109 protein-coding genes and 1 pseudogene (1 of these 110 cut by a window edge) are annotated in these 112,931 nt (G+C 63.7%); 55 read left to right on the top strand and 55 right to left on the bottom strand.

The genetic code is table 11. The annotated features are described in order from the left end of the window. A protein-coding gene (locus tag ACIQTZ_RS13195) for a hypothetical protein (RefSeq protein WP_402981371.1) crosses the window boundary here: on the bottom strand, positions 1-141 show its start. The gene continues 438 nt to the left of window position 1, outside the view; 141 of the gene's 579 nt are visible here — the first part of the coding sequence; the start codon lies at positions 139-141; its stop codon lies beyond the left edge, outside the window. A gap of 87 nt (positions 142-228) precedes the next feature. Here ACIQTZ_RS13195 and ACIQTZ_RS13190 point away from each other — a divergent pair, with 87 nt between their 5' ends. From ACIQTZ_RS13190 to ACIQTZ_RS13135, 12 genes are all read left to right on the top strand, one after another. Further along, on the top strand, positions 229-738 hold the full coding sequence (locus ACIQTZ_RS13190) for a hypothetical protein (RefSeq protein ID WP_402981368.1): 510 nt from the start codon (positions 229-231) through the stop codon (positions 736-738). Between the two features lie 181 nt (positions 739-919). Next, the gene (locus tag ACIQTZ_RS13185) at positions 920-1,114 is read left to right on the top strand and encodes a hypothetical protein (RefSeq protein ID WP_402981365.1); all 195 of its coding nucleotides are present in this window, start codon (positions 920-922) and stop codon (positions 1,112-1,114) included. Between the two features lie 325 nt (positions 1,115-1,439). Next, positions 1,440-2,465 carry a daptide biosynthesis RiPP recognition protein gene (mpaB, locus tag ACIQTZ_RS13180; RefSeq protein WP_402981363.1) on the top strand — a complete coding sequence of 342 codons (1,026 nt, stop codon included), beginning with the start codon at positions 1,440-1,442 and terminating at the stop codon, positions 2,463-2,465. Continuing rightward, complete coding sequence (mpaD, locus tag ACIQTZ_RS13175) at positions 2,462-3,715, top strand: daptide-type RiPP biosynthesis aminotransferase (protein WP_402981360.1); 1,254 nt, start codon at positions 2,462-2,464, stop codon at positions 3,713-3,715. The genes mpaB and mpaD overlap by 4 nt, the downstream gene beginning before the upstream one ends. Next, the gene (gene mpaC / locus ACIQTZ_RS13170) at positions 3,712-4,923 is read left to right on the top strand and encodes a daptide-type RiPP biosynthesis dehydogenase (RefSeq protein WP_402981358.1); all 1,212 of its coding nucleotides are present in this window, start codon (positions 3,712-3,714) and stop codon (positions 4,921-4,923) included. The genes mpaD and mpaC overlap by 4 nt, the downstream gene beginning before the upstream one ends. Further along, on the top strand, positions 4,920-5,057 hold the full coding sequence (locus ACIQTZ_RS13165; protein ID WP_400336464.1) for a hypothetical protein: 138 nt from the start codon (positions 4,920-4,922) through the stop codon (positions 5,055-5,057). The genes mpaC and ACIQTZ_RS13165 overlap by 4 nt, the downstream gene beginning before the upstream one ends. Before the next feature lie 56 nt (positions 5,058-5,113). Beyond that, positions 5,114-5,239 (top strand): daptide-type RiPP, encoded by a 126-nt coding sequence (locus tag ACIQTZ_RS13160; protein ID WP_397323449.1) that lies wholly within the window; start codon positions 5,114-5,116, stop codon positions 5,237-5,239. A 43-nt stretch (positions 5,240-5,282) separates the two neighbouring features. Continuing rightward, complete coding sequence (locus ACIQTZ_RS13155) at positions 5,283-5,408, top strand: daptide-type RiPP (RefSeq protein WP_400336463.1); 126 nt, start codon at positions 5,283-5,285, stop codon at positions 5,406-5,408. A gap of 89 nt (positions 5,409-5,497) precedes the next feature. Next, a complete protein-coding gene (gene mpaM, locus ACIQTZ_RS13150) occupies positions 5,498-6,316 on the top strand; it encodes a daptide-type RiPP biosynthesis methyltransferase (RefSeq protein ID WP_402981355.1) in 819 nt (272 codons plus the stop codon). Further along, positions 6,313-7,530: a YcaO-like family protein gene (locus tag ACIQTZ_RS13145; RefSeq protein ID WP_402981352.1), complete on the top strand. Its 1,218-nt coding sequence runs from the start codon at positions 6,313-6,315 to the stop codon at positions 7,528-7,530. The genes mpaM and ACIQTZ_RS13145 overlap by 4 nt, the downstream gene beginning before the upstream one ends. Next, complete coding sequence (gene mpaP, locus ACIQTZ_RS13140) at positions 7,527-9,164, top strand: daptide biosynthesis intramembrane metalloprotease (RefSeq protein WP_402981349.1); 1,638 nt, start codon at positions 7,527-7,529, stop codon at positions 9,162-9,164. Before ACIQTZ_RS13145 ends, mpaP begins: the two co-directional genes overlap by 4 nt. Positions 9,165-9,212: 48 nt before the next feature. Beyond that, positions 9,213-9,404, top strand: a complete 192-nt coding sequence (locus tag ACIQTZ_RS13135; protein WP_397323444.1) for a hypothetical protein — start codon at positions 9,213-9,215, stop codon at positions 9,402-9,404. A gap of 22 nt (positions 9,405-9,426) precedes the next feature. Here the strand turns inward: ACIQTZ_RS13135 and ggt are convergent, their stop codons facing one another. Together ggt and ACIQTZ_RS13125 are read right to left on the bottom strand one after the other, a co-directional pair. Beyond that, complete coding sequence (gene ggt, locus ACIQTZ_RS13130) at positions 9,427-11,283, bottom strand: gamma-glutamyltransferase (protein WP_402981346.1); 1,857 nt, start codon at positions 11,281-11,283, stop codon at positions 9,427-9,429. A gap of 125 nt (positions 11,284-11,408) precedes the next feature. Beyond that, a complete protein-coding gene (locus ACIQTZ_RS13125; protein WP_402981343.1) occupies positions 11,409-12,308 on the bottom strand; it encodes a patatin-like phospholipase family protein in 900 nt (299 codons plus the stop codon). Here ACIQTZ_RS13125 and ACIQTZ_RS13120 point away from each other — a divergent pair. The 5 genes from ACIQTZ_RS13120 to ACIQTZ_RS13100 all read left to right on the top strand — a co-directional run bounded on the left by ACIQTZ_RS13120 (position 12,301) and on the right by ACIQTZ_RS13100 (position 15,491). After that, positions 12,301-12,429 carry a hypothetical protein gene (locus ACIQTZ_RS13120; RefSeq protein ID WP_400336452.1) on the top strand — a complete coding sequence of 43 codons (129 nt, stop codon included), beginning with the start codon at positions 12,301-12,303 and terminating at the stop codon, positions 12,427-12,429. The two genes, ACIQTZ_RS13125 and ACIQTZ_RS13120, sit on opposite strands and share 8 nt — an antisense overlap. A gap of 190 nt (positions 12,430-12,619) precedes the next feature. Beyond that, entirely contained in the window at positions 12,620-13,003 is a 384-nt protein-coding gene (locus ACIQTZ_RS13115; protein ID WP_402945643.1) for a DUF6153 family protein, read from the top strand. A gap of 182 nt (positions 13,004-13,185) precedes the next feature. Beyond that, positions 13,186-13,788 (top strand): DUF305 domain-containing protein, encoded by a 603-nt coding sequence (locus ACIQTZ_RS13110; protein ID WP_402945425.1) that lies wholly within the window; start codon positions 13,186-13,188, stop codon positions 13,786-13,788. Between the two features lie 247 nt (positions 13,789-14,035). Beyond that, positions 14,036-14,710 carry an Abi family protein gene (locus ACIQTZ_RS13105; RefSeq protein ID WP_402981340.1) on the top strand — a complete coding sequence of 225 codons (675 nt, stop codon included), beginning with the start codon at positions 14,036-14,038 and terminating at the stop codon, positions 14,708-14,710. A 121-nt stretch (positions 14,711-14,831) separates the two neighbouring features. Further along, positions 14,832-15,491, top strand: a complete 660-nt coding sequence (locus ACIQTZ_RS13100) for a hypothetical protein (RefSeq protein ID WP_402981337.1) — start codon at positions 14,832-14,834, stop codon at positions 15,489-15,491. Here ACIQTZ_RS13100 and ACIQTZ_RS13095 read toward each other — a convergent pair. Beyond that, on the bottom strand, positions 15,383-15,970 hold the full coding sequence (locus ACIQTZ_RS13095) for a thymidylate kinase (protein WP_402981334.1): 588 nt from the start codon (positions 15,968-15,970) through the stop codon (positions 15,383-15,385). The genes ACIQTZ_RS13100 and ACIQTZ_RS13095 overlap by 109 nt on opposite strands. 482 nt (positions 15,971-16,452) lie before the next feature. Between ACIQTZ_RS13095 and ACIQTZ_RS13090 the strand changes: the two genes are divergently transcribed. The 8 genes from ACIQTZ_RS13090 (at position 16,453) to ACIQTZ_RS13055 (ending at position 22,128) form a co-directional block, all read left to right on the top strand. After that, a complete protein-coding gene (locus ACIQTZ_RS13090; protein WP_402945433.1) occupies positions 16,453-16,716 on the top strand; it encodes a hypothetical protein in 264 nt (87 codons plus the stop codon). A 319-nt stretch (positions 16,717-17,035) separates the two neighbouring features. Beyond that, positions 17,036-17,494, top strand: coding sequence for a hypothetical protein (locus tag ACIQTZ_RS13085; protein ID WP_402981331.1), 459 nt, complete (start codon positions 17,036-17,038; stop codon positions 17,492-17,494). 24 nt (positions 17,495-17,518) lie between these two features. Beyond that, positions 17,519-18,718, top strand: coding sequence for an Nramp family divalent metal transporter (locus tag ACIQTZ_RS13080; RefSeq protein ID WP_402981519.1), 1,200 nt, complete (start codon positions 17,519-17,521; stop codon positions 18,716-18,718). Continuing rightward, positions 18,718-19,140 carry a hypothetical protein gene (locus ACIQTZ_RS13075; RefSeq protein ID WP_402981328.1) on the top strand — a complete coding sequence of 141 codons (423 nt, stop codon included), beginning with the start codon at positions 18,718-18,720 and terminating at the stop codon, positions 19,138-19,140. Before ACIQTZ_RS13080 ends, ACIQTZ_RS13075 begins: the two co-directional genes overlap by 1 nt. Next, entirely contained in the window at positions 19,127-19,462 is a 336-nt protein-coding gene (locus tag ACIQTZ_RS13070) for a PRC-barrel domain-containing protein (protein ID WP_402981325.1), read from the top strand. Before ACIQTZ_RS13075 ends, ACIQTZ_RS13070 begins: the two co-directional genes overlap by 14 nt. A 125-nt stretch (positions 19,463-19,587) precedes the next feature. After that, on the top strand, positions 19,588-19,956 hold the full coding sequence (locus ACIQTZ_RS13065) for a hypothetical protein (RefSeq protein WP_402981322.1): 369 nt from the start codon (positions 19,588-19,590) through the stop codon (positions 19,954-19,956). A 66-nt stretch (positions 19,957-20,022) separates the two neighbouring features. Further along, entirely contained in the window at positions 20,023-20,508 is a 486-nt protein-coding gene (locus ACIQTZ_RS13060) for an SRPBCC family protein (RefSeq protein ID WP_400336442.1), read from the top strand. Positions 20,509-20,598: 90 nt separating this feature from the next. Beyond that, the gene (locus ACIQTZ_RS13055; RefSeq protein WP_402981319.1) at positions 20,599-22,128 is read left to right on the top strand and encodes a CHAD domain-containing protein; all 1,530 of its coding nucleotides are present in this window, start codon (positions 20,599-20,601) and stop codon (positions 22,126-22,128) included. Positions 22,129-22,179: 51 nt separating this feature from the next. Here ACIQTZ_RS13055 and ACIQTZ_RS13050 read toward each other — a convergent pair whose 3' ends face one another. Then, a complete protein-coding gene (locus ACIQTZ_RS13050) occupies positions 22,180-23,016 on the bottom strand; it encodes an alpha/beta fold hydrolase (protein WP_402981316.1) in 837 nt (278 codons plus the stop codon). A 143-nt stretch (positions 23,017-23,159) separates the two neighbouring features. Here ACIQTZ_RS13050 and ACIQTZ_RS13045 point away from each other — a divergent pair, with 143 nt between their 5' ends. The 5 genes from ACIQTZ_RS13045 (at position 23,160) to ACIQTZ_RS13025 (ending at position 29,589) form a co-directional block, all read left to right on the top strand. Then, positions 23,160-24,896 carry an ABC transporter ATP-binding protein gene (locus ACIQTZ_RS13045; RefSeq protein WP_402945456.1) on the top strand — a complete coding sequence of 579 codons (1,737 nt, stop codon included), beginning with the start codon at positions 23,160-23,162 and terminating at the stop codon, positions 24,894-24,896. Then, positions 24,893-26,872 carry an ABC transporter ATP-binding protein gene (locus ACIQTZ_RS13040; RefSeq protein WP_402981313.1) on the top strand — a complete coding sequence of 660 codons (1,980 nt, stop codon included), beginning with the start codon at positions 24,893-24,895 and terminating at the stop codon, positions 26,870-26,872. Before ACIQTZ_RS13045 ends, ACIQTZ_RS13040 begins: the two co-directional genes overlap by 4 nt. A 357-nt stretch (positions 26,873-27,229) precedes the next feature. Then, positions 27,230-28,681, top strand: coding sequence for a CCA tRNA nucleotidyltransferase (locus tag ACIQTZ_RS13035; protein WP_402981310.1), 1,452 nt, complete (start codon positions 27,230-27,232; stop codon positions 28,679-28,681). Positions 28,682-28,763: 82 nt separating this feature from the next. Beyond that, the gene (locus tag ACIQTZ_RS13030; RefSeq protein ID WP_402981307.1) at positions 28,764-29,204 is read left to right on the top strand and encodes a type II toxin-antitoxin system Phd/YefM family antitoxin; all 441 of its coding nucleotides are present in this window, start codon (positions 28,764-28,766) and stop codon (positions 29,202-29,204) included. Between the two features lies 1 nt (position 29,205). Next, positions 29,206-29,589: a hypothetical protein gene (locus ACIQTZ_RS13025; protein WP_402981304.1), complete on the top strand. Its 384-nt coding sequence runs from the start codon at positions 29,206-29,208 to the stop codon at positions 29,587-29,589. Positions 29,590-29,940: 351 nt separating this feature from the next. Here the strand turns inward: ACIQTZ_RS13025 and ACIQTZ_RS13020 are convergent, their stop codons facing one another. From ACIQTZ_RS13020 to ACIQTZ_RS13010, 3 genes are all read right to left on the bottom strand, one after another. Next, positions 29,941-30,513 (bottom strand): MOSC domain-containing protein, encoded by a 573-nt coding sequence (locus ACIQTZ_RS13020; RefSeq protein ID WP_402981301.1) that lies wholly within the window; start codon positions 30,511-30,513, stop codon positions 29,941-29,943. After that, complete coding sequence (locus ACIQTZ_RS13015) at positions 30,510-31,055, bottom strand: gluconokinase (RefSeq protein WP_402981298.1); 546 nt, start codon at positions 31,053-31,055, stop codon at positions 30,510-30,512. The genes ACIQTZ_RS13020 and ACIQTZ_RS13015 overlap by 4 nt, the downstream gene beginning before the upstream one ends. A gap of 312 nt (positions 31,056-31,367) precedes the next feature. Beyond that, entirely contained in the window at positions 31,368-31,547 is a 180-nt protein-coding gene (locus tag ACIQTZ_RS13010; RefSeq protein ID WP_402981295.1) for a hypothetical protein, read from the bottom strand. A 1-nt stretch (position 31,548) separates the two neighbouring features. On the opposite strand from ACIQTZ_RS13010, the gene ACIQTZ_RS13005 reads away from it, so the two are divergent. Continuing rightward, on the top strand, positions 31,549-32,028 hold the full coding sequence (locus tag ACIQTZ_RS13005) for a hypothetical protein (protein ID WP_402981292.1): 480 nt from the start codon (positions 31,549-31,551) through the stop codon (positions 32,026-32,028). Between the two features lie 51 nt (positions 32,029-32,079). On the opposite strand, the gene ACIQTZ_RS13000 is transcribed toward ACIQTZ_RS13005, so the two are convergent. The 9 genes from ACIQTZ_RS13000 to ACIQTZ_RS12960 form a co-directional block, all read right to left on the bottom strand. Next, positions 32,080-32,667, bottom strand: a complete 588-nt coding sequence (locus ACIQTZ_RS13000) for a TetR/AcrR family transcriptional regulator (RefSeq protein ID WP_400272572.1) — start codon at positions 32,665-32,667, stop codon at positions 32,080-32,082. A gap of 28 nt (positions 32,668-32,695) precedes the next feature. Further along, entirely contained in the window at positions 32,696-33,298 is a 603-nt protein-coding gene (locus ACIQTZ_RS12995) for a TetR/AcrR family transcriptional regulator (protein WP_402981289.1), read from the bottom strand. Continuing rightward, entirely contained in the window at positions 33,295-34,473 is a 1,179-nt protein-coding gene (locus tag ACIQTZ_RS12990; RefSeq protein WP_402981286.1) for a pyridoxal phosphate-dependent aminotransferase, read from the bottom strand. Before ACIQTZ_RS12990 ends, ACIQTZ_RS12995 begins: the two co-directional genes overlap by 4 nt. A gap of 46 nt (positions 34,474-34,519) precedes the next feature. Beyond that, a complete protein-coding gene (locus tag ACIQTZ_RS12985; protein WP_402981283.1) occupies positions 34,520-35,317 on the bottom strand; it encodes an SDR family oxidoreductase in 798 nt (265 codons plus the stop codon). A 104-nt stretch (positions 35,318-35,421) separates the two neighbouring features. After that, positions 35,422-36,444: a biotin-dependent carboxyltransferase family protein gene (locus ACIQTZ_RS12980; RefSeq protein WP_402981280.1), complete on the bottom strand. Its 1,023-nt coding sequence runs from the start codon at positions 36,442-36,444 to the stop codon at positions 35,422-35,424. Beyond that, positions 36,444-37,196: a carboxyltransferase domain-containing protein gene (locus tag ACIQTZ_RS12975; RefSeq protein ID WP_402981277.1), complete on the bottom strand. Its 753-nt coding sequence runs from the start codon at positions 37,194-37,196 to the stop codon at positions 36,444-36,446. Before ACIQTZ_RS12975 ends, ACIQTZ_RS12980 begins: the two co-directional genes overlap by 1 nt. A gap of 27 nt (positions 37,197-37,223) precedes the next feature. Next, positions 37,224-38,027, bottom strand: coding sequence for a LamB/YcsF family protein (locus ACIQTZ_RS12970; RefSeq protein ID WP_402981274.1), 804 nt, complete (start codon positions 38,025-38,027; stop codon positions 37,224-37,226). A gap of 92 nt (positions 38,028-38,119) precedes the next feature. Continuing rightward, positions 38,120-39,469 (bottom strand): MFS transporter, encoded by a 1,350-nt coding sequence (locus ACIQTZ_RS12965; RefSeq protein ID WP_402981271.1) that lies wholly within the window; start codon positions 39,467-39,469, stop codon positions 38,120-38,122. Positions 39,470-39,517: 48 nt separating this feature from the next. Beyond that, positions 39,518-40,150, bottom strand: a complete 633-nt coding sequence (locus ACIQTZ_RS12960) for an RraA family protein (protein ID WP_400272580.1) — start codon at positions 40,148-40,150, stop codon at positions 39,518-39,520. Between the two features lie 335 nt (positions 40,151-40,485). Here ACIQTZ_RS12960 and ACIQTZ_RS12955 point away from each other — a divergent pair, with 335 nt between their 5' ends. The 5 genes from ACIQTZ_RS12955 to ACIQTZ_RS12935 are packed head-to-tail and all read left to right on the top strand — an operon-like array spanning position 40,486 to position 46,497. Then, positions 40,486-42,048 (top strand): ABC transporter substrate-binding protein, encoded by a 1,563-nt coding sequence (locus ACIQTZ_RS12955; RefSeq protein WP_402981268.1) that lies wholly within the window; start codon positions 40,486-40,488, stop codon positions 42,046-42,048. Positions 42,049-42,062: 14 nt separating this feature from the next. Next, positions 42,063-43,109 (top strand): ABC transporter permease, encoded by a 1,047-nt coding sequence (locus ACIQTZ_RS12950; protein WP_400336406.1) that lies wholly within the window; start codon positions 42,063-42,065, stop codon positions 43,107-43,109. Then, positions 43,102-44,859: a dipeptide/oligopeptide/nickel ABC transporter permease/ATP-binding protein gene (locus ACIQTZ_RS12945; protein ID WP_402981265.1), complete on the top strand. Its 1,758-nt coding sequence runs from the start codon at positions 43,102-43,104 to the stop codon at positions 44,857-44,859. Before ACIQTZ_RS12950 ends, ACIQTZ_RS12945 begins: the two co-directional genes overlap by 8 nt. Beyond that, positions 44,856-45,665: an ATP-binding cassette domain-containing protein gene (locus tag ACIQTZ_RS12940; protein WP_402945500.1), complete on the top strand. Its 810-nt coding sequence runs from the start codon at positions 44,856-44,858 to the stop codon at positions 45,663-45,665. Before ACIQTZ_RS12945 ends, ACIQTZ_RS12940 begins: the two co-directional genes overlap by 4 nt. Positions 45,666-45,717: 52 nt before the next feature. Next, positions 45,718-46,497: an alpha/beta fold hydrolase gene (locus ACIQTZ_RS12935; protein ID WP_402945502.1), complete on the top strand. Its 780-nt coding sequence runs from the start codon at positions 45,718-45,720 to the stop codon at positions 46,495-46,497. A gap of 20 nt (positions 46,498-46,517) precedes the next feature. Here ACIQTZ_RS12935 and ACIQTZ_RS12930 read toward each other — a convergent pair whose 3' ends face one another. The 3 genes from ACIQTZ_RS12930 to ACIQTZ_RS12920 all read right to left on the bottom strand — a co-directional run bounded on the left by ACIQTZ_RS12930 (position 46,518) and on the right by ACIQTZ_RS12920 (position 50,338). Beyond that, positions 46,518-47,108 carry a hypothetical protein gene (locus ACIQTZ_RS12930; RefSeq protein WP_402945504.1) on the bottom strand — a complete coding sequence of 197 codons (591 nt, stop codon included), beginning with the start codon at positions 47,106-47,108 and terminating at the stop codon, positions 46,518-46,520. A gap of 234 nt (positions 47,109-47,342) precedes the next feature. After that, positions 47,343-47,990 (bottom strand): hypothetical protein, encoded by a 648-nt coding sequence (locus ACIQTZ_RS12925; protein WP_402981262.1) that lies wholly within the window; start codon positions 47,988-47,990, stop codon positions 47,343-47,345. 14 nt (positions 47,991-48,004) lie between these two features. Next, a complete protein-coding gene (locus tag ACIQTZ_RS12920; protein ID WP_402945509.1) occupies positions 48,005-50,338 on the bottom strand; it encodes a DNA/RNA non-specific endonuclease in 2,334 nt (777 codons plus the stop codon). Between the two features lie 268 nt (positions 50,339-50,606). Here ACIQTZ_RS12920 and ACIQTZ_RS12915 point away from each other — a divergent pair, with 268 nt between their 5' ends. After that, positions 50,607-50,831, top strand: coding sequence for a hypothetical protein (locus ACIQTZ_RS12915; protein ID WP_402945511.1), 225 nt, complete (start codon positions 50,607-50,609; stop codon positions 50,829-50,831). A 52-nt stretch (positions 50,832-50,883) separates the two neighbouring features. On the opposite strand, the gene ACIQTZ_RS12910 is transcribed toward ACIQTZ_RS12915, so the two are convergent. Beyond that, positions 50,884-51,357: an NUDIX domain-containing protein gene (locus ACIQTZ_RS12910; RefSeq protein ID WP_402945648.1), complete on the bottom strand. Its 474-nt coding sequence runs from the start codon at positions 51,355-51,357 to the stop codon at positions 50,884-50,886. A gap of 276 nt (positions 51,358-51,633) precedes the next feature. Here ACIQTZ_RS12910 and ACIQTZ_RS12905 point away from each other — a divergent pair, with 276 nt between their 5' ends. Continuing rightward, a complete protein-coding gene (locus tag ACIQTZ_RS12905) occupies positions 51,634-52,695 on the top strand; it encodes a glycoside hydrolase family 16 protein (protein WP_402981259.1) in 1,062 nt (353 codons plus the stop codon). An 89-nt stretch (positions 52,696-52,784) separates the two neighbouring features. Here the strand turns inward: ACIQTZ_RS12905 and ACIQTZ_RS12900 are convergent, their stop codons facing one another. From ACIQTZ_RS12900 to ACIQTZ_RS12865, 8 genes are all read right to left on the bottom strand, one after another. Beyond that, positions 52,785-52,964, bottom strand: a complete 180-nt coding sequence (locus ACIQTZ_RS12900) for a hypothetical protein (protein WP_211713326.1) — start codon at positions 52,962-52,964, stop codon at positions 52,785-52,787. Positions 52,965-52,970: 6 nt separating this feature from the next. Then, positions 52,971-54,101, bottom strand: coding sequence for a glycosyltransferase (locus ACIQTZ_RS12895; RefSeq protein WP_402981256.1), 1,131 nt, complete (start codon positions 54,099-54,101; stop codon positions 52,971-52,973). A 490-nt stretch (positions 54,102-54,591) separates the two neighbouring features. Next, positions 54,592-54,762, bottom strand: coding sequence for a hypothetical protein (locus ACIQTZ_RS12890; protein WP_397323390.1), 171 nt, complete (start codon positions 54,760-54,762; stop codon positions 54,592-54,594). Positions 54,763-54,942: 180 nt separating this feature from the next. Then, on the bottom strand, positions 54,943-55,773 hold the full coding sequence (locus ACIQTZ_RS12885) for an oxidoreductase (RefSeq protein WP_402981253.1): 831 nt from the start codon (positions 55,771-55,773) through the stop codon (positions 54,943-54,945). 91 nt (positions 55,774-55,864) lie between these two features. After that, on the bottom strand, positions 55,865-57,841 hold the full coding sequence (locus ACIQTZ_RS12880; protein WP_402981250.1) for an amino acid transporter: 1,977 nt from the start codon (positions 57,839-57,841) through the stop codon (positions 55,865-55,867). 147 nt (positions 57,842-57,988) lie between these two features. Then, positions 57,989-58,531 (bottom strand): GNAT family N-acetyltransferase, encoded by a 543-nt coding sequence (locus tag ACIQTZ_RS12875; protein WP_402981248.1) that lies wholly within the window; start codon positions 58,529-58,531, stop codon positions 57,989-57,991. 23 nt (positions 58,532-58,554) lie between these two features. Continuing rightward, positions 58,555-59,910, bottom strand: coding sequence for an LLM class flavin-dependent oxidoreductase (locus tag ACIQTZ_RS12870; RefSeq protein WP_402981241.1), 1,356 nt, complete (start codon positions 59,908-59,910; stop codon positions 58,555-58,557). A gap of 67 nt (positions 59,911-59,977) precedes the next feature. Beyond that, the gene (locus ACIQTZ_RS12865; protein ID WP_400336387.1) at positions 59,978-60,862 is read right to left on the bottom strand and encodes a MetQ/NlpA family ABC transporter substrate-binding protein; all 885 of its coding nucleotides are present in this window, start codon (positions 60,860-60,862) and stop codon (positions 59,978-59,980) included. A 264-nt stretch (positions 60,863-61,126) separates the two neighbouring features. Between ACIQTZ_RS12865 and ACIQTZ_RS12860 the strand changes: the two genes are divergently transcribed. From ACIQTZ_RS12860 to ACIQTZ_RS12845, 4 genes are all read left to right on the top strand, one after another. Beyond that, the gene (locus tag ACIQTZ_RS12860; RefSeq protein WP_402981237.1) at positions 61,127-62,227 is read left to right on the top strand and encodes a methionine ABC transporter ATP-binding protein; all 1,101 of its coding nucleotides are present in this window, start codon (positions 61,127-61,129) and stop codon (positions 62,225-62,227) included. After that, on the top strand, positions 62,224-62,886 hold the full coding sequence (locus ACIQTZ_RS12855) for a methionine ABC transporter permease (protein ID WP_400336382.1): 663 nt from the start codon (positions 62,224-62,226) through the stop codon (positions 62,884-62,886). Before ACIQTZ_RS12860 ends, ACIQTZ_RS12855 begins: the two co-directional genes overlap by 4 nt. Before the next feature lie 21 nt (positions 62,887-62,907). Beyond that, positions 62,908-64,062: an LLM class flavin-dependent oxidoreductase gene (locus ACIQTZ_RS12850; RefSeq protein WP_402981234.1), complete on the top strand. Its 1,155-nt coding sequence runs from the start codon at positions 62,908-62,910 to the stop codon at positions 64,060-64,062. A gap of 317 nt (positions 64,063-64,379) precedes the next feature. Next, a complete protein-coding gene (locus ACIQTZ_RS12845) occupies positions 64,380-65,921 on the top strand; it encodes an MFS transporter (RefSeq protein WP_402981231.1) in 1,542 nt (513 codons plus the stop codon). Between the two features lie 22 nt (positions 65,922-65,943). Here ACIQTZ_RS12845 and ACIQTZ_RS12840 read toward each other — a convergent pair whose 3' ends face one another. Both ACIQTZ_RS12840 and ACIQTZ_RS12835 read right to left on the bottom strand, forming a co-directional pair. Then, a complete protein-coding gene (locus tag ACIQTZ_RS12840; RefSeq protein WP_402981229.1) occupies positions 65,944-66,345 on the bottom strand; it encodes a rhodanese-like domain-containing protein in 402 nt (133 codons plus the stop codon). Positions 66,346-66,375: 30 nt separating this feature from the next. Next, on the bottom strand, positions 66,376-67,515 hold the full coding sequence (locus ACIQTZ_RS12835) for an LLM class flavin-dependent oxidoreductase (protein ID WP_402981226.1): 1,140 nt from the start codon (positions 67,513-67,515) through the stop codon (positions 66,376-66,378). Between the two features lie 610 nt (positions 67,516-68,125). Between ACIQTZ_RS12835 and ACIQTZ_RS12830 the strand changes: the two genes are divergently transcribed. Further along, on the top strand, positions 68,126-70,126 hold the full coding sequence (locus tag ACIQTZ_RS12830; protein WP_402981224.1) for a rhamnogalacturonan lyase: 2,001 nt from the start codon (positions 68,126-68,128) through the stop codon (positions 70,124-70,126). A gap of 420 nt (positions 70,127-70,546) precedes the next feature. Here the strand turns inward: ACIQTZ_RS12830 and ACIQTZ_RS12825 are convergent, their stop codons facing one another. Further along, positions 70,547-73,219: a Tat pathway signal sequence domain protein gene (locus ACIQTZ_RS12825; protein ID WP_402981221.1), complete on the bottom strand. Its 2,673-nt coding sequence runs from the start codon at positions 73,217-73,219 to the stop codon at positions 70,547-70,549. 146 nt (positions 73,220-73,365) lie between these two features. Here ACIQTZ_RS12825 and ACIQTZ_RS12820 point away from each other — a divergent pair, with 146 nt between their 5' ends. The 4 genes from ACIQTZ_RS12820 (at position 73,366) to ACIQTZ_RS12805 (ending at position 77,458) form a co-directional block, all read left to right on the top strand. Next, a complete protein-coding gene (locus ACIQTZ_RS12820) occupies positions 73,366-73,713 on the top strand; it encodes an ArsR/SmtB family transcription factor (RefSeq protein WP_402981218.1) in 348 nt (115 codons plus the stop codon). A gap of 12 nt (positions 73,714-73,725) precedes the next feature. Continuing rightward, positions 73,726-74,223, top strand: a complete 498-nt coding sequence (locus ACIQTZ_RS12815; protein WP_402981215.1) for an SRPBCC domain-containing protein — start codon at positions 73,726-73,728, stop codon at positions 74,221-74,223. Positions 74,224-74,326: 103 nt separating this feature from the next. Continuing rightward, on the top strand, positions 74,327-74,908 hold the full coding sequence (locus ACIQTZ_RS12810) for an adenylate kinase (RefSeq protein ID WP_402945556.1): 582 nt from the start codon (positions 74,327-74,329) through the stop codon (positions 74,906-74,908). A gap of 249 nt (positions 74,909-75,157) precedes the next feature. Beyond that, positions 75,158-77,458: a SulP family inorganic anion transporter gene (locus ACIQTZ_RS12805; protein WP_402981212.1), complete on the top strand. Its 2,301-nt coding sequence runs from the start codon at positions 75,158-75,160 to the stop codon at positions 77,456-77,458. A gap of 225 nt (positions 77,459-77,683) precedes the next feature. On the opposite strand, the gene ACIQTZ_RS12800 is transcribed toward ACIQTZ_RS12805, so the two are convergent. From ACIQTZ_RS12800 to ACIQTZ_RS12785, 4 genes are all read right to left on the bottom strand, one after another. Further along, the gene (locus ACIQTZ_RS12800; RefSeq protein ID WP_402981209.1) at positions 77,684-78,481 is read right to left on the bottom strand and encodes a glycosyltransferase; all 798 of its coding nucleotides are present in this window, start codon (positions 78,479-78,481) and stop codon (positions 77,684-77,686) included. A 77-nt stretch (positions 78,482-78,558) separates the two neighbouring features. Beyond that, complete coding sequence (locus ACIQTZ_RS12795) at positions 78,559-79,923, bottom strand: PIG-L family deacetylase (RefSeq protein ID WP_402981206.1); 1,365 nt, start codon at positions 79,921-79,923, stop codon at positions 78,559-78,561. Continuing rightward, on the bottom strand, positions 79,917-80,984 hold the full coding sequence (locus ACIQTZ_RS12790) for an acyl-CoA dehydrogenase family protein (protein ID WP_402981203.1): 1,068 nt from the start codon (positions 80,982-80,984) through the stop codon (positions 79,917-79,919). Before ACIQTZ_RS12790 ends, ACIQTZ_RS12795 begins: the two co-directional genes overlap by 7 nt. Positions 80,985-81,131: 147 nt before the next feature. Next, entirely contained in the window at positions 81,132-83,219 is a 2,088-nt protein-coding gene (locus ACIQTZ_RS12785; protein ID WP_402981200.1) for an FG-GAP-like repeat-containing protein, read from the bottom strand. A gap of 330 nt (positions 83,220-83,549) precedes the next feature. On the opposite strand from ACIQTZ_RS12785, the gene ACIQTZ_RS12780 reads away from it, so the two are divergent. Then, complete coding sequence (locus ACIQTZ_RS12780; RefSeq protein ID WP_402981197.1) at positions 83,550-85,829, top strand: SulP family inorganic anion transporter; 2,280 nt, start codon at positions 83,550-83,552, stop codon at positions 85,827-85,829. A gap of 183 nt (positions 85,830-86,012) precedes the next feature. Continuing rightward, positions 86,013-86,618 carry a DUF1992 domain-containing protein gene (locus ACIQTZ_RS12775; RefSeq protein ID WP_400336353.1) on the top strand — a complete coding sequence of 202 codons (606 nt, stop codon included), beginning with the start codon at positions 86,013-86,015 and terminating at the stop codon, positions 86,616-86,618. A 127-nt stretch (positions 86,619-86,745) separates the two neighbouring features. On the opposite strand, the gene ACIQTZ_RS12770 is transcribed toward ACIQTZ_RS12775, so the two are convergent. Further along, entirely contained in the window at positions 86,746-88,092 is a 1,347-nt protein-coding gene (locus ACIQTZ_RS12770) for an ammonium transporter (RefSeq protein ID WP_402981193.1), read from the bottom strand. A 175-nt stretch (positions 88,093-88,267) separates the two neighbouring features. After that, positions 88,268-89,476 (bottom strand): MFS transporter, encoded by a 1,209-nt coding sequence (locus ACIQTZ_RS12765; protein WP_402981516.1) that lies wholly within the window; start codon positions 89,474-89,476, stop codon positions 88,268-88,270. Positions 89,477-89,674: 198 nt separating this feature from the next. Between ACIQTZ_RS12765 and ACIQTZ_RS12760 the strand changes: the two genes are divergently transcribed. Next, the gene (locus ACIQTZ_RS12760) at positions 89,675-90,406 is read left to right on the top strand and encodes a glutamine amidotransferase (RefSeq protein WP_402981190.1); all 732 of its coding nucleotides are present in this window, start codon (positions 89,675-89,677) and stop codon (positions 90,404-90,406) included. A gap of 81 nt (positions 90,407-90,487) precedes the next feature. Here ACIQTZ_RS12760 and ACIQTZ_RS12755 read toward each other — a convergent pair whose 3' ends face one another. From ACIQTZ_RS12755 to ACIQTZ_RS12715, 9 genes and pseudogenes are all read right to left on the bottom strand, one after another. Next, on the bottom strand, positions 90,488-92,683 hold the full coding sequence (locus ACIQTZ_RS12755) for a transglycosylase domain-containing protein (RefSeq protein ID WP_402981187.1): 2,196 nt from the start codon (positions 92,681-92,683) through the stop codon (positions 90,488-90,490). A gap of 107 nt (positions 92,684-92,790) precedes the next feature. After that, positions 92,791-93,264, bottom strand: coding sequence for a sensor histidine kinase (locus ACIQTZ_RS12750; protein WP_402945581.1), 474 nt, complete (start codon positions 93,262-93,264; stop codon positions 92,791-92,793). Between the two features lie 212 nt (positions 93,265-93,476). After that, positions 93,477-95,039 (bottom strand): carbohydrate-binding domain-containing protein, encoded by a 1,563-nt coding sequence (locus tag ACIQTZ_RS12745; protein WP_402981184.1) that lies wholly within the window; start codon positions 95,037-95,039, stop codon positions 93,477-93,479. Positions 95,040-95,070: 31 nt separating this feature from the next. Next, a complete protein-coding gene (locus ACIQTZ_RS12740) occupies positions 95,071-95,859 on the bottom strand; it encodes a polyphosphate polymerase domain-containing protein (protein ID WP_402981181.1) in 789 nt (262 codons plus the stop codon). Between the two features lie 173 nt (positions 95,860-96,032). Beyond that, positions 96,033-96,671, bottom strand: a pseudogene (locus ACIQTZ_RS12735) (DUF4956 domain-containing protein); the annotation flags it as partial. Continuing rightward, complete coding sequence (locus ACIQTZ_RS12730; protein ID WP_402945654.1) at positions 96,668-97,891, bottom strand: GtrA family protein; 1,224 nt, start codon at positions 97,889-97,891, stop codon at positions 96,668-96,670. The pseudogene ACIQTZ_RS12735 and the gene ACIQTZ_RS12730, both read right to left, overlap by 4 nt. Before the next feature lie 2 nt (positions 97,892-97,893). Beyond that, positions 97,894-98,859, bottom strand: coding sequence for a phosphodiester glycosidase family protein (locus tag ACIQTZ_RS12725; protein WP_402945586.1), 966 nt, complete (start codon positions 98,857-98,859; stop codon positions 97,894-97,896). A 124-nt stretch (positions 98,860-98,983) separates the two neighbouring features. Then, positions 98,984-99,568: a DinB family protein gene (locus ACIQTZ_RS12720; RefSeq protein WP_402945589.1), complete on the bottom strand. Its 585-nt coding sequence runs from the start codon at positions 99,566-99,568 to the stop codon at positions 98,984-98,986. A 128-nt stretch (positions 99,569-99,696) separates the two neighbouring features. Then, positions 99,697-100,056, bottom strand: coding sequence for a VOC family protein (locus ACIQTZ_RS12715; protein ID WP_397323355.1), 360 nt, complete (start codon positions 100,054-100,056; stop codon positions 99,697-99,699). Between the two features lie 51 nt (positions 100,057-100,107). Here ACIQTZ_RS12715 and ACIQTZ_RS12710 point away from each other — a divergent pair, with 51 nt between their 5' ends. Further along, positions 100,108-100,413: an MmcQ/YjbR family DNA-binding protein gene (locus ACIQTZ_RS12710; protein ID WP_402981178.1), complete on the top strand. Its 306-nt coding sequence runs from the start codon at positions 100,108-100,110 to the stop codon at positions 100,411-100,413. 151 nt (positions 100,414-100,564) lie between these two features. Next, on the top strand, positions 100,565-100,864 hold the full coding sequence (locus ACIQTZ_RS12705; protein ID WP_402981176.1) for a hypothetical protein: 300 nt from the start codon (positions 100,565-100,567) through the stop codon (positions 100,862-100,864). 88 nt (positions 100,865-100,952) lie between these two features. Here the strand turns inward: ACIQTZ_RS12705 and ACIQTZ_RS12700 are convergent, their stop codons facing one another. From ACIQTZ_RS12700 to ACIQTZ_RS12685, 4 genes are read right to left on the bottom strand one after another with little or no spacing between them, the layout of a single operon-like run. Beyond that, positions 100,953-101,765: a bifunctional allantoicase/(S)-ureidoglycine aminohydrolase gene (locus ACIQTZ_RS12700; protein WP_397323350.1), complete on the bottom strand. Its 813-nt coding sequence runs from the start codon at positions 101,763-101,765 to the stop codon at positions 100,953-100,955. Between the two features lie 13 nt (positions 101,766-101,778). Then, positions 101,779-103,041, bottom strand: a complete 1,263-nt coding sequence (locus ACIQTZ_RS12695; RefSeq protein WP_397323349.1) for a DUF6986 family protein — start codon at positions 103,039-103,041, stop codon at positions 101,779-101,781. A gap of 1 nt (position 103,042) precedes the next feature. Continuing rightward, positions 103,043-104,641 (bottom strand): malate synthase A, encoded by a 1,599-nt coding sequence (gene aceB, locus ACIQTZ_RS12690; RefSeq protein WP_402945598.1) that lies wholly within the window; start codon positions 104,639-104,641, stop codon positions 103,043-103,045. 34 nt (positions 104,642-104,675) lie between these two features. Beyond that, positions 104,676-106,070, bottom strand: a complete 1,395-nt coding sequence (locus tag ACIQTZ_RS12685) for an NAD-dependent malic enzyme (RefSeq protein ID WP_397323347.1) — start codon at positions 106,068-106,070, stop codon at positions 104,676-104,678. 221 nt (positions 106,071-106,291) lie between these two features. Here ACIQTZ_RS12685 and ACIQTZ_RS12680 point away from each other — a divergent pair, with 221 nt between their 5' ends. After that, a complete protein-coding gene (locus ACIQTZ_RS12680; protein ID WP_400336322.1) occupies positions 106,292-107,047 on the top strand; it encodes an IclR family transcriptional regulator in 756 nt (251 codons plus the stop codon). A 56-nt stretch (positions 107,048-107,103) separates the two neighbouring features. Here ACIQTZ_RS12680 and ACIQTZ_RS12675 read toward each other — a convergent pair whose 3' ends face one another. From ACIQTZ_RS12675 to pucL, 3 genes are all read right to left on the bottom strand, one after another. After that, on the bottom strand, positions 107,104-107,568 hold the full coding sequence (locus ACIQTZ_RS12675) for a DUF2867 domain-containing protein (RefSeq protein WP_402945602.1): 465 nt from the start codon (positions 107,566-107,568) through the stop codon (positions 107,104-107,106). A gap of 137 nt (positions 107,569-107,705) precedes the next feature. Beyond that, a complete protein-coding gene (locus ACIQTZ_RS12670; RefSeq protein WP_400336318.1) occupies positions 107,706-109,196 on the bottom strand; it encodes a nucleobase:cation symporter-2 family protein in 1,491 nt (496 codons plus the stop codon). A gap of 193 nt (positions 109,197-109,389) precedes the next feature. Then, positions 109,390-110,304: a factor-independent urate hydroxylase gene (pucL, locus tag ACIQTZ_RS12665; protein WP_397323343.1), complete on the bottom strand. Its 915-nt coding sequence runs from the start codon at positions 110,302-110,304 to the stop codon at positions 109,390-109,392. Positions 110,305-110,683: 379 nt separating this feature from the next. On the opposite strand from pucL, the gene ACIQTZ_RS12660 reads away from it, so the two are divergent. Beyond that, a complete protein-coding gene (locus tag ACIQTZ_RS12660) occupies positions 110,684-110,860 on the top strand; it encodes a hypothetical protein (protein ID WP_014922716.1) in 177 nt (58 codons plus the stop codon). A gap of 320 nt (positions 110,861-111,180) precedes the next feature. Here ACIQTZ_RS12660 and ACIQTZ_RS12655 read toward each other — a convergent pair whose 3' ends face one another. Continuing rightward, the gene (locus ACIQTZ_RS12655; RefSeq protein WP_402981173.1) at positions 111,181-112,107 is read right to left on the bottom strand and encodes a hypothetical protein; all 927 of its coding nucleotides are present in this window, start codon (positions 112,105-112,107) and stop codon (positions 111,181-111,183) included. A gap of 507 nt (positions 112,108-112,614) precedes the next feature. Between ACIQTZ_RS12655 and ACIQTZ_RS12650 the strand changes: the two genes are divergently transcribed. Beyond that, a partial coding sequence (locus tag ACIQTZ_RS12650; protein WP_402981170.1) for a hypothetical protein occupies positions 112,615-112,931 on the top strand: 317 nt, incomplete at its 3' end.

Here is a 112,931-nt window from a genome sequence, read left to right as displayed (position 1 = left end):
GTGCCAACCAAGCGAAGCGAGCATCTCACCAACCCAGAACAGGACCGGGCCCTCGACGGGATACCCGGAGCCGGGAAGCAAAACGGCGACCTTGGTTTCGGCTTTGTCGGTGCGCGCATCTGCCCATGTGAAAGTCTGCATGGCCACATGCTAGTGGCATATCGGAGCCTTCACGTCATTTAGCCTAATCGATGGATAAATCAGGATCCTTACCGTATCGTCCCCTTGATGGGGAATACACAACCTTCGATACCAGCCCTCGCAACTGCCGCCGTCGTACTTCTCTCGCTGGTGAGCTGCGGCGTTCCACCAACCACGGCACCCCCGCAGCAAAGCCCCACCCCAACCGCAGCTTGTCCGAGTGCCGGGACGGAACCGCAGCCAAACAACTGCGTCGCTTACGACGGCAACGCCGCCATGGCCCAGAACGAGATGTACAGGCAGCGTCGGAAGCTCAGCCCGGAGATACAGGCGCAGCTAAACACACACCTGGACCCAGCCAAAGAAGCCTTGAACGCACTAGACAGGCCGGCCACCCCGGCCGATGTCGAAGGGGCTTTCGCGTCGCTCAACCTCAAGGAAGTTCAAACCGACGACGGCGGCAGCGGTGTCCGTTTCGGGGTTTCGGTGCCCAGCGGAGGCTGCCTGTACGGCTTCGTCCCGGGAGAAGGTGAAGTCACCATCCAGACCGGTGGCAGCATCATGGACGGTGGCTGCCTGGAGATGTTCGGCCACTAAAACCCACCACCTAGACGACCCTGTCAAAACCCCTGGTTTCCCGTTTTCACCACCTAATTTCGCCAAAATCACCACCTAATTTCAGAAATCCCATTCGTGAGAGCACCTTCGTCCCTTTAGATGCACGGTGGGTGCGGCAACCGCCGTCACCCCACCTGGATGAGGAGGAGCCCGGCTGACCGTGACATGGTACAGATACGTACACCAAGTGGTTTTCGTGGCATCGTTCATGCCTCTGATGCTGAATCTGGTGCCTACGTGGCAAGGCGTTGTGATTCCGTTCCTGGCGATCATTCCTTATGCCGCCAACGAGATCTGGATGACGCGTAAGAAGGCGCAGACCAAGACGATCGATTCCTCTGACACACCGCGCTGAAGAAAGGTAGACCTCTCAACTTCTAAGGCTACTCTTCGGATTCTGCAATCACGGCCCCGCTCACCAGCCTTGTGTCTGGGTGGGCGGGGTCCTTCGCGTTGGGAGGGCGCACACCAACGGCGGAACATCCAAAACCCACCACCTAGACGACCCTGTCAAAACCCCTAGTTCCCCGTTTTCACCACCTAATTTCGCCAAAATCACCACCTAATTTCGATTTTCCCAATCGTGGAGGCCCTTCGCGCCCATAGTGTCCTTCCCATGAACGAGCCCGTCCGAAGGGCCCGCTCAGGGGACAACAGCACAACTATTGGGGGTTGGCACTTTGACGCTGAGTCAGCAGCAAACCATCGCGGCGGCGGTGGATCAGTGGGTGACGGGAATTCCGGGCCGCATACCGGGTCACGTGGTCTTCGCGGAGAACCCCGCGCATGCCGGTTACGCCAAGGACCTGGCCGTGGAGGGCTCGGTGGTCTTGGTGGTCGACGGTGACGCTGACGATCCAGACATCGTCTTGGTCAAGGGCAGTTTTGATGAACCGGGTGGCGAACTGCTGGTGGGCGGCACGCTGAACCTTGAAATCCAGGATTACGTTGCCCTGCCCTTCGTCAACCTGGTGGGTGCGACGGTAGTCCGGATCACGGGGCTGGAAGATCAGCAGGCGTTCTTCGACGATGCAGACGAGGCGCGGAGTTCCGGGCACTTCATCGTCCAGCTCACGGAGGTCAACGCCGTGCTGAGCGAACGCGGGTTGCTGGGCGGGCACGGCAGCCTCAACCGCAGCCTGTCGCGAATCCACATCACAGCGGACGGCACCATTCTCAACGGACCGTATGGAACAGTGATCGGCTGGGCCGGCGATCCCTTGCATGACCTCCGCATCAAAGCAGTCCCGCTGAAACCCGAATCGGCGGTGGCCTCCATCAGCGACGCTGCGGAGATGAGGGCGCAGCTCAGCGATCGTCCGTGGATTCCGCGCTACCTCGCCGCATTGGACGCATGGAAGTTCATCCTGCGGGACCACCACGCGGATACCCGGCTGGTCGGCTTCGGACTGAGCCTGTACGGGGCCACGGAAAGCCACAACCATCCACTGCCCGGAGCACCGTTCATCCTCGAACGGCACGGTGAGTACAGGCTCCTGGACACCAAGACCGGCCGGCTCTTCAAAATCGGCGCAGACGCGGCCACCCTGATCGAGGCGATCTCCAACCTCAGGGACGTCGAGGCAGCCGCCACGGTCACCGCCACCACGCTGGGCGTTTCGCCGGCCGCAGCCGAGGGTTCGGCACGGTCCGTCGTGGCCCAGTTCGACCAGCTCGGCATCGACCTGCTCGGAGAACTGCGGTGAGTCTTCCGCTCTGGGTCCCGCTGGTCACCCAGCACGACTTTGACCAGGACAGCTTCACGGCAACAGCGGCCGACGGCGTTCATGTCACCTTCGCCGACAAGCAGCGGAGACTGTGCGCGAAGAGTGGTCTGTGGAACGCCAACCTCGGCTTTGGCAACTCCTTCATCGCCGCGGCCGTGGCCGAGGAACTCAAGAGGGCCTCCTATCTGTCGCTTTTCCGGACAGCACACGAACGCGCCATCGAGGCGGCAGGCGCCCTGCTGGGTCTGTCCGGGAACACGTTCAGCAAGGTTCTCTTCTCCACGTCCGGAAGTGCGGCCAACGACGCCGTCATGAAGCTCGCCCGCCAGTTCTGCGTCCTGAATGGCCAGCCGGAAAGGAAACTCATTGTCGGGCTCAAGGGCAGCTATCACGGCCTGACGTACGGCAGCCAGGCCCTCAGCGGTGACGAGCTTGGCCAAGCGGTGTACGGCGTGGATGCCCGGAACGTCCGGCACATCGGCTTCGACACCACCCAGGAGCTGGACAACCTCATGCGCCGCGAGGGTCATCGGATCGCGGCAATTGTGGTGGAGCCTGTGCTTGGCTCCGGCGCGGAGGTGGTCCCGGAAGACTTCCTCCAAGCACTCCGGCGCCACCGGCAGGAACACGGGTTCCTCCTGGTGGCGGATGAAGTAGCAACAGGATTCGGCCGGGTCAGTTCCTGGTTCGTGTCCGACGAATGGGTGGAATCACCGGACATCATCGTCACTTCCAAGGGCCTGACCAATGGCACGGCGGCCTGTGCCGCGCTCCTCATCGCTCATCGCATCACGGACGTCTTCGACGCCACCGAATCCGTCTTCGTCCATGGTGAAACGCAAGCCGGCACCCCGTCCACCTGTGCTGCTGTCCTGGCCACTATCAGTGAGATGGAGCGCCTGGATTTTCAGAGGCTGAACAAGGAAGTTGCCGACGGGCTGGACCGGCTCCTCGCCGACCTCAAGGACGTCCGAGGTATCGGCGGAACGACAGGACGCGGCTGCATGCGGGGCGTGAAGCTCCACACGGACAACGGTTCGCCCCTTTCGGCGAACGGCACCCTCGCCGTGGTGAGGCGCATCCACCAGGCCGGTGCAATCGTCCAACCCGGCCCGGGAAGGATCCAGCTCCTGCCCTCGCTCACGTATACGGAGGACAACTTCCGGGAACTGCATGTGGCCATCGTTCACGGCTTAACCGAAGCCCGCGCCGACGGAGTTTTCGCATGATCGCCGACCGTACATGGAAGACCCGGTGCGTCATCCTGGGTGCCGGAATGACGCCCAAGTACGTGGGCTCACTGACCCGCGGACGCGTAGGGATCGTTGCCGATGCTTCCCTCACCGAACATCGGAACCGGCTCAGGGAGGGCGATCTCCGCGGCGCTCCAGCCCTCGACCTGAAGGCAACGCCCGTGAGCATCCAAACCCTGAGGGATGTCATCGAATTCATCCAGGTCCACCGGCTGGACACGATTGTCGGGCTGGGTGGCGGTTCGATTCTCGACGCCGTCAAGCTCGCTGCGATGTTCTCCGCGGACCCCAGCCTGGCGATCTTCGTGGAGCGCCACGCCAAGCGTTCGGGTTTGCTCGTGCTGCCTCCCATCCCGTTCTCCAACAAGCGCCTAAAGACGATCCTCCTCCCGTCCACCGTGGGGACCGGAGCGGAAGTCAGCGCTGTAGCGTGCCTGGATACCGCCGTCGGGCGCCGCCTGCTGGCCTCGCCGCACCTTGCGGGCGACGCCGCAGTGCTCGACGCCGGGCACCTCACCACCCTGCCGCGGACGCTGGTTCTGGAGGGGCTTCTCGAAGCGTTCCTGCGCGTGGCCGGGACGATGATCGGCAGCAGCGCGAGCATGTTCGACGACGACGGTCACCACTTGCTGCGGCGGATCCTGCACGTGGGGGAGCAACTGACATCACGGGATACCCCTGATCTGCGGCTGGCGGCGGCGAGGCTCAGCATGGAAACCCACACGGGTTGGTCGCTGATGGGCCGTAATCCGTATGGCGCCAGGCATTGGTACGTCGCCAACGAACTGGCATACCTGACGGGTACGCGAAAGATGACCGCAACCGCCGCGCTGATCCCGCCTGTGTGGGCCGAGATCGGAAAGGGCAACGCGGCTTGGGGCAGCGAACAGCGGTTGAACCGGCTCTGGGCCGAGGTCACCCAGGGCGCAACGCGTCTGAACCCCAACCCGGCAAGGGGCATGGCGGACCTCATCCAGCAATGGGACGTTCCGCGGGTGGTGCCCGCGAGCAAGGAAACCATCAGGGATACCGCTGCCGCCGCCATCCGCAATTGGGGCGGCGTCCTCCCTATGTTGCGTGGACTCGACGTCTTCCAGGTCCAGCATGTCCTCCGCGCAGCGACCATCCAAGACTTGCCCGACGGATCACCCGCGATCAGCAAGAGGGAGGAGGTGAGCACATGATCAGCACTCCCAAGGCCCTGGACCTCAACGTCCAGGAACTGGAAAGCATCGACCTGCCGGACGACTGGACCGAACGGATCCACGGAATCACCGTAGGCCTGGCGCTGGTGGGCATCGTCGTCACCATCACGTGACCGTGACCGTGATCGTGACCGCGACCGCACAATCGCAGGAGAGGAGGTGAAAGCACATGCAGAAACAGCTCAATCTGGCCATTCAGGAAGTCGAGTCCTTGGACACTCCGGATTTCAACAACTGGTTTGTCGGCGTCACACAGGGAGTGGCCATCGGCCTCATCGCCGTGAGCATCACCTAGACCCGGTAACACCAGCAAACACAACACGCGAAAGGAGGCAGCAATGACGCTCCAACTCAGCATCGAAGAACTTGAAAATCTGGACACCCCGGATGACACCCCTTGGTACATCCGCGTCGGTGACGTGATCATCATTGCCGGCATCGTCGTCGGCATCGCGGCCACCTAGCCGCTACCCAAGCCAGCACACGCGGGTGGTTTCCTTCCTCAACTGCCCGCGTGTGCTCCTCCCGAAGCAACTCCCAAGGACACATGCCGATGAACCCAGCACCTGACCAGACTGCCGATGCCATCCTTCGCGTCCTCGGACACCTGGACCCGCCCGAAGACCTCTACAGCGTGTCGGGGTCCCGCCTCTATGACCAGATCACCGCCAAAGACCTCACCGAACTACCCGAAATCCAGGCAGCAGCCCGCAAGACGACGGGCCCCATCCTTGAACTGGCAGCCGGGTCCGGGCGGATAACGCGTGCGCTGCTGGCGCTGGGGCGTCCGGTAACCGCCGTCGATTCTTCCGTAGAGATGCTGGAGCTGCTCGCCGCAAAGGTTGGTACGGTTCCGTTCAACCCGAGGGGCGCGGAAGTGGAACTCCTGCAAGCGGACATGTCCCGGGTGGAGGTCGACGGCGGTTTCGGTTGCGTCGTTCTCGGAGCCAGTTCCGTGACGCTCCTGGACCGTGACGATCGCCGCCGGCTCTTCCGCCGGGTCCGGGAGGCCTTGGCCCCGGACGGCCGGTTCCTGCTCACCGTCCTGAACGCTGACAGCCACCAGGGCGGAACAACGTACGACGGCGGCACAACGGTTTCGGCGTTGGGGGAAGACTCCTTCCTCATTACGGCGGAAAGCCGGGATCCCGTCAACGGTGCGCGGCACGTGACCATGATCCACGTCAGCTTCAACGAGGGCGGGACCTACCGCTCGTCGGCGTACGCCAGCGAGATTGCGTTCGTCAGCAATGACCTCATACAGGAGGAACTCACCGGAGAGGGACTGACCGTCCTGGAACGACGGCCCGTCCGGATTGCCACTCCGAGTCCTGGCTTGAAGGACATCGAACTCTGGGTGTGTGGGAAGTGAGTACCGCAACGGAATTGACCCTCGATCCTGTCCTGACCCTGGATCCCACCTACGGCCTGGTCTCAGAGGCTACCGTCTACCCACCGAACGAGTCCGGGCTCTGGCGGACTGTCGCACTACTCGCCAATGGTGGGTCTGCCACGTCAGGGTTCGCCTCCGCCGTCGGCGCTTTTGACGTGCGGCGGCGCGGATCGTTGATCCGGGGCGCCGGCGAAGCCGTGGAACGGTTTGCACTGGCCCCGGTTCTGGCGGACGCCGACTACCTGGTGGCGAGTCCGGGTGCTGAGCCAATCGACTTCGTCACCACTGGCCTGGGCAGGGCGTCCGCGCTGGCCTGCGATTTCCCCTGGTACCGTGCCACCGAACTGCTGACCGGAGCGGAGTCGCAGGTGCCTGCGCCCGTGGTGGACTACAGGCCAGGCTGTCCCTCCCCATCCCGGTGGGAGCGCTATTTCGACCCCTCCCCGAACGGTGCGGCCTCGGGACCGTCGGAAGCTTTGGCCCAGGCGTCGGCCCTCGTGGAGGTGCTGGAACGCGACGCCTTCCTGTCGGCCTGGCGCTCGCAGGCACCCCTGCGCAAGGTGGACCTCGCGGAACTGCCGCAGTCGGCCCGTGATCGGAGCCTGGCTGTCCTTCTTGAGGCGGCCAGAACGGCAGGCGTCCACCTCACGCTGGCCTTCGTTGGGAACGACAGCCCGGTCCACACCGCGGTCTGCGTCATTATCGGCGCCACGTCCTCGGCTTCGTTCGGCGCGGTGGGACTCAAAGCGTCCGCCGATCCACTGTCCGCAATGCTCGGTGCGCTGCAGGAAGGGCTGCAAATCCGGGAGCTGTTCCTGTCCCGGAAGCCAGCGCCCTTTGGGGCGGGTGATTCGGTGACCGGCGACTCTTCCCGTGCCGACTTCTGGAGCACGCCACAAGCCGTATCCACCCTGCAGGCGTGGCTCCAGTCCTTCCCCACGGAACCGGTCCCAGCCGTGAAACCTGTGCCGGGTGTCGATGTCCTGGTGAGGCATCTGGCCAGTCGAGGTATCGACTCGCACTGGGTCGACCTCACCCACAGGCTTCCCACCCCAATCGCGGAACTCGGCTGGGTCACTGGGAAAGTGGTCTGTCCGGGTGCCGTGCAATTGACCATGGACGAGACGAAGAACCTGTCCCTGTTCGGCCCCGTTGCCGAGCGACTGACGCTGACCCCGCATCCGCTGATATGAGATCGGCCAAGAAGCTCTCCACCCATGCGCCGGTGTGGCCCGTCCAGCTGGCGCCGGCGGCATCGCTCGACCCTCCGGTGCAGGACGGCGCTCCGTGGATCGTAGCGTTGAACGGCGTGCCCAGAGCCAGGGTCTCGGGTGATGTGGCTGCTGTCCTGCGGACCGTGGACGGTGTGAAGGGACCCGAACACATAGCGGCACAGCTGGGGGAGCCATGGACTGCCCGGGAGGTCACGGGCGTGGTGGAGCAGCTTGCGAACACACGAATTTTCGACGGCGGCACTCACCGAGCGAAGGTCCGCTGGCTCCAGTTCCGGGCTCCACTGACGGTCCAGTTGACGCTATTTAACCCAACCGTGTTCCTGTACTCCCTTCGTCCCGTGGTAGCGGCCTTGGCCCGACGCGAAGTGCTGGTCCTGGCCGCGTTGCTGGTGCTCGGCGGAATGGTTGGCCTGAGCACTGCGGGGCATGAGATCCTGCGGGTCCTGTCGACGCCACTTCCCGTGGAGGCCTACCTGGGGGTGGCCGCAGCGATGTTCGCTTCGACGCTGCTGCACGAACTGGGCCACGGTATGGCCCTGGCGTACTTTGGCGGTCAGCCGAGGCGCATCGGCATCATGTTGTTTTATCTCTCGCCCGCGTTCTTCTGCGACGTGACCGATGGGTGGCGCCTTCCTTCGCGTAGGCAAAGGGTGCTCGTGGCGCTGGCTGGTCCCATGGTCCACCTCGGGCTGGGCAGCGCTGCCCTGTCGGTGCAGGGATTCATGACCGGCTCCACTGCCAAAGACGGTGTCCTTCTCTATGGGGTGCTCTGTTACTGCGTGGCTGTCCTGAACCTGTTTCCGTTCATCAAGCTGGACGGCTACGTGGCACTGATGTCTGCCCTGGATGTTCCCTATCTTCGGAGAAAGTCGATGGACGCGATGGGGGAACTGGTCAGGGTCCACGTGTTTGGGACACGACACTCCCTGCCCAAGCGGGGTTTGCTTCCGTGGTTTGGCTTGGCGAGCTTCGTGGCCGGCCTGGCATTCATGGCCATCGGTTTCCAGCGACTGGTTCCGGTGTTCCTGCAGTTTGGCTTCGCTGGACATCTGGTGGTGGCGGCAGTTCTGCTCCTGCTCCTGGCCGTGGTATCCGCGAGCATCGTGCGCTTCTTCCTTGCTGCAGCTCGCAACGGGAGTCCATTCTGGCGGCGGGTACTCGTGGGCGCAGCAGGAACGGGGGTGCTTGCCGTGATCCTGGCCGCGGTCCCGGTGACATCCAGCCAGGTTGCGGGCTACACCTTGGTGGACGGGCGCCTGAACATCGTCACCCCTGTTGGTTCAACCCTGGCCACGTTCGCGGAAGGCGACCGCGTCTCCCTGCAGTCGCAGGGCTTGGTGATCCACCGCGATCTGGGCGTGGCCACCATCGGTTCGCTGCCGCCGTCGTTATCCAAAGCGCCGCTTGAGGCCCTGGTGCCGGTGACCTTTGGTGGCCTGGCCGTCCCCGCTCAGTCCTACGACGCTGACATCCGGGAAACCGGATACCTGCCGTCTGCCGGACGTGCAGAGATTACCAGCCGCGTTCAGCTGAGCCTGGGGGAGTGGTTGTGGAGCGCGGTTGCTTCCTCGCCACTCTGGCCGGGGGATTAGGCGGTCCCGGCACATGACCAGAAACGGATCAACGCAAAGGAATTCATCGTGAACCAAAAATCGCTCGTATGGCTGTTGCTGGCCCTGATTCTGGCCTTCTACTCGCTTTACGTCTTTCTCTCGAACGGAAGCGAGACCGCATGGCCGATCGTTACCGGCACCATCTGCGCAGTTGGCGCGGGAGTGTCGTTCTGGCGCTCCATGGTGGAGGTCAGGGCGGACCGCGAAGAAGAAGACTGAACGCGGTCCGCACGTGCATGACCTACTTGGGTTTGGGTCCCTTGCCGTGATCGCGCTGCTCCGTGGACACCACCATGGCGGAGCCACCGCCGCGGCGAACAGGTTCGGCGGCCGCCGTCAGCTTCCCGTCTTGGCCGAACTCGATCGCGGTAGCTGCACCTATCTCGGCAGCCGACGTGAACGCATCGCCGGCCGGAACCAGCTTGTGTCCCAGCGCTGTGAGCGGTGGGCCGTAAGCAGTGATGAAGTCCGGCTCCGCGGTAACGTTCGCCGTGTTCCGCTGTGCCGCGCGCGGTGCCGCAAGCGCCTCCGAGATGTTCATGCCCAGGTCCACGCGGTTCAGGATGGTCTGCAGAACCGTGGTGATGATGGTGGAGCCACCGGGTGAACCGAGTGCCAGGAAGGGCTTGCCGTCGTCGAGGATGATGGTGGGGGACATCGACGAGCGCGGACGCTTGCCCGGTTCAAGCCTGTTCGGATCCGTGGCGCTGTACACCGTGCTGAAGTCGGTGAGTTCGTTGTTCAGCAGGAATCCACGGCCGGGAACAACAATTCCCGATCCGCCGGTCTGCTCGATCGTCAACGTGTACTCAACAACGTTGCCCCACTTGTCCGCGACCGTCATGTTGGTGGTTGAGATGTTTTCGGTGTCCTTCTCGTCGGCGAGGGGTGCAGCGGAAGTCGGGCACGCGCCGTCGTACGTTGTGACGTCGCCAGGGGCGACTGGCTTGGCGGCCGCCGCCATCGGGTTGATGCTGCACGCGCGTTCCTTGCCGAACACGGGATCGAGGAGCGCCTTGGTGGGGACGTTGACGAAGGCCGGGTCGCCGACATACGCGCCGCGGTCGGCGAAAGCCAGGGCGCTCGCCTCGAAGTAGCGATGCAGCGCGTCCGTTGTTCCCATGCCCGCGAGGTCGGACGGCTCCAGGATGTTGAGCGCCTCGCCCACCGTGGTTCCGCCGCTGCTCGAGGGAGCCATGCCGTAGACGTCATAGCCGCGGTAGTTCATGTGCGTCGGGTCCTGGTCGATGGCTTTATAGTTCGCCAGGTCCTGGGTGGTCATGGAACCCACCGGGACCGGAAGGTCGGTGGCTCCAGATTTCGGCGGCGCCTGCACCGTGGCTGCGATCTCCTTCGCGAGCTGGCCGCCGTAGAACGCGGAGGTCCCTTCCTTGGCGAGCAGCCTGTAAGTGGCCGCGAGTTCGGGGTTCTTGAAGACACTTCCGACGGCGGGAGCGTCGCCACCGGGAAGGAACAGCTTCTGGGTTGAAGTGAACGTGTTGAAGCGCAGCTGGTTGTCGAGCGTTTGCTGGCGGAACGTCTTATCCACCACGAAGCCACGGTTGGCTACCTGGATGGCAGGCTTCAGGGCATCGCCCAGATCCATGGTTCCCCACCGTTTCAGCGCCCGTTCCCATGTAGCGGGCGTGCCGGGGACACCCACGGAGACGCCGCTGGTCACGAGTTCCGGAGTGAAGTTGTACGGCTCCTTCGTCGCAGGGTCGATGAAGGCATCCTTGGTGATGCCTGCCGGAGCGGTCTCGCGACCGTCGATGGTCCCCACCTTGCCCGTCTTGGCGTCGTAGTAAACGAAGTACCCGCCACCACCGATGCCAGCACTGTAGGGCTCGGTGACACCGAGGGTGGCGGCAGCCGCGACCGCTGCATCGGCCGCGTTGCCGCCCTTCCTCAGTACTTCGATAGCCGCCGCAGAAGCCTCCGGGTCAACCGTGGAAACAGCGCCTCCGTAGCCTGTTGCCGTGGCATTCTTCTCCGTTTGGCGCGGATCAGCGAACGCCGGACTGGCTACTGCTCCGCCCGTGACGCTCAGGGCCAAGGCTGCAGTGACCGCAGCAATTCGACGTCTCACCTGTGTCATGGTGTCTCCCAGATCTTTCCCAGACGGGGTTGAGGGTTGGCGGTCCGGCCACCCTACTCCGGGGTCAGGAGGGGAACAACGGTTGAGTTTTGGCGGGCTTCGGCGTATTTAGGCTGCTTCCCGGATCAGTCCCAGAAGTCCCCGAGCCGTGGTGCGAGCTGCCGCCCTTGCTCGTAACCTGCCCGTGCCGCGGCCGGGCGGAGGGATAGATCCATGGCGTTAACACCGAACATGTGCTCCGCGTCAGGGGCCGGGAAGATGGTCTCCACCTTGCTTCCCGAGGCCCGCAAACCGTCCACCTGCGTGGCGAGATCCATTCCCCATTCGGCCGGTGTCCGCGTCCTTCCACCGAATGGTGACAGCACCAGGACCGCGCTGTACCCGGACGCGAGGTCCGCGTTCTCGGCGTTGGCGCGGTAGCCGCCGTCGATATAGTCGCCCGAGCCGATGCTGTACGCGAAGCCGCTGGCACAACTCGCGGCTACGGCGTCCACCAACTCCACCCCGCTGTCCCGGTGGAACGCCACCGGTTCGCCCGTCCGGGCGTCGACGGCAGTGATGAGGATCGGCGTATCCGGCCACTCGGGATCGGGCAGCCGGCTGGCCACGGTAGAGCGCCATCTGTCCTGCGTGGAGGCGTCCAGTGCTGCCTGCAGTTCAAGGGCCGAAGCTCCCAGCCGACGGCGCATGTCCGCCATGTCTTCGGATTCGGCCATGATGCGGGCCGTGCGTTCCATGTGGTCGGACGCGCTGCGAACCCGCCCCTCGTTGGGGTCAGCGTGGTTGGTGCGGGGACGGTAGTCGGCATTGACGACGGCGGCAAAGAGTTCGGCGGGATTCCCACCGGTGATCTGGGCTGCGGCCGTGGAACCCGCCGACGTGCCGATGATCAGGTCTGCCTTGGTGACGTCGAGGCCGGCTTCGACCAGTCCTGCAACGACGCCGATCAGCCATGCGTTACCTGTTGAACCGCCGCCACCGAGGACCAGGGCGCGGGTGTTTCCTTGAGGATGTGTTGTGTTCATTGGAGTCGCCTTTCGCGATGTGCGTGGTTGGCGCTCCGATGGCGGCTACTTCAGCCGCGAAACCGTGGACTCCTGGGGAGCGCCCATTGCTGATACTGCGTACATGGGTCTCACCTCCTGAGGATTTGTCACGATCTCCGGGAATGCTAGCACGGTTCGCGTGGACAGGCAGAGGATGTCAGCGGACATAGGCAGAATACTTCCCCCGGCGGAAGTGTTGTGCCTGCACGGTTGCCCCCCGGGGCAGGAACTTGGCGCAACCCGGGCCGGTAGGGTGGAACCACCGGGATGGAAGGAGGTCGGCCGTGGAAATGCTTGGTGCCAAGACTCGCTCTTTTCTGCGGACGGCGGGCCTGCTCTCCGCCGTGTTCGCGTTGATTGCCGGGATTCTTGGCATGCACGTGATGACGGGAACGCACTCACTGCACGCCACGGCGGCTGCAACACATGCAAAGCACGCCGTAGAGGCTCCCTCCGCTGAGCACTGTTCCTGCGCCACCGACTGCACGGATCAGCACGTCAAGACCGTGTCCTGTACCCCGACAGTTGCCACCGGTGCCCTCGCAGCTCCGGCGCCGGACAGCAGCGCGGCCCTACCGGTTACGCTACAGCCCGTAGCCTTCGCCTCGGGCAAAGTCTGGCAGTACCGCCCCGACGGACCCTCTCCCGGGGACTTGTCCATCAGTAGAACGTAGGCCAATCCACGGCGTCCGTCCCGAGCGGACCGCCCGGCCTCATGTAGTCCGCGTACGGACCGCATGAGGACCGTACCTTCACAGCGCCATTGGGCCGCGGTTGCCCGCCGAATCGCGCATCGCTGATGTTGACCACCCCAGCAGGAAATGTCCCTGCACCCACCACGAAGGACCCTATTGTCATGCACACCAAGAAGCTCTTGCCCGTAGCAGCCACCGCCATCGCAGCCGCCATTGCCCTGGCCGGCTGTTCGGGAACCCCTGGCTCTACGGCATCGTCAATGCCCGGCATGGACCACGGAAACATGGGCAGCAGCCAATCTGCGGCATCGGACCACAACGCCGCGGACGTGATGTTCGCCCAGATGATGGTCCCGCACCACATCCAGGCGATCGAGATGAGCGACGTGATCCTCAAGAAGCAGGACATCCCCGTCAGCGTCACTGGCCTGGCCACCAGGATCAAGGCCGCCCAAGCCCCTGAAATCGACACAATGAACGGCTGGCTCAAGGACTGGAACCAGTCAATGCAGATGCCGTCCGGCCACAGTATGGACGGCATGATGAGTGCCGACGACATGACCAAGCTCGAGGCAGCCCAGGGGACGGAAGCGGCAAAACTGTTCCTGACCCAGATGATCACCCACCACGAGGGCGCCATCACCATGGCCAAGACCGAAATATCCAATGGCAAGAACGCCGCTGCGATCCAGCTCAGCAAGGACATCGTCAGCGCCCAAGAGGCCGAGATCAAGGAAATGCAGCAACTTCTGGCCGTGCTTTAGAGGCGGAACTGGATGGAAGTAGCGGAGTTGCCGGAGGTACCCGCTACTTCCACTCTCCGATCTGCCGATGCGACGTGAATATGCGTGGCCAGATGAGGTCCACGTGCTTATGCGCGTCGACAAAATTGTCTGTGCGACGTGGAATGCTGCGTTAAAGCAAAATCCCGGCCGTGTGATCGGTCCTTCGAAGAGGACTACAGGGACGGTTCCGGGATGTTCACTACGAGACTACGCGGGGTAGCGACGTATGGTCAACTCGTCCGACATGCGGTTCTTCCAAGCCAACTTCGGCCGTGCCCGGTTGCAGCATTACCTTGATGAGTGCCAGGGAGACATTGGGAGGGTTATGCATCTCTACCAATGGAACACCGAACTCTCCGCAGCGTTCCGGGAGTCTTTGGGTCATCTGGAAGTAGCCCTTCGAAATGCCATTGATCAACAGATGTCGGCTCGGCATTTGGGGAAAGGTCGCCCAGGTCACTGGATCTACGACGACGCCAGGGAGCTAGGGCGGGGCCGTGGCAAGGGGACTGCCAAACACGCCTATCCTTACGCCGACATCGACACCGCCATCAAACGCGTGCGCAAGAACAAGATGCCTACAGACCCAGGTCAAATCATCTCCGAGATTTCCTTCGGGTTCTGGCACCAGATGGTATCGAAGGGGCAGATGGCCCTATGGCCGGATTTGGCGGGAGCTTTCCCGTACATGAACGGTCGAAGCCAAAGGACTGTCGCGGACAAAGTGGAGTCGCTGCGGGCACTGCGAAACAGGATCGGCCACCATCACAGGATCTGGTCGATTGACGTCGCCACAAAGTACGCGCAGTTGGTTGCACTGGCTGGCTATATCAGCCCCCAGCTTGCGTCGTGGATCGACGATCGAAGCAGGGTGCGGGCCTTGTTGGCCCGGCGACCGTAAGAACGCCATTGATTTGCCTTGAAGCGCGGGTCTATCGGCCGAATTCGCTCTGGACAGCTGGCGGCTTCGGCTGCAATCTGGTGTATGGGCTTCAGCAGTGGGGCCTTCCCAGGAGGCCGCCATGGGCAGGTTCGGAGACTTCTTCGACGCCAGGATTCACAGAAACCCGTTGCCTTCCAGCGCGCCGCCGCCCCGGCCCGCCGCCGATTCGATCGTGGTACCCAAGCTTGCCGAGGTAGTGGGTGGCGTGGTGGCGATGCTGCGGCAGTCCGGCCGTGCGCCGGTTCCCGTGGTGGATACCGGGCAGTCGGCGGGTTGGCCGCGCGTCTTCGTTCTGGGGCAGCTGAGTCCCAAAGAGCACGACGCCGGAACCGCCTTTGCGGAGGTAGCCCTGGATGGTTCGGGTCGGCTTGCGTTGTTCCACGAAGTGCGGGTGGCCGCCCACGGATCGTGGGTGGTTCCCATTGGGTCGTCGGCCTTGGAGCACCGCTACCGGCGGCAAGTGGGCGCGATCGGGACGTCACGTGAGGCGCAGACGTTCCCCATCATCCTTGACCGCGGCGGGGAACTGATGATCTTGCCAGTGTGGCGTCCGGAATACCCGGATGAGGTGCCGCTGAGCCGCTACCTTTACGCGTTGGCTGAGGAAAGCGGCGGTCTGCCGGCACCCTCTTATGCACCAGCCGGGCCGATCACTCGTTCGAGTTCCGCCAAGACTTCGCCTGGCGTGCCGTTGGCGTCCACAACCACGAATTCCGCAAAACCCGGGATCGAGCTGTAGGCAGTCCGAAGAGCCGTGAGATGGTCCAGGGTTTCCTGGTCGGTGCCACGGATGGTCACCCGGTGATGGGCCAGTTCGGGCGCGGCATCGATGAACACCACGGCATCAGGTGCCGGAAGCCGGCCCAGCAGCCAGGGAACTACGCGGCCCGCCCGCAGGCCGTGTGCTCGGCGTAGGGCTAGTTGACAGTGGAGATGCCTGTCCATCACCACCAGCCCACGGGGGTGGCGGCAGGCGAATAACCAGGCCCGCGCGTGCGACACAAGAACGTTGGACACCCGGATGGAAGTCTCCACGGCGTCTGCGAGGCGCGGCGGAAGGCCCCAGCCGATGCGTCGGCTGATGTTCGAGAGGCGACGTCGCGCAGCGTGGTTGCTGAGCAGCAGTGCCGCGCGACCTGAATCCCGGGTTGCGGCTACCAGGGCGTGTGCGGCCGTCGTTTTCCCTGAACCGTCTATACCGGTGAGAACGATGAGCATGGGCCTCCCTTCGTCTTATGTCCAACGGGGGAGCGGCCCGACCCGTGCCGGATTGAGGTGCAGATCACTATGGCGCCACGGCGTGAAGTGATCCTTAAATATCCCTGCGAGCCCCTTCGCCAATACACAAAGCATGCTTATCATGTAGCTGTGCACGTGCTTCCCATAAATAGTGCTTCGTTTGAAGCGCAGCCGATATGGGTAAGCACGGAACAAGGAGACGAGAATCTCCGTACGGTGCCCGTTGCCATGGGGTGGAGCTTCGAAAGGAGTTCCAGCGGACGCCTTCCTCACTGGACATATTTGTTTGAAGGGATGCGTAGCTTTATGAACACACTATTGGTTATTGCAGGCGTGATTGCGATCGTCCTGCTGCTGGTTGGTGGATTCAACCAAGCCCTTAGTTTCTTGCTGTGGGTAGGAATTATCCTGCTTGTCCTGGCTTTGCTGGGATGGGTTCTCGGACGGGGGCGGTCGCGCGTATGACTTCGGATCCCGTGGAATCTGGGGGCTTTAGCCAGGTCCACGACGGCGTCACGACGCCCGGCCAGCCGATCCCCAGGGATCTTGGCTCACCTGACTCACCAGCTCAGGTGCCGGTGGGCGTCGCATCCGGCGGAGAACCGGATGACGCCGCCGATGTTGGAGAGAACAAGTCGGCGGACCCGCCCGGGCCGGCTGAAGAAAAGGATGACCAAACTGCGGATGACCGTGGTTTGACGACTGAAACCAATCCGACGGACTGATCGGAACTGGCGGCCGCGGGCAAGGACATATTGCCCGCGGCCGTTTCCGATTCCGCCTTATGCGGAAAGTCCCTGAATCGATTGAGGACAAAATGCGCATCGGTTCATTTATCGGGCTGATCGTTGTTGTGTGGCTCGTTATAGGCGCGGTAGCCGCGGGCCAACGTGGCTACTACAACGCACCTCCAGCCCAGTGCTCACAATTTGCCACCATCGCCCTGAATATTGTTGCCGGGCCCCTGAATTACACAGGTTTGAATCCGCAGGGTGGATGCGAGGTTCCGCGACCATCGTGAACCGCTTTCGGTGGTATTTCGCCATGGTTCTCCTCGCCCTGGCAACGTTGGCCGGAGCGCTTTCGTCCTGCGCGCAGTCTCCCACCAGCCAGGCGTTGGAGGGGCCCCTGAAAGAGGCGGTGTCAGCCGTGCGGACCACCGCTTTGGCCGTGGACTTGCGGATTAAAGAACATACGACGGCGGCAGCCGGCTCCACCGCTGCTGACGACATGGTGAAGCAGCTTGAATCTGCCACGGATGAAGTAGGAGCCCTGTCAGGCGCTACATCCGACGAGCGTAAGCTGCGTGAGGATGTCCTGGCCACGTTCTCCATGGCTTCCCGGGCCATGCTCCATGCCCGTGATGCGTTGACCGCGCCGCAGGGCGGGCCCGAGGATGGCCAATCCGGTTCGGGAGAGTCCAAGCTGGCTCCCGTCCTGGACGAACTGCACAGCGCCTCCCGCCAACTCGACGCACTCATGGCCAAGGCCGGCATCCAGTGAAACGGCCCCGGTGTTGCGCTCGGCATCCTGACGGCTATCGGGGGCTTCGTTGACATCGGGGATCTGGTGACCAACGCGGTGGTGGGTTCCCGCTTTGGCATGTCCCTGGCCTGGGTAGTCCTGGTGGGTGTAGTGGGCATCTGCCTTTTCGCGAACATGTCCGGCAGGGTGGCTGCGGTCTCGGGCCGGGCTACGTTCGAGGTGATCCGTGAGCGCATGGGCGCCCGCGCCGGGTTGGCCAACCTGGGCGCATCCTTCCTGATCAATCTGATGACGGTGACTACCGAAATCGGCGGCGTTGCCCTAGCCCTCCAGCTGGCCAGCGGAGTGGCGTACCTGCTGTGGGTTCCTGTTGCCTTGCTTGCCGTGTGGTTGGTGATCTGGCGGGTGAAGTTCAAGATCATGGAGAACGTCACCGGGCTCATGGGCCTCACCCTGGTGGTCTTCGCGGTGGCGTTGTTCCTCCTCAAACCGGACTGGGGCCAACTGGCCACCCAGGCATTCGCTCCGTCGATTTCGCATGAGGAGAGCGGCGGGACGTATTGGTATTACGCAATCGCACTCTTCGGTGCCGCGATGACGCCTTATGAGGTGTTCTTCTTCTCCTCGGGCGCAGTGGAGGAACGGTGGAAGGTGAAGGACCTGGCACAGGCCCGGCTCAACGTACTCCTTGGCTTCCCGCTTGGCGGATTCCTCTCGCTCGCCATTGCCGCGTGCGCCGCCGTCGTTCTCTTGCCCGCCAGCATCAGCGTTACCACCTTGTCCCAGGTGGTGATGCCCGTGGCACAGGCCGGCGGCCAGTTGGCCTTGGCCGTGCTGATCCTTGGCGTGGTTGCTGCCACGTTCGGGGCGGCCCTGGAGACCACGTTGTCCAGCGGTTATACGCTGGCGCAGTACTTCGGATGGTCCTGGGGGAAGTTCCGCAGGCCGGCGCAGGCAGCCCGCTTCCACGTGTCGATGATCGTGGTACTGCTGGTGGGTGTGGCGGTGCTGGCAACAGGCGTGGACCCGATCCTGGTGACCGAGTACTCCGTGGTCTTTTCCGCAATCGCCTTGCCCTTGACCTACCTGCCCATCCTCATTGTGGCCAACGATCCGCAATACATGGGCAAGTACGTCAACAAACGCGCGGTCAATGTGGCAGGGATGGTTTACCTGGTCATCATCCTTGCCGCCTCGATCGCGGCCATCCCCTTGATGATCGCGACGGGAGCAGGTGCCTGATGGCCAAGCCCAGGGGGATAGACGCCAGCGAACTCAGGCCGGCACCGCGGACTGCCGGCTTGGTGCTCGATGCGCAGCTGCATCTGCTGGACCGGCAGGTTTCGGACGTCGACGGCGTCCCGGTCACCACGGTTGACGACATCGAACTCAGTGGCCCGGTTCCGGATGAGCCTATTCCGGAAGGCTCCGATCCTCCGCACATCACCGCTTTGTTGACCGGCCCTGTCCTGGGGACGCGCATCTTTGGCGGCAGGCCGCCGTCGAGCAGGTTGATCAGGATCCCATGGGAAGTTGTCTCCGGCGTGGACACGGTGCTGACCGTCGGCGTCCGGTCTGACTCCCTGGATGCCTCGTGGGTGGAACGATGGCTGCGGAACCACGTGATCGGGCGGATTCCGGGAGGTCGCCATGATCCTGACTGACGTGCTTGGCACGGATGTGGTGGACAGTGCCGGGAAGAGGCTGGGTGAGGTTTCGGATCTCCGGTTCGCCTTGGATTCCGCCCCGTCGCGGCTCTTGAGCAAGGCGCGGTTGGTAGGGATCATCGTCAGTCCCCGGACGGCGTCGTCATTCCTGGGGTTTGAGCGGCAGAACCTGTCCCAACCGTGGCCCCTGGCGCAGTTGCTGCGGTGGCGCCACAGGGGCTCGTTCATGGTGCTTTGGGAAGACATCGCCAAGGTGGGAGAGGACGCTGTCACGTTGAGGCCGGACTTCACACCCTACGAATCCGAGCTCACACCATAGTTCCTCAAAGGCCAAAATGATAAGTTTGCTGAGTATTTTCTGTAAGCGGTGGACATAACGCCAAGTGCCCTTATAAATTCGAAATGTTCCATCAAGTGTTCAACCACATGGAAAGGACAGGTCTCATGGACACGCAGAATCCGACACCCGAAGAGGAAGTTGGAGGCTACGGCACGCCGACAGCAGAGCAGGAAGCCGGAGGCAGCCAGGCGCAGCCCCGCGTGGAAGAAGACCTCAGCGAGGCCGGCCTGGGCCAGGACAGCCCCGACGGCGAAACGTATGCCACGGGAGCTCCCAACCTGAGCCACCTCGACCCGGAAGACGCGGACAGCGCGGGCGAGCCGGGAGCAGGCCGCTTCGGCGGGGTGGACGAGCAGGCCCGTGAAGAGCAGAACCTGGAGCCGGACGGCGACCTGCCCGACGGCAGCGGGAACAACCTGCCGCAGGACCAATCCCCGAACGATGACGATGAAGAGGACTTCAACGCAGGCTAGCCGTCCGACCCCAGGCAACAAGCGTGCCCGCGGACAAGCACCACAGCACTGAAGGAGAAGCATTTCATGGCTACGGTCAACAAATCAGTAGAAGTAGACGTCCCCGTTTCTGTTGCCTACAACCAGTGGACCCAGTTCGAGAGCTTTCCGGAGTTCATGAACGGGGTGGAAGCCGTCCAGCAGATCGATGAGACGGCGCTCCATTTCTCCACCAACATCGGCGGCGTCAAGCGTGACTACAACGCGCAGATCATTGAGCAAGTCCCGGATTCCGTGGTGAGCTGGGCCAGCGTCGATGGCCCCCGCAACGCCGGGTCTGTGACGTTCGAGCCACTGGACGCCGCGCGGACCCGGGTCAATGTGGCTATCGACTGGGAGCCTGAAGGCTTGGCCGAGAAGGCCGGATCCGCGCTGGGGGCGGACAGCCTTCGGGTTGGCGCGGACCTGGACAAGTTCAAAAAATTCATCGAAGCCCAAGGACACGAAACCGGAGCATGGCGGGGCACTGTTACCGGTGGCGATGTGGACGAAGGCGGAGGAGCATTGCTATAACGCAAGTCCTCGTGAAGGCCGGCCAAGCGAACGGGCCGGCCTTCACGGGCGCCTTCCATCGCCTACTCCAAACGAGGGGGATCCGCAGTCATGGCCCAGTCCACCAGTGTGGAAGCAGAGCAAAAGTTCGATGCCGACGCTTCCACGCCGCTCCCGGAACTCCACCGGATCGAGGGCGTCGGCAAGGTAGGTGAACCCGCCACCCATCAGCTGGAAGCCGTTTACTTCGATACGCAGGACCTGGCCTTGGCCGGGCGCAGGATCACCCTGCGGCGACGAACCGGCGGACCCGACGCCGGCTGGCACCTGAAGCTCCCGCACGGCCCTGGCAAGCGAACCGAAATCCACGCTCCGCTGGGCCAGCCCGAAACGGTTCCCCCGGACCTTATGGCCCGCATCCTTGCGTACACCCGGGGCCATGCCGTGTCCGCCGTGGCAACACTCACCACTGAACGCACCAGCTACCAGCTGTACCAATCCGACGGCGGACGCCTCGCCGAGTTCGTTGATGACCACGTGCACGCGCTGGTCTCCCTCGGTGACGGACACGCCCACGGCTGGCGGGAATGGGAAGTGGAGCTCGCACCCGGCCATGACGATGCAGCTGGGGACAAGTTCCTTGATGCCGCCGCAGCGCTCCTGGCCAAGACCGGGGCGAACCCCAGTGAGCGCACGTCCAAGCTGGCCACGGCCTTCGGTGACCTGTGGCCGGCAGCCAAGGGTACCGGCCGCGAAATGCCCCAGCGCAAGGGTCCGGCCGTGGTTCCCGTGCTGAACTACCTGGACATGCAGGTGGCCAGGCTACTCCTGCAGGACTCACACGTTCGCTTGGAACGCGAGGACTCCGTCCATCAGATGCGGTCGGCCACCCGGCGGATCCGTTCCGTGCTGCACAGCTACCGCAAACTGTTCAAGCCCTATCCCGTGGCTGAGCTCGAACTCGGGCTGAAATCGCTGGCCAAGACCCTGGGACGTTACAGGGATGCCGAAGTGCTCCATGAGCGGCTTACGAAGTCCCTCGACGAGTTGCCCGGAAAACTGGTGCTCGGTCCGCTGAAGAACCAACTGGACGAGCGCATGAAGGTCCGGAAGGACACCTCCCTCTCCGCCATCCATGCACGGCTCAACAGCCCGCGCTACTTCCGGCTGCTCGATGAGCTCGAAGCCTTCCTCGAGGCCCCTCCTGTTGCCCCGTCGGTAACCCCCGGGGCGAGGAAGGCCAGCCGGAAATTCGTCAACAAGGCGGCCAAGCGCCTGGCCAAGCGTCACGACGCGGCCGTGGGTACCGCCGTCGGGCCTGCACGTGACAAAGCGTTCCACGATGTCCGGAAGGCGGCCAAGAAGCTGCGGTTTGCGGCGGCCGCCGTCGAGAGCATCCATGGCAAGCGTGCCGCCAAGTTGTCCGATGCCGCGCATGACGTCCAGCGGATCCTCGGCGAGCACCAGGACAGTGCCGTGGCCCGGGCCGAACTCCTCAAACTGGGATCGGCGGCGGACGCGGGCACTGCGGCCTTCACGTACGGGCTGCTCCACGAAGCCGAACGGGCAGTGGCGGAGGCTTTCGAAAAGGAGTATCTGCGCAGCGGAAAGAAGGCGCGCAGACTCCGGCTCAGGAAGTAGTAAAGATGCCCCCGAAGCAGCAGCTTCGGGGGCATCTTCCGTTCGGAGGGTCTACTTCTGCAGGAAGCCCAGCAGGGCCTCGTTGATCTCCGCTCCGTGCGTCCAGAGGAGGCCGTGTGGTGCCCCTTCGATTTCCACGTACTCGGCGCTGGGCAGGGCATCCTTGAACCTGCGGCCCGTGGCGTCGATGGGCAGGATGTTGTCCGCCGTGCCATGGACGATCAGCGCGGGAACATCGATCTTGGGGATGTCCGCCCGGAAGTCAGTCACCCAGGTGGGCTGGGCGGCTACGGACGCAAAGGCGCCGGACTGCGAGGCCAGGTTCCAGCTTGCGTCTACGGATTCCTGGCTCAGGCGATCGGTGCCCAGGAAAGTATCGCTGTTGTAGAAGTTCTTGAAGAACTCGGTGAAGAACGCGTAGCGGTCGGCTTTCACTGCCTGGGCCAGGCCGTCGAAGACATCCTGCGGAACGCCGTCCGGGTTGTCGTCCGTCTTCAGCAGGAAAGGTTCCAGCGAGCCGAGGAACACGGCCTTGGCAACGCGGGCGGAACCATACGTGGCGATGTACCGGGCAACTTCGCCGGTGCCCATGGAGAAGCCCACCAGCACGGCGTCGTTCAGGTCCAGGGTTTCCAGGACGGTCTTGAGGTCCGCGGCGAACGTGTCGTAGTCGTAGCCAACGGTGGGCTTGCTGGACTTGCCGAAGCCGCGCCGGTCGTAGGTGATGACCCGGTAACCGGCTTCCAGAAGTGCTGCGGTTTGCTTCTCCCAGGACGAACCATCCAGCGGGTAGCCGTGGATCAGAACCACTGCCTGTCCCGACCCGTGATCCTCGTAATAGAGCTCAATCTCAGTGCTGTTTTCGTTTCCGACGGTGATGTAAGCCAAGACTTCGGTCCCTTCGTAGCGGTTCTGGGGTGGAACGTTTCCAGCCTACTGAATTCCCTCTAGTTGCCCACAGCAACCAGACGTAAACTGGCCTTCGGTCCACCACGTTCTGGCGGACCCTTGCCACGGGCTTGGGAGACCGCATGCTTTGGAAAGTCCTTGTTCGTTTCCTGCGGCCGCATCAGCGGCTGCTGATCGCCGTCGTCGTATTCCAGCTCGCGCAGTCCATCGCCTCGCTGTACCTTCCGACGCTTAACGCCGACATCATCGACAACGGCGTGGCCGTGGGGGATACCGACTACATCCTGCGCATGGGCGGCCTGATGCTGCTGATCACGCTGCTGCAAATCGCCTGCGCCGTTGTGGCGGTGTACTTCGGAGCCAAGGCGGCCATGAGCATGGGACGCGATGTCCGGGATGCGATCTTCAGCCGTGTGGGTGACTTCTCGGAGCAGGAGGTCACGCGGTTCGGTGCCGCGTCGCTGATCACCCGGTCCACCAACGACGTTCAACAGGTCCAACAACTCGTGTTGATGTCCTGCACGCTCATGGTGGCGGCGCCCATGTTGAGTATCGGCGGCGTCATCATGGCCGTTCGCCAGGATGCGCAGTTGTCGTGGCTGATCGCCGTGTGCGTGCCGGTGCTGCTTGTTTGCGTCGGCCTGATCGTGACGCGCATGGTGCCGCTGTTCCGCAAGATGCAGATCCGGATCGACGCAGTGAACCGGGTCCTCCGCGAACAGCTCACCGGCATCCGTGTGGTGCGCGCGTTCGTGCGGGAAGACATGGAGTCGGCCCGCTTCGGCAAAGCGAACGACGACGTCACGGACGTTGCGCTGCGGGCCGGCCGTTTGATGAGCCTCATGTTTCCTGTGGTCATGTTGGTGATGAACGTTTCCAGTGTGGCGGTGATCTGGTTCGGGTCCTTCAGGATCGAGGACGGTTCCATGCAGGTGGGCACGTTGATCGCGTTCCTGAGCTACCTCATGCAGATCCTCATGTCCGTCATGATGGCAACGTTCATGGCCGTCATGATCCCGCGCGCCTCCGTCTCAGCCGACCGCATCGGCGAGGTGCTGGACACCGACTCAAGCGTCCTGCCGCCGTCGAACCCTGTTTCCCCCACCGGCCGTCGCAGCGGCCAACTGGAAATGCACGACGTCGGATTCGCCTACCCGGGTGCCGAGCAGCCCGTGCTCAGCGGAGTGTCCTTCACAGCGTTGGCTGGCCGGACCACCGCGATCATCGGCAGCACCGGAGCCGGAAAGACCACGCTGGTGAACCTGATGCCGCGGCTCTTCGACGCAACCTCCGGTTCAGTGCGCATGGACGGCGTGGACATCCGTGAGCTGCACCCCGACCTGTTGTGGGGACACATTGGCCTGGTGCCGCAAAAGCCCTACCTGTTCTCGGGGACGGTCCGCAGCAACCTGCTGTACGGCAAGCCGGATGCCAGCGAGGAAGAACTCTGGCAAGCGCTCACGGTGGCGCAAGCCCGCGATTTCGTGGAGCAGATGGAGGGCGGGCTGGATGCTCCCATTTCCCAAGGCGGAACCAACGTCTCCGGTGGGCAGCGCCAGCGGCTCGCGATCGCGCGGGCCCTGGTGAAACGCCCCGAGCTGTACATTTTCGATGACTCGTTCTCTTCCCTGGACACCGCCACGGATGCCCGGCTCCGCCAGGCCCTCAAGAACCACACCAGCGGTGCCACGCTGGTGATCATCGCCCAGCGGGTCTCCAGCATCGCGGACGCGGACCAGATCCTGGTGCTCGACGGCGGCAGGATCGTTGGGCAGGGAACGCACGATGAGTTGTTGGAGACTTCCGAAACCTACCGGGAGATCGTGTCCTCCCAGCTCGCAGCGGAGGAGGCAGCATGAGCACTGCTACTGCTACTGGACCTTCCGGCGCCCGTGGTCCGCAGCGGCCGGCGATGGGTCCCGGAAGGGGCGGCCCGTTCGCCGGAATGAACGTCCCCGCCGAGAAAGCGTCCAACTTCGGTGCATCGGCCCGCCGGTTGCTGGGTACGTTGCAGCCCGAACGCATGTGGCTGACCATCGTGGTGGTTTTTGCCGTAGCCAGCGTGGCGTTGAACGTCATTGGCCCACGGTTGTTGGGCGAGGGCACCAACCTGATCTTTGCCGGCGTCGTCTCCAAGCAGTTGCCCGCGGGCGTTTCGAAAGCCGACGTGATCGCAGGACTCCGGGCCTCCGGCGACGACGCCAAAGCCGACATGCTCAACGCGATGACCCTGACACCCGGCGTCGGAATCGACTTCGGGGCGTTGTCCTCGGTTCTGCTTTGGGCACTCGCGCTATACGTCCTGGCTGCAGCGTTCGGCTGGATGCAGGCGTACGTGCTGAACGGCGTCGTTCAGCGGACCGTCTACAGGCTGCGCGAGCGGATCGAAGCCAAAATCCACCGGCTGCCCTTGCGCTATTTCGACTCCATCCAGCGTGGCGAACTCCTCAGCCGGGTCACCAACGACGTCGACAACATCTCGCAAAGCCTCCAGCAATCCATCAGCCAGGTGGTCTCCTCCCTTTTGACGGTGCTGGGCGTGCTGGTGATGATGTTCATCCTCTCGCCGCTGCTGGCACTGATCGCCCTGGTGACCATCCCGTTGACGCTTGGAACCACCGTCCTCATTGCCAAGCGCTCCCAGAAGCTCTTCGTCGCCCAGTGGAAGAACACCGGCGAACTCAACGGACAGATCGAAGAAACCTACACCGGGCATGCACTGGTGAAGGTGTTCGGGCGGCAGAACGAAGTACAGGAACGCTTTAGGGCGAAGAACTCCGAGCTGTACCAAGCGAGCTTCGGGGCCCAGTTCGTCAGCGGCCTCATCATGCCGGCCATGACCTTCATCGGGAACCTCGTCTACGTGGGCATTGCCGTGGTGGGCGGCCTGCAGGTTGCCTCCGGTGCCATGCAGCTCGGTGACGTCCAGGCCTTCATCCAGTACTCCCGCCAGTTCACCATGCCCTTGGCGCAGCTCGGATCCATGGCGAACATGTTGCAATCCGGCGTGGCCTCGGCGGAGCGGGTCTTTGAGTTGCTGGACGAAGAGGAGGAGTCGGCTGAGCCCGCTCCTTCCGGTTCCGGTGCCGGCCGCGGGCGGCTCGTCTTCGAGAACGTCTCCTTCAGCTACTCGCCGGACAAGCCGCTCATCAAGGACCTGGACCTGGTGGCCGAGCCTGGCCAGAGCATCGCCATTGTGGGGCCCACCGGCGCGGGCAAGACCACGCTGGTGAACCTCATGATGCGGTTCTACGAGCTCGACGGCGGCCGGATCACCTTGGACGGCGTGGACATCTCCACCATGTCCCGGCAGGAACTGCGCTCGCGGATGGGCATGGTCCTCCAGGACACCTGGCTGTTCGGCGGGACCATCCGGGACAACATCGCTTACGGACGCCCTGATGCTTCGGAGTCCTCGATTGTGGAAGCTGCACAGGCCACCTACGTTGACCGCTTTGTGCGCTCGCTCCCGGAGGGTTACGACACCGTCCTGGACGACGAGGGCAGCAACGTTTCGGCAGGGGAGAAGCAGCTCCTCACCATTGCCCGGGCCTTCCTGTCCCGGCCCTCGGTGCTCATCCTGGACGAGGCCACCAGCTCAGTGGACACCCGTACCGAGGTCTTGGTCCAGAAAGCCATGAATGCCCTGCGCTCGGACCGAACCAGCTTTGTGATTGCCCACCGGCTCTCCACCATTCGGGACGCCGACCTCATCCTGGTGATGGAGGCTGGGCAGATCGTGGAACAGGGGACCCACACCGAGTTGCTTTCTGCGGGTGGGGCGTATTCCAGGCTGTACGAGGCCCAGTTCGCGGCGCCGGCTGCGGAGGTGTGAGGGCTCCCGTTTGCTGCCGGTCGCCTGCCTGGTCGCCGGACCGTACGTTCCAGACCTACTCCCCGCTCCGCCACGACCCACTTTGAGGCCGGATGCCGCGTCGGCCAACCGTCTTCCGTCGTGGCCCGCGTGCCGCCGCGACCCCCTTTGAGGCCGGATGCCGCGTCGGCCAACCGGTTTCCGTCGTGGCCCGCGTGCCGCCACGACCTACTTTGAGGCCCAAGACAGCCCTATGCAACTGGCTTGGGTTGAGTTTGGACCAGTCCGCTCTCAAAGTAGGTCGCGGCGGTACGCGGCTATGGCGGATTCGCGGCCACAGCGGCTTCACTTGGGGTAGAAAGTCAGAGACGAGCCCTTTTGTGCCAAGCAAGATCTCCCAAGGAACCGAGAGCAATCATCACTACCATCCCTGAGCTGATCCAGCTCACTCCCGAAGCCAAGACAGTACTCGCAAGCCTGAGCGACGCCGGCGGACGCCCGTTGGTAGTCGGTGGATCCGTCCGGGATGCGTTGCTCTCGCTCGACGGCGGCGCGTCCGTGGCATCGAAGGACGTCGACATTGAGGTGTACGGCTTATCGTCGGCCGATGTTATTGCTGCCCTGCCGGGGCATGCCATGGAAGTGGGCCAACACTTCGGCATCGTGAACGTTGCGCTGAACGGGCAGACCTTCGACGTTTCGTTGTCGGCCCGGAACTCCGAAGCGGAAGCGTTCGCCCGCAGGGACTTCACCATCAATGCGATGGGCTGGAATGCCACGACCGGGCACTTGGTCGATCCGCATGGAGGCCGGGCCGATCTGGAGGCAGGAATCCTCCGGCACACAAGCAGTGCGTTCTCCGAAGATCCGTTGCGTGTGCTCCGGGCAGTCCAACTGAGCGGCCGTTTCGGCTTCCAGTTGGCCCCGGAGACCGCCACGGTCTGCGCCCAACTTTTCCCGACTTTCCATGACCTGCCTGAGTCGCGGATCTGGGGAGAGTTCTTCAAGCTTTCCGCCAAGGGAACCCATATCTCCCGTGCCCTGGAGACTCTCCAGGCCACTGGTTGGGAAGCCCATTTTCCAGGGCTCGCGGCAACCAGGGGTGTTCCGCAGGACGCTGGATGGCACCCAGAGGGGGATGTCAATGTTCATCTTGGGCTCGCGGGCGATCAGGCGGCACGTATCGCGCGCCGGGACGGGCTGGATTCGGATGAGACTGCCATCTTGGTCTTGGCTGCCATCACCCATGATTTTGGGAAAGCCATATCAACCAGGATTTCTGACAGTGGCAGGATCACATCGAATGGCCACAACGTCACAGGTGTTGAGCCCGCGAAACAGTTCCTGCGACTGATCGGGGCACCTCGGCGTTATGAGGGAATCATTTTGCCCCTCATCCGCGAGCACATGTGCCACACACCGGAAGGTCCAGCTGGGAAGATTACCGACTCTGCCGTGCGCAGGTTGATTCGTCGGCTGGACCATGTGGGTGGCGGACCGTCGATTCACGATTGGGCCCGGTTGGTTGAAGCTGACAAGGAGGGCCGGGGTCAAGGTGCGCAACAAGGTGTCAATCACCTGCCAACTTGGCTGGCCATCGCGAAGAGGCTGGGAAGCGAACGCGTTGTTGGTCAGACCCTACTCTGGGGTTCCCGCGTTGAACTCTTGGGAATTCCGCCAGGACGGATGTGGCGCTTCATCAAGGAACAGAGCCGCGAAGCCCAGGACGACGGCGCCTTCTCGGATTCGCCAAGGGCCGAAAGCTGGCTGCTTGCCAACCGGGAAATCGTGCTCCCCGAGGCTGAGCGGAGGATGCGCGAGCCCTCCTGACGTTCTTGAGGCGCCGGGTTCACGGTGCTGAGCCCCTCCCCTCCGAATGTTTATCTGATGTTTATCAGATAAGCTTATCTCCATGACTACAACTGCCACCTTCACACAACTTCTTCGCGAGCCGAAGGAGGTCCTGTCGCACATAGATGAGGGTGACATAGTGGTGACCCGCCGCGGCAAAGAAGACCTGATCGTTTCCAAGGCAAGCGATCATCGCAATGATCGGCAAGGCCTGCAGTTGGCTTCTGCTCTTATTGCGGCCTCACTCGGCGAAGGGGACTTCATAACCCGGCTTCGGCTCCCGTTCCCGTGGCTGACCTTCCTCTCCCGCGAAGAGCAGGAGGAATTCGCTGCGGAGGTTGTGGACGTGGCCCGAGGCTGTGCGGCTGTCGGCTATTTCGGCCGGTTGGGCGTGGTGATTTCAGCCTGGGAGGCAACTGCCTCGGCCGTGGCGGAGGGAATCCCCGTTGGCAATGTGGACCTGGTCTATTTCGACCGGCCCGTTGTGGTCGAGGGTCCCTAGTTTGTCGAAGAAGACTGACGGCGTTGCAAGGCCGGGGAAAAGCACCGATTACGTTCTTGAATTCATCACCCGTGAGGCGGAGAAAGGGTGGCAGGACGCCAGAGCCACCGCCCGCAATGCTCTGACTGATGCATGGGACTACCTGACAAACACGCCAACTTTGGAACAACCGGGACTTTGCTACATCCTGCGAGGCAGGTTTCAGAGCCTGACGTACCAAGGGTTGGTCTACGCGCGGTATCAGTACAAGTTCACCCATAGTGGCCGCATCTGGTACGCGGTCGTAGAGCCGGCCAAGAAGGGCAAGGGGTCGGGGCGAGTGCAGATTGAAAGGGTCGAAGTGGGCCACCCGAATGAGACAGAGCCTGGTCGCAACTTCCGGTGAGAGTTGCTGCCCGTGTGCCGCCACGACCTACTTTGACGCCGAAGTCAGCCTCGTCCAACCGTCTTCCGTCGTGGCCCGCGTGCCTCCACGACCTACATTGAAGCCCAAGTCAGCCTTGTCCAACCGTCTTCCGTCGTGGCCCGCGTGCCGCCACGACCTACATTGACACCCAAGTCAGCCTTGTCCAACCGTCTTGGGTTGAGTTTGGACCAGTCCGCTCCCGAAGTAGGTCGCGGGGGTACGCGCTTGTTGGATGCGGGATTGTTGTCCGGCATTGGGGTCCGGCCCAGAGTAGGTCGCGGGGGTACGCGCGTGCCGGATGCGGGATTGGCGGCGGCCGACGGACCTGGGCTACGGCAGCCTCGATGGCCTCAGCACCGTCGCTTCGCCCGCCCGTGCGGGGTCAAGGACCACTGGGCTCACCAGCACGGCAGGACCGCGGTGGAGCAGCCCGCCGGAGATTACCTGGCAGCGAACACCACCCCGTCCGCGCATGGCTTTATGGGCTCCGGGTGCCAGCATCTGGTCCATCCAGGCGCAGGGGTGGGCCGGGCGCCCGGCTTTCAGGCGGACGGAATCCCCGCCTGACTCGAGGACGAACTCCTGGCCCAGCAACGGAGCAAGCTCGGCCCCGCGGATCACCACGTTCCGGCGGGTCAGCAGCGGATCGAAAGGGCTGGCGTCGAGTTCTGCAGCGATTGCCTCCAACGCTTCGACGGCGAACACCGTCACCGCTGCGTCCATGTGGGCAGCCTTGCCGAAGAACCGGTCGCCCACGATGCCTTTTCCGGCAACCAGCTCAGCGGTCGCGGCATCCGCGGTAGGGACGTCGGCTGCTCCCTCCCGTGCCCGCCCAAAGTAGGCGTGCGCGGGAGAGATCAAAAGGTGCAGCACATCGACGTCGTACCTGTACTCAGAGGTCATCCCTCAACGCTAGCCCCAACCGGCAGCGTGAGCACGGAGAGTCGATCGCAGATGGCGTCGACCAACGCGCTGGGCGCGAGCGTGATGTCCGCGAGCACGTGCTTCTCATCGTGTTCAAGTGGTTCGAGGGTGCTGAGCTGCGAGTCAAGGAGGCTGGAGGGCATGAACTCGTGGTCGCGGGCATTCATGCGGGCCAGGAGAGTCGCGCGGTCGCCGTTGAGGTGGACGAAGACGACGCCGGGAACGTGCTGCCGCAGCAGGTCGCGGTAGCTGCGCTTCAAAGCGGAGCAGGCGATGATCATCGGGGTGCCGGCGTCCGAGGAATCCCGAAGTGCCCGGCCGATTTCTTCAAGCCATGGTTTCCTGTCCGTGTCATCCAACGGGATGCCGGCGCCCATCTTGGCCTTGTTGGCGGCGGGGTGCAGGTGGTCGCCATCCTGGAAGACCATGCCGAGCCGCTCGCCAAGCAGTGAGCCGACAGTGGATTTGCCGCATCCGGAGACGCCCATGACAACCATGGGTGGGCGGGGAGCAGTGGTCATGGGAAGTTCCTTCCGGTCGCGCCGTTGCAGACGGATGATTCAAAAAATCATATTTGAGAAAAGATTCGCAGACGATGGATGGTCTGGTCAAGGGTTTTTCCATATGTGAACGCTCTTGGCCCACGCCTTGAGCTTATGGTGCGGAGCCCGCCAATCCCTCCACTCCGCCATGAGAAAACTTAAACAAATGAGAAAAGTTTCTTGCTTTTGAGTGACCTGCGACATACGCTTAAACCATCAGATTTCCCCGAGTTTCCCAGCAAACTCCCCAATCCCCGGAGGCATGTGATGCGTCGCATCGTTGGAGAACATTCAGTTGGCCACCAGCACCGGTGCCGGTACGTCGCCGGAACCGGAAGCCACTGCCCGGTCAGTGGCCTGTGGACTCCCATAGGCCAGGTTGGCCCAAGCCTGCAGGTACTTGAAGGCAGCATCATGCCGACGCACCGGAATGAGGCAGTTGTCTGGCACCTGGTCCAGGGCCTCACGCACCGTGACCTACGTAGCTGAGGCGCGGCCGCGCAGGCGAACCACGCCCCATCAGCCCCGGTTGACATCCCTGGAACTGCGGCTGGCCGGAACCAGGGTGCCCCGCGCCCGCATCGACAGCCGTATCCGCACACTCCTGGGCCGCCGGAACGAGGCCATTGCCGCGGCGCTGGCGGACAAGGTTTCCCTGGCCGCTGTTTCCGCTGTTGTGGGGATCCGGGCCGCCGACGTCAAGAGGCTCGGCGGCGCCTACCAGGACCTCCACTTCTCCGGGGCACCGCAGGAATGGCACCTTTCCGGGCTTGCCGCCGTCGCGAAGCAACTCGAGCACGCTCTCAAGGACAAGGAGCAAAGCGTGGAGAGCCTCCGCAGCGACGTCCTGGAAGGCCTGGAAGCCGGGCACATGGACGTCTTCCGCATCGCGGCGTTGACGTCACTGCCGGCCGAACGAATCCGCGAACTGATCAAGCCAGTGGCTCAATAGACACGGAAAAGCCGGACCCGCAGGTCCGGCTTTCTTGGTGTCCCGGGAAAGCTATGCCTGCCCGCGGTCCGCACTCCAGCCGGCCAGCGCGCCCTTCAATGCAGCAATCAGCCGCGCAGTGGCCTGGTCCTTCGTGAGTCCCACAGTGTTGATGAGGTCCAGGATTTCGCGGGGGTCGAACAGGATATTCCACAGGAACATCGCCTCGTCGCCGATCGGCGGCAGGCCCAGTTCCTCGCACGCTTCCCGCAGGGGACGTTCCAGCGCGTCCGCCTGGACGGTCAGGTAGAAGGCGCCCGAACGAAGCCGGGCCAGGTAGCCCTCGCCGGATCGTGTGTACAGCATGGCGCCGCCATGGCGCGTGACCAGGTCCACCCACTTGCGGCTCACCGCGGTCAAAAGCTCGACGCCGGTTAGCTCCTGCTGCTTCAGGCTGTAGTCGCGCAGTTTCTCACCAACGCCAAAGCGGTACTCGGCCAGGATGTCCTCGACTGAAGGAAAGTGCCGGTAAGCGGTGGCCGTGGATATTTCGGCATGCTTGGCGACGTCCGTCATGCTGATGGGACCGCGGCGGGACGCGAAAAGCTGACCCGCGGCCTTGACCAGTTGTCTGCGGTTGCGCTGTGTGTCACTACGCATTGATGGGCACCCTTTCGTCTCCTCAAGCTTAGGTCCTGGAAGCGGACCACCCTGTCAGGGCGGCCGTGAAGGTCCTGACCAATCGGGCGGAGGCCTGCTCGGCCGTGAGGTCCAGGCTCTGGATGAGATCGTTGATTTCGCGGGGGTCGAAGAAGCCGTTCCACAGGAAGAGCGCCTCGTCCCCTGGATGCGGAAGACCGAGTTCCCGCGAGGCTTCCCGCAGAGGCATGGCAAGGGCATCGGCCTGGACTGTCAGGTAGTAGGCGCCTGCCTTGACGCGGGCCAGATAGCCCTCTGCCGACCGCGTGTGGATCATGGACTCGCCGTGCTGGACCACAAGGTGCACCCACTTGGCGCAGACGGCTTCCAATAATTCCAGTCCGGCCGACGTCTGGGTTCGGCTGAACTCCAGCAGTTCACGGCCCACCTCGAACCGGTACGCCGCCAGCGCGTCGTCCACTGATGCGAAGTGCCGGTAGGCCGTGGCCGTGGAGATGCCTGCCTCGGCGGCGATTTGCGACATGGTAGCCGAACGGCCGGCTCCGAAGAGCCGGCCGGCCGCGTCAACCAAAAGCATCCGGTTTCGCTGCATGTCAACGCGCAGCCCTGCCGGCGGGTCGAGCAGGGTCACGCGTCCTGCCTGAGGGCCGCGAGGCCTGCAGCAAGACGTTCGACGCCGGCAGCGATCGCCTCCGCACTGGCGGCGTAGGAAAGCCGCAGGTGGTGTTCGCCGTTGCGCCCGAATTCGCTGCCCGGACGTACGGCGACGCCGAATTCGCGCAGGTGCGCCACCATCTGGGCGGCGGGGAGGTCCACGTCGTACTTGGGGAAGAGGTAGAAGGCGCCCTCGGGGGAGCTGACGGTGAGGCCGGGGATCTTGCTGAGGCCGTCGAACATGAGTTGACGGCGTTCGGCGTAGGAGGCATGCATGCGCTTGATGTCCGGGCCGCACGTCTTGAGGGCGGTGAGCGCCGCCAGTTGCACGGCCGTGTTCATGGAACCGTTGAAGGTATTGTGCACACGCGCTGCGGAGGCGATGACATCGGAGGGACCCCATAGGTATCCGACCCGCCAGCCCGTCATGGCATAGCTCTTGGAGAACGTCTGGCAGTAGATGGTCCTGCCTGCCAGCTCGGGGATTTCCAGGGCGGAGGTGAACGGTTCCTCGGTGTAGACGAGGTCGCTGTAGGCCTCGTCGGAGAGGACCAGGGTGTCCGTTCCGGCCACCATGTCTGCGAGGGCTTCGAGTTCCTGGCGGGAGTGGACGATTCCCGTGGGGTTGGAGGGGTTGCAGAAGACGAACATCTTGGCGCCCTGCAGTGCGGACGCGAGGGCCTCAAGGTCCCAGTGGAGGTCATCGGCCAACGGAACGGGAACGGTGGTGCCGCCGGCCATGCTGACCAGATCGGCGTACAGCGAGTAGGTGGGGTCCGGGATGACCACCTTGTCACCGGGGTTGACGATGCCCAGGATCGCAGCGGACAGGCCAGCCGTTCCGCCCTGGGTGATGAGCACGTCGCCGGGGCTGGCCACTTCGCCGAGGAGCTGGCCGATACGGGCAGCCAGCTCCTCGCGAAGCACCAGCTCGCCGAGCAGCGGCGAGTAGTGGGTGTGTCCCTCTTCCAGGGCGCGGGCGGCAGCAGCGCGGACCTGTTCGGGGGTGTCGAAGTCCGGTTCGCCCATGGCGAGTGAGACGAGGTCGCCTTTGGACTGGGGCTGCTGGACGCGCAGCGAGGTGCGCTGGACGCGCAGCACGGCTTCGGAAGGCTGGAAGGGTGCGACGGCGGTGGATGGTTCGGGGGTCATGGCAGTCCTGCTTCGGCTGGTTGGAGGGAAAAGTTTGAGGGGCTTGCTAGCACTGGGGAAGGTCTTCTGCGGGCGCGCCGGTCCAGCGGCTGATTTCGATGTCTCCGGAGGTATCGCGCTGCACGGTCGGTGCAATCACGAGTTCCTGGACCACGGTGCGCTGCGGCAGGGTGGCCACGAGCTGGATGGCACGGGCGACGTCCTCCGGTTGGACCATCGCCTCGCGTTCCTCCTCCCGCGGAGGCCGGGCGCGATTGTCCAGGATGGGAGTCGCTGTTTCCCCGGGAAGGATGGTGATGGCGCGGAGTCCTTCGTTGCGGAAGGTGTTGTGCAGGTAGGTCATGAAGTTCCGGACCGCGGCCTTCGCTGCGCCGTAGGCTGCACCGCCCAAAAGGTTCGGGTTGACCGCTGCGAGCGAGGAGACCGTGATGATGGTGCCCGTGTTCCGGGAGAGCATGCCCGGCAGTACGGCCTGCGTCAGGAGGTATACGGCGTTGAGGTTGACGTCCAGGACGCCGTTCCATTCCTCTTGGCTGATCCAGCGAACGTTCAACACCTTGCTGGCGCTCCCGGCGTTGTTGACCAGGATGTCCACGGGTCCGAGGTTTTCGGAAACCCACGCGACCAGGGCGTCGACGTCGTCCTTGGATGCGATATCCGCGGCACGCGGGGTGACCTTGCCGCCGTCGGACGCTATTGCTGCGGCGACTTCCTCCAGGACCGGAAGCCGACGGCCTACCAGCACCACGTGTGCGCCTTCGGCTGCGAGCAGTTCCGCCGTCGAACGGCCCATGCCCGTCCCCGCGCCGGTGATGACGGCGACTTTGCCTTCGAGAAGTCCCAAGGTTCCGTTCCTCCAGATGTGGAAAGTATTGCGATAGCTATCACATATGCGAAAAGTTTCTCATTTGCGAAGTGTGAAGGTCAAGTGTTCGTGGCCGTGGAGGCTCAGGCTGCCGCCCGGACGGTAGCGCTTGACGAATGGTGCGGCAGGTCCACGGCGCCGAAAAGGCTCCGGACCCGTGATTCAAGGACGCCGAGCAGGCGCTGCGACTCGTGGTAATCCGCGACGGCCTGCTCTTGGGCCACCCAGCGGAACGTCATCCGCTGGCCGGGACGGGCCTGGCCCAGCATGGGCAAAGAGGCTTTGGTAGCGAAGGCGACAATCGGGTAGCCCGCCGTCAGGGTCCGGTAGCGCCCCAGAATGATGAGCTCGTCCCCGTGCGGGATCTCGAACGCGCCGATGGGCACGCCGTGGGAGACGATTTCACCGAGCCCCTCAGGATGCACCACCGGACCGTCCAGTCGAAGGCCAACGTGGTTGGACTTGGCGGTGACGGTGTATTCCCGCGAAGCAAGCAGTTCCCGGATACCCTCCGCGGCGTCCGTTTCCGGACCCTCCACAATGTCGATGGTCCACACCGAGTGCTCAAAGGACGGAACGGGTACCGGCAGACGAAACAGCGGCTGCGTCAGGTAGGGATGCTCGAAGCCCGAATAGGTGGTCCGGAGTTCCAGGTGTTGGCCTGCCGCGATCTGCTGCGGAAAGCCCATTCGCGCTTCGGGGGCCGCACTGCCCATGAAGCGATCGGTGACGAGCGTTCCGCTGAAGGCCAGGAAGTTCCGCATGCCGCCATGGGCGTTGGCGATCACCACGCGTCCCTTCGCCGGGACGCAGACGGGTTGCCACATGGCCACGGCGCTGCCGTTGACCGTGACATCTGCGGGAGCTCCCGTGACTGCGAGCAGCACAGGCTTGGACGTGGTGAAAACGAACCGGCCGCCCATGAGTTCCAACAACGTGGAAGTCCGGTCATTGCCCACCAGGATGTTCGCCACCGCTGCCGAGTGCTGGTCGGCGGCACCTCCGCAGGGAACGCCCAAAGCTTCAGAGTGTTCCCGGCCGAGGTCCTGGAAGGTGGCCAGCCAGGCCGTTTCGCGGACTTTGATGGTGTTGGTGCGTTCTACCATCAGAGCGTCCCTCCAATCGTGTATGAATCGGTCCGCAGGAACTGCCCTGCCAGGCGATCCCACTCGGAATCCGGGACCACCTTGAACCGGACGGTGTCTCCTGGCGTGTAGGACGTGGGCGGATCTTCCCGGATGTCGCAGATGGTCAGGGGAGTGCGCCCAATGACCTTCCATCCGGTGGGTCCCGGGAAGGGCTGGATGATGGCGTTGGTTCCGGCCACCATCACCGATCCCGGATCCACGTTGGTCCGCGGTTCCCTGCAGCGGCTCACCTGCCCGGGGAACCGGACGGTGCCCATCATCGGCGCCATGGCCGAGGCCAGGAGGTTGATGGACAGCACGGAATCCTCAAGATGGCCAAGGACGGCTTCCTGGCTGATGCCCAGTTCCGCAGCCACATCCGGCAGGTCCGGGGCGAAGGTTTCATTGACCACCATCGGAATCACAAAATGCTTGTCGTCGGCCTGTCCGCTTTCTTGGTGGAACCGTCCAGCCGCCGCGAGCCTGATGGTCTGGGCAAGTTGTGCGTGCCCCACGGCGAGGCAGTCGAACTCCACCAGGATGGAGTCGACGCCTGCCACCACGTCCTGCAGGCCATGTGGCCGCACGTCGAGGAGGATTTCACGGATCCGGCGGCTTCCGGCCTGCCGTTCCTCGACCGTGCCGGACGCCACGCTGACCATCAGCGCGGAATCACCGAACGGTACGGCCTTGATGTCCGGCAGGTGTCCGGGCTCTGGGTGCGTGCTCATGGGTCCTTGGCTTGTTGGTGGGGTAGGTCAGACCGTCGCGAGTTTGGCTTTTTCGGCCAGCACTTCCTGCAGTCCTGTTGCCTTGATGCCGGCCTTGTCCAACGCGGCGCGGAGGGCGGTGCCGTTCTCCAGGACCTGCGGGTGGTCGCCATGGAGGAGCACGACGTCGGCATCGTGGCCGAGCGGCACAATCTTGCCGGTGACGGCGGTAACGGTTCCTTCGGTGACCACCTGGACCACGCGGCGGCCGATTTCCTCCGGGTCGTGCAGCAGGGCGCCGTCGGTGTTGCGGGACACCGGCATCCCATCCTCGCCATAGCCGCGGTCGGCCAGGAAGACGTAGCCAACCTCTAGGCCTCGCTTGCGGGATTCCTCGGCGAGCAGGCCGTTCTGGCAGATCACGATGTAGGACGGGTCGTACGCCTTGATGGCGTCCGTGATGGCGCGGGCATGCTTGGCGTCGGTCTGGGCAATGCTGCCCATGCGGCCGTGCGGGGCAACGTGGCTGATCTTGCCGCTGTGGATCCGGGCGAAGGCGTCCAAAGCGCCGATCTGGTACAGCACGTCTGTGCGGATTTCCTCCTCGCTGGCCTCGATCAGGCGGCGGCCGAAGCCCACCAGGTCCGGGTAGCCCGGGTGCGCGCCGAGCTCGATGCCGCGCTCCACGCAGGCCTTGACCGTGGCGTCCATGACGCGGGGATCGCCGGCATGGAAGCCGCAGGCGATGTTGGAGGCCGTGACCAGGCCCAGCAGTGCGTCGTCGTCGCCGATGGTGTAGTTTCCGTAGCTTTCGCCGAGGTCTGCAACGACGGCGACTGAGTTGATGCCCAAGGTGACTCCCAATGGTTTTCGTGTGGTGCTTTATGGTCCAACGACGGCGGCCTGGCAGCAATGGCGGCAGGCCGCCGTCGTACGGGGTTTTGTTAGTGGGTGGCCAGCGGCTGTCCCTTGGTTTCCTTGAGGAAGAACACTGAAACCAGGGTGATAATGGCCGTTCCGATCGAGGCGTAGGCCGGAATCATGCTGTTGCTGGTGGCCTTGATGATCTCGGTCATGATCAGCGGAGCGCTGCCACCGAAGATGATGGTGCTGAGGCTGAAGCCGATGCTGTAGGCGCTGTAACGGACGGTGGTGGGGAACATTTCCGTCAGGACCGTGTGGACCACGGCGGCGTGGCCGGAAAATGCAATGGCCATCACGATGGTGGCGATGCAGGCCAGGCCCATATTTCCGGTGGTGATCATGGCGAACATCGGGTAGGAGACGAGGGCCATGAGGACTGCAGACAGTGCCAGCACCGGCTTGCGTCCGATGCGGTCCGAGAGGCGGGCCATCAGCGGGATGGAGATGATGATGGCAACCAGGCTGACGGCCGTCACCAGCAATGCCTGGACCATGGAGAAGTTGTTGCCGGAGCCCAGTTGGGTCTTCAGGTACGTAGGCATGTAGGCGAACAACAGGTAGTAGCCGGGGCCGTTCAACGCCGGCAGGAAGATGGTCAGTGCGATGGCCTTCAGGTGGCGCTTGGAGGTGAAGACCGCGCGCAGGGGGTTGCGCTCTACTTCGTTGCGTTCGCGGAGTGCCGCGAAGTGCGGGGTGTCTTCCATCTTGGAGCGGATGTAGTAGCCCACATAGCCGAGCGGAAGTGCGAAGAGGAACGGGATCCGCCAGGCCCAGGATTCCATGGTGGCGTCACCGAGGGTGGTGATCAGCGTCGCGGAGAAGGCACTGCCGAACAGCAGGGCGCAGAAGGAGCCCACGGCGATGAAGCTCATGGAGTAGTTGCGGTGCTTGTTGTGCGCATACTCCCCAACGAACGCCATGGCGCCCGCCACTTCGCCGCCTGCGGAGAAGCCCTGCAGGATGCGGAAGAGGATCAGCAACGCAGGGGCCGCCCAGCCAATGACCGACGACGACGGGATGAGGCCGATGCAGGCAGTGGCGCCGGAGATGAGGAGCAGCAGCATGGACAGCAGGTTCTTGCGTCCCAACTTGTCGCCCAAATAGCCGCAGATAACGCTTCCGAAGGGGCGGGCCAGGAAGCTGACGAGGAAGCCGACGTTGGTCAGCAGCAGGGACCCGAGGTCCTTGGAACCCATGATGTTGATGGCAAGGTACGTGGTCAGGAGCCCGTAAATGCCGTAGTCGTACCACTCCACGAAGGAGCCCATGGTGCCGGCAATAGTAGCCTTGCGCACCATCTTGCCGTCAGCCGTGACGACCTTTACCTGTGCGGTGTTCAGTTCCACTGATTCCGTCGATGAACTAGACATTGGTGGTTCTCTCAGTTTAGGTCCCGCTGTTGGGGAGGGGAGAAGGAGTTAGCTGTATTCGCGGGTGATTTCGGCGGTCATTTCGGCCTCGTGGACCGCGACAGCCTTGACCAGCTCCAGGATTTCCGCGGCGCGGGCCTGGGGGATGATGACGACGCCGTCATCGTCTGCGGCGACGATGTCACCGGCGGCGCACACAATGCCGCCGATGGCCACCGGTTCGCCGATGACTCCGGGGCCGTTCTTGAACGGTCCGGCAGGGGTGGTGCCGCGCGCGAACACCGGGAACTTGATGTCGGTGATGGTGGCACGGTCCCGGATGTAGCCATCGATCACGGCACCCGTAGCACCGGCGGCCTCGAAGCGCTGGGAGAGCTGTTCACCCACCAGCGCCCGGTGTTCGTGGCCGAAGCCGTTGATGACTACTACGTCACCAGGCTCGATGTAATTGAGGGATTCGATGACTGCCGCATTGTCGCCGGCCGCGCCGAGGACCGTGAGTGCCGAACCAACACACTTTGCGCCGGCCCACACCGGGTTGATGTTGCCGTCCACCAGTCCGAGGCGCTCCATCGCATCGCCGATGTTGGCGACGGGGAATTCTTCGAAAGCGCGGACCAGTTCCCGCGGCGGACGGGTCCACTGTGCCTTGCGGACTGTGAGCTCGAGAGTCGTTGCCATGTGTTCCACCTTTGGGTTGATCCGGGGTTCTTCGGGTTGGCCGCCCTGAGACGCCAATCACATATGAGAAAAGTTTCGCGTTTTTTCTCGACCCCGTCAAGCCCTGGATGTTTCCGGTCTGTAAATCCTCGGCGTGGCGCAGGTCTCTTGTGGGGGAACTCACAAAAAAGCGTTGACTTCGTTCGGTCAATGTGTGAATCTCTTCTCATTCGCGAAACTTATCGCAGTTCAATCCTTCGGGTTTCGGCACTCCCCGGCGCATCGCATCCGCCGCGGCCAGGCAGCCCTGAAGGCGACCAGGAGGTTCACCCCTTATGCAAGGACGTTCCACTTTCATGGCCGCAGCGGCATCCCTCACGGCTGCCGCCTTCTTTTTGACCGGCTGCACCACGGGCGGCCAGGCACCCGCAGGAAACGCCTCCGGCGGGGCGATGTCCACGGACACTATCCGGACCGCCCTCAACGCAGATCCCACTACCTTCAACGCGGCCAAGGCCAACGCCAAGGACGACTACGAGGTAGCCCGGTTCCTGTACGACACCGTGGTCCGCAGGGATGCTGACGGGAAGTTCATCGGCGGACTGGCCACTGAGTGGAAATCCACTGCCACCAACGCCACGTTGACCATCCGCAAGGACGCAACGTGCTCGGACGGTACCCCCATTACTCCCACCATCGTGGCGAAGTCCCTCAGCTACTTCGCGGATCCCGCCACCAAGAACAACTTCGGCAAGCTCGTCTTCGGTCCCGGCCAGCCGGTGATTTCCGGCGACGACGCTGCCGGCACAGTGGACATCAAGCTTGCGCAGCCGTGGTCGGAGCTGATCGGCGGCCTGACCTTGGCGCAGACAGGCATCATCTGCCCGGCCGGCCTCGCTGACCTGGATGGACTGGCCAAGGGCGCCGTCAAGGGTGCGTTCTCCGGTCCGTACACGCTGACCAAGGCCAGCCATGGCGTCAGCTACGACATGACGCTCCGCGAGGACTACAAAGCGTGGCCGCAGTACTCCAAGCCGTTGGAAGGTGTTCCGGCCAAGACCGTGCGGTTCTTCCCCGGCGTCAACAAGACCACGGTGGCCAACCAGCTCCTCACCGGTGAAATGGACGTCTCGGACATCGCTCCGGCAGACGTGCAGCGCTTCGAAGGCAACAAGGATTACGCCGTCACGTCGGTGCCTTTTGCCGGCATCTTCCTTCTGTTCAACCAGCGCGAAGGAAGCCCCTTTACCGACCCCGCACTCCGCAAGGCCGTGGCCCAGCTGATGAACCAGCAGGCTTTCAACGCTGCCGCTTACGCGGGCAAGGGCATCACTTACAACTCGATCGTTGCACCTACGGTGCCTTGCGTCCTGCCGGATAACTCGAGCCTCACCAAGGAAGACGTTGCCGCGGCCAAGGCAGTGCTTTCGGGGAAGACCTTCAAAATGGTGGGCACCACCAGCATCGGACCGAACGGTGCAGGCAGCACCTACGTCCAGGAAGCACTCCGCGCCGCCGGTGCAACTGTCGACCTGCAGCTTGTGGACAACGGAACCTGGGCCACCATGACCCAGACCAAGCCGGAGACCTGGGACTTGACCGTGCAGGGTGACGCCAACTTCGTAGGAACCGTGGCAGCCTCCCTGACCCGTATCGCCGGCGTTCCCACGGAAAAGGGCGGCCGCAACATCGGCGGTGGCGAGAATGCGGACATCCTGGCGGACATCGCCACGGCCCAGGCGGCCACGGACGAATCAGCCCGTTGCGATGCCTACACCAAGGCCCAGAAGAGCATCCTCAGCGACAACGACATTGTTCCGTTCGTTGGTGAGCCGCAGATCGTCGCCCAGCGCTCCGGATTCTCCATCCAGGCACCGTCCGGGATTGTCGACTACGCCACCCTGCGCATCACCAAATAAGCAAAGGCTTCACGATGACTGAACCAACCATGCTCTCCAAGGAAGTCCAGATCCTTGAGAGCCAAACCCCGGGGGCCGCCGAAGGCCCCCGGGGCAGGGCCCTGAGCCTGTCTCCGTGGGCCGACTACGCCCTTCGCCGCGCCGGCGGTGTCCTGCTCTCCGTAGCCCTGCTCGTCGTCGTGACCTTCTTCATGGTTCCGCTCATCCCGGGCGATCCGGCAGTGGCCGTGGCGGGAGCAGACGCAACCACCGAACAGATCGAGGCCATCCGCAACAGCCTCGGCCTCAACGATCCGCTCTACATCCAGTTCATCCACTATGTTGGCGGACTGTTCACCGGGGACCTCGGCGAATCCTTCGCCTACAGCACCTCGGTTTCGCAGATCATCGCCACCAAGCTGCCGTTCACTGCCGAGATTGCGTTGCTGGGCATCCTCCTGGTGCTGCTGGTCTCGGTTCCCGTGGGCATGCTGGTGGGCATCCTGACCCGCGGCGGCCGCAAGAAATGGCTGGACGTGTCCTTCGGGATGCTCACGGGTTTCTTCCAGGCGGTCCCGCAATACGTGGTCTCCACCATGCTGGTGGTGGTCTTTGCCATCATGCTCAAGGTCCTTCCGGCAGCCGGTGCGGCCTCGCTGACCTCGCTGATCCTGCCCGTGATCGGTCTCTCCATCGCACCGATCTGCTCGATTGCCCGCGTGGTCCGCCGCGAGACGTCCACCGTGCTGGAGCAGGACTACCTGCGCACCGGCCGGGGCTGGCGCTTGCCTGCGCTGCGGCTCTACGCGCGGCACGCCCTGCCCAACCTGCTGACCACTGCACTGACCTTGGCCGGGCTGATCCTGGCGGGCATGCTTGGCGGCGCCATCATCGTGGAGAACGTCTTCAACTGGCCAGGACTGGGACGCGAAATCGTCACGGCAATCGTCAACAAGGATTACCCGGTCATCCAGGGCATCATCCTGGTCCTTGGCTTCCTGGCCATCGTGCTCAACCTGCTGGTCGACGTCATCCTTGGCCTCATCGACCCCCGCACCCTTGGAGGAAAGTCCAATGGCTGACACCGCCCGTCCCCGCCGACGGTTCCGCTGGACCACGGGCCTCATTGTCGGCATCGTGTTGATGTCCGCCATGGTCCTCACGGCACTCATCGCCCCGATGTTCCTCACGGATGCCGCCGAGAAGCTGACCCCGCAGGCCTCCCAAGGGCCCAGTGCCGAACACTGGCTCGGCACGGACGACTTCGGCCGTGATGTGTTGGCCCGGTCCTTGGTTGCTGCCAGGCTCACCCTGCTCATGACGGCGGCAACCACGGCGATCGCCGTCGTCGCAGGTATCGCCATCGGTACCGCAGTCTGGCTGGCACCGCGCCGCATCCGTACCGCGGTCCTCCGGGTCATCGAAGCTGCCGTTGCGTACCCGAGCCTCATCTTCTCCTTATTGATTGCCGCCATTTTGGGCCAAGGAACGTGGTCTGCCGTGCTGGCCATCTCCATTGCGAGCATCCCGGCCTTCGCCCGACTAACGGCGAACATGGCAGCCTCGATTTCGCAGCGCAACTACGTCTCCACAGCGCGGCTCCTGGGGGTCTCCGGTCCGCACATCATCACCCGGCACCTCCTCCCGAACATGGCTGAGCCGCTGCTGGTGCTCACGGCCACGGTGTTCGCCACCACCCTGATCGACCTTTCCAGCCTGTCCTTCATTGGGCTCGGGGTGCAGAACCCCGAATACGACTTCGGCCGGCTCCTCAACGAGGCCCTGGTCAACATCTACTCCCAGCCGCTGCAGGCAGTGATGCCGTCCATCATGATCACCATCACCGGCCTGTCAGCCATGCTCATCGGCGACGGTCTCGCCGCCGCCACAGATCCGCGTGGCGGCCGGAAGTTCGGCAGCCTCCGCAAGGCCTCCGAGGTTCCCGCCTCCCTGCGGGCCGACGCCGAAGCGCTCGTTGAGGTGGACAACCTGACCGTCACCACGCCGTCGGGCCTTCCCCTGGTGAAAGGCGTTTCGCTCAGCATCCACGCGGGCGAAGTAGTGGGACTGGTTGGCGAGTCCGGATCCGGAAAGTCCCTGACGGCGATGTCCATCGCGGGGCTGTTGCCCGAGGAGCTCGGCGTCAACGCCAAGACCATGCGCCTGGGGGACTTGAATCTCCTGAAGAAGAACAACCCGCGTGAGCTGGCCACCTCCATTGGGCTGGTGTACCAGGACCCCGGAACGAGCTTCAACCCTGCGTTGCGCATCGGATCCCAGCTGACCGAAGTCAGTCGGGTCCACCTGGGCCAGTCGCGCAATACCGCGTTCGGCCGCATGGTCAAGGCACTGGCCGACATCCGGATCACCCAGCCGGAGAAGCGCATGAAGCAGCACCCGCACGAACTGTCCGGCGGGATGCTGCAGCGGGCCATGATCGCGTCCACGCTGGTCACGGATCCCCGGCTGATCATCGCGGACGAACCCACTACTGCCCTGGACGTGACTGTCCAGGCCGACGTGCTCCGCCAGTTCCGCACCATCAACCGGGAAATGGGGACCGCCATGTTGTTCATCTCGCACGACATCGGGGTGGTGCAGGCACTGTGCGACAAGGTCATCGTCATGAACGGCGGCAAGATCCTGGAGCGCCTCACGGGGGAGGAACTCGCGGCAGGCAAGGTCAAACATCCCTACACCAAGGCCCTGCTGGCGGCGACGCCGTCCATTGCCGAACGCAAGGCCGAACTCATCACCGTGCGGGCAACGGACTTCACCATGGACGAGGTTGTGGACGAAACCGGCAGTGATACCAAGGAGGTTGCCAAATGAGCACAGACCAGCCAGTTCTGGAATTGACCGACGTGCGGGTTACGTTCGGCTCCGGCCGCTCTGCTGCCACGGTTCTGAAGGGCGTCAGCGCGAGCATCCAGCCCGGCAAGACCCTTGGAATCGTTGGAGAATCGGGCTCCGGCAAATCCACCATGGCCAAGGCGATCGTGGGTCTGGTGAAGCCCAGCGGCGGTGTGATTTCATTCTCCGGCCACGACGTAACCAGGATGTCCGGGGCTGAACGCCGGCGCATGCGCCGGGCAGTCCAGATGGTCCCGCAGGACCCGTATTCGTCCCTGAACCCCCGGCGGACCATCGGCCAGACCCTCGCCGAGGCCATCGATCCCCTGCGGGCCAACCCCAGAGAACACCGGGAGAAGATCTCCTATTGGCTCTCGACAATCCGTTTGGATCCCGACGTTGCCGAACGCTATCCTCACGAGTTCTCCGGCGGCCAGCGGCAGCGCATCGCTATTGCCCGTGCCTTGGCTGTGCAACCCAAGCTCATCATTGCCGACGAGATCACTTCCGCGCTGGACCTCTCCGTGCAGGCCGAGATCCTGAACCTGATCGGCCGGCTCCGGAAGGAGCTGGACCTGACCATGGCCTTCATCTCGCATGACCTCGATGTGGTGCACCACGTCAGCGACGAAATCCTGGTCCTGTTCCACGGCGAGGTGGTGGAGTCCGGCGAGGTGGATGCCGTCTACGGGAATCCGCAGCATCCTTACACGCGCCGCTTGATCGATTCCGTCCCTGGCGGCCCGGGCTTCGATATCGGCCCACGTACGGTTGCCGCTGTGTGACGTTGTTCGCGTTCGGGGGTTTGGCAGGCCGCAGCAAAGTTACAGTGTCACGGTGAACTTTGCTGCGGCCGGCGACGGTACCGAACTTGCCTGGACCGAATCAGGCTCCGGCGAACCCATGCTGTTGATCGCCGGACAGGCGACGGCCATGGACGGTTGGGGCCCGACGGCGGAGCTGCTGTCCCGCTCTTTCCGCGTCATCCGCTTCGATCACCGGGGGATTGGACGCAGTGGCCGAGGGGAGGCCGGGCGCTACACCACCCGTTTGCTTGCCGAGGATGCCGCTGCGGTGCTGGATGCTGCCGGGGTTTCGTCCGCCCATGTTTATGGGCATTCCATGGGCGGCCGGATCGGACAGTGGCTGGCCATCGACTACCCGTCCCGGGTGCGGACCTTGATACTAGCCGCGACGAGTGGCGGGCGCTCAGCGGATCCAGCCTTGCGGGCTTCTCCTAATGCTATGGAAGCCCTGGTCAGCGGGGATCTGTCACGACTGGCTCCACTCTTTTTTGATGCCGCCTGGGCTGCGGACCATCCGGAGGCCGTGCGCACCTTCTTCACGTCCCGGGCGTCGGCTTGGGCCAAGGCGCGGCACTTCAAGGCGAGCCGTGACCATGATGCGTGGAGCGAACTCGGCTCCATCCAAGCCCCGACGCTGATCCTCCACGGAACCGAGGACCCGCTCACGCCCTTGGCCAACGCTGTTCTCCTCCGGAAGCACATCCCCGGCTCGGTGCTGGTGCGTGTACCCGGCGCGGGGCACGGCCTTCACCTGGACCACCCCGGGACCATCGACTGGATCCGGGAGTTCATCGCGAGGAAGAGCGGGTAGGTTTTGACCCCGGCCGGCTTCTATTTGCCGAAGATCTTCTTGCTGAGGGTCGTCCAAAAGCCGGGCTCTTTGGATGGGTCCACGATGGTGGGTGTCAGGGTCAGGTCTGTGCCGTTTTCGCCGACAGGAAGGCGTTTGTTGTCCCAAACGACCGTTTTCGCCTCCGGGTTATAGAAGGGCGGTATGACGTTCTCTGCTCGGAACACGGTCCACATCCAGTCGGGGATGTTGTCGACGGTTCGGGGATACGCGATGAGATCCAGGGATAACGTCATTGCGTCGGCGGGCCGGTCCGGAATGACTGTTTCCGAGTCTGGTTGGAGGATCTCACCATCGAAGACTTCAAGCCTTCCTTCGGCATCGGGGTAGAGGTAGACCCTGCAGCTCGTCCATGTTCCGACCCCTGGGACATAAGATGCGGTGCGTACGTTGTCAAGCCATCCGTCCATGGACTGATGGTTGAAGTCCACGGAAAACGCGCGTGCACCCCAATTACCATTTCGTCTAACATCTTCGAACCGCGATGACCATGCTTTGTGCAGGACCGAGGTACTCACTACCTCCTCGGCGCCAAAGCCGAGGCCTCCAATTGCGAAGGTCTCCGCGGTCAAGCGCTTAAGACCTTCATGCACAAGTGAACCTGATAAAATTCGAGGCACGGTCATCGAGAAGCATTCAAGGCTAGTGGCAACGGCATAGTTAAAATCCTTATTATGTGATGCTTTGGACTCGAAGCCGCGGCGACACTAAATCGCTCCCGCAGTTCAGGTTTTGGTCCTGGAATGGACTCTACTTTGACGCGCAGATCGAGGGGCAGGTCGTTGTCCACCCGGCTGCTTTGATGTCTATTTGCCCAGTATTTTCTTGCTGAGGTTTGTCCAGAATCCGGGTTCTTTGGACGGATCGATGATGGTGGGTTTCAGGGTGATATCAGTGCCTTTGTCGGTGACGGGGAGGCGTTTGTTGTCCCAAATGACGGTTTTCGCGGCGGGGTTGTAGAACGGCGGTATGATGTCTTCTGCGCGGAACACGGTCCACATCCAGTCGGGAATGTTGTCGACGGTTCTGGGGAAAGCGATGAGATCCCACTTGAGAATTTCTCCCGAGGCTGGTGTCACGGGATCTGCAGGATCACCGAAGAGGCCTTTCGTGAGGATCTCCCGATCGAACACCTCTAGCCGACCTGGTTTCGATGGGTAAAGAAATATCCTAAAGGTTTTCCATGCTCCTTTGCCGGGAACATAGAGTTCTTCCCGGACTTCCATAAGCCAATAGTCAAGGAGTGCTGCGGGAAAATCTTTCCTAAACGATGTATCCACCCATTCTCCGTCTTTGAGGATATCGTCGAAACGGCTGTGATGACCGATCGTAACGACTGAAGTACTCACTATCTCTTGAGCTCCGTAACCGATACCTGCCTCAGAGAACCCATGCCTCTGGAGTTCAGCAAGTCCCGTCCTGATCAGCTCGCTGTCAATGATCTTGCCGTCCATTGGATCCATCCTTTCTATTCAGATTTCATGAGGTTTGGGAAGAAGTTCTTTAGGAAACTGCCTCTGTCGAATGCATGCAACACCCTTAGGGACTCCGGCAGCCCTGGTTTTGGCCCCGGAATGGCTTCTACTTTGATGCGGAGGTCAAGGGGCAGACCGTTGTCCACCCGCACGAGGGCCTTGGTCATCAGTTCCCGTTCCAGCTGGTAGAAGGCCATGGCGCCAGGTCCAACGTTGGGGGTTCCGTATCCCCTGTTTTGGAACATGAGCTGGGCCAAGAGATTCGCACCTTCGCCAGGCCCTGCGAAGAGCGAAGCTATCAGGTGCCCGCCTTCGTAGTCGGGGCCGCCGACTCGTCGTCCGGACAGGAACTGCTGCCAGGCGCTGCGGTTCATGTCCCCTCTGAGGAGGCCGGTGATATGAGCTTCTACGCTGACTGGTTTCGCGAAATCATCGGTGATGTAAGTGAAGTGGTTCTCCAGCCCTCCATCGCACTTGGCCACAACGTTATATGTGACGTTGGGCATCCTCTTGTTCAATTCGGTGGACCATGCACCCTTTACACCGGCGTAGGTGTCAACCCGATCAACTCGACCTGTCCCGTCCGTGAAGAACTTTTCCAGGGTATCCACTGTGTGTTTGCCGCCGTCGTCCGTGGTCTTTGTGCGGTGGTCAATGATGTACTCGCTGTTGGGATGCAGGCTGGTTCTCGCTGCAAAGTTATCCTTGCGGCTGACTGGGAAGAAGGCGTCTCCGTGCCTCAATAAGAATCTGTGGGCGATGTTATTCCGTACAGGGAAAGCATCGGGCGTAACTGGTATCGGGAGAGGTAGCGGGTTGCCGGTATCTGGTCGCGGAGGCGCCGATGGCTGGCTATGCTCGCGGAGTGCCGTGGCTTTGGCATCGAGCCATTCGGGCGCCGCGCCGCCGGAGCCAGCGGTACGCATCAGGGCCCCGCTGGGATCCGTTTGGACGGCTTGGGGAAGTGCTGCATCTGCTTGGCGCAATGTGTCGACGAACCGCTCCATGCCGTCGGCGGCGGTCCGTTGAGCGCCCTCGAAAAGATCCGCAGAGGCGTTTGTTGCCTTGTCGAGCATTTTCCAAGCATTGATTCTTGTCCGGGTGAGACCGTCGAGGGCTCTTGCAGTGGTTTCCGGCATGGCCACATCCGACAGCTTGAGGAGTGTCGATCCTGGTTTGTCGAGAAAAAGTCCAGCGTTATGCAATCCGTTTGCGACATCTGTCAGAGTTTCCGAGAATCTGACAAGGCCAGGGTGGTCCATCGCCGCGATGCTTAGCTTTTCGGCCGCCAGCCCCAGCTTCGCCGCCATGGTTCCTGCTTCCGCTCCAATTCCTGAACCGCCGGCGGCCATTGAAGCAAGGTCGAACACGGTTTGTCCGCCCGCCCGCCAAGGGTCGGTTCCCCATTCCTCTGCATGGATGGTGTCCTTGATCGCGTCGACTGTGGTGAGGAGCGCGTTGATGTCTTGCTCGGTCACGTCCGTGAAGCCGCGGTCGATCACGGCTTTCGTGGTGAACACAGCCTGCCCGAGCGCTCCGATTCCATGCCAAGCCCGGAGTTGTTCGTTCTTGTCCTTGGTCGCCGCAAGCGTGTAAAGGCCCTGGGCGGCGCCCACGGCTGCGGTGCCGAACCCCTGCATGCCTGAAAGGAAGCCCTCGTGGCGGATGGAGACTTGCTTCCCCCACGGCAAATCCGGCAAGGCCGCATCCGTGCCGAGCTGGTGTTGCAGCCAAGTGAAGCTGTTGGAGAGCTGGTCCGTGGAGGCAAACGCTTTGACGCGAGGGACGTGCGAGGCGGTGTAGCCCGGGCCGCCGGTCAACCGGGAGATGTCTGTCGCGCACTGGGCGTCCGAGTCAAGGATGGCTTGGGCCAGGGCACTGGCCGCGTCCATAACTTGCTGGTGGGTGTCGACGATGTGGGCTTTGGAGTGCCAGTCATCGTTGGCCAGGATGACCGCGTCCAAGGCTTGGACCTCGGCCCGCAAACGATTGATCCGGGTCTTGAAATCCCTGGCCCGGTCCGCGTAGGCGTACAGAGTCTTCGCCGCCATGGAGGCAAGGTCAGCGACACGTTGGGACCGTGCCACGATCGGGGTGAACGCGCCGAGGACCTGTGCGGCGTCAGGGGTCCTATAGAACTCCTCGAGCCCGGACCAGTGTCGGGCTGCGTCCCGGACACCGTTATGGAACGCCGCCCCCGAGGCGAGCATGTCCGCCACATGGGTGTCCAGCACATCGGGATCTGGTAGCGGCGGCAACGCGGCAACATCAATCCCGGACCCGCCACCCCCGGAAGGCGAACACACCGCCGTGAAATCCCCACTCACGAGACAGTACTAACCATGAATTAAGCCCCCAATGTCTGTTGTGCTTTCAAAGGGAGAGCTTGCCCTAGAAAATCTCGTCTAGGTGGCAAAAAATTTTGTCTAGGTGGTGATTTTGGCGTTTACGGGACCGAAAACGGCTGTTTTCCCAAAAAATAGGTGGTCGCAGCGAGCGTCTAGGTGGTCGACCGACGCCAAGCGCCTGCGGTTTGTGGTGGTCTCCATGGCATATGCGATTGCGTCGTCTTGCCGGTGTTGTACCGTCTTGGACATGGACGCGGAACTGACAGTGCAACAGGCGGCTGAAATGCTCACCGTCTCCAGCTCACACATACTCGGCCTACTCACGAGCGGTCAGGTAAAGGGGAGAGAAAGTGATTCCAGGTGGCTGGTGGAAGCTGAATCTTTGCTTGAGTACAAAGGCATTGCTGCTGTAGCCCAGAAAGCCGCAGCCGATGAGCTATCAGCGCTCGCACAGGAAATGAAGCTGATCTGAGAGGTCCTGTCGTTCCAAGAGGCCTCCAGTGAGCCATTCATCTGGGCTGTGCTCAGGCTCCGGCCAGGTGCTCCACCAGCGCATCGACGATCGGCAGTTGCCCTTTGACCAGCTTGGTCCGTGCCGTGGCTTCATCCACCCACCGGGCATCGTCAATCTCCGGGAATTCCTTGATGGAACCGGAGCCCTTGGGCCATTCCATGGGGAACGTGTTGCTGACTATGTGGTCCGGCTGAAACGAATCGGCCCGAGCCGTGTAGGCCGTGATCAGCTTTCCTGAGGGCTGCTTGAACACGCCGAGCAGGTGGTACTCGACGGCGGGCGGTGCAGTGCCGATCTCCTCCGTGAACTCGCGGCGCGCAGCCACCAAAGGGTCTTCATCCTCGGGAAATTCTCCTTTGGGAAGGGACCAGGCGTGTTGATCCTTGCGTGCCCAGAACGGGCCACCCATGTGGGCAATCCAGAGCTCCAGCCCGCCCACGGGGGAGTGCCGGTAAAGGAGAATTCCTGCGCTTCGAATGCTGATTTGCCCTCCCGGAACCAAGTGCGGACAGACAAGCCAACGTTACCCCAGGCAACGGCCAGCACATCCACTCGATGGCGTAACGATGAAATTGGTTTACCAGTCGTCTTCCCGAAGGTACCTGTCTACTTCATAATCATCGGAAGTGACGTTACTCGTGGGGGTGGAACGTCGCCGCGGACCTCCGGTGATTGTCGGAGGTCTTTCTGGGCGCATCAATTGGAGGCTACAGCTATGTCCAAGTCAGTAAGGCTCCTTCCATCTGGGGGAAGAAAAGTAATGGGCCTGGCCCTCACCGTGGCGGTGGGGCTGTCCATGTTTGCAGGAATCGGATCGGCACAAGCGGCAACGAAGGCAGCAGTGGTTGCGGAAGATCCCGGACCGGTGGGCAGCTTCGCATGGGAAGGCTTTAACTGGCAGAAGCGTTTCTGGGGCGGGGCTCCCATGTACAACGGATCCTGGGATGCCAACAACGTCAGCAACCCCGACGCCAACGGGTACGTGAAACTGTCCATCACGAATCCAACGGGATCCGCACCTGTGGGCGCCGAGTTCCAGTCCACCCGCGAAGGCTTCGGCTACGGCACCTACAGCACCACTGTTGAGAAGGACGTCAGCTCCCTGCAGAAGGAAGTGGTGTGGGGCTGCCTTTTCACCTATGACCCCAACGCAGTTCCGGGATACACAGAGATTGACCTTTGCGAAGCGTCCGCCTGGGGCGGTGGCTCGGCCTACGGGCAGAACTGGCCGGTGACCCAGGGGCACGGATATTGGTTCGACGCCACCAAGCCGCCTGGCCAGGGCAACAACACCATCAACTTCGACACAACGAACGCCCCGATCCTGACCCACCGCATGGTGTGGGAACCGGGCAAGATTACCTTTGAGACGTTCGCCGGGGTGAATGCGAGCGGAACGCTGCTGAAGCGTACAGTCCTCCAAGGATCCACCGTTCCGGTTCCCGCCAAGGAACAGATCCACTTCAACCTCTGGGTCACCGGCGGAGGTGGCGGCGATGCGGCCCACGTCGCTCCGGAGTCCGTCACCATCCGCGACTTCTCCTTCGTTGCCGGCATCCCGCTGACCGCTCCCACGCCGACGATCTCCGGAACGCTGACCGTCGGATCCACCCTGACGGCCAACACGGGTACGTGGACTACGGGAACCACGCTCACCTATCAGTGGTATCGGTCCGGCGTCGCCATTACGGGTGCCACGGCCAAGACCTACACGCTGGTTGCCGCCGACCAGGCGGACACCATGATGGTCCGCGTCACCGGAAGCAAGGCCGGCTGCACCACCGTGGCCAAGTACTCCGCGAGTACGGCGGCGGTGAGCTGAGGCCACGGCAGGCAGCAAGCCCGTCTTTGTGTCGCGCTGGGGGCATCCGACACAACGGCGGGCTTGCTGGGCTTGTTGGACCTCTATGCTCAGGCCTTCTTCTCCGCACGGACCGGGACGATCCGCTTGATGGCCAGGCCCAGCGCCAGCATGGCGAAGGCTGCGAGGGCGAACCAGAACAGATCGCCTGCACCGGTCATAGCAAGCGTTCCGGATCCTGTGGCGCCAACGAATGCACCGGCTGCGGGACCTGCGGGGTTGTTGTACATGAGTCTTTACCAAACTTTCTTGCGGTTGAATGCTGCATCCAGGTACGCCTTGGCGTGAACGGCCTGCAGGAAGATGTCGATGACGGTTTCGTACATGGTGGCGGCCAGAAGCATGTACCTCCAGCCCCTGAAGCGCACCGTGATGATGCGTTCCAAAACAAAGATGCCGGTGACGGCAACCCAGAATGGCTGCAGGTTCAGGCCCATTCCGGTGGCTAGTGCAAAGATGATGGAACCGAAGTAGGCGGCGGTAACTACGACGCCGATCATGGACAGGAACTGCCGGCCCCAGTAGGCGCGGGTCACTTTGGTCCAGCCGTACTGCACGCAGTTCTCCACGGCGCCCCGCTTCCAGCGCAGGCGCTGGGCCCAGAGCTCACGCCACGTGGGCATGACTTCGGTGACCAGGGTGCAGTTGGACGGCGAAGCGATGCGGTACCCGAGCGTCAGCAAGGCAAAGGAGAGCTCGTTGTCCTCCGTGAGCACGGAGGTGTCGTACACGCCGCCCTTGCCATTGCCGGGAGGAAGGGTGCCTTCCAGACGGGCGGAGACAACGTCGCGCAGGGTCTTGACCCGGAACAGCGCTGCCGTTCCGGTCACTACCAGGCACTTGCCGTGGAGGCGCTTCACGTCGCGGGCATAGCGGGCGTATTCGTTGCGCTGGAGGTGTCCAACGAAGCCGCCGCCGGGTCCGCCGCTGAAGACGCCTCCGACTGCACCGAGCAGCTCATCCTTGAGGAGGTTCGCCGTGGCGTTCTCGATGAAGTCGAGGGCCAGCTGGGAATCGGCGTCCTGCACCAGGATCAGGTCTTCAGGATCGGCATCCGGAAGCAGGGTGCTGAGCGCGTAGTTGAGGGCGCCTGCCTTCTTGTCCTTGTTCCCAACGGTACGGAGAACCTCAACGCCCTGGGCAAGTGCGAGTTCCTCCGTGTCGTCGGTGCAGTTGTCCGCCACCACGATCACGCGGTCCGGTCGCCGGGTCTGGTTTCCCAGCGAGACCAAGGTTTCGGTGATGCCGGCGGACTCGTTGTGTGCCGGGACCAGGACCGTGACCACTCCGCCGGCGGCGCGGTGGGCACCGTGGCGCAGCTCGGCGTCCGTGTCCGGCCTTGCTGCCTGCAGGGTTTGCGTGCACATGGCGGTCCTTGTCGTTCATCCTGGCGTGCTGACACCCTTAGATTTCCAAGGCCAACACAAGAAGCGACCCGCCAAAGGATCAAGAAATACTCAAGCTTTTCTGCAAATTTGCACTGCCGGCATCACGAACTGTGCACCAAACGCACCAGTGCGCCAGCGGGTTCGCGGGAAAGTAGCGGGGCTTTGGCGCGACTTCGCGGGAAGCATGCCGGCGAGTTCGGAAACTTGCGTGGGCTTTGGCACGACGTCGCGGGAAGCATGCCGGCGAGTTCGGAAACTTGCGGGGGCTTGGACACGCTTCCCGCGAAGTCGGCACCCGCGCTTGCCCACAGCCGAGCCCACAGCCGCGCCCACAGCCCCGCCCACGCCCACAGCCGCGCCCGCGCTCACAGCCCCGCCCCAAACTCGCGCCCCGGGCACCCGCGCTTAAACGACAGCGGACGACGCCGGTGGGTACCGGCGTCGTCCGCTTTTGTCTGCTGGGGCTGCTTTAGCGGGCCAGGCTGACGGTGAAGGTTTTCGGTCCGCTGAGCGTCACGGCGATCCCGCAGTTTTCTGCGGTGGCGCGGGGTGTGAGGTCCCGGATTGCGGCATCGATGGTGTGGTCGATGGCCGTGTTATCCCAGATTTTCAGCGTGATGGAGTCAGTATGTGTCGTCATTGTCAGTACTTTCACTCAGGCTGTTTGACAGCCCCAAGCCTCTTCGCCCGGGGCCGCATCCTCGTCGGTGAGGTTGCTGATTCAGCTTGGATGGGAACGGGTTCCCTCCATCATGGTTCATGCTGCGGACCCTCAATGACAAGCCAAACGCCACAAGTGTGACCGATTACACGCTCCTCTTTACTCTGTGTAACCTGTGCTTTCGCTGCGCTCCCGCCAGCCGTCAACCTGTGCGCGCATGGCTTCCTCCACGGCGTTGTAGGCGTACACCGCGTCGGCCCCCAAGAGGAGGAATGCGGGCGTTTCGGGAGCCTCAACAGCATCGATGATCAGCTGGGCGGCCTTGTCCGGGTCGCCGGGCTGGGTGCCATGGACGGTGTCGTTCTCCTTGCGGCGCTTGCCGGCGGTCTCGGCATAGTCGTCAATCGCGACGGCAGATTGGGTCAGGGAACGTCCCGCGAAGTCCGTGCGGAACCCGCCCGGTTCCACGGCGGTCACCGAGATCCCCAGTGGAGCAAGTTCCTTCTGCAGCGACCCGGAGATGCCTTCCAGGGCTGCCTTGGTGGCCGAGTAGTAGCCCGAGCCGGGAGGGCAGATGCGGGCGCCGATCGAGGAGATGTTCACGATTGCACCGGAGCGCCGGGCCCGCATGCCGGGCAGGACGCCCTTGATCATGGCGACGGGTCCAAAAACGTTGGTGTCGAACAGGGCCCGCACCTCGGCGTCGTCGCCTTCCTCCACGGCGGCACGGTAGCCGTACCCTGCGTTGTTGACCAGTACGTCCACCCCGCCAAAACGCTCCTCGGCCTGCAGCACGGCGGCGTCCACCTGCGACTGCACGGTGACGTCGAGTGCCACGGCGAGGGCCGTCGTCGGGAATTCCGCGGTGAGCTCCTGAAGCGGCTCGGTGCTGCGGGCGGTCACGACGGCGTTATCGCCTTGGGCGAGGACGGCGCGGGCCAGTGCCCGGCCAAGTCCGGTGGAGCAGCCTGTGATGAGCCAGGTGGTCATGGTGTTCCTTTCGGTGGGTTGTCCTCTCCCACTGAACGCTACTCCGCCGTGCTGCGGGAGTGACGGGTGATCCGGGTACTCGCAGTGCCCCTCAGCCCACGTGGACCCATGGCCGTCGGCTCACGTCCGGCTCGGCCTCGCGCAGGACCTCGCGCGTCACCGGGGCGATCTCGCCTTCGCCGAGGAACAGGAAGCGCAGCAGGTTGGTAATGGGGTTGCCCTCGGTCCAGCGGAAGTAGATGTGCGGCATGAGCCCGGTGACGTCCCGGATATGGAGCAGCACGGAAGCGATGGTGTTGGCGATGACCGGGCCGTGGACTTCGAGGATCCGGTAGCCGTGCCGCTCGATGCCCTTGACGTAGAGCTCGGTCTCGAAATCGGAGGTATCGTCCAGCACTACCTCCAGGAAGATCCCGTGGTAGTTCAGTGGCAGGTGGCTGACTTCGATGGCAGAGACCAGCTTCTCCCGATAGGCCTCAGCTGTGAGCCTCCGGGGTTCGTGGGCGATCAACCTGATGGGTCCGGAGTCGTCGTCGAGGATGAACTCAAGGGCTTGACGGTCCAGGTGGACGTGGGTCGCGTGCAGTTCAAAGGACCGGCGCACGCGGGACAGCAGCGAGATCCCAATGATGCCCGCAATGAAGATCGCAGCGATCCGGATGCCCTCCGGCCGCTCCACGATGTTGGCCACAGTGGTGTAAACGAAGACGGCGGCGATCGCACCGAAGCCGATGGTCCGCTTGCGTTGATGACGACGGCGGGCGGACAGTGTCACGGCCACGGCGGCTGACGTCATGAGCACCAGCACACCGGTGGCGTAGGCACCGCCTTGGGCGTCGACGTCGGCGTTGAACACCACGGTGATGAAGAACCCTACCAAGGTAAAGACCATGACGAGGGGCCGGACGGCCTTGGCCCACTCAGGCGCCATCCCGTAGCGGGGGAGGTACCGCGGGACCAGGTTGAGCAGCCCGGCCATGGCGGAGGCGCCGGCGAACCAGAGGATGGCGATGGTGCTGATGTCGTAGACCGTGCCGAAACCAAGGCCCAGGTATTCGTGGGCAAGGAACGCCAGGGCGCGTCCGTTGGCCTGGCCGCCGGGCTCGAACTCATGCTCCGGGATGAGGACCACGGTGGTGAAGCTGGAGGTGATGAGGAAGGTGCTCATGATCAGCGCAGCGGTGGTCAGCATCCGCCGGGTTCCCTTGATGCGTCCCGTGGGCTTGGCATCCGTGTCATCAGGATCGCCCTGCACTTGCGGCATTACGGCCACACCGGTTTCAAAGCCGGAAAGGCCCAGGGCGAGCTTGGGGAACACGATCAGCGCGATGGCCACGGCCATGATCGGATTACCGTGCGAGGTCCAGAGGAGCTGCCACCAGTCCCCGACGGCCGTGGGATGGGTGAGCACCTCGAACACCGTTGTTGCCACCACCACGACGTTCAGGCCCAGGTAGAGAACCACCAGAACTACGGCCACGCCGATCGCTTCCTTGAAGCCACGCAGGAACACGGCCGCCAACAGGGCCAGCAGGAACAGCGTGACCAGCACGTTTTGCCCCTGCAACCAGCCCGGCATCACCGGGTTCTGGATCAAGTGGGCGGTGGCATCGGCTGCGGACAGGGTCATGGTGATCATGAAGTCCGTCGCGGCGAAGCCCAGCAGCACCAGGACCAGGAGCTTGCCGCCCCAGCGGGGGAGCAGCCGTTCCAGCATGGCGATGGAACCCTCGCCCCGGGGACTTTCGCCGGCCACCCTCCGGTACACGGGCAAGGCGCCCAACAGGGTCACAGCCACCAGGACGATCGTGGCCATGGGTGAGATGACACCCGCGGCCAAGGCGGCAATGGCCGGCTGGTAACCCAGTGTGGAGAAGTAGTCCACGCCGGTGAGGCACATGACCTGCCACCAGTGGTGCTTTTTCTCGTGGGCTGCGCTGACACCGCCCGGACCCTGATGGCTTCCTTTGCTGTCCTGCAAACCGAACAGCAGCCAGGAACGGAACGATGTCCAGCCAGTGGGCTTGGGGGCCGACGGGTCCGCGGGCGGCCTGCTCAACGTGGTCATGGCTTTCCTCCCAGCCCGACGCTCCTCGATCTGAGCTGAACATAGCACCGCCAAGGGTACTTAGTACCAGGCTGGAAGGATTTTTGATGAGTCCTTAACACCGGGGGGTTGGCTCTCGGCAGTAAGCACGTGTGAAAGGCGTGGGAGCTAACCCCTCGCGGGCAGATCCAGCGTGTAGACCACCAGTTGCACCTTGGGCGCGGGACGCGGTTTCTCGCGTTCGGGCCGGCGGATGTAGCCCAGCCGGCGGTACAGGCTTTGGGATGGTTCATTGTCGACGGCGGTATCCAGCACAACGCGCTTGGCGCCTTGTTCCGCGGCCAGGCGTGCGGCCTCGTTGAGGAGCCGCCTGCCGAGCCCGGTCCGGCGGGTTTCGGGCAGCACCGCGAGCAGCCTGAGTTCCACTTCGCCTTCCGCGGCCTGGCGGCTGAGGTAGGAACCGTAGGGAAGCAGGCTCGCTGTTCCCACGAGTGTTCCGGTCCTCGCGTCTTCGGCTACCAACAGCACGCCTTCGTGTGCACGTGCCGTGGCATTGAGGAGCAGTTCCAGCCGCTCGTCGTCGGGCTGGCGGGCGCCGGGCAGGTGATGGCCGAAACCTTCGTACGTCAGCCGCCCCACGGCGTCGTACTCTTCGTGGCGGGCCTCGCGGATCACGTAGGTGCCGGTGGCGGCGGTTGCTTGGGTGGTCATGTTGGTCCTTTCGACGACGGCGGTCAGATGTCGCGGGTGCCCGCGGCTTCGGGGGCCAGGCCGAGGTGCGACTTGAGGGTGGTGCCGGTGTATTCCGTGCGGGCGAGTCCGCGTTCCTGGAGGATCGGGATGACTCCGGCGGCAAAGCGCTCCAGGTCCTGGGGCAGCAGGGAGAACATGAGGTTGAAGCCGTCGGCAGCGCCTTCGGCATGCCACCGCGCGAGGGAAGCGGCCACGTGTTCCGGGCTGCCGATGAAGTCGTGGTTCCGCTTGTCGCCCGTGAGGATCGAGTAGAGATCCTTGAGGGTCACTTCACCTTCGCGACCACGGATCTGTTCGCCGGCGGAGCGGAAATCGGTACGCGGGTTGGCGATCGAGGGAATGCCCGACTGGGCCACAGTGGCCTCCGGGCCGAGGCCGGCGAAGTCCAGCTGTCCTGCGAAATACTCCTGCAGGAAGTCCAGTACCTGCTGGTCCGTGATGAGGTTGTCCAGCTCGCGGATGCGCTCCAATGCTTCCTTGCGGCTGTCGGCAACGATGGGGGAGATGGCCTGGTACACGAAAAGCTCGTCCGGGTTTCGGCCAAAGGCTGTGGCCTGTTGACGGACAGAGTGGCGGTAACTGCGGGCCTGCGGGATATGCGGGTGGCTTGCGAAGAGAGCGTTGGCGAAGCGGGCGCCGAGCCGTTGCCCGGGACCGGACGTTCCTGCCTGCGCCAGGAGCGGAGAGTGTTGTGGCGAAGGGCCGATGTTCAAAGGACCTGCCACCTTGAAGAACTCACCTTTGTGGTTGAGGCGGTTGAGTTTGTGGCGGTCGAAGAAGCGGCCGCGTGGCTTGTCATGGAGGAACGCGTCCCGCTCCCAGGAGTTCCAGAGCCCAAGGGTAACCTCCACGAATTCCTCGGCGCGCTGGTACCGGAGGCTGTGCTCGAAGTGCTGGTCCGCGCCGTAATTTCCGGCCGTGCTGTTGGTCAGGTCCCGCGTGGTGACGATGTTCCAACCCACGCGGCCGCCGCTGATGTGGTCTGCAGTGAGGGCGGCGCGTGCGAAGTTGTATGGCTGGTCATAGGACGTGGACGACGTAGCGATCAGGCCGATCTTGTCCGTCACCGCGCCCAAAGCCGTGACCAGTCCGATGGGGTCAAACCGGTTGAGGATGCCGGGGTTGCTCGTCTCGTCGATGGCGAGGGAATCACCCAGGAAGATGGCGTCGAACCTGGCGTCCTCGGCCGCTTTGGCGAGCTTCACCTGATGCGCGAAATCGATGCTGGCCTGCGGGAACGCCGTCTCGTGGCGCCACGAGGCCACATGGATGCCCGTACCCACCAGGTAGGCGAAGAAATGGATCTGACTGCGTTCACGTGCGAGGTGCTGGTTCATGGCTCTTGTTCCTGGAACGGCTGAGGGGCGGCTGGCTGTGTGGCGCAGCGGGCCGCCCCTCAGACAACTACTTGGTCTTCTTGATGGCTGCTTCTTCGGCGGTGAGCACTTCCTGCAGCTTGGCCGCGGTCCAATCCGCCTTGAACTGCAGGTTGCCGTCGTTGAGCTTGGTCACCGAAGCCTCCACCTCAGGCGTGTGGTAAGCGTCCACGATCTTCTTCCAGGTGGGATCGTCCTTGCGATCCGCCTTCACCACGAAGCCGTTGATGTAGGGGGCCAACGAGGGCGAGTTCAGGTCTTCCTTGAAGATGATCTTGTCATCGCCCAGGCCGCCCTTTTGAGCTTGGGTGTTGTTGACCACGGCGGCTTCCGTGGTGCCCTTGAGTGCGTTCACCGTCTGGTTGCTGTCCACGGGTACAACCTTGATCTTGCTGGAAGTGATCTCCGCCGGCGTAGACAACGAGTTGCCGCCGTCCTTGAGCTGGAGCAGGCCCGCCGTCTGAAGATTCAGCAGGGCGCGCGCCTGGTTGGTGGGGTTGTTGGGAATGGCAACCTGGGCGTCCGCCGGCAGCTCACTCACGGACTTGTATTTTTCGGAGTAGAGGGCAAGCGGGTAGACGGCCGTAGCCCCGACGGGAACCAGCGTGCCGTTGCTGTTGACGTTGAACTGGGACAAGTACTTGAGGTGCTGGAACAGGTTGATGTCCACCTGGCCCTGTTGCGTGGCGGTGTTGATCTGCGCGCCATCGGTGAAGTTCTTGACCTCCAGGTCGATCCCCTGGTCCTTGAGCTTGTTCTTCAGGATGGTCCAGTGCTCCTCCGCACCGTCGTCCACGCCGATAACCACCTTGGTGTTTCCGGAGCTCGGGGAGCCTCCGGCAGCACCCCCGCACGCGGACAACGACAGGGCGGCGATAAGGCCGACGGCGGCAGCTAACAGGCGGTTCTTCATGATGCTTCTCCGTACAAAGGGTCTTGATGCGAATGAAAGGTACGGGGTATCCCCCACGCCTCACGCTAAGCACGCGGCACGGTTGGGACGAACGCGTCCGCAACACGGCGTCGCCTGCCGTCAACGGGAGAAACCGCAGGTCACAAGGGGTCACGGGGTTCGATCCGGGAGTGGCCTCGCTGTTGGAATGGGCACTCAAACCACCCCTGTGCCCGGTCTATGGACGGGCTCGGACCGCAGCAACACCACCCAAAGGAGGCCCCGGTGGGCGCCATCGTCTCCCTGCGCGGAGCCAGCAAGATCTTCCCGGTTCCCAAGGGCCGGGCAGGGGGCAAAAGTACCCCAGTACGGGCCGTGGACTCTGTCTCCCTGGACATTGAGGAAGGCACAGTCGTGGGGATCGTGGGCTATTCAGGAGCAGGTAAGTCCACGCTGGTCAGGCTGCTCAATGGACTGGAACGCCCCAGCGAGGGGCAGGTCCTTATCAAAGGCCAGGACATTTCCGCCTTGTCGGAAGGCCAGCTGCGGAAGGTCCGTGCCGGGATCGGGATGATCTTCCAGCAGTTCAACCTCCTCACCTCCCGCACCGTGTTCGGAAACGTCGCGTACCCGTTGAAAGTGGCTGGTTGGCCCAAGGACAAGATCCGGCCCCGCGTGGAGGAACTGCTTGAGTTCGTGGGAATCGCTGATAAGGCAAGGACGTACCCGCGGCGGCTTTCCGGTGGGCAGCAGCAACGCGTCGGCATCGCACGCGCGCTGGCCAACGCCCCGGACATCCTCCTGGCGGATGAAGCCACCAGCGCCCTGGACCCTGAAACCACGCGAGACGTCCTCCGCTTGCTCCGACGCATCAACAAGGAACTGGGCACCACCGTGGTGGTCATCACCCACGAAATGAACGTGGTCCGGGAAATCTGCGACACGGTGGTGATGATGGAATCCGGCCGCGTGGTTGAATCCGGGCCTACGTACTCCGTATTTGCCGACCCCAAGAGCGGCTCCACCCAGCGATTCGTCTCCACCGCAGTGCACGGAACACCCGAACCCGAAACCGTCCAACGGCTCTCCGCTGCGCACCCCGGGCTCTTGGTGTCGGTGGGGATATCGGAAGCTGCGCCCACTCCGTTGGTGGCAGCTACCTTCGAACGCCACGGTGTGGGCTCCAGCGTGGTCTTCGGCGGAGTCACGGAAATCCAGAACCGCATTCTCGGCACCCTCACCTACGAGCTCACGGGCAGCGACGCCTCGATAGACGCTGCGCTCGCCGAACTGGGTGACGTCACCGCCGTCGAACGCCAAACTACGACGGCGGCACCCGCCGAAAGCGCCGTGCCCCACCTGACCACTGTTGGAGAGAAACCATGACCACCGACTGGACCACGCTCCTTCCCGTCCTGGGCGAATCCTTCCAGCAGACCATTTACATGGTGGTGGTCACCGTGCTGCTCAGCGGGCTGGCCGGACTGGCGCTCGGGGTGACCCTGTACGCCACCCGGCCCGGGAACCTGTTCGCCAACAAGGCCGTCTTTTCCGTCCTCAACTTCCTGGTGAACATCATCAGGCCCATCCCGTTCATCATCTTCATCACCGCGATCGCACCGTTGACCCTGATCATCATGGGCACCACCATCGGAACCACCGCAGCGATCCTTCCCATGGCCCTCATGGCCGGAGTGGTGATCGGGCGCGTGGTGGAGCAGAACCTGGTGGCCTCCGATCCCGGTGTGGTGGAAGCAGCCCGGGCCATGGGCGACAGCCGCCTGCACATCTTGTGGGCCGTGGTCATTCCGGAATCGCTTGCGCCGCTCATTCTTGGCTACACCTTCATGATCATCGCGATCGTGGATATGTCCGCCATGGCCGGCTACATCGGCGGCGGCGGGCTGGGCAACTTCGCCATCATGTACGGCTACCAACAGTTCAACTGGGAAGTCACGCTGGTCACCGTGCTCATCATCATCGTCATGGTCCAGGCCGCGCAATTGCTGGGCAACTGGCTGGCCCAGCGTATCCTCCGCCGCTAACTACCCTTCGGGAGATTCCTTATGCCCATCGAATTCCTCGGCATGGGTGCCGGCAACGACTCCACGGAGACCTCGCCGGCCACCACGCCCTTCTTCGACCCCTCGTACGCCGCGAAGATCGCCCGGATCCACGAGAACAACAACTGGGACCACGTGCTTTTCGCGTACAACTCAGCCACCCAAGACCCAGCCGTCCACGCAGCGTGGGTTGCTGCCAATACTGAACGGATCCAGTTGCGGTTGGCTCACCGGCCCAACGTCTCGCATCCCACGTTCGCGGCACGGTCCTTCCTGACCCTGGACCACATTGCCCAAGGCCGCTTGACCGTGCACTTCATCACCGGCGGAAGCCAGGCAGACCAAGCGCGCGAAGGCGATTACCTCGCCAAGGACGCCCGCTACGGCCGGACGCAGGAGTACATGCAGATCGTCCGTCGGGCGTGGTCGGGGGAGTCATTCGATTGGTCCGGTGAGCATTACCGCTTTGAAGGTTTTTCCTCGGGGCTGGCTCCCTTCAACGGCAAACGCCCTGGCATGTCCTTCGGTGGATCTTCCGAGGCTGCCTGGTCCGTGGGCGCTGCCGAGGCAGATATCTATGCCCTGTTTGGCGAACCCTTGGCCGATGCCGCTTCACAGCAGCAACACATCCTCGCGCGCGCGGCCGCACTGGGCAGGATATCGCCGCTTCGATGGCAGATTGCGTTCCGGCCCATTGTCGCTGCCACTGACCAGCTGGCTTGGGAGAAGGCACATGCCATCCTGGGCACGTTTGAAGCCCGGCGTTCCGCAGGCGACGTGATCGATCCCGTCCGGCACTATGCCACGAAGCCGGAAGCCGCCGGAACCCAGCGGCTCCTGGCCGCCGCCGAGCGCGGCGACCTTCACGACCGCGCCCTATGGACGGCGCTCGCCAAGGCTGCGGGCGGCGGGGGAGGAAGTGCGACGGCGTTGGTTGGCTCCTATGACACCGTCACCCAAGCGATCCTCGACTACCACGAGCTCGGTTTCGAGATCTTCGGCCTGCGCGGCTACGACTTCGTCCCGGACGCGATCGAGTTCGGGACGCACGTCATTCCGCAGCTGAAGCAGGAAGTGGCGCACAGGGAACGTTCTTCGAGCCCCGAGGCCCTCCGCGCAGCCCACGCATCCGCCCGCACGCGCCTCCTCCAAATCTGACCCTCTCTCACCGAACCCCCCTTTCCTGCGGATCCTCTCTCACCGGACCGCCGTTTCCTGCGGATCCTCTCTCACCGAACCCCCCTTTCCTGCGGACCCTCTCTCACCGGCGAACCGCGGGCCCCGAGCCGAAGACCACCGGCGACTCTTCAATGCGAGAGGGTTCAGCTGAAAGGGGTGGTTTGGTGAGAGAGCGTCCGGAGTGGGGGCGGGTGAAAGTGTCACAACAGGTCACCGACAGTAACCCTTATTCACGCCCGTTAATCGGGTGTCTCCCGATGCCCGGCGCCGCGTCAAGCCACCCTAGAGTCACAACCATGGGTACAAACGCCAAACGATCTGCCCTGTGGCTTTGCCTGGGCGCCGGATTCATCACGCTGCTGGACCAATCGGTGTTTGTCCTTGCGGTCCCGGCCATGTCGGCTTCCCTGCGCGCAGATCCCGGCTCGGTCCAATGGATCCTGGCGGGCTACTCGTTGGCGTTTGGCGTGGCGCTGGTTCCGGCCGGCAGGCTCGGAGACGTCCTTGGCCGGCGCACGCTGTTCATCCTTGGCATCGCAGTGTTCGGTGCTTCCAGCCTCCTCGGCGGCCTGGCCACCGACCCATCCCTGGTGGTGGTTGCCCGCCTCCTCCAAGGATTGGGCGCAGGTACCCTGAATCCCCAGGTCCTTGGCTTGCTGCAGGACATCTACACAGGACATGACCGCGCCAAAGCCCTGGGAGCCTACGCAGCGGCCGGCGGCTCGGCTGCGGTGTGTGGCCCGCTCATCGGTGGCTTGGTGCTCTCCTTGGGCGACCCTGGGATCGCGTGGCGGATCCTCTTCCTCGCCAATGTTCCGCTGGTGTTGATTCTTGTGCCGTTCGCCTTCGCGCTGCTGCCCCGCATGGCGGTCCGAGCGGAACGGAGCAAAACATCCATCGACATTGTCGGCGCCCTCCTTCTTGGTGGCGTGGTGGTTGCCTCGCTCATCCCCACGATTTACGGAGCCGGCACGGTAGCCGTAACTTCGCTGGCATTCGGGGCCGGCGCCTTGCTGGCCTTCGCGGTTTGGGAAATCGGGTACCACCGCAGGGGCAGGACACCTTTGCTGAGTGCCGGTCTCGCCACCTCAAAGGGGTATGCCTTGGGCACGGTGGTGGCGCTGTGCCAGTTCGGAGTCGGCGCGGGCATGGCTGCCGTAACGGCCTTCTATTTCCTCTCAGGAACAGGCATGGCACCACTCGCCGCAGCGGCCATCCTTGCGCCGCAGGCGGCTGGCATGCTGCTCGCGTCGAGCTTCAGCTGGCGGTTCGTGGCCCGCTACGGACGTGGAGGGATAGTGGTCGCGGTCGCGGGGAGCCTCGCCACGCTGATTGCCAAGGATTTCTTCGTCCAACGGTTCGACGGCGGGACAGCGGCACTGGCCGTCGCCGCCGTCGGGCTCTTGCAGGGGGTGGCCACGGGCCTGGTCGTGGCGCCAAACCAGACCCTCACCCTGGGGCACGCGCCGGCTGGGGCTGCGGGGGTCGCCGCAGGTTTCTACCAGCTCAGCCAGCGATTCGCAGCGGCCCTCTGCTCGGCCGCGGCGGCAGGGATGTTCCTGCAGGCGCACGGTGCCGTCACGGGTGGGGCTTCCAAAGCTGCCTTCCACCACGGAATCCTGATGTGCTGCAGCCTGTTGGGCGTCGCGCTGCTGGCGGGCGGCCTTGACTGGCTCCGCGAGGCGCGCAGCCCCGGAAACTCGAGTGCCGCCGTCGTGGTTTCCGTAAAGGAAGGCACGACGGCGGCGACGGAACACGCGTTGCGGGGTGCGGTTTCGGAGGGCCCGACGGCGGCAGATGCCCGCCGCCCGGAGCTCCCCGAAGCGGTGGACGCCTAAGCGGATTCGGCGGGCCGGGAGGTCAGGCAGTCGGCGCGGCTTCAGCCGGGGGTGCCGTGGGTCCGGTGGTGGGGACTCCTGAGTCGCGCAGGGCCAGGAACCCGCCGTCGACGTGGACCACATTGTCGTAGCCCAGAACCTTGAGCTTCTGCGCCACGGGGCGTGAGCCGTTCACCGAGCCGCAGAACACAACAATTTTCTGTTCCGTTCCCGTGACCTGGGTAAGGCGGTGCGGGGAGCCGGGGGCGAAGTCTTCTTCCACGTGTTCGCGGTTCACAATGACGGCGCCTGGCACTGCGCCGGTGCTGGCGCGGCCGCCTTCGCTGCGGACATCGATGACCAGCGCGCCCTCAGCGATCAGGGCGGCCGCTTGTTCGGCAGTGATGAGTTGGGTGTCTGTTTCAGTCGTGGTTTCGGTGGTCATTGGTGCTCCTTTGATGGGTAACGGACAAACTCAGAGACCCCAGGCCTCGGCGAGGAGCTGGTAAGAGCTCTCGCGGTCGGCGTGATGGTGGGCGATGGTGGTGATGAGCAATTCCTGGGCTCCGGTTGCGTGCTGCAGGGTCCGGAGGTTTTCGCTGACTTGATGCGGGTCTCCCACAAAGCGGGTATCCAGGCGGTCCTTGACCAGCTCTTCGGCTTCGGCGTCCAGCGTGAAGTCCGCGGCGTCATCAGGCGAGGGGTAGGGGATGGCGCCCTGTCCGCTGCGGATCCCGTAAACCCACTGCGCGTAGCCGCGGGCCAATCGACGGGCGCTGAACTCGTCAGGTGCCACCAGGACATCCGCGGAGACGATCACATGCGGCTCCCGCAAAGTTTCGGAAGGCTTGAAGTGTGCCCGGTACTCGGCGATGGAATCCAGGACGGTTGCCGGTGCCACGTGGTAGTTCGCGCCGAACGGGAGGCCCAGCTTGCCCGCGAGCCTGGCACTTGGACCTGCCGTGGAACCGTGGACCCAGAACTGCGGGGACTGACCCAGCGCCGGAGTTGCCGTGACCTCCTCGCCGTGTTTGGTCCGATAGTCGCCGGTGAAGAAACCGATGATGTCCTGGACGTCATTTTCGAAGTTGTCGGTGTCTCCTGGAAAACGGCCCAGGAGTTCGCTCTGCAGGCGGAACTTCCGTGGCAGGACCGCCCCAAAGATGGGCCGGGGGGCGGGAACCACCAGTCCATCCACTATGCGTTCTTCGGGTTCGCTGGTGTCCGGTGCAATAAAACCGGGCGCCGGCTCGCTGGGTGACTTGGGAGGACCGGAGCGGCCAAAGCCCAAGTCCAGCCGATCAGGGAACACCGCTGCCAGGGTACCGATGCTCTCCGCGATCTGGAGGGGCCGGTAATTGCCCAGGAGCGTGGCTGCCGTGCCTACCCGGATGCTCTTTGTTGCCGATGCCACGAGGCCCGCGAGCACATGCGGGGACGAACCGGCCACGCCGTCGTTGAGGTGGTGCTCGGCCAACCAATACCGGGAGTAGCCTGCTGCTTCCGTTGCGACGGCCAGGTTGATGGTGCTGCGCAGGGCGTCGCCGGAGCTCTGGTTGGCTGACACAGGGCTGAGGTCAAGGACTGACAAGGGAATCACGGAAGGCTTCGGCATGGCAGCACACTACGGAGGAGTGCCGGGCCGCCCAAGTTCTGGTGTCACTGTCCTCAACGGGGCTACATGCGGCTCAACCGGGGGCAACAGACCGTCACACGCGGCACCAGCGGTAGTGCGCTCGGGGCATCGGATCACTCGATCACGTGGGGTCGTTGGTCCGCCAGCTTCTTTCGAACTGCAGAATAAACGAGTACTCCGGCCCCTCGGTCAGATGGGAGAGCGTTGAACAGGAAGGGGTATTTGGTGAGAGAGGGACGGGAGGGAAGGGGTATTCGGTGAGAGAGCGTCCGGTGGGTGTGGGGTGGGGTGGGGCGAGGGGAGAGAAGGGAAACAAAAGTGAACATCAAGAATCGAAAACTCCCAGTAATTTCCAGTCAAACCCTTGACCAAGGTGTGGAGCGCTGTAAATATAGACCCCGGAAAGCGTTTTCACTTCTCAGTCAAGTAGCAGTTGATCTCGTTATGAACGCTGAAAACGGCATCTTTGGCGACCCGGTTGGGTGCGCAACCTCGGATCTCGCCATTCGTGGAGCGGGATACCTGGGTGCGTTAGTGAAACGTTCCAAAAAGACAAGCGGCCGCTGTCCAGCATCAAAGGAGATGTTCTTTGGCTTACCCCTCGAAATGTTCCTCCCGAAAACCACTCGTTTCCCTCACAGCCACGGCCACCCTCGCCGCAGCAGCCCTGGCCTTCACGGGTGTGCCCCTCGCGCAAGCGGCAACCACCCAAACAGCGCCAGGCAACGCACCCGCCGTCGTAAGCGCGAAGAAGGACCAAACGCCCAAGCGGCAGGTGGAAAACCTGGACCGCGCGCCGGTGGCGGTCCTGACTGACCAGGGCGTGAGCGTCAGTTGGCGCATGCTGGGCCTGGACAAGGACAGCATCGGGTTCCAAGTGCTGCGCGACGGCGTCAACATCACGCCCGAACCCATCCGCAATTCAACCTTCTTCGTGGATCCCACGGGAACGGCCAGCTCAAGCTACGTCATTAAGACGGTGGGCAATGGCCAAGGCCAGGACAAGCTGACCGAGGCTGTCACTCCGCTGGCCCAAAACTACCTCGCCATCAAGCTGGATAAGCCAGCGGACGGCGTCACCCCCGACGGCAAGGCTTACACCTACTCCGCCAACGACGCCACCGTGGCGGACCTCGACGGCGACGGCAAGTATGAGGTCATCCAGACGTGGTCGCCGTCCAACGCGAAGGACAATTCGCAGTCCGGCTACACGGGCAACGTCTATGTGGACGCCTACAAGCTGGACGGCACCAAGCTGTGGCGCATCGACCTTGGCCGCAACATCCGCGCCGGTGCGCACTACACGCAGGTCCTGGCGTACGACTTCGACGGCGACGGCAAGGCCGAGGTTTCGTTCAAGACGGCCGATGGAACCACGGATGCTTCAGGCACAGTGATCGGCGACGCCAACGCCGACTACCGCAACAGCGCCGGCTACGTGCTGGCCGGCCCGGAGTTCCTGACGGTGTTCAAGGGTGAGACGGGAACCATCATGGACACGGTCGCCTATGAGCCTGAGCGTGGATCGGTTGCCAGCTGGGGTGATAACTACGGCAACCGTGTGGACCGCTTCCTCGCCGCAGTCGCGTACCTCGACGGCGAACACCCGTCCATGATGTTCAGCCGCGGCTACTACACGCGTACGGTGCTGGTGACCTATGACCTGGTTAACGGCAAGCTCGTGAAGCGCTGGACCTTCGATTCCAACCAAGCCGGGGACGAGTACAAGGGCCAGGGCAACCACAACCTTTCCGTGGCTGACGTTGACCAGGACGGCAAGGACGAGTTCGTCTTCGGTTCCATGACCATCGACGACAATGGCCAGCCCCTCTACAACACCAAGCTCGGCCACGGCGACGCCATCCACACGGGCGATCTGGATCCCTCGCGGCCCGGCCTGGAAACCTTCGCCGTCCACGAGAGCATGAGCCAGAGCGGCAACCGTGGCGCCACGTTCCGGGACGCTGCCACCGGCGAGGTGCTGTGGAGCATCCCGGCCACCAAGGACACGGGGCGTGGCGCTGCGGGTGACATCGATCCCCGCTATGAAGGGGCCGAAGGATGGGCCGTGGGCGGGACGGCGGCGTGGGATTCTCCGCGGGGCCAATTGATGTCCGCCAAGGGCGAGCTGATCGCGGAGAACATCCCCGCCGCGAACTTCCTTGCCTGGTGGGATGGCGACCTGCTCCGCGAAATCGTGGACCACGACTACGACGCCACCGTGTCCCGCGGCGTTCCGACCATCTCCAAGTGGAACTGGGAAACCGAAACCAGCGATCGCCTGCTGACCGCCGATGGCGCCCGCAGCAACAACACCACCAAGGGCAACCCGTCCATCCAGGCGGACATCCTGGGTGACTGGCGCGAAGAAATCGCCTGGCCGTCCACGGACAGCACGGAGCTGCGGATCTACACCACCACAGCTCCCACCGAGGTTCGTTTGCGGACTCTGATGCACGATACCGTGTACCGCACGGCCGTCGCCCGCGAGAACGTGGCGTACAACCAGCCGCCGCACCCGAGCTTCTTCATCGGTGAGGGCATGAAGGATCCGGCCGCACCCGCCGTCGTCTATACCGGCAAGAAGTAAGCGCGAACGACTAAGCCGCCCGCCCCTTTCGGAGGCGGGCGGCTTTGTTGTGTGCGGCGACCGGTGGTTTTGCGACTCCGGGTGTACCGTCCCGACCTTCTTTCGGCCCGGATCGCGGAAACATCAACCCTTGTGGGCTGCTTATCACCTCGATACGCGGCAAAGTGGGTCGTTGCGGCACAGCTCGTACGAAGCCGGAGCCTCCAGCGGCGGGCGGAGAACCGCCGCGCCGTACTCCACTTCCCCGGACCGTCTCTCACATAACCACCCCTTCAGGACAACCCTCTCGCCAGTCGATGAGAGAGCGCTGCCGGAAAGGGGTCGTTTCGTGAGAGAGGGTCGGGAGTGGGGCGGGGCGGCCCAAGACCTCCGACGGCGGGCCGGAGCCTCCAGCGGCGAGCCCGGAACCGCCGCGCCGGGCTACTGCTGTGAGGCTGCCGCGGGCAGGTGCCCGCCCACGAGGGCCAGGTTCTGGATGACCGCGAGGCCGAACTGTGCGGCGTCGTTGGTGGAGACGGTGGGGGCTTCGTCAACCGGTGTCAGGACGTAGGGCGGGAGGATCTTCTGCACGGTAAAGGCCTCCGCGTGGTTCAGGTTCTCGCCTCCCACGCTGAAGCTCTCCCAAGCCGCAACAGCCAACTCCGCCGAACCCAGCCGGGCCGAAGCGTACGCGGTGAGGCGGCTGTGGGCTTGGGTGAGGTAGATGCCGGCCAAGGGTTGCCCCACCTCCGACGCCTGCGTTGCGGGGGAGGCCAGGAACAACCGGCAATACTGCATCCACGCCTGCTCAAAGGCCGGGGACGGAACCAGGTTGATGAGTTCGCTGCAGATTTCCACCAAACCGAACACGGCACTGAGGTGGGAGACGCTGATGACTTCCCTGCCGGCGTCGAACCTTCCGGCGTCCAGGTCGTAGAGCGCCTCACCGGTAAGGAAGCCGTACTTCAGGGCGCCGATGTCCTCCATGGTGCCCAGCAGCCGGTCGCGGGAGCGGGGGTTGCCGGTGCGTTCCCAGTCGGTGAGCCACGTGGCGGCGAGCGATCCCCAGTCCGTGCCCAGGCCGACGCCCAGCGCGCCGCGGTCCGGGCGGTAGGTATCGGCGTCGGGCCGGACCTTGCGGACGGGGTCCAGGCCCAGGAAGTTCTGGTCGCTGTCCACGAGTTCGGTGAGGAGATCGCCGGTGCGTTCGTCGGCGGTCAGGTAGTAGTAGAAGCGCCGGTAGGCGGGGTTGCTGATGCGCAGCTGCTTGGCGCTGCAGCCCCAGTGCTGGACGTTGTGCCGTGACCCCAGCCCTCGCCAAGGTCCCGAGTGGTACACATCCACCTCGCCCGTGTGCCGGGTCATTGCCTCGGCGAAACGGAACACATCGGCGCGGCCCGAGCGCAGGTACATGTACCAAAGCCACAGATCGGGGGAGAGCTCGGAGTTGTCCCAGGCGTAGCCGCCTACGTCGTAGCGCCACACGTGCCTGTCGGAGTCGTAGGTGTGCATCACGTCGCCGTAGTTCCAGAACCCGTACCAGCGGCGTTGTTCCTGTTGGCCTGCGTAGAAGTCGAACAGGAAGTCCAGCTTGTCCTCGAGTTCGGCGCGGTCGGGGGTGCTACGGTCCACGGGGGTCCAGTCGCCGAAGACACCGGCCGCGTGCAGGACCGACGTCGTGGGCTGCAGCAACGGGGGAGTGGATGCTGCGAGGGCATCCGAGGCAAGGGACTCCGTGGACGGCGTGGAGTCGTAGGCGAACAGGGTCAGCTCGTGGGTGCGCGCGATTCCGGTGGGGTTTCCGAAGCCCGGCTCGTAGTCCTCGTAGGTGATCTCCAGGCCTTCGAGTTGCTCCTCGAAGGTGTCCTGGCCCAGGCCGTCGTGGTAGAAACGCAGGTCCATTGGCTGGGCTTCGGGGGAGTAGAGCCAAGCGGTCAGCTCTGCGGACTCGGAGGCAGCGCCGCGGATATCCAACTGTCCCGGGTGCGACTGCCAGAAGTCGCGCACGCCAACTCCGAACCCGCCCCGCAGATCGCTGAGCGAACAGAACCCGGCGGCGCGCGTGCCTCCCGAGATCCCCACCCATCCGTGCCCGGGCGCGGTGCGTTTCCGGAGTTCGAACCCGTCGGCGGACAACTGCGTCAGGGTGTAGTCGTTCCACGAGGGAATGAGGTGCAGCCGATCCGAGACTTCCGGATTCCACGTACTCAACGCCGGCGTGGCTTGCCCGGCCACGTGGGCCTGCCGCACGGCCTCGCCCGGATCCCGCCGCAGCCCGGTCAAACCCCGGATGCCTTCCACCAGGAAGCCGCCGTCAGCGCCTGCAATCCGTACGTGACGATCGTGCAGTGCGCTCTCCAGCGGCACCGTGAACCGCACGCCGAGTCCCGCCAGGAAGTCCTGTTCAGCCTCGCCGTCCCACACGAACGAGTGCATCATGCGAACACTTCGGGCGCCGGCATGGAAGGTGAAGCGCACCGTGAAGGGCAGCCACTCCCGCGTGCCGGCATCGGCTCGATGTGCGCCCTCAAGGCGAACCACGGCGCGGATGGGCCCGTGCTGTTCCACGGTGAGGGAGCGGACGTGTCCTGTGTAGCCGTCGCGGACCGTGCTGCCGGCCTCCTCGATGACTCCGTGCTGCAGGAGGCTCACCAATCTGGCGTTGGAAGCCACCACCGAGCCATCGCGGAACAGGCTGCGGAACAAGGACTGCCCGCTGCACGGAATCACCATCTCCAAAGGTCCCGTGGAGACGGTGACCGTCTCTCCGGTTTCGGTGACGGTCACCTGGGGCGAGCTTACGACGGCGGCCGGCGCGCCGCCGTCGTGCGCTTCCGTTGCGTCCGGCTCGCCGGAGCTGTACCGGACGGTGTATGCCGAGGCGGGCTGCTCCGTTGCCGCGATGGCAAGTCCGGCCCACTTGAGGGTCCCGTCCGGCCAGGTTGCAAGGGGCCAGGCCTGGGCAGGGACGCGGGTGCCCTCCAGGTCTTCGACTGAAACCGCGGAGGCCGCCTGGACTGCACCCCGTGGGAAGGGCATCCCCCACGTGGCACCTCCGCTGAGGCTTGCCGGGGGTTCGCCGTCGATCCACGTTGCCGGGGCGTGCTGGGTCATGGAGATTCACCTCAAGAGTCTGGGAAAACGCTTTCTTTGTGACGTTTCAAAAAACCTACCCCGGGTGAGATGCGGGCCGCAAGGGGAGTCTGGAGATGCCGGCAGGTCATTGACTCCCCAAGTTGCCCGCAGTATCGTACAACCAAATGGTTGTAGATCAGGTCAGCAGCAAAACGTCCGACGCCGAACTGGACCGCCTTTTCCAAGCGTTGTCCGACGCGACGCGCCGCGACATCGTGGCCCGCGTGACTGCCGGGGAGTACACCGTATCCGGGCTGGCTGCGCTCTACGCCATGAGTTTCGCGGCCGTACAAAAGCACGTCGCGGTCCTGGAACGGGCCTCCCTGGTGTCCAAGGAAAAGCGGGGGCGGGAGCAGATTGTGCGGGGCAACCATGATGGCTTGCACCAAGCCCGGCACCTGTTGGATCAATACGAAGACGTCTGGCGGCAACGTGCCGGCCGGATTGCGGACATTCTCGCTGAAGATAACTGAAGGGGATCTGCCATGGCTGTTGTCAGTGTGGACAAGAACGTTGAGGCGCTGAGCTTCACCATTGTCACCGAATTCGATGCCGGGGTTGAGCGTGTGTGGCGCATATGGGAGGACCCGCGCCAGCTGGAGCGCTGGTGGGGACCACCCACCTGGCCGGCGACCTTCCCCAGCTACGACTTCACTCCCGGTGGCAAAGCGGCGTATTACATGACCGGCCCCGATGGCACCAGGGCACATGGCTATTGGACAATCACGGCCATCAGCGCTCCGGACCACCTCGAGTTCGACGACGGCTTTGCGGACGAGCACGGTGAACCCGTGGACCACCTTGGCGTCACGCATGCCACTGTGACGCTCGAACCGCTGGGCGAGCGGACCCGAATGACCCTCACCTCGGTCTTCGAGTCCCAAGAGCAGATGGAGAAAATGGCCGGGATGGGCATGGAGGAAGGGTTGAGTTTGGCCATCGAGCAGATCGACGCCCTCCTGGGAGAAGCGGCCAACGCCTAAGCGCCACATCAGCCTCAAAGAAAAGCCGGCGACGACGGGAGCCACCCGTCGTCGCCGGCGTTATGGTTTAACTCCCGGCCGCCTCTCGAAACGGACATGAGTCATGGCGCGACTGATCATCATGGGCCCTCCCGGTTCAGGAAAAGGTACGCAGGCTGAGTACATTGCGCGGCACTTCGGTGTTCCTGCGATCTCCACGGGCGAACTGTTCCGGGCGCACGTCCGCGATGGCACCGAGCTGGGCGCAGAAGCCGGCAGGTACATGGATCATGGCGAGTTCGTCCCGGACCACGTCACCACTGCAATGCTTCGCGGACGCTTGGAAAACAACGACGCCGGTGCGGGCTTTTTGCTGGACGGCTACCCCCGGACGGTGGCCCAGATTGGTGCCTTGGACGAGTTGCTGGCCGCACGGCAGCAGGCGCTGGAAGTTGTGCTGGCCCTGACGGTGTCAAACGACGAACTGGTGGAGCGGATGCTCCGCCGAGCCCGCGAACAAGGCCGCAGCGATGATACCGAGGCTGTCATCCAGCGCCGGCTGGAACTCTACCGGGACGAGACGCAGCCCGTAATCACGGCCTACTCCCAGCGCGGAATCCTGCTGACAGTGGATGGCTCGGGGGACAGGGACACCGTTACGGCTTCCGCGATTGCCGCGGCCCGGTCGAAGCTGGCCGATGGGTAATTCCCAAAAACCCTGAAGTATTTTAGGGAAATAACGTACATTTTTGAATGGTGATTTTTCATAAACCTACGTTTCTGGTCTATATTGGCTATTCGAAGGCTGGTTTCATTGCTTGCCAGGATGAATGGCTTGAATACCAAAAATTTGCAAAGAATGGCAACTTTAGTTTTTCCCGTCACATATTGTTGACGATTATTAGGTGTCTTTTTAGGCTGCGGAAATAATCTTTCCGAGCCAAAAGGAATATTCATGTCTCACTTATCGGGTCCTGTTGCCGTGCCCGGCGACACCCTGAGCCCGCCCGGCAACAAGCCTTCCGGAGCCAAGCCCAGCCCCGGCAAACCACGGCTCCTGGGCAACCTTGGCGCCGACCTTCCGGCCTCGCTGGTGGTGTTCCTCGTAGCCCTGCCGCTGTCCCTCGGAATCGCGGCCGCATCCGGTGCGCCGATCATGGCGGGCCTCATCGCCGCGGCTGTGGGCGGCATCGTCGCAGGCAGCCTCGGGGGTTCCGTCCTCCAGGTGAGTGGCCCCGCGGCCGGCCTGACTGTCGTCGTCGCCGGTTTGGTCCAGGAGTTCGGCTGGCAGGCGACGTGCGCCATTACCGCAGCGGCCGGCGTCGTGCAGTTGCTCATGGGCGTCAGCCGCCTGGGCCGCGCCGCGCTGGCCGTCTCGCCGGTGGTGGTCAAGGCAATGCTTGCCGGCATCGGGATCACCATCATCCTGCAACAGCTTCACGTCCTGCTGGGCGGCAAGGCAGCCGGCTCCGCGGTGGAAAACCTCGTGACTCTGCCGGCCGCGATGGTGGGCATGAAGGTGGAATCTGCCCTGCTGGGCATCGCGGTAGTGGGAATCCTCATGCTGTGGAAGTACGCCCCGGCCATGGTGCGCCAAGTGCCGGGTCAGTTGGTGGCCGTCGTCGTGGTCACTGCCGTTTCCGTTGCTGTGGCGCCGGGTGTTGAACGCATCAGCTTCAGTGGTTCCATTTTCGACGCGATTGCGTTGCCAAGGCTGCCCGACGGCAGCTTGGGCACCGTGGCCATGGCCGTTGTGACGGTCGCGCTCATTGCCAGCATCGAATCCCTGCTCTCCGCGGTGGCAGTGGACAAGATGCACGGCGGAACGCCCACCAACCTCAACCGCGAGCTCGTAGGACAGGGCTCGGCCAATGTGGTCTCGGGCCTGCTTGGTGGTTTGCCGGTGACGGGCGTGATCGTGCGCAGTGCCACGAACGTGGAGGCCGGCGCCAAGGGCCGCTCCTCGGCGATCTTGCATGGCGTGTGGGTGCTGGTGTTCTCGGCCTTGTTTGCGGGCCTGATCCAGCTGATTCCGTTGTCCGTCCTGGCGGGTTTGTTGCTGGTGATCGGCGCCAAGCTGGTCAAGGTGGCAGATATCAAGACGAGCCTTCGGACCGGAGATTTCCTGGTCTACGGTGTGACGTTGGTCTGCGTAGTGGTGCTGAACCTGCTGGAAGGCGTGATCATCGGGCTGGCCGTTGCCGCGCTGTCTGTGCTGTGGCGCGTGCTGCGGGCCCAAATCCATGCCCATTCACCTGCGGGTCATGGCCAGGCGTGGCGGGTGACCATCGCCGGGTCCTGCAGCTTCTTCGCGCTGCCGCGGCTGAACCGGGTGCTGCAGGCCGTGCCCGCTGGCCTTGACGTCGTGGTGGAGCTCAACGCCGACTACCTGGACCATGCTTTCCGTGAAGCCTTGGTGGCCTGGCGTGCACAACGGGAGAACACCGGAGCCACCGTGACCTTCGAGGAGCACGGAACCACGGCCTTCACCGATGCCGCCCACAGTGCGCCGCAGCGGCAGGACCCGCGGGAGTTCCCGCTTCCGCCGCGCACGTCCTGGCAATCGTTGGAGGTAGCCGGGCAAACGGACGACGACGGTCAGCCGCCTTTGCGGTCCATCCTCCTGGGCATCGACAAGTACCACCGCCGCCACGCAGATAAGGTGCGGCCTCTGGTACAGGACCTGACCGACGGGCAGAACCCGGACACGCTGTTTGTTGCCTGCGTGGACTCGCGCGTGAACCCGAACCTGATCACCAGCAGTGGCCCCGGCGACCTGTTGACGCTACGGAACATCGGCAATGTGGTCTGCAGCGACAGCAACGATGCCTCCATCGATTCCACGCTGACGTTTGCCGTGAAGGCCCTCTCGGTGGAGTCGATCGTGGTGTGCGGGCACTCCAACTGCGGGGCCATGAAGGCCGTCCTGGCAGATGCCGAGGGCGCCACCCCGGCCTTGGGTTCCGGGTTCGATACCTGGCTGGAGCATGCCCGTCCCAGCTATCAGGCCCTCCTTGCCGACCACCCGGTTGGCCTGGCTGCCGCGGCCGCCGGATTCAGCCGGCTGGACCAGCTCAGCATGGTCAACGTTGCCGTCCAGTTGGCCAAGCTGGGCGAGCACCACGCCACCGGACCGGCCTTGGCTTCCGGGAACGTGCAGGCCACGGGTTTGTTCTTCGACATCAATACGGCCCGCGTGGTGCTGGTGACGCCGGAGGGGATCGAACAGCTGGATCCGAGCATGGCCCTGCGCTGATTGCTGGCCCCGCGCTGATTGCTGGTCCGGCGCTGATTGCTGGCCCCGCGCTGATTGCTGGCCCTGGGTGGCAACGCTGTGTGCTTCGGCAGCGTTGAGTGCTCGCCCGGTGTGCCTCCGCGACCCACTTTGAGCAAGGAACTCCCTGTCTCGCCGTGATGTACGGCGTGTCGGGGCAGCCCGGACCTCAAAGTGGGTCGTGGCGGTACATGGCTGGTGGTCAACCTAAGCCGACTCGGCAACCACGGGAACATCCTGTGCCAGCGAGCGGAGGTAAGCTGCAAATCCTTGTGGGGCCCGGGCATGTGTACGGCCCGACGTGGTGACACGGATGGAGTCTGTTGCCTGCACCCGGAATCCATGCCGACGAAGCCTCTCCACCAACATCCTGTCCTCGTGGGCGCGGACAGCGGGGAATCCGCCGGACTGCAGGTAGGCGGATGCCCTGACCCCGAGGTTGGCACCGTAGATGTGTGGGTGGGACTCCTTGAAGGGGTGGAGTTCCAGCCACCGCAGAAGCACCGCGGCGTCGCTGTCGGCCGGATCGGGTTCCACCGAGCCCAGGATCGCATCGGCTCCTGAATTTGCCAGTTCCACCTGCCGGACCAGCCAGTCTGCCGGGACTGTTGAGTCGGCGTCGGTGTTGGCCAGCCAAACGCCCTCCGGGTCCTCCGCCGCAACCTTCAGGGCGAAGGCCACTCCCGTTGCCCTGCTGGCACCCGTGCTCCGCAGCTTCACCTCAAGGGTGGCGAGGACCGGGTGGGTTGCTGCAAAGGACGCGGCGATTCGTGCCGAGCGATCGGTGCAACTGTCCAAGACCACAGAGATGCTGGTGGTCACTGCGGGGAATAGTTGCTCCAAGCCCTGGGTGGCCCGGAGCAGGGACTCCAGCGCGTGTCCCAGGCGTTGCTCCTCGTTGTGTGCCGGAACAACAACAGCCACGTGACGGATAGCCGGTGAGAGGGGTTCGTCGCCGCGGCTACCCAAGTCCAGGCGGCTGCCCGTGTCCCGTTGACTGTCCATGCCCGCTTGGTTCCCTGCATCCGGCTGGCCGCCCAAGTCCAGGTGCCTGCCTGAGCCCTGCCAGCCCTCATGACCGGTCATGCCGGGCCGTCCGGCGAGACGAGTACCTCCAGGAGGAAGTCCTTCTCCCGATAGATCCCTCGGCTGGACCAGTCCAACTGCCCGCGTGCCGTCGCGTGGACTGTCTCGCCGTCCAATTGCCACCCCGAGATCGGATGCCTCCAGTGGCATAGGAGGAGAGTGCCTCCCGGGTTCATGGAGGCCTTCACGCGCTGCAGAAGCTCAGCCAGTTCTTCGGGTGCCACGTAGTAGCCCATTTCCGAGACCACCACCAGGTCGAAGCTGCCATTGGGCCATTCGTGGGGGACTGTTGCCTGAAGGGTCCGGGCATGGCGAAACCGACCGAGCCGTTCGTTTGCTTGGCCCAAGGCTTTGCTGCTGGCGTCCACGGCAAGGAACTGCCCACATCGCGGCGCCAACTCCTCGCTGAGAGTGCCAATGGAACAGCCCACTTCCAGGCCGGAGCCATAGCTTTCCTCCGGAAGCGCGGCCAGTGTCAGCGCCCGTTTCCGGCGCTCGTACCAGCTGGTGGCGTAGTTCCACGGATCAGCTTCACGGGCGTGGACCGCGTCGAAGATCTCCTCGGCATCGGCAGCCCTGTTGGATCCAGCCACGGGTGGGTGCCAAGCGAAGGTTTCCCACGATCGTGAAAAGTGCTCCAGGAAGGCGGGGGACAAGAGCGTCTCGTCTCCCGGCTGATCGGAGAGTGGTTCCGTCTGTGAAACGTGGGCGCGCATTGCCCTGCCCTTGGCCTCCCGTTCCGCGGAAGACAAAGTGACCCGCACCCACTCCTTCCACGTGACATCCTCGGGTCCGGCCCACAACCAGTACCAAATGGGGTATTCCAACAGCCCATGACCACCTTCGCCAGCTACTTCGGCGGCCACGCTGCCAAGGGTGTCGTGGTCAATGTGCCCGTCGGCCCGGTACGGAGCAACGATCACAACCTGGTCTGCCTGTGCCCCTTCATCCGCGATGGCCTGCCGGAGGGACTCGGCAATGGCCGGGCGCGACGCTGCCAATTGCCCGTCCGGAACTTCCAAATACCGCCACGTCGCGGCGGGTGCCAGCCCGGACACGGCCGTTTCGAACTCCGCGAGCCGGACAGCGGCAAGCCGGTCCGCCGTCGTCGTCGGTGAAGTGGGGTGAGACGCCTCGCCGGCGCTGCACAACAGCAGGCGGATGGAGGCGCCTGCTGCCTGGAGCTTGGCAAGAAAGCCGCCGACGCCGAGCGATTCGTCGTCGGGATGGGCGGCCAGCACCACGAACGTGGTGGCCGCCAGATCGCCGGCGCTGAGGGGCAGTTCGGGCAGCGTCCGCACGCCGCTGGCGGACCAGGCTGCTTCCGGTGTCCCGGTGTCGGTGTGCGAGAACGTCACCATGCCCGGTCTCCCTTCAGCGCCAGGGAACCGAGCTGGGCGTCGTCCCGCATGGCATGATGCTGCCGGACGTAGAGGGAAAGGTCCGCCATCTGCTTCCCGTACCATTCGTCGAACGCCAGTGGGCCGGGTCCCCGGTTTTGGGACACCAGGGCCTGGATGCGCTCGACGGCGGCAGCTACGGTTCCGCGGGCACGCTGGGCCTCGCTCCACGCGCTGGGGCCGGCGCCGGTCAGGATGGCGTCGATTCTTTCGGCGGTGCGGGCGAGGAGGGCTGCCGCCGAAGCAATGAGCCGATCGATTTCGCCGAGGTGCGCCAGTGCGAGCTGGTCCGGTTCGCGGCCCTTGTCTGCAGCATCCGTCAGGGACTGGGCGAAATCGCGTGCAAGCCCCACGGCCCCGCCAAGCCAGCAGGCGGCAACTCCAATGCCACCCCAGGCGAAGCCGGGACGCTCGTGATACCAGCCGGGTCCTTGGAGCAGCGTGGCCGGAACCTGTTCGAAGTGGACCGTCCCGCTGGGGATTTCCCGGAGGCCCCTGCTGGTCCACTCGGGCGTCTCGCAGGTGACGCCTGGCTGTTGCAGGTTGACGGCGAACGCTGCCCGTCCCTGCCCTCCGGGGAGGTGGGCCGTGATGACCGCGCCATCGAGTTGCGACGCGAGTGAGCACCATGGCTTGGCACCGTTCAGCACGTTGTTCCCGGATTGGTCCCGCGCGGCTTCCAACCTCATGCCCGGGCCTTCTGCGGCGAAGACTCCCCAGGCCCCCTCTGGTTCGGGTTGTCCTGCCTGGGCCAGAATGTGCACGGCGTCGAGATGCGGTTCCAGGACCCGGCCTGCTGCCACGTCCACTGCCGTGACGGACGCCAGGACTTCCCACAGTTTGCCTGTGCTGCCCTCGCCGGGATGGGGCGCGGTTCGGCCGATATCCTTGGCAATCTCCAGGAGAGCCGGCACATCGCCCACGAGTTCGCCCACCGCTTCGATGAGGGGCTGGAGGGCCTGCAGTTGTGCCGGTTCCGAGTTGATGCGGACGGGTTGGGCTGTGCTCGTGGATTCATCCATGGACTGCCTCCAAACTGTCGACTTTTGGTCTTGCCTGTTTGGAACCAAGCTACCCTAAGTAGCCTTAGTTTTTTGCCCTGAAACAGAAAAGGCGACGGCGGGAGGTCCCGCCGTCGCCCTTGCAACCCTCCTGATGTTCAGCGTGGGTTAAATGATCGCGTTCATGACATTCCAGCCTGAACCGACCTGAACTCGGGGCAGCCAGCCGCTCTTTCCGTTGCCCGGGTACAGCCACAGTGTTCCGGCGGCATCGCGGGCCAGGAGGTCAACGTTGCCGTCGCCGTTGAAGTCGCCGGGCGTTGCTATTGCTGTCATGACGTTCCAGCCCCAGCCAATTTCAACGCCCTGGCCAAAGGAGGTCCTCGGATGGCCGTCGAAACTCTGCAATGTGCCGTTGGCATCGCGGGTCAGCAGGTCTTGGACGCCGTCCTTGGTGAGGTCGCCGGGGCCGGAGAGGTAGTTCATGCCGTTCAGACCGCTCCCAACGAACCAGGTTTGCAGCCATCCGCTACGACCGTTGCCCCGGTAAAGCAAAAGGTCTCCGCTCGGGCCCCCCGCGACGATATCTGCGTTTCCGTCTAGATCGTAGTCGCCAATGCCTGAAATGGCGGTCATGTAATTCCAGCCCTGGCCCACTTGGACACGCGCCAGCCAGCCGCCTTTGCCGTTCCCTGGATACAGCCACAAAGCGCCGCCGGAATCACGGGCCAACACGTCGGCCTTACCGTCACCGTTGAAATCCCCGGGGGTGACGAGTGCTGTCATGGCGTTCCAGCCTTGGCCGACCTTGGATGGCGGCTGCCAGCCACCGCTGCCGTTTCCGGGGTAGAGCCACAGATCCCCGTTGCTGTTCCGCGCCAGGATGTCGGGCTTTTTGTCGCCGTTGAAGTCGTGCCTGACGTCATCAGGGGAGACCGTAATGGTGAACGTTGGACTCACGGCATCCGGGCTGAATCCGTTGGTTGCGGAAACGCTGAAGGTGAACTTTCCGGCCCTGGTCGGAACTCCCTCAAGTAACCCGCCTTCAAGGGTCAGGCCGGGAGGAAGTGACCCGGAGGCAACCTTGAAGGAGATGCCGTAGGAGCCCTTGGCAGAGAATGCGAAGCTATACTGGGCGCCCACCCTTCCCTTTTCCGGAGGTGCGCCGGACGTGATGACAGGAGGGATATCCCTGCCGTCAATGACCACTATGTCGCTGGTGTCCTGATTATTGGCGCGATACAGGTCAGGGACGAAGACGGTGTTTGTTTTCGTATTCACGGCCATCCGACCGGGGATATGGAAACCCGGCACAAAGGTGGCCGAGTTGGTCGCGCCGGCGAACATCCGGACCCGCCATTGATACTGATCGGAGACGTAGATCTTGTTGCTTGCTTCATTGACGGCGAGGGAGATCGAATAGTCACCGGTGGGAACCGTGGCTACTGAATGGGTTCTCCCGTCCAGTACGGTCAAGCTCGCATCCGCGAAGTTGAGGGCGTAGACCTTGTTGGTTGTGCGATTGACTGCCAATTCCTGGGGGCTGGTACCGGCGCCTGTCGGCACTACGGTACTCTGCTGCGTGGCCCCGTCGAAAACTATGATGGACCGTTCCCAGCGGCAGGCAACATACACCGTGTTGGTGACATCGTTGACCGCTACTGCGTAGGCCGTATCACATGCGTTGACCTTGGTCATTGCGTTCGTTGAGCCGTTCAGAATGCTCAGGCTTCCATCAAAGTTGACGGCATAGACGGTGTTGGTCTTCTCGTTCACCGCCAGTTGGAAGGCTCCGCTCGAAGGAACTTTTCTGATGGTGTTTGTGGCACCATCAATCACACTGATGCCGCTGCTGTGTGGGACGTAGATCTTGTTGGTCGTTTCATTCACCGCAGGTTTGCCGGCCAACTCCGAGAGTTGGATCTTCGTACTGGTACCGGAGCTGCCATCGATGACCGACACAGAGGTTTCGCCGTAATTCTGCACGTAGACCTTGTTGGTCGCCTCGTTGACCACCAGTTCGCGGGGCTCGGTTCCCACGGGAACGGTCTTCCGCGCTTTGCTGGTCGGATCAATGATGGTGACCGTGTTTGCCGCGTCATTGCTGGCAAAGACCGTGTTGGTTATTTCGTTGACGGCCAAGGCGAATACCCTTTGGCCAACTGGCACCCGGTCGGAGACGATGTCCGCCTCAGCGGCAGGCGTGACGCCCACCATGAGGCCAGCGATTGCGAGAGTTGCTGTCAGCAAACCCACGACACGGCGCGGTGCACCTTCAGCAGGAAAAGCAGAAAAACCCAGAGCAGCCAAAGGCTCAAACCCCTCAAAAATTAAAACGCGACCATCGCGTCAACCTGCGAAGTCTATATGGCCAGGGAGCCATGCCTGGTATCGGGTGAAAGTGCGGGGGAAGGGGAGCGGATCCGCGGGTGCCCCAACGCGTTCGGCCCCCGTATAAGTTCCCCTTTATCGCCATGTGAAGCCTCTCATTCACAACTTTTGTCAAATCTGTCACATCAGCTTGTCACTCAGCATGACAACTTTCCTACGCTGAAGGGGTCCACTTTCCGAGCCAAGGAGATTCCCATGCCGCAGGCATCCAAGACAGCAAACGACGCCCACAGCCCGCCCGGCGCCAAACCCGGCGTCAAACCCAGCTTCCTCAGCAACCTCGGCGCCGATTTTCCGGCGTCCCTGGTTGTCTTCCTCGTAGCACTCCCACTGTCCCTGGGAATCGCTGCCGCATCAGGTGCCCCCATCATGGCAGGCCTCATCGCAGCCGCCGTCGGTGGCATCGTCGCCGGAACGCTCGGCGGCTCAGTCCTTCAGGTGAGTGGCCCCGCGGCCGGCCTGACCGTCGTCGTCGCCGGTTTGGTTGCCGAGTTCGGCTGGCAGGTGACCTGCGCGATCACGGCGGCTGCCGGCGTCGTGCAGTTGCTCCTGGGCCTGAGCCGCGTTGGGCGGGCCGCGCTGGCAGTGTCGCCAGTGGTGGTCAAGGCAATGCTCGCCGGCATTGGGATCACCATCATCCTCCAGCAAATCCACGTACTGCTGGGCGGCCAGGCCGCAGGGTCCGCCGTCGAAAACCTGGCGGGGCTGCCCGCCGCCATTACCGCCGTCGAACTGCACTCCGCGCTCCTGGGCCTGGCAGTGGTCGTCATTTTGCTCGGCTGGAAGTACCTCCCGGCCGCGGTGCGCAAGGTGCCTGGACCGCTGGCCGCCGTCGTGGCCGTGACCGCCGTGTCCGTCGCGGTGGCGCCCGGCGTGGAGCGGATCAGTTTCAGCGGTTCCATTCTTGATGCCGTGGCGTTGCCCAGCCTGCCCGAAGGCAACTGGCGCGGGGCCGTCATGGCGGTCATTACCGTGGCCCTGATAGCGAGCATCGAGTCGCTGTTGTCCGCCGTCGCCGTGGACAAAATGCACACCGGTGCACGGACCAACCTCAACCGCGAATTGGTTGGCCAGGGTTCGGCCAACGTGGTGTCCGGTCTTTTGGGCGGCCTTCCCGTAACCGGCGTGATTGTCCGCAGTGCCACGAACGTCGAGGCCGGTGCGAAGTCGCGTGCTTCTGCCGTATTACATGGCGTGTGGGTGCTCGTGTTCTCGGCGTTGTTCGCGGGCATGATCCAGCTGATCCCCTTGTCCGTGCTGGCCGGGCTCTTGTTGGTGATCGGCGCCAAGCTGGTCAAGATTGCCGACATCAAGACGAGCCTCCGCACCGGTGATCTCCTGGTCTACGCCGTGACGCTCGTGTGCGTGGTGGTCCTGAACCTGCTGGAAGGCGTGATCATTGGCCTGGCACTCGCGGCGCTGTGCGTGCTGTGGCGGGTCCTGCGAACACAGATCCACGCCCATGCCCCGGTCGCGCCGGGGACGCCGTGGCGTGTGACGATCGCCGGGTCCTGCAGCTTCTTCGCGTTGCCCCGGTTGAGCCGGGTTCTGGGTTCGGTGCCCGAGGGCGCCGACGTCGTGGTGGAGCTCAACGCCGACTACCTCGACCACGCCTTCCGTGAGACCTTGCTTGCCTGGCGGGCCCAGCACCGCAGCACGGGAGCTTCCGTCAGCATCGAGGAGCACGGCAGTACCACCTTCACTGATGCTGCGGACAACACGCCCCAGCGTCAGGACCTGCGGGAGTTCCCCTTGCCGCCGCGGGCGTCGTGGGAGCCTTCCGTGGCGGCTGGCACAGCGGACGACGACGGCGACCGGCACCCGCCGCTGCGGTCAATCCTCCTGGGCATCGACAAGTACCATCGCCGCCACGCAGACAAGGTCCGGCCCCTCGTCCAGGACCTCACCGATGGACAGAACCCGGACACCCTCTTTGTTGCGTGCGTGGATTCGCGTGTGAACCCGAACCTGATCACCAGCAGCGGCCCGGGTGACCTGCTGACGCTGCGGAACATCGGCAACGTGGTCTGCAGCGATGACCACGATGCCTCCATTGATTCCACCCTGACCTTTGCCGTGAAGGCCTTGTCAGTGGACTCGATCGTGGTGTGCGGGCACTCCAACTGCGGGGCCATGAAGGCCGTCCTGGCTGATGCCTCGGGGTCGGCCCCGGCCCTTGGCTCCGGGTTCGATGCCTGGCTGGAACACGCGCGGCCCAGCTACCGGGCGTTGGTGGACAACCACCCTGTGGCGTTGGCCGCCAAGGCCGCCGGGTTCAGCCGCCTCGACCAGCTCAGCATGGTCAACGTCGCCGTGCAGTTGGGGAAGCTCGAGCAACACCCCGTCACCGGCCCGGCCTTGGCTGCCGGACAACTCGAAGCCACAGGGTTGTTCTACGACATCTGCACGGCCCGGGTTGTCCTGGTGACACCCGAGGGGATTGAGCAACTGGATCCGAGCATGGCCGTTCGCTGATTTCGTGGCGACCCTGTGTGCCGCCACCACCCACTTTCACCTCAGGAGCGCCCCGACACGCCGTACCACGCGGCAGCTAGGGGTGTTCATGTCCCAAAGTAGGTGGTGGCGGCACGGCTGTTTGGAGTCCGCACCTGTGGGGAATACTGGATAAGAGACCACGACTCCGGCAAAGGACGATTCGTGAGAGGCGGTGGGCCCGTGGACCACGAAGGCAGCAAACGACGCCTGGAACGCGCCGCCGAACTCCGGGCCGGGCGATCAACCGGAGGCAACGCCCAGGAACGGGCAGAGCTCGACGCCGACGATGCCCTCCGCGAGAAGCGTCGGAAAGTCAACGAGGCCGCCCGCGCCGACTATCTGGTCCGCGAAGCCATGGCCCAGGGTAAGTTCGACAACCTCAAATATGCCGGCAAACCCATCCCCGGACTCGGCAAAGGCTACGACCCCGACTGGTGGGTCAAAGGACTCATCCAGCGCGAGCAGATCAGTGGCCTGGGACCGCCGGCCATTCTGCTGCGCCTCGAGGACGCTGAACTGGAGTCAAAGCTGGACCAGTTCCTCATGGAGAAGCAGGTCCGCGAAACGCTCGAGGACTTCAACAAACGGGTGATCGAAGCCCGGCGCCAGTTGCAGGGCGGCCCGCCGGTGATCACCAAGCTTCGGGACGTGGAGTTGGAAGTACAGCGTTGGCGTGACCGGCGTGCCGCAGCCGCCCCGCCCGAAACCGGACCTGAACCGCCGTCGAAACGCAGTTGGTGGCAGCGCCTCTGGAACGGGCCCAACTAGGTCGCACTAGTGCGCGTTTTCAGCGGTCTAAACGCGCACAACTGCGACCTACTTGGGTGGGGACGGCGCAACAGCGGACGACGGCGGCACTCGCGTACCGCCGTCGTCCGCTGTTCCGTGGGGGAGACTAGGCGAAGCTGTCTTCCTTGGCCGAACCCGAGGCAGGCTCAGCGGCGGGTCCAGCCGGAGCCGGCTTGCGCTTGATCAGCGAGGACAGGTGCGCCTGCTGCTGCCGGAAGTGCCCGTGGGGTGTGAGCCCGAATTCGTAGGCGGACTCTGCGTGCTGGGTGAGGTCCACGCCGGTGACCTCGTGCTCGTGGGTGACGCGGAAGCCGATGGTCTTGTGGATGGCCCGGCCGATCACCAGGGTGCCCAAGCCGGAGAGCAGGATGGTGACCAGCACTGCGACGATCTGCGCGATCAACTGCTGGGGGCCGCCGCCGTAGAGGAGGCCGCCGCCGACGCCGTCCTGCGGGAGTGCGATGAAGCCGAGCGACAAGGTGCCGATGACGCCGGCGCCGAAGTGCACCCCCACCACATCGAGGGAGTCGTCGAAGCCGAACTTGTACTTCAGGTCCACAAAAACGCAGCAGGCGGCACCGGCCACGAGGCCAAGGCACAGCGCGGCAAGCGGGCTGATGTTGGCACAGGACGGGGTGATGGCGACCAAGCCGGCCACGACGCCGGAGGCTGCACCCAGGGACGTGGGGTGACCGTGGCGGATCTTCTCCACGACGAGCCAGCTGAGCATGGCCGCGGCGGGAGTCACCAAGGTGTTGTTCCAGATGAGGCCGGCCTGCTCGGCGGTGGTTGCGGCTCCGCCGTTGAAACCGAACCAGCCAAACCACAGGATGGCTGCGCCGATCATGATGAACGGGACGTTGTGCGGGCGGTGGTTGGGGTCCTTCGCGAATCCGTGACGCTTTCCCACGATCAATGCGAGGACAAAAGCTGCGGTTCCCGAGCTGACTTCAACCACGGCGCCACCGGCAAAGTCGATGACCTGGCCGAAGATGTCGGTGAGGGCGCCGCCAGCACTCATGAGGCCACCGCCCCAGATCATGTAGGCCAGGGGGCAGTAGACCACTGTGACCCAGATCGGGACGAACACGGCCCAGGCGCCGAACTTGGCACGATCGGCGATGGCCCCGCTGATGAGCGCCACGGTGATGATCGCGAACGTCGCGGCGAAGCCCGCCTTGATGAGATCCGGGGTGCCCACCAGGTCCTGGAGGCCGAAGTGTGCGAAGGGGTTGCCGAAGAGGCCCAGGATGCCGTCGCCGGTGGTCATCGAGTAGCCCCACAGGACCCACACCACACCGACGATGCCGGCGGAGATGAAGCTCATCATGATCATGTTCAGGGCCGCCTTGGCGCGGGTCATGCCACCGTAGAAGAGGCCGAGGCCCGGGGTCATGAAAAGCACCATTGCCGATGACAACATCAGCCAGACGTTTTGCGCAGAGATCTCCACCTGCGTTTCCCTTCTGATCAAGCCTGTCCGTGACGGGCCTGGAAATGTCGGCCCTCGCTACCCCCGGGTTCAATATTCGGTGAGCTATGTTTCCGACTCAGAAGAGCTAAGTTGCAGAAAAGTTACAGAAATCCGGCCTTCGTGAAGATCGCGTGACTGGCATGTTTCGGTGATGTTAACGGCGCTTCTCGCGGCCCCCGGCCGGGTACCCGCCGCGGCGGCTCGCCATGATGATTACCAGCGCGACGGCGGTGGGCAGCGCGGCCGCCAGCGGCACCAACTGCGCACCGAGCAGGGTGAGGGCCAAGGCTCCGTATCCTGCACCCACCGCGATGCCCACCTGGATGGTCACCACAGTGAGCCCATTGGCCGCGTCTTTGTGTTCGCCGCCCGCGCGGAGGATCGCCGCCTGGTTGTAGATACCCATGGCGCCGAAGGACACACCCCAGAGGACCATGAGGGCGAACATGCCAGCGGTCGAGGTGCCCAGTACGGGCAGCAGCGCGAACGCCAGCAAGAGAAGCCCGACGGCGGCAATCACCGAACGCCGTGGGTGGGAATCTGCGGTCAGGCCGGCGATCCAGATGCCCAGCAACCCGGAGACGCCCACCACGGACAGTGAGACTCCGGTGAGTGCCTCGGGCAGTCCCGATGCCAGGAGGAAGGGGGCCACATAGGTGAACAACGTGAAATGAGCGAGCAACAACAGCGGCCAGGCCGTGGCAACTGCGATGACGCCGGGCAGCTTGAGGGCAGCACGGATGGAGGGGGCTTTGTGGTTTCCGGGGTCATGCGCGGCAGGCAGCAGCCAGAACGCAAGGAACGCGAGCAGCACACCCACTCCGGCAAGGACAATGAAGGACGCCCGCCACGTCATGAGTGTCCCCATCAGGGTGCCGATCGGGGCGCCGACGGCCAAGGCGATGCTGGTGCCACTGAACACCACGGCCATGGACTTGCCCACGGAATGCGCCGGGACGATCCGCGCAACGTAGGGAGCCATGCTGGACCACAGCATGCCGTGGGCGATGCCGCCGAGCAGACGGGCAACTACCGCTACAGCCAGCGTCGGACTCAGTGCCAACAGGATGTTGCTGAGGGCAAAGACCAGGACGGTGCCGATGAGCAGGGTCTTGCGGGGAACCCTGCCGCCCAGAAGGCGCGATAAGGGCAGCGCGGTAAACACAATGATCGCTGCGTAGGCAGCGGTCAGCGAACCCACCGCCGATTCATCCACTCCAAGGTCGCGACTGATCTGCGGCAGGAGCCCCGAAGGCAGGAGTTCCGTGGTCACCGCCGTGAACCCGGCGGCCGCAAGCACCAACAAACCGCCCCACGGGATCTTGGTGGGGCGTTGGCTTGGTACCGGATTCTGGGGCGTCACCTCGTTCGGTGACTTGTTGTGCTGGGATGTGACCACGGCGGGGTCCTGCGTCAAAGATGCTCCTTGGGGATGAATCACGTATTCGGGGCGTTAGCGTGAACAATTCCAACGCTACGCAATTTGTTCCCGCGCAGGGAGTGTCTGCCAGACCTACCCATTTACTTGGAATGTCGCGGCGTCCTCCCGCAGACTGGGGCTGTGAAGCCCTTCCTTTTGCTGGCGACCCGGGCCGAAGACGCCGCAGCCGACGACGAGTACCTGGCCTATCTGCGATATTGCGGACTCGAAGAATCTGAATTGGTCCGTGTGAGGCTGGAAGCAGGGCCAATGCCTGCCATTAACTTGGACCACTACTCCGGCGTGATCGTGGGAGGAAGCCCCTACACCTCCAGCGATCCTGTGGAGGAGAAGAGCCCGGCCCAACTCCGGGTCGAAGCCGAACTTTCCGAGCTCCTGGACCGCATTGTTGAGCAGGACTTCCCCTTCCTGGGCGCCTGCTACGGGGTTGGCACGCTGGGTGTACATCAGGGCGCCACCATCGACCGACGATTTGGTGAACCTGTGGGACCTGCTGAGATCAAACTGACCGCCGAAGGTGAACGTGATCCGCTGCTCGCCGGGTTGCCGCACACCTTCGAAGCCTTCGTGGGGCACAAGGAGGCCTGCAGCAAACTCCCCGGCCACGCCGTCCTCCTGGCGAGTTCCGCCGCCTGCCCTGTGCACATGTTCCGCATCAAGAGCAACCTCTACGCCACCCAGTTCCACCCCGAACTCGACGTCGAGGGCCTGGTCACCCGGATCACCATCTACAAGGACGCAGGCTACTTCCCGCCACACCAGGCCGAGGAGCTCATCGAGACCGCCCGGCAGACCTCGATCACCGAACCCATGCGGGTCTTGAGGAACTTCACGGAACGCTACGCCCGCTAACCAACCCACGACGGCGGCAGGTCGCCGTCGTGGGTTAACCCGCCTGTCGATCGCAGCGGCTGTCGCTACGCCCGGGTGAGCTTACCGCCCCGTCAACCGGGGCACGGCGGGTGCCGTGGTGATGGGCGCGGGCGCCGGCGGGGGAGCCGGGGCATTGAAGGCGCCGCTGGGGTAGAGCGCCGTGGCCTCCATCATGTAGTTGGCCCACTGCGGCCCGGCGATCATGTACCCGTCCAAGGACTTGTAGAACTTCCCGTTGATGGTGACGCCCTGCCCCGCGCGCTGCTGGCCCGCCGAGGTGTCACCAAAGAACGAAGCCGTGGCCAAACGTGTGGTGTACCCGGCAACCCAGGTGGCGCCGTTGTTGTTGGACGTTCCTGTCTTGGCCGCTACCGGTACCTGGCTCTGCACCTTCGGGTTGATGTAGACGCCCGATCCCATCTTCAACACGTCCTGCAACACAGAGGTGACGCCTCGCGCCACGGCCGGCTTCACGGCATCGCGGCATTCGGTTTTTTGGGCGTCGTACTTGCGGCCTTGGGAATCGGTGATGTCGGAGATGGCGATGGGCTTGCAGTAGGTGCCGTCATTGGCGAAGGTGGCGTAGGCGGAAGCCAACACCACGGGCGCAACCCCGATGGAGCCCAGCAGGTTGCCGATCTGGTGCATGTTCACGGGGGCGTTGTCGAGGCCGCTGTGCAGGCCCACGGTGTCCACCATGCGTTGGATGCCGCAGAAGTCCAGCTGGGCAGCCGTGGCGAAGGTGGCCGTGTTGATGGAGTTGTAGAGCCCGTAGTTGATGGGCATGGGGCGGTAGTAGCCGGCGTCGTTGTTCTGCAGGTCATCGTCGGCGCCGAGGTTCTGGGCCTTCTGCGCTGAACTGTAACCGCCAAGGACGCGGCCGCAACTGTCACGCCACGGAAAGCCCACGGGGTAGACCCTGCGTGAGGCATCGACAATGGCCGTGGGGTTTTTGCCCTCATTAAGCCACTCTGCATAGATGAAGGGCTTCATGGTGGAACCTGGCTGGAAGCCGCCCGCACCGTTGAGGTCGTAGCCGTTCTCGTCCTTGGCGTCCACGTTGAAGTTCAGCTGGGTATCGTACTTGCCCGGCTCTGGAACGAACACCGTGTTCTGGGCCATGGCCAGGATTCGCCCGGTCCCCGGCTCCACGGTGGTCATGGCCGCCCCCCACTTGTCCGGGTTGTCCCCGGCAGAGGCATCCACTTGTGCCTGTGCTGCGGCCTGCAAGCGGCTGTCCAAGGTGGTCTTGATGACGAGCCCGCCGCGGTACAGGAGGCGCTCGCGGTCTGCCATGGTGGCGCCGTAGGCGTCGTTGTTCAGGATCAGGTGGGATACGTAGTCACAGAAGTAGGTGGCGATCACGGCCCCGGCGCAACCCTGCAGCGAGGGGGTGATCTTGAGTTCCACCGGCGTTGCCACGGCCGCGTCGTGGTCCGCCTGGTTGATCACGTGCTGTTCCAGCATCCGGTCCAGGACGATGTTGCGCCGTGCAATGGCTGCGTTGGGGTCAACCGTGGGGTCGTAGATGCTGGGTCCGTTGACCAGGCCCGCCAGCATGGCCGCTTGCGGCAGGTTGAGATCTTTCGCGGAAACGCTGAAGAAGTATCGTGAGGCAGCTTCGATCCCGTAGGCGTTGCGGTTGAAGAACACGATGTTGAGGTAGCCCTCGAGGATCTGGTCCTTGCTGAACCGCTTCTCCAATTCCAATGCCAGCTTGATTTCGCGGAGTTTGTCTCCCATGGTCTTCTGGCCGCTGAGCACCACGTCCTCCGGTCTGCCTTGCGAGAGCCGGGATTCGTTGAGGACGTTGGTGACGTACTGCTGGGTCAGCGTGGAGGCCCCTTGCCGGGTGCCTTTGGTGAGATTGGAGGTCAGCGCGCGCATGATGCCCTGCGCGTCCACGCCAGCGTGCTGGTAGAAGCGGTTGTCCTCAATGGCAACGATTGCCTGCCGGATGAACGGCGACATCTGGTCCAGTGGAACCTTGACGCGGTTCTCGGCGTAGAAGGTGGCGATGGGCGTCCCGTCGGAGGCCACCACGGTGCTGGACAGGGACGGGGAGTTGACGTCGAGTTGGCTGGGCAAGCTCTCGTAGAAACCGATGGACCCACCCACCGTGGTGCTGGTGAACGCAACCACCGGGACCACCAGCCCGGAGATCAACACGCCACAGAGGAAGCTGATGAAGAAGAACCCAAAGAGCCTGAACAGGAACCTGCCCAAACCGATGCGTTGACCCTTGTTCCGTGCCATTTTCCTGCCGTTCCGTCCGGATTCCTGGCTGAAAAGTAGCTACAGAATACGTCCGGTCCGGCCATCGATCCATGGTTGGGGTGGCCAAACAAGGTCCCAATAAGGACTCAATCCAGCGGCAGCGTCACGCTCACACTGGTGCCGCGCCCAAGCTCCGATTCGATGTCGACTGTCCCGCCGGCGTCGTGAACCGCAAGGGACATGAGCAGGAGGCCAAAGCCGTGACGCCGTCCGCTGGGGGCCGCGTGGATCTCGAAGCCAGTACCGTCGTCCGAGACCGTGAGCTGGATGCCGTGGTAAACCGCGTTGAGCCGGATGGTGAGTTGGCTGGCATCGGCGTAGTTGAGGGTGTTGCTGAAAGTCTCTTGGGCCACGTGGTAGAGCAGTCCCGCGGAGGCCGAAGAGATCTCGATGCCGTGGTGGGGGATGTCCCAGTGGACCTCAACCCCGGAGCGCCGGAGTGGTTCGGCCAGCCGGTCGATGCATCCCGCCACACCCAGTGCGTGGAAATCCACGGGATGCTGGTCCTGGATGATGCCTTTCACGGCCCTCACATCCGTTGGAGCTTCTGCCTGTTCCATTTCTTCCCCCACGTCGTTGTGTCCTGCTGGTTATTCGTTGCCGAAACCCCCAGGTATGGGTGCTTCGCCTGAAACCAGAGTCACGCCGCAACATCAAGGAACAGGTCCGTTTGGCTCAATTTCCCATCAAGTTTGTGGGGCCCGACGGCGGCACGTGCGTACCGCCGTCGGGCGCTGTTCTTCGTGCGCCCGGGGACGTATCTACTTGAGACTTACCGCCGGCCTCCAGGGCCCTGAGCCTGGGTGTACTGCCCGGCGGCAACGGTCCCCATGGACTCGGCGCCGTCGATGGAACCTGTGGTCAGCCCGGCCTTGGCGTCAGCACTGCCTCCCGTGTACACCGTGTACGTCTGGCCGTCACTGATGGCGGAGGAGGAGTAGACCAGGGACGCGATGGTCTTGGTGGTCACGAACGTTGCCACCACCTTGCCGGAGGAATCCACAAGGTGGATCGGGGTCCCGGCCGCAACGGAGGAGTTGAAGGTCAGCTGCACGCCGGACTGGGTGGACGTGGTTCCCGGGGTCACGGCCATGCCCGCGCTGCCGGCCGCGGCAACCGTTCCACCAGTGACGGTGAGGTCTCCGTTCACGTCCAGCGCGCCGTTGCCGTCATTCGTGGGACCGTTCACCACGATGGTTCCGCCGGAGATGGTGGCGCTGCCGTTGGAGTCCAGGCCGTCGCCCTCGGAGTTGATGGTCAAGGTTCCGCCGGAGACGTCCACGGTGTAGTCGCCGGCCTCCTGAGAGCCGCCGCCCATGCCGCCGCCCGGTCCGCCCATGCCCGTATCAGCGGAAGTGGAGGACGAACCGCCCGCTGCGTTCACGCCGTCGTCGTTGGACGTGATGGTGGTGTCGCCGCCGGAGACCACGATGTGCTGCGCTTCAAGCCCCTCCTCGGATGTGGCCACCGTGACAGTCCCACCGGAAACAGTGAGTGTGTTGTACGCCTTGACGCCGTCGTCGCCGGCATTGACGGTCAACGATCCACCGCTCACCAGCAGCCAGCCGCGGCCTTCGTCCGTGTCGTTGTCCGATTTCACGCCATCGTCGCCCGCCGTCACGGTGTAGGTGCCATCCAGCAGGGCCGTGTAGTCCTTGCCGCGGATACCGTCGTCGGCGGCGTTCACGGTGACGTTCCCCGAGGCCAGGACCAGTCCGTTCTTGGAGACGATGCCGTCCTTGTACTTTCCGTTGACGCTGAGCGAGCCGGGGCCGGCAATGGTCAGGTCGGCCATGGAATAGAGGGCGGCATTGGGTGCGTCGTCACCTTGGTCGGCGTACGTGGAAGCGTCCGTGAGCGTGTTGGAGGTGCCGTCCTGCAGATACACAATGGCCTCATCGGCGCTCTGGACCACGAAAGGCGAGCCGGTGGAGTTACCCAGCTCCACGCCGTCGAGAATAATCCGCACCGTATCCGAGTCACCGGCGGCCACCACGATCTTTCCGTCCGTCAGCGAGCCGCTCAGGCGGTAGGTCCCGGCGGCGCTGATGGTCACAGTGTTGCCGTCCAATGCCACCCCACTGGTGTTTGACGACGTCACTTTGCTGCCGCCGTCGGACAGGCTGATGGCCACTTCCGACGCGGTGTCCCACGTGAGGTCGTCGCTGTCGAAGTGGGTGTCCTCGGAGATGGTGGAGGCGTTGACTACTTGCTGGGTGGACGAGGTAGAGGTGGTGCCGGTGGATGTAGACGAGGTCGCGGCGGTGGAGCAACCTGCCAGCGAAACAGCGAGGGCGACGGCGGCAACGGAAAGGTAGGTACGGAGGGAGCGCATGGTGTCTTCCTAAGGGTGGGAGGGGTAGAGGTCAGTTGGCGGGCCGCAGGGGCAGGCGGCGTCGTAGGGTCTGGTTCCAGCGGTTGGCCGGCAGCTCGGGGTGGAGGGCTGCCATGCCCGTGGCGAACTTGGAGATCCGGCAGGGGCGGACACCATGTGCCCACAAATGCCTGTCCAGCGGCCCGGGGGCTGAGCCGGACTTCGTCTCCACCACCACGGCGTTGTCCAGCACCCACGGTTGGCCGTCGGGACGCTGCCACGTGACATCGGTATCGATCGTCGCGCGGCTGCCCGAGTCCGGCAGGTACAGCGTGGTGCGGTGGTAGGCGGTGGACAGCACGGGCTCCATGGGGCCGAACTCCACGTCCCCGATCGCCGCGGCCAGGGTTTCGTTCACATAGGCCAGGCCTTCGTCGGTGAGCCGGTCACGGTCGCAGGGTTCGTAGGGAATCCGTTCCTTGACGGTGGCTTTGCGGGCTCCTTCGGTCTTGACTTCCAGGAAGCTCACGGCGCTGTCCACGTACGTTCGGGTGCGGACCTTGAACCGCCGGCGCCTGCCATGCGCCGCCATCATGTAGCTGTCCAGTTCCGGGGTGTCGAAGTAGACGGAGTCGTAGGCGAACGTCCGGCTGCCGTCCATCTCCAGCACGCGTGCCTCGGTGGTGAAGCCGGCGAAGATCCGGCGGGCGCTCGCCGAGGGGACCAGGTACTTGCGGTCCACCCGGGTCAGCAGCGCGGCTTCGGTTGTCAGCTCTTCAAGCCCGACGGCGGGAAGCTGGCTGAGGTGCGGAATGACGGGGGCTGCGTCGGGGCGGCTCATGCGACACCTGCCGAGGTGTGGCGCTCGGCTTGCTCCGCTTGCTGCGCGGTGTGCTGGTGGGGCTGTGCCTCTTGCTGGTGGGCCGGCGGTGTTTGCTGCTGGGAGTGCCAGGCTTGCTGCGCCGCCTGCTGGTGGGGCTGTGCCGCTTGCTGGGCTGCCTGTGCTGCAGAGCCCGGGAACACGGAGCCCGGAAGCTCCTGCGGTGCCGGGGCCAGTGCACCCGCGGGCCGGTCGAAGCCGAGCTGCGCGCTCGCCTGGACGGAGCGCCGTGCCCGGACTGCGTAGCGCACATCCACGATCGTCTTGTCGTTGACCAGGTCCAGCTCCTGGATGGTGGCCGAGTGAACCGTGCCGTTGAGGACTTCCTCCAGCCGGGCATTGAGTTCAGGTTCATTGTTGATGGCCCGGTCCAGGACCACGGTTTGGTGGCGGTACGCGGGAAGGACGGCCGGGTTGTCGCCGATGAACATCACCAGCAGCACCAGGCCCATAAGGGACAATGTCAGCCACAGGGGCTCCACTCCGATGCCGGCGATCAAACCCAAGGCCAGCGCCGAGAAGTAGTAGGCCACCTCGTGCTGGGCCAGTTCCGTGGACCTGAGCCGGATGATCGAGAGGACACCGAAGAGTCCCAGCCCCAGTCCAACGCCGGCCGCGGATCCGGAGAGGGCAGTGGCGACTGCCAGGACTCCCACGTTCATGCCGAGGTAGGAAACCACCAGGTCACGCCGCCGGTGCCGGCGCAGGTAGAGGGCCAAGGTGAGGATGGTGATGGCAATGAGGTCTGCTGCCATGAGGATGATGGTGTTCATCGGATTCTCCGGAATCTGTTGGTGGGCTGGTTTCCACGATTCCCGGTGCTGCTGTGCTGAAACTGTGCCGGGGCCAAGGCTGGGATATGACTTTCGACGTCGGCCCTGGGGTGTCCACGCGTAGGTCCCGTCTGCCCATACCCGGCCTCCGTAAGCACCTCCGCCGGATCTTCCCCCGAAGAGGCTGGCTGCGAAGCACGGACCCTGCCGGCGAACAGGAAGCGCTGCTGGACGGCATAGCTCACACCGAGGAGGGCCAGCTCCGTGGCAAGCTTCGCGGGCAGCTCGGGTACGGCCAGTGACGTCAGCGACCACATGATGGCGTAGTTGGCTGTGAGCAGGACGAGCACCAAGGCCACGTAGCCGGAGATCGCCGAACGCAGGGATTTCTCCTTGCCGTGCTCAAACACCAGATTGCGGTTCACCAGGAAATTCACGCCCGCGCTGACGGCCCTGGCACCAACCACGGCCAGCAGGAGGGAATCTGAGAGCGCCGTCAGCATCAGGAAGACGATGGTGTCCACCAGGAAGGCAGAGAACGACGAGCCCAGGAACTTCAGCAAAGGTGCATAGATCCTGACCGAGTCCGCTACGGGGCGGAAATGCGAGCCTGAGTTGTGGTCCAGGTACACCGTGGCGATCTCCACGGTATCTATGCCGTAGCCCGCCTGCTTGGCCTCGAGCAGCAGGTTGAGTTCGTACTCGTAGCGTTGGCCGCGGACCGTCAACAGCCAGGGGATCATGTCCGCGCGGTACCCCCTCAACCCGGTCTGGGTATCAGGAATCCCTTGGCCCGTTGCGAGCTTGAACAGCCACCGCGTCACCGTATTGCCAAACTTGCTCCGAGCCGGCACATCGCCGCTGAAGGAGCGGCAGCCCAGCACCATCGAGGCCGTCACGCTCCGCACCCTGTCCGCTACAGCCAGGATGTCGGCCACTCCGTGCTGGCCGTCGCTGTCCGCGCAGACCACGTCATGGCCGGGGAACCTGTCCGCGATGAATGCGAAGCCGCTCTTGAGGGCGTGGCCTTTTCCGCCGTTTGCCGCATAACTGAGGACGTGGCACCCAAGCCGGGTGACGCCGTCGAACACGTCCTGGAAGGCGGGGCCGGAACCGTCGTCAACCACCACGATGGTGATCCACGGATCCGCGTCCCTAAGGTTGCTGACCAAGGAGATGAGCTGCTGGTCCGGCTCGTACGCCGGTATCAGGATGATCATGGTCACTGGGCGATGTAGAGGATGTCCGAGGTGCCGCGCTCTTTGTTCTCACCGAGCGGGTTGTTCACCAGGGATCCGTTGAAGTACATGGTGGAGGAGCCGCCGCCGTCGATGTTGTACGCGGTGGTGGCGCCGAGGTCCTTCATGATCTGGGCCAGGCCCGTCATCGTGACGCCGGCGGAATAGCCCGGGCTGCGGCCGTCTACCACGACGAACACCAAATGGTTCTCGTCGATCACACCCACAGCCGTGCGTGGTTGCTCGCCCTGGATGGAGTGGTTGCCGAAGTTGGTGTCCACCTCCACATCCTCGATGCCCGAGGCGATCTCGCCGTTGTCCAGCAACGACGGGCCGAAGGAGAGCGTGTTCCACACACCGTCGGCCACGAGTTGTTCGGCCGTGGTGGTGGTCTCGTCGTACACCTTCACGGTGCCGTCCTTGTAGAACGCGAGGCCCTGCCGCGCGCCCTCGTCCCGGTACACCACACCGTTCCGGATCACGATGCCCGTGTCCCGGAAGCCGTAGTAGTCGCCGTTGATGGCGAAGATCGCGTTGTTATCGGCGGCGATGTCCGAGGTGTTCTCGGTGATGTTCTCGCCGAAGGTGTCCTGCGCGAAGGCCGACTTCAGCGTGGTGGCGTCGCTGAGGACGACATCGGCAACGTAGTAGGTCACGGTGCTGTCGCCGCTGCCGGTTGTCACCGTGGAGATGGTGACGCCCGTGTCGCCTTGGGTGTAGCTGGTGTCGGTGACGACGGCTGATTCGTTTGTTGTGTCCGAGGTGGTGGTTGTCCCGGCCTGGCTGGCCTCATAAGCGGAGGCGTTGGTGATTTGGGCGTGCGGGATGACGAAGCGGTCCAGGGCCCAGGCAGCCGCACCTCCCGCAGAGAGAGTGACCGCCAGGACAGCGGAGACGACGGCGCGCCGGGTCCGGCTGCCCTTTCGGTGTTCGGTCTGTGGAGGAGTCATGCCTCCTTTTTACGGAGGCAGGCTACGCCGGAGGTTTGCTGGGCTTATGCGTGGGCTGTGAAGGGTGCCCCTTGGCTGTGAAGGGTTTGCCGGCGGTGTCCTGGGGCTGGTCCCGGCGCTGTTGTCAGCGCCTGCGGTCGGCCTGCAGCGCGGCCTCCTCGATCCGGTAGCGGTGGGCAGCGAGCTCCTCGGAGTTCCGCGGCGGGATGTTCGGATCGTTCGGTCGCTGGCCGGCCTGGCCGTCGATGAGTTCCCGGATGATGTCGGCGTGGCCTGCGTGCCGGGCTGTCTCCACACACATGTGCACCAGGATCTGGTGCAGGGTCACGTTCTTCTTTTCCTCGGACCACCACGGCACCACACCGGGTGCATCCAAGGGGAGGGACTCGATGGTTTCGTCGCTGTGCTTGGCAGAGAAGTGGTGCAACTCGATGATGCTCTGCATGGTTTCGTCCGCCGGAACCCACATATCGGCGTCGGGCTCGGCTGTGGCCTCATACCACGGAAGTTCCCTCCCGTCGGGCCGCCCGAAGGTCTCTCCGAAGTACCCCAACTCCACGCTGGCCACGTGCTTCACCAAGCCCAGCAGGTTGGTCCCGGTGGGAGTCATGGGCCGGCGGGCATCGTATTCGCTCAGGCCTTCCACTTTGCCGAGCAGGTCGGCCCGGCGTGTGCGGAGGTAGTTCAGCAACGTTGCTTTCTCATCCATGGGAGCACTCTACCGATTCCCTGCGGCGCCGTGTGGGACGCGACTTCGCTGGAAACCGGTCCTTTCGCACGGAAATTTGCATCGGTTTTCGCACCTCTCCCGCGACCCCGAAGTGCCCGACGGCGGTGCTACCGCGGCGCCCGGTCGATGACGCAGAAGCGGTTGCCGTCGGGATCTTCCAAAACCACGAAGTCGGGGTCTTCAGGGTACAGGTCCCAGTCGACGTGCCCGGCGCCAAGGGAGACAAGCCGTTCAATCTCGGCCGCCTGGTCATCCGCGTATAGGTCCAGGTGGATCCGGGGGTGTTCCTGGACAGGGGTTTCGCTGAACATCAGGGCGAGCTGCGCGCCTGGACCGGAGGCCGGCACCAGGATCACCCACGTGTCATCGCCGGGCTCGCGGGGTACGTAGCCCAGGGCCGCCTGCCAGAACTCCGTTGCACGGGCGAGGTCGTTGACGCCCAGGACTGTACTGCCGATGGTCAACATGTGCCCAGCGTAGTCCCTTGTTTGGGCGCTAAGTGGGTGCCACAGTGAACCATGGCCACCGAAGAGGACGTCCGGAAGATCTGCCTTGGCCTGCCAGGGGTTACCGAGCGACCCAGTTGGGGGCAACCCGCGTGGTTCGCCAAGACCCTCATGGCCCGGATCTGGGAGGACGGCGTGGTCACGGTCAAGACCGACGAACGCGAAGCCCTGACAGCCATGGAACCGGACAAGTTCTTCTGGACTCCCCACCATGACCGTTCCCCGAACCTCGTCCTTGTGCACCTCACCAAGATCGACGTCGGTGAACTCGCCGAGCTGCTCCAAGAGTCGTACCGGATCGCCGGCGGCCCGAAGTAAACGTTCGACCCGCGCCTCCGTCCGTCCCGTTGGCCCGTGCCTCCGCAGTCGCTGGAAAACGACGAAATCGCCGGAAGGTTCCCTGCGAAGGGGCAGTGTTCCGGCGATTTCGGCGCTCCAACGCGGACCGGGGCGGGCTAGGCTTGCACGCATGGGGGACAACAACATACGTGGGGAACACAACTCACCGCAGCCTGCACGCAAAGTCCGTGCCGTCGTCGTGCCTTTGCTGGCGCTGATCGCCGTGATAGCCGGGCTGATCGCGGCGTGGAACGGGAAGGACGAACCCATGGGTTGGTTCGCCTACGCGCCACTCAGCGACACGGTCTTTCAACCATCCGGCGGGGCATTCGTCAGCCAAGGAACGCAGATCGGCCTGCTCATCGCTGTGCTGGGCCTGCTTTCCCTGACGTTCTGGTCCGGCTTCACCCTTGGACGACGCCGCCGCTGAGCTGAGCTGCGCCGAAACCGCCCGAAAACGACGAAATCGCCGGAACGTTCCCTGCGAAAGGGCAGCGTTCCGGCGACTTCGGCGCAGACTAGGTGAGCTTCACCTGGCGGTTCATGTCCTTGTACAGCAGGTACCGGAACTCGCCCGGCCCACCGGCGTAGCAAGCCTGCGGGCAGAACGCGCGCAGCCACATGAAGTCGCCGGCCTCGACCTCAACCCAGTCGTTGTTGAGGAGGTACATGGCCTTGCCTTCAAGGACGTACAGGCCGTGCTCCATGACGTGGGTTTCCGGGAAGGGAATCACGCCGCCGGGCTGGAACGTGACGATGTTGACCTGCATGTCGTGCGCAAGGTCGCTGGAGTCCGTGAAACGCGTGGTCTTCCAGACGTCGTTGGTGTCCGGCATGGACGTGGGCTCAATGTCCTTCTCGTTGGTCACGAAGGACTTGGCCTCGTAGCCCTCGAGCCGCTCGTACGCCTTGCGGATCCAGTGGTAGGACACGATGTCGTCGGAGACGTTCTCCACGCCCCACTCGGCACCGGCCGCGAGGTAGGCGTAGCCGCCCTCTTCGAGGTGGTGCAGTTCGCCGTCGAGGGTCAGGTTCAGCTTGCCCTTGGTCACGAAGACCACGCCTTCAACGCCGGACTCGAACTCGGCCTTCGGAGCGCCGCCGCCCGGAGCGATCTCCACGATCAGCTGCGAGAACGTGGTGGCGAAGCCGGAAATCGGACGCGCGATGATCCACGAACGCGTGTTGGTGAAGCCCGGCAGGTTGCTCGTGACGATGTCCGTGAGGACGCCCTTGGGGATCACGGTGTAGGCCTCGGTGACGATGGCCCGTTCGGTGGTCAGGTGGGTCTGCGGCGGCAGCCCGCCCTGCGGGTAGTAGTAGTTGCCCATACGGTGCTCCTAATCAGTGCGAAGTTGGTTGTGCGAGCCGCGGGTGCGCCAGTGCGGTCAGCTGGGAAAGTTCGACGCCGGCAAGCGCCTTGACCTCGTCGGTCCCCACTGCGCCGCACTGGACGCCGCGGAGGACGAAGCCTGCAAGGGCACGCGCGGTGGCGGGCTCGTCCATGACGCCGCCTTCGGTGCGTTCGACGTAGTTGCGCAGTCGCAGCGCCGCGGCCGGCAGGCCTTCGCGGTAGAAAGCGTACGACGCCGAGAAACGGCTGGGGAGCTGGGCGGCGTGGAGATCCCAGCCCTGGTAGTAGCCGTTTTCCAGGGAGCGGCGTACCAGGCGGCCATGCAGCTTCCACGCGTCTTCCACCGCGTCACCCACGGGGATGATGTTGGTGGAACCGTCGGAAAGGCGGATGCCCGTGCCTGCGACAGCCAGTTGCATGACTTCCTTGGCGAAGTCGGCCACGGGGTGTTCCATGGACTGGTATTCCGCGGAGATCCCCAATGAGGCGCTGTAGTCGTACGTGCCGTAGTGCAGGGCGCTGATCCGGCCGGGAACCACGTGGGGGAGCTGGGCCACCGGGGAAGTTCCGTCGGCGCCGAGGATGAGCTGCGGGGTTTCCACCTGCACCTCAAAGCGAAGCCGTCCCGCCGGGAGTCCGTGAACTTCTTCAAGCCGCGAGACGGCGTAATCCATGGCCTGCACCTGCGCCACCGTGGTGACCTTCGGCAGGGTCAGGATCAGCCCGGCCGGGAGTTCCCCGGAAGCAGCGAGCGTGGAGACGAACAAATCCAACGTGCGAAGACCGCGTGCCCGGGTGGGGGCCTCAAAGCACTTGAAGCGGATGCCGATGAAGGGCGGAGCCGTTCCGGCAGCCACCGCAGCAGACACGGCCTTGGCGGCAGCAACGACGTCGGCATCTTCTGCCTCATCGCCGCGGTCGCCGTAGCCGTCTTCGAAGTCCAGGCGGAGGTCCTCGATGGGCTCGGACTGCAATTTGGCAGCAACCCGGGCCGCGACAGCGGCAGCAAGATCGGGCTCCTGGCCCAAAAGCTGACCGAGCTTCTCGAGACCACCGTGCGCCTCCGCCGTCGCGAGCGCCTGGGCTCCCCACTCGGCCGCAAAGGAAGCAGTGAAGCGGTCGGCCGGGACATAGACGGTGTGGATCGGCTGGCGTGAGCCGTCGTCGCCGGGGTAGTTGCGGTCAAGCAACTGGTCCGTGGCGGCGAGCTGTGACTCGATGTGGGCCAGATCGGAAGACGAAAGTGAACCCATCTCAGCCCACCAGCTCATACGCGGGCGTGGTGAGGAAGTCCGTGTAGTCGTCGGAGAGGCAGATGTCCTCGATGAGCTTGGACGCCGGCTCGTAGTACTTGGTGAAGTTCTCGTCGCCGAATTCGATGCGGAGGCGTTCGGTTTCTTCGCCGAGGATGCGGCTGACCAGTTCGCGGGTCACCGTGTTGCCGGTGTCCGCGAGGATCGACTTGTTGCGCAGCTGCTGCCAGACCTGGGAGCGGGAGATTTCCGCGGTTGCGGCGTCTTCCATGAGGTTGTGGATGGCAACCGCACCGCTGCCGGAGATCCAGACGCCGGTGTAGGCGACGGCGACGTAGAGGTTCAGGCGCAGTCCGGCTTCGGTGACGGTGCCGCCGGCGGAGGCGACGTCGATGAGCTGCTCGGCGGTGACGTTTACCTCGGGGCGCTGCTTGTCGATCTGGTTCGGGCGGTCCCCGAGCACGGAGTCGAACACTTCGCGGCAGGTGGAGACCAGGTCCGGGTGGGCAACCCAGGAACCGTCGAAGCCGTCGTTTGCTTCGCGGGTCTTGTCGGCGCGGACCTTGTCGAACGCTGCGGCGGTGACGTCGGGCTGTTTGCGGTTGGGGATCACTGCGGCCATGCCACCCATGGCGAAGGCGCCGCGCTTGTGGCAGGTCTTGACCAGGAGTTCGGTGTAGGCGCGCATGAAGGGCGCCGTCATGGCAACCGTGGCACGGTCCGGGAGGACGAACTCTTCGCCGGCATCGCGGAAGTACTTGATGATGCTGAAGAGGTAGTCCCAGCGGCCGGCGTTCAGGCCGGAGGCGTGGTCGCGGAGTTCGTAGAGGATCTCGTCCATCTCGAACGCGGCGGGGATGGTCTCGATCAGGACTGTGGCGCGGATGCTGCCCTGTGGGATGCCGAGGTAGTCCTGGGCGAAGACGAACACGTCGTTCCACAGGCGGGCCTCGAGGTGGCTTTCCATCTTGGGCAGGTAGTAGTACGGGCCGTGGCCGTTCAGGAGCAGCTGCTTGGCGATGTGGAAGAAGTGCAGTCCGAAGTCCACCAGGCCGCCGACGGTGGGTTCGCCGTCGATCAGGAGGTGGTTCTCCTCCATGTGCCAGCCGCGGGGGCGGGCTACGACGACGGCCAAGGGAGCGTCCGTGCGGAGGCGGTATTCCTTGCCTTCGGGGGAGGTGTAGGCGAGGGTTCCCTGGGCGGCGTCGCGGAGGTTGAGGATCGCGTCGATGACGTTCGGCCACGTCGGGGTGGAGGCGTCTTCGAGGTCTGCGAGCCATACCTTCGCGCCGGAGTTCAGCGCATTGATGGCCATCTTGGCCGGGGTGGCCGGGCCGGTCATTTCAACGCGGCGGTCCTGCAGGGCTGCCGGTGCTTCGGCGACTTTCCAGTCGCCGTCGCGGATTTCCTGGGTTTCCGGGAGGAAATCGAGGCGGCTGGTTTTCGCCACGGTGTCCCGTTTGGCCTTGCGGGCCTGGAGCAGTTCGTTGCGGGTGCCGGCGAAGCGCTTGTGCAGTTCCTCGATAAAGGCCAAGGCTTTGGGGGTGAGGATTTCCTCGGCGCGTTCGATCGGCCGGGGATCAGTGACTGTAATAGCCATGGGAGCGGATTCCTTTGTCTATAGTGCGCTGGTGCTAGCTGGCTGCGTTTGCGTGGGCTGCAGCTGCAACAGCGGCGGCCACATCTCCGGCAACGTGGGGATCGAAGACGCTGGGGATAATGTAGCTCGCGTTGAGCTCGTCGTCAGCTACCCGGTTGGCAATCGCCTCGGCTGCGGCCACCAGCATGTTCGGCGTGATGTCCGAGGCTCCGGCATCCAGCAGGCCGCGGAAGAAGCCCGGGAAGGCCAGAACGTTGTTGATCTGGTTGGGGAAGTCGCTGCGTCCGGTAGCTACAACCGCTGCGTGCTTGGAGGCGATGGCGGGGTCGATTTCCGGAGTCGGGTTGGCCATGGCGAACACAATCGCGTTCTCGGCCATGGAGGCAACCTGCTCTTCGCCGATGACGTGCGGGGCGCTGACGCCGATGAACACGTCGGCTCCCTTGAGGGCGTCGTGGAGGCTGCCGGAGAAGCCTTCCTCGTTGGTGTTCGCGGCGATCCAGCTGCGGTGCTCGTCGTCGTACTTTTCACCCGAGTGGATGGCGCCGGAACGACCCGCGGCGACGATGTGCTGTGCGCCCTGTGCCTTGAGGAGCTGGATGATGGCGGAGCCGGCAGCTCCGACGCCGGAGACCACGATCTTGACCTCGGAGAGCTTCTTGTCCACCACGCGGAGGGCGTTGACCAGGGCCGCGAGCGTGACGATCGCGGTGCCGTGCTGGTCGTCGTGGAAGACCGGGATGTCGAGTTCTTCGCGGAGGCGGTTTTCGATCTCGAAGCAGCGGGGAGCCGCGATGTCTTCGAGGTTGATGCCGCCGTAGACGGGGGCCATGGCCTTGGCGATCTTGATGATCTCTTCGGTGTCCTGGGTGTCCAGGCAGACCGGCCAGGCGTCAACGTTGGCGAACTGCTTGAACAGTGCGGCCTTGCCTTCCATGACGGGAAGCGCTGCGGCGGGGCCAATGTTGCCCAGGCCCAGGACAGCGGAACCGTCGGTGAGGACGGCGATGGTGTTGCGCTTGACCGTCAGGTTGCGGGCGGCCGCCGGGTCTTCGGCGATCGCCAGGCAAACACGCGCGACGCCGGGAGTGTAGGCGCGGGACAGGTCGTCGCGGTTGCGCAGGGCTACTTTCGGGACGACCTCGAGCTTGCCGCCCAGGTGCATCAGGAAGGTGCGGTCGGAGACGTGCTGGACCTTGACGCCGTCAAGAGCGTTCAGGGCGTCCTTCACGCGAGCGGCGTGGTCATCGTCGGTGGTGTTGCAGGTGACGTCCACGACGATGGTCTCGTGGTGGGATTCCGTGACGTCCAGTGCGGTGATTGCTGCACCGGCTGCACCAACCGCGGCTGCCAGTTCGCTGGTCGCGGTGAAGCTCGACGGCGCGGAGACGCGCAGGGTGATCGAGTTACCGGGGCTCGGATTCGCCATTGAAATTCCTCCTGTTAGGCCCGTTCCCGGGCCGCCGTTCCAAACTGAATGTTTTCGTATTATGGATATTATTATCTACAAAGTGGAAACACAACCCCCTGCCCGGTCATGTTCGGTGTCGTCGCGAAGGTGTCCGGCGTGCTGTATCTTGGGTGTTCTAAGCAATTCTTTTCACGATGCGGATAAGAGTTGTCGGAATCTGAGTCATTGGAGACAAGGGAATGGCTGAAAAAGCCTCCGGAGGCGTGCAGTCCGTTGAGCGCGTCTTTGAACTGCTGGAACTGATCACGGATGCAGGCGGGGATGTCACGCTCAGCGAGCTGTCGTCGTCCACCGACCTGCCCTTGCCTACCATCCACCGCCTTTTGCGGACCCTCGTGGCGCTCGGCTACATCCGCCAGCTCCCCAACCGCCGGTACGCGCTGGGCCCCCGTCTCATTCGTTTGGGAGAGGCCGCCAGCAAGCAACTTGGTGCCGTGGCCCGCCCCCAGCTGAAGACCCTCGTGGAGCGGCTTGGCGAAACGTCCAACATGGCCGTCCTCGATTCCGACATGGTGATCTACGTAGCGCAGGTCCCGTCCATGCACTCCATGCGCATGTTCACCGAGGTAGGCCGCCGCGCCCATACCCATGACACCGGCGTGGGCAAGGCCATCCTGGCGCAGCTCGACGACGAGGTGGTCCGCGGCATCGTGGCCCGCACCGGCATGCCCACCCCGACGGCCAAGAGCATCGGGGACATCGACTCGCTCCTGGCCGACCTGAAGCTCATCCGTGAACGCGGCTACTCCATTGACGAGGAAGAGCAGGAGCTCGGCGTACGTTGCTTCGCCATGGCCGTGCCGAACGCTCCCACGCCCACGGCGATCTCCGTTTCCGGCCCGATCACGCGTGTGGACCAGACCTTCGCCGACCGCGCAGTTCCGATGCTGCGGGAGGCCGCCATGGCAATCTCCGCGGAGCTCAACCAGAACTGACCCGCGCCAAGTTGGCAGAAGATGGCAATGTTCCCCGTGAACATTGCCATCTTTTGTTATCTCGGCGCGCGTACTGCGCGCGTGGCCTTCTTCAGCATGGAATTCACCACGATCGGGTGTACCGCCCGAACGATGCCAAAGTACAGCTTTCCGCGCCACCCCTTGAGCTCGACGGCGGTGGTCACCCTCATCAGCCGGCGCACCGGATCAACACCGACGGCGGCCGCGAAGTTCAGGTGCTTGTCCTGGACGTAGATCAGGGCTTCTTCGCCGGACTGTTCGCTCACCTTGAAGGTGTCCTTGGGGGCCTTCGGAATGCCGATCAGCGGAACCAGCGCCTGCCTTAATCGCATTGCTCCAGCAACCCAGCGCGGCATGGACTCGAGGGCAAACAACCGCTCCGCCCACTCGGTTGGATCCGTGCCGGCGCCGTCGGGAAGAGCGGCCAGGCAAACGTCCGCATAGTCAGGCGCGGGGATTTTGCTAAGGGCCAGTGAACGGAAGCACGGCAGCTCAGTCATGAGCCGAGCCTATCGGCGACCAGGTCCCGGTGGCGCCTGCCGCCGTCGTACGTTTTGCCCAAAGGCGCGGCTAAGCCGACGAAAGGCGGCAGTGTCCCCCAAGGAAAACACTGCCGCCTGTCGCGTGCGGGAGGGTGCTAGTGCTCTGAGGACGAGGTGCTCTTGAGCGGGACCTCGTTGCCTTCGGCGTCGATCAGCTTGCCGTTCTCGAAGCGGTCGCCATGTTCCAGGCACTTGACGTCCTCGGGTGTGACCACGCGCTCCGTGCCTGCCACGAACACCGACTGGTTGTCCGAGTTGCCGGCTTTGAAGTGGTTGAACAGGATGTTCAGGATGATCGCCATGACCGCGGCCGAGCTGATGCCGGAGTGGAAGATCGTGGAGAACCAGGACGGGAACTGGTCGTAGAACTTCGGGGCAGCAATCGGGATCATGCCGAAGCCGATCGAGGCAGCCACGATGATCAGGTTCATGTTGTTCTTGTATTCGACCTTCGCGAGGGTGCGGATACCGCTGGCGGCAACCGTACCGAAGAGCACAACGCCGGCACCGCCCAGGACGGGCGTCGGAACCGCTGCGACGACTCGGCCGAGGATCGGCAGGAGGCCCAGGACAACCAGGATGAGGCCGCCGGCGCTGACCACGAAGCGGCTCTTGATGCCCGTGATGGCAACGAGCCCGACGTTCTGGGCGAAGGCGCTCTGCGTGAAAGAGTTGAAGAGCGGGGAGATGGCGCTGGAGAGCATGTCGGCGCGCAGGCCGTTGCCGATGCGGCGGGAGTCAACCTTGGTGTCCACGATCTCGCCCACGGCGATGATGTCAGCTGAGGTCTCCGTCAGCGTCACCAGGATGACGATCAGCATGGAGATGATCGCGGCGACTTCGAACGTGGGAGCACCGAAAGCGAACGGGGTGGGGAAGGCCACGATGTCGCCCTGGCCAACCTTGGAGAAGTCGGCCATGCCGGTGACGGTTGCGATGACCGTGCCAATGACCATGGCCAGCAGGATCGAAAGGCGGGAGATGGCGGCGTTGCCGATCTTGCTCAGCAGCAGGACGACGCCCATGGTCAGTGCCGCGAGGCCGATGTTGGCCATGCTGCCGTAGTTGTCAGCCTTGGCGTTGCCGCCCATGGCCCAGTTGGCCGCAACCGGCATGAGGGTCAGGCCAATGGTGGTAATCACCGTGCCGGTAACCACCGGTGGGAAGAACTTGATGATCTTCGAGAACAGGGGAGTGATGGCCAGGCCGATCAGCGAGGCCACGATCACCGAGCCAAAGACCGCCTGGATACCACCGCCGCCCTGCACGATCGCCACCATCGTGGAAACGCCGGCGAAGGAGACGCCCTGGACCAGCGGGAGCTGCGAGCCGAACCACGGAATGCCGACCGTCTGGAGAATGGTGGCCAGGCCGCCGACGAACAAGCAGGCTGCGATCAGGAGGCCGATGTCCTGCGAGGACATGCCCGCGGCCGCGCCAATGATCAGTGGCGGAGCGATGATGCCGCCGTACATGGTGAGAACGTGCTGGAAGCCGTAAGCGAAGGTGCTTCCGATCGAGAGCCGCTGGTCCTCGGGACGCGCGGCGGTGGTATTGGCGGGGCGGGACTTCTTCTTGGTGTTCATGGCAGACTTTCTGGGTTCATGGCAGACGCCTTCGTCTGGCTAACTGTGTCTGGCTAACAAAAGTGTGGGTGTTTTTGGGGTCGGGTTTGGGTGCAGGTTCCGCTGTTGCGGGGGCGTCCCTCTGGCGGAACCTGCACACGAACTCCGGGTGGCCAGGCCCGCGGTTGCTTCGCGGGCCTAAGCCGGGCGGTGCTTAGCAGAAGCCGGCGATGCCGCTCCAGGCAACGGGCGCGGCCGTGGTGTTGTCGCGCTGGACGGTTGCTTCGATGAGGCCGTACGGGCGGTCCGCGGCGTAGAAGACCTCGTTGGGGTTGTCCAGGCCGAACGGGCCCAGGTCAACCAGGAAGTGGTGCTTGTTCGGCATGGAGAACTTGATCTCGGCAACTTCGCTGTGTGCCTCGAGGACCTTCTTGCCCATGTCGAAGAGGGTCTGCTGCAGTGCGTGCGAGTAGTTCTCCGTGAAGCCCTCAAGAAGAAGGGCCTTGATGTCCTCGTAGCTCTTGTTGAAGTCCGTGGCCGAGGCGTCCAGGTTGGTGTTGTAGCGCCAGCGGGCGGATACGTCGGTGGCGAGGATGCGGTCCGTGGTCTCGGGGAGGGTGGTGTACTTGTCGCGCGGGTAGCCGACAAAGCCGGACTGCGTGGTCTTCAGGACGGTCAGGTCCTTGAGGCCGGAAACAATGTGGGTGGTTGCGCCATCGCGGACGACGACGGCGGTGCGCACCTCTTGCCCGTTGCGGACGAAGCTGTGGTCGTGGCTTTCGCCGTGGGCCTGGATGCGGTCCCAGCTGTAGGACTCAGCTTCCCAGCGTCCGCCGGTAACCCATGAGAACTCGCCGGTGAAGTGGTTGGCGAGGCGCAGCAGGAAGGCCTCAGGGGAGCCCACACCTTCACGGGCGAAGGCGTAGACGGTGTTCTTCTGGGTGTCGGTGGCAACGACGTGGCCGTTGTCGCCCTCGAGGTGGGCTGCCTCGAAGTCACCACGGAGCTGCGAGGTGACGTTGAGGTCTTCGATCTGGTGGCGGTCCGTATCCCGGGTGACCTTGACGACGCGGACTTCTGCTTTGCCGTACTGGTTTTCGCCGAGGACGATGTTGTTGCTCATGGTCATATCCCAACTTCTATGCGGTGGAAACTACGTTCCATCAATGAAATTAAGCGCGTGTTTCCACTGCGTTTCTGGTGGAGCCGACCCCAACAAAAAAGAGCCGGCATCCATGGATGCCAGCTCATTACGACCCTGCCTGCTGCTCTCAGGTTACGTGACCTACGCCACGAACTCATTCGAGAGTAGCGCATGGTTTGGGGATGTGTATACGGCTTCCGGGGGATCGTTATGAAGCAGCCAAATGTGACCGGGGCAACTTCTCGGGAGTGAAAGTGGGTCTTGACGCTTGCTTTCGGCTTCTCCTAGACTTTTCACATAACAAAAGAAAGTTTCCAATATGCGGAACTTTGAAGCATGCGAGCACTGGAAAGAGGAGGAACAGATGGACTCGAAGGATACGAACAACGTCGTGGAATTCCCGGCGCCGGGCCAGGAACTGTACCTGCCCTTCGGTGCTACCGATCCGGACTTTTACATTCCGGCCGACTGCGATCGCAAGGCCGGCGGATTCTCCCGCTGGCTGCGCGCGCTCCCAGTCTTCGGCCGGCAGCGCCCCTGACCTGCAACGGGGGCGCGGACTCTGCGCAACAGAGCCAACGAGGCGGGCGGCACCTGGGGAGGTGCCGCCCGCTTTGTTGTGCCCCCGCCACCACCCGCCCCCGCCCCTCCGCCACCACCCCGCCCCTCCGCCGTCGGCCACCCCGCCCGCGCCCACCCCGCGCCCCGCCCCTCCGCCACCACGCTGCCCCGCCCACCCGTGCCGTCGTCCGCGCCCACCTCACCGTCGGCCGTTTCGATGCCTCGCTGCGTGGAGTGCCGTGCGAACGGCATGTTGCGCAGTGAAGCATCGAATCGGGAGTGCCTGCCGAGGTGTTCCTGTCACTTGAGGGCCCGCAGCAGTCGCGTCTTGAACTCATGCTCGTTGAACAGGTCCCGCCATTTGATGCGGATAAACCTCCAGCCGATCTCCATCAGTGCCTTCTCCCGTTGGCGCTCTTTGTAGATCACCTCTGCAGTTGGTGCGTAGTCGAAGTACTTCACTTTGCCGTCGAACTCCAGTGCCAGCATCCTCTTGCGCCATGCGAAATCCATCCGATGAAGTCCCTCTGGAGTGATGGCCTCGACCTGGAGTTCGGGGAGATCAATCCGTAGTCGTTGAATCAACTCGCGCGTCAGCGTCTCGCCAGGAGATTCGGACCGGGCATCGGCGCTGTCCAACGCCCTCCTGAGGCTTTGCACTCCATTGCGTCCCCTTAAGAGCACGCACGCTTGTCGGATCTTTTCGGGGTCCGCGCCAAGTCGGAGTGCGTGGTCCATCAGCACGAGGCACTGCTTGTCATTCAACATCAGGCAGCAGTCCACAACGGTTTTTTCCAAGGAAGTGCAGGGTAGGCCGCCCATCATCGCTACCTCATCTGAATCCAGGATTCGAGCGTGTGCAACAACGTCCCGGCCATGGGAAGTGCTGGATGCGGTACCTGGAGTAGTGATGTGCTCTCGATCATTTACGTCCCACAGGAACAGGCCGTGGAGGCGAGCGGCAGAGGTGTGGCTGTAGACAAAGCCCCGTTCCGACGTCGTCAGTGTCCCGTGGGCATGGGCCGCAATCAACTGGCGGCTGCGCACCCATGGTTTTTGTGCATTCCATACGCTGGCCCGTATGTAACAACCTCGGCGGAGCCTCACTAGTGTGCCGCCGCAAACCAGCGAGGCTATTGTCCTGTCGTTGAAGCCGTCGGCGTGGAGTTCGCTGGTCCGCCATAGGTTGATGTCATTGGGAAGCGGTTTCGGGTCATTGTTTGCCATGAAAAGAGCCTCGGCCGGATCAGGGTGGATCAGAACCCGGGTGTTGTCCTATGTGGAGAAATCCACTTCGATGCCTCGCTGCGAGCCGTGCCGTGCCTATGGCATGTATGGCAGCGAACCATCGAAATGGGGCGAATGTGATCCACGTAACAATCGGCAGGAGCCTGAGGGCTTCGCGTAAGCTGGGCAAACGGCCACCCTTCGGGTCTTAAAGGTCGCCGTGGCCCCTTTGATTGGGCCGCACTTGCTGGCTCGATGGCGCCGGGCGTTCGTCCGCACGCGTCGCATCGCAGCAGGTCGAGCAATGACTGACGCTCGTCATCGGGCTATGCCGGAACCTGGGATTTCCGGCTGACAATCCCTGCCCTGGCAGGTGGATACAAAGAGCCGGACTGGGGGTCTGGCGCCGCCCAGCAGCAGCATGCAGGCTGCTTCCCCAAAGGAAAACAATGTCATGAAACCCACCCTCATCACGCTGGGGGCGGTGATCGCGTTGGCTCTTGCAGGATGCACGGATCCCGGCACGCCACCGCCCACCGAAAGCCCCAGTGCAACCACTGCACCACCAGGACCGACGCCGACGTCGAGTCCAACCACCTCGCCGACGTCTACCCCGCGGCCGACCGGGTCCCCGACGAGTACTCCGCGGCCGACGGGTTCGCCGACGAGTACCCCGCGGCCGACGACGACGGCCACGCCTACGCCGAGTGCGTCGCCGACGTCTACGCCGCGGCCGACGACGACGGCCACGCCTACGCCGAGTGCGTCGCCGACGTCTACGCCGCGGCCGACGACGACGGCCACGCCGACGCCGAGTGCGTCGC

This window comes from Paenarthrobacter sp. NPDC090520 (assembly GCF_044769205.1).
Taxonomy (GTDB): Bacteria; Actinomycetota; Actinomycetes; order Actinomycetales; family Micrococcaceae; genus Arthrobacter.
This window is presented reverse-complemented; position numbering and strand designations above follow the sequence as displayed.

Excerpts from the sequence above, each read along its gene's own strand:
- ACIQTZ_RS12835 (WP_402981226.1), bottom strand. The coding sequence starts at position 67,515 with ATGCCGAAGCCTTCCGTGATTCCCTTGTCAGTCCTTGACCTCAGCCCT.
- ACIQTZ_RS12965 (WP_402981271.1), bottom strand. The coding sequence starts at position 39,469 with ATGTCTAGTTCATCGACGGAATCAGTGGAACTGAACACCGCACAGGTA.
- ACIQTZ_RS13160 (WP_397323449.1), top strand. The coding sequence starts at position 5,114 with ATGCAGAAACAGCTCAATCTGGCCATTCAGGAAGTCGAGTCCTTGGAC.
- ACIQTZ_RS12940 (WP_402945500.1), top strand. The coding sequence starts at position 44,856 with ATGAGCACAGACCAGCCAGTTCTGGAATTGACCGACGTGCGGGTTACG.
- ACIQTZ_RS12975 (WP_402981277.1), bottom strand. The coding sequence starts at position 37,196 with ATGAGCACGCACCCAGAGCCCGGACACCTGCCGGACATCAAGGCCGTA.
- ACIQTZ_RS12800 (WP_402981209.1), bottom strand. The coding sequence starts at position 78,481 with ATGGACAGTCAACGGGACACGGGCAGCCGCCTGGACTTGGGTAGCCGC.
- ACIQTZ_RS13075 (WP_402981328.1), top strand. The coding sequence starts at position 18,718 with ATGGCCAAGCCCAGGGGGATAGACGCCAGCGAACTCAGGCCGGCACCG.
- ACIQTZ_RS12900 (WP_211713326.1), bottom strand. The coding sequence starts at position 52,964 with ATGTACAACAACCCCGCAGGTCCCGCAGCCGGTGCATTCGTTGGCGCC.
- ACIQTZ_RS12700 (WP_397323350.1), bottom strand. The coding sequence starts at position 101,765 with ATGGGCAACTACTACTACCCGCAGGGCGGGCTGCCGCCGCAGACCCAC.
- ACIQTZ_RS12915 (WP_402945511.1), top strand. The coding sequence starts at position 50,607 with ATGGACGCGGAACTGACAGTGCAACAGGCGGCTGAAATGCTCACCGTC.
- ACIQTZ_RS13085 (WP_402981331.1), top strand. The coding sequence starts at position 17,036 with ATGGTTCTCCTCGCCCTGGCAACGTTGGCCGGAGCGCTTTCGTCCTGC.
- ACIQTZ_RS12825 (WP_402981221.1), bottom strand. The coding sequence starts at position 73,219 with ATGACCCAGCACGCCCCGGCAACGTGGATCGACGGCGAACCCCCGGCA.
- ACIQTZ_RS12745 (WP_402981184.1), bottom strand. The coding sequence starts at position 95,039 with ATGCGCTCCCTCCGTACCTACCTTTCCGTTGCCGCCGTCGCCCTCGCT.
- ACIQTZ_RS12780 (WP_402981197.1), top strand. The coding sequence starts at position 83,550 with ATGCCGCAGGCATCCAAGACAGCAAACGACGCCCACAGCCCGCCCGGC.
- ACIQTZ_RS12670 (WP_400336318.1), bottom strand. The coding sequence starts at position 109,196 with ATGAACACCAAGAAGAAGTCCCGCCCCGCCAATACCACCGCCGCGCGT.
- ACIQTZ_RS12850 (WP_402981234.1), top strand. The coding sequence starts at position 62,908 with ATGCCCATCGAATTCCTCGGCATGGGTGCCGGCAACGACTCCACGGAG.
- ACIQTZ_RS12660 (WP_014922716.1), top strand. The coding sequence starts at position 110,684 with ATGGACTCGAAGGATACGAACAACGTCGTGGAATTCCCGGCGCCGGGC.
- ACIQTZ_RS13165 (WP_400336464.1), top strand. The coding sequence starts at position 4,920 with ATGATCAGCACTCCCAAGGCCCTGGACCTCAACGTCCAGGAACTGGAA.
- ACIQTZ_RS12795 (WP_402981206.1), bottom strand. The coding sequence starts at position 79,923 with ATGGTGACGTTCTCGCACACCGACACCGGGACACCGGAAGCAGCCTGG.
- ACIQTZ_RS13110 (WP_402945425.1), top strand. The coding sequence starts at position 13,186 with ATGCACACCAAGAAGCTCTTGCCCGTAGCAGCCACCGCCATCGCAGCC.
- ACIQTZ_RS12730 (WP_402945654.1), bottom strand. The coding sequence starts at position 97,891 with ATGATCATCCTGATACCGGCGTACGAGCCGGACCAGCAGCTCATCTCC.
- ACIQTZ_RS12725 (WP_402945586.1), bottom strand. The coding sequence starts at position 98,859 with ATGACTCCTCCACAGACCGAACACCGAAAGGGCAGCCGGACCCGGCGC.
- ACIQTZ_RS12755 (WP_402981187.1), bottom strand. The coding sequence starts at position 92,683 with ATGGCACGGAACAAGGGTCAACGCATCGGTTTGGGCAGGTTCCTGTTC.
- ACIQTZ_RS13125 (WP_402981343.1), bottom strand. The coding sequence starts at position 12,308 with ATGAACACAACACATCCTCAAGGAAACACCCGCGCCCTGGTCCTCGGT.
- ACIQTZ_RS13115 (WP_402945643.1), top strand. The coding sequence starts at position 12,620 with ATGCTTGGTGCCAAGACTCGCTCTTTTCTGCGGACGGCGGGCCTGCTC.
- ACIQTZ_RS13000 (WP_400272572.1), bottom strand. The coding sequence starts at position 32,667 with ATGCGTAGTGACACACAGCGCAACCGCAGACAACTGGTCAAGGCCGCG.
- ACIQTZ_RS13155 (WP_400336463.1), top strand. The coding sequence starts at position 5,283 with ATGACGCTCCAACTCAGCATCGAAGAACTTGAAAATCTGGACACCCCG.
- ACIQTZ_RS12820 (WP_402981218.1), top strand. The coding sequence starts at position 73,366 with ATGGTTGTAGATCAGGTCAGCAGCAAAACGTCCGACGCCGAACTGGAC.
- ACIQTZ_RS13015 (WP_402981298.1), bottom strand. The coding sequence starts at position 31,055 with ATGACCACTGCTCCCCGCCCACCCATGGTTGTCATGGGCGTCTCCGGA.
- ACIQTZ_RS13065 (WP_402981322.1), top strand. The coding sequence starts at position 19,588 with ATGGACACGCAGAATCCGACACCCGAAGAGGAAGTTGGAGGCTACGGC.
- ACIQTZ_RS13060 (WP_400336442.1), top strand. The coding sequence starts at position 20,023 with ATGGCTACGGTCAACAAATCAGTAGAAGTAGACGTCCCCGTTTCTGTT.
- ACIQTZ_RS12675 (WP_402945602.1), bottom strand. The coding sequence starts at position 107,568 with ATGACTGAGCTGCCGTGCTTCCGTTCACTGGCCCTTAGCAAAATCCCC.
- ACIQTZ_RS13095 (WP_402981334.1), bottom strand. The coding sequence starts at position 15,970 with ATGCTCATCGTTCTCACCGGTATAGACGGTTCAGGGAAAACGACGGCC.
- ACIQTZ_RS13090 (WP_402945433.1), top strand. The coding sequence starts at position 16,453 with ATGACTTCGGATCCCGTGGAATCTGGGGGCTTTAGCCAGGTCCACGAC.
- ACIQTZ_RS12880 (WP_402981250.1), bottom strand. The coding sequence starts at position 57,841 with ATGACCACGTTGAGCAGGCCGCCCGCGGACCCGTCGGCCCCCAAGCCC.
- ACIQTZ_RS12925 (WP_402981262.1), bottom strand. The coding sequence starts at position 47,990 with ATGGACGGCAAGATCATTGACAGCGAGCTGATCAGGACGGGACTTGCT.
- ACIQTZ_RS12890 (WP_397323390.1), bottom strand. The coding sequence starts at position 54,762 with ATGACGACACATACTGACTCCATCACGCTGAAAATCTGGGATAACACG.
- ACIQTZ_RS12905 (WP_402981259.1), top strand. The coding sequence starts at position 51,634 with ATGGGCCTGGCCCTCACCGTGGCGGTGGGGCTGTCCATGTTTGCAGGA.
- mpaP (WP_402981349.1), top strand. The coding sequence starts at position 7,527 with ATGAGATCGGCCAAGAAGCTCTCCACCCATGCGCCGGTGTGGCCCGTC.
- ACIQTZ_RS12980 (WP_402981280.1), bottom strand. The coding sequence starts at position 36,444 with ATGGTAGAACGCACCAACACCATCAAAGTCCGCGAAACGGCCTGGCTG.
- mpaM (WP_402981355.1), top strand. The coding sequence starts at position 5,498 with ATGAACCCAGCACCTGACCAGACTGCCGATGCCATCCTTCGCGTCCTC.
- ACIQTZ_RS12955 (WP_402981268.1), top strand. The coding sequence starts at position 40,486 with ATGGCCGCAGCGGCATCCCTCACGGCTGCCGCCTTCTTTTTGACCGGC.
- ggt (WP_402981346.1), bottom strand. The coding sequence starts at position 11,283 with ATGACACAGGTGAGACGTCGAATTGCTGCGGTCACTGCAGCCTTGGCC.
- ACIQTZ_RS13055 (WP_402981319.1), top strand. The coding sequence starts at position 20,599 with ATGGCCCAGTCCACCAGTGTGGAAGCAGAGCAAAAGTTCGATGCCGAC.
- ACIQTZ_RS12945 (WP_402981265.1), top strand. The coding sequence starts at position 43,102 with ATGGCTGACACCGCCCGTCCCCGCCGACGGTTCCGCTGGACCACGGGC.
- ACIQTZ_RS13070 (WP_402981325.1), top strand. The coding sequence starts at position 19,127 with ATGATCCTGACTGACGTGCTTGGCACGGATGTGGTGGACAGTGCCGGG.
- ACIQTZ_RS12695 (WP_397323349.1), bottom strand. The coding sequence starts at position 103,041 with ATGGGTTCACTTTCGTCTTCCGATCTGGCCCACATCGAGTCACAGCTC.
- ACIQTZ_RS12870 (WP_402981241.1), bottom strand. The coding sequence starts at position 59,910 with ATGAACCAGCACCTCGCACGTGAACGCAGTCAGATCCATTTCTTCGCC.
- ACIQTZ_RS12960 (WP_400272580.1), bottom strand. The coding sequence starts at position 40,150 with ATGGCAACGACTCTCGAGCTCACAGTCCGCAAGGCACAGTGGACCCGT.
- pucL (WP_397323343.1), bottom strand. The coding sequence starts at position 110,304 with ATGACCATGAGCAACAACATCGTCCTCGGCGAAAACCAGTACGGCAAA.
- ACIQTZ_RS12875 (WP_402981248.1), bottom strand. The coding sequence starts at position 58,531 with ATGACCACCCAAGCAACCGCCGCCACCGGCACCTACGTGATCCGCGAG.
- ACIQTZ_RS12750 (WP_402945581.1), bottom strand. The coding sequence starts at position 93,264 with ATGGAACAGGCAGAAGCTCCAACGGATGTGAGGGCCGTGAAAGGCATC.
- ACIQTZ_RS12805 (WP_402981212.1), top strand. The coding sequence starts at position 75,158 with ATGTCTCACTTATCGGGTCCTGTTGCCGTGCCCGGCGACACCCTGAGC.
- ACIQTZ_RS13105 (WP_402981340.1), top strand. The coding sequence starts at position 14,036 with ATGGTCAACTCGTCCGACATGCGGTTCTTCCAAGCCAACTTCGGCCGT.
- ACIQTZ_RS12885 (WP_402981253.1), bottom strand. The coding sequence starts at position 55,773 with ATGACCACCTGGCTCATCACAGGCTGCTCCACCGGACTTGGCCGGGCA.
- ACIQTZ_RS13045 (WP_402945456.1), top strand. The coding sequence starts at position 23,160 with ATGCTTTGGAAAGTCCTTGTTCGTTTCCTGCGGCCGCATCAGCGGCTG.
- ACIQTZ_RS12685 (WP_397323347.1), bottom strand. The coding sequence starts at position 106,070 with ATGGCGAATCCGAGCCCCGGTAACTCGATCACCCTGCGCGTCTCCGCG.
- ACIQTZ_RS12705 (WP_402981176.1), top strand. The coding sequence starts at position 100,565 with ATGGGGGACAACAACATACGTGGGGAACACAACTCACCGCAGCCTGCA.
- ACIQTZ_RS12655 (WP_402981173.1), bottom strand. The coding sequence starts at position 112,107 with ATGGCAAACAATGACCCGAAACCGCTTCCCAATGACATCAACCTATGG.
- mpaC (WP_402981358.1), top strand. The coding sequence starts at position 3,712 with ATGATCGCCGACCGTACATGGAAGACCCGGTGCGTCATCCTGGGTGCC.
- aceB (WP_402945598.1), bottom strand. The coding sequence starts at position 104,641 with ATGGCTATTACAGTCACTGATCCCCGGCCGATCGAACGCGCCGAGGAA.
- ACIQTZ_RS13030 (WP_402981307.1), top strand. The coding sequence starts at position 28,764 with ATGACTACAACTGCCACCTTCACACAACTTCTTCGCGAGCCGAAGGAG.
- ACIQTZ_RS12855 (WP_400336382.1), top strand. The coding sequence starts at position 62,224 with ATGACCACCGACTGGACCACGCTCCTTCCCGTCCTGGGCGAATCCTTC.
- ACIQTZ_RS12950 (WP_400336406.1), top strand. The coding sequence starts at position 42,063 with ATGACTGAACCAACCATGCTCTCCAAGGAAGTCCAGATCCTTGAGAGC.
- ACIQTZ_RS12815 (WP_402981215.1), top strand. The coding sequence starts at position 73,726 with ATGGCTGTTGTCAGTGTGGACAAGAACGTTGAGGCGCTGAGCTTCACC.
- ACIQTZ_RS12990 (WP_402981286.1), bottom strand. The coding sequence starts at position 34,473 with ATGACCCCCGAACCATCCACCGCCGTCGCACCCTTCCAGCCTTCCGAA.
- ACIQTZ_RS12895 (WP_402981256.1), bottom strand. The coding sequence starts at position 54,101 with ATGTGCACGCAAACCCTGCAGGCAGCAAGGCCGGACACGGACGCCGAG.
- ACIQTZ_RS12810 (WP_402945556.1), top strand. The coding sequence starts at position 74,327 with ATGGCGCGACTGATCATCATGGGCCCTCCCGGTTCAGGAAAAGGTACG.
- ACIQTZ_RS12840 (WP_402981229.1), bottom strand. The coding sequence starts at position 66,345 with ATGACCACCGAAACCACGACTGAAACAGACACCCAACTCATCACTGCC.
- ACIQTZ_RS13100 (WP_402981337.1), top strand. The coding sequence starts at position 14,832 with ATGGGCAGGTTCGGAGACTTCTTCGACGCCAGGATTCACAGAAACCCG.
- ACIQTZ_RS12720 (WP_402945589.1), bottom strand. The coding sequence starts at position 99,568 with ATGGATGAGAAAGCAACGTTGCTGAACTACCTCCGCACACGCCGGGCC.
- ACIQTZ_RS12790 (WP_402981203.1), bottom strand. The coding sequence starts at position 80,984 with ATGGATGAATCCACGAGCACAGCCCAACCCGTCCGCATCAACTCGGAA.
- ACIQTZ_RS12680 (WP_400336322.1), top strand. The coding sequence starts at position 106,292 with ATGGCTGAAAAAGCCTCCGGAGGCGTGCAGTCCGTTGAGCGCGTCTTT.
- ACIQTZ_RS12715 (WP_397323355.1), bottom strand. The coding sequence starts at position 100,056 with ATGTTGACCATCGGCAGTACAGTCCTGGGCGTCAACGACCTCGCCCGT.
- ACIQTZ_RS13040 (WP_402981313.1), top strand. The coding sequence starts at position 24,893 with ATGAGCACTGCTACTGCTACTGGACCTTCCGGCGCCCGTGGTCCGCAG.
- ACIQTZ_RS12710 (WP_402981178.1), top strand. The coding sequence starts at position 100,108 with ATGGCCACCGAAGAGGACGTCCGGAAGATCTGCCTTGGCCTGCCAGGG.
- ACIQTZ_RS13020 (WP_402981301.1), bottom strand. The coding sequence starts at position 30,513 with ATGACCTCTGAGTACAGGTACGACGTCGATGTGCTGCACCTTTTGATC.
- ACIQTZ_RS12865 (WP_400336387.1), bottom strand. The coding sequence starts at position 60,862 with ATGAAGAACCGCCTGTTAGCTGCCGCCGTCGGCCTTATCGCCGCCCTG.
- ACIQTZ_RS13190 (WP_402981368.1), top strand. The coding sequence starts at position 229 with ATGGGGAATACACAACCTTCGATACCAGCCCTCGCAACTGCCGCCGTC.
- ACIQTZ_RS12845 (WP_402981231.1), top strand. The coding sequence starts at position 64,380 with ATGGGTACAAACGCCAAACGATCTGCCCTGTGGCTTTGCCTGGGCGCC.
- ACIQTZ_RS12740 (WP_402981181.1), bottom strand. The coding sequence starts at position 95,859 with ATGAGCCGCCCCGACGCAGCCCCCGTCATTCCGCACCTCAGCCAGCTT.